54 protein-coding genes (1 of these 54 cut by a window edge) are annotated in these 82617 nt (G+C 45.1%); 20 read left to right on the top strand and 34 right to left on the bottom strand.

Annotated elements, in window-relative coordinates; all coding sequences use genetic code 11:
• Positions 1–445: 445 nt before the first annotated feature.
• On the top strand, positions 446–1114 hold the full coding sequence (locus H6F77_RS00710; protein ID WP_190484271.1) for a glutathione S-transferase family protein: 669 nt from the start codon (positions 446–448) through the stop codon (positions 1112–1114).
• Positions 1115–1300: 186 nt separating this feature from the next.
• Here the strand turns inward: H6F77_RS00710 and H6F77_RS00705 are convergent, their stop codons facing one another.
• Complete coding sequence (locus tag H6F77_RS00705) at positions 1301–3754, bottom strand: dynamin family protein (RefSeq protein ID WP_190484268.1); 2454 nt, start codon at positions 3752–3754, stop codon at positions 1301–1303.
• 506 nt (positions 3755–4260) lie between these two features.
• Here H6F77_RS00705 and H6F77_RS00700 point away from each other — a divergent pair.
• A complete protein-coding gene (locus H6F77_RS00700) occupies positions 4261–4662 on the top strand; it encodes a PPC domain-containing DNA-binding protein (RefSeq protein ID WP_190484264.1) in 402 nt (133 codons plus the stop codon).
• A gap of 412 nt (positions 4663–5074) precedes the next feature.
• Here H6F77_RS00700 and H6F77_RS00695 read toward each other — a convergent pair whose 3' ends face one another.
• From H6F77_RS00695 to H6F77_RS00665, 7 genes are all read right to left on the bottom strand, one after another.
• On the bottom strand, positions 5075–5314 hold the full coding sequence (locus H6F77_RS00695) for a hypothetical protein (RefSeq protein ID WP_190484262.1): 240 nt from the start codon (positions 5312–5314) through the stop codon (positions 5075–5077).
• A 219-nt stretch (positions 5315–5533) separates the two neighbouring features.
• Positions 5534–7351, bottom strand: a complete 1818-nt coding sequence (sppA, locus tag H6F77_RS00690; RefSeq protein WP_190484313.1) for a signal peptide peptidase SppA — start codon at positions 7349–7351, stop codon at positions 5534–5536.
• Between the two features lie 358 nt (positions 7352–7709).
• A complete protein-coding gene (gene fni, locus H6F77_RS00685; RefSeq protein WP_190484260.1) occupies positions 7710–8759 on the bottom strand; it encodes a type 2 isopentenyl-diphosphate Delta-isomerase in 1050 nt (349 codons plus the stop codon).
• Positions 8760–8833: 74 nt separating this feature from the next.
• Positions 8834–9394, bottom strand: coding sequence for a bifunctional pyr operon transcriptional regulator/uracil phosphoribosyltransferase PyrR (pyrR, locus tag H6F77_RS00680; RefSeq protein WP_190484257.1), 561 nt, complete (start codon positions 9392–9394; stop codon positions 8834–8836).
• Between the two features lie 237 nt (positions 9395–9631).
• Complete coding sequence (gene cbiB / locus H6F77_RS00675) at positions 9632–10636, bottom strand: adenosylcobinamide-phosphate synthase CbiB (protein ID WP_242021798.1); 1005 nt, start codon at positions 10634–10636, stop codon at positions 9632–9634.
• A 120-nt stretch (positions 10637–10756) separates the two neighbouring features.
• A complete protein-coding gene (locus H6F77_RS00670) occupies positions 10757–11149 on the bottom strand; it encodes a GFA family protein (RefSeq protein WP_190484254.1) in 393 nt (130 codons plus the stop codon).
• Between the two features lie 58 nt (positions 11150–11207).
• Positions 11208–11651, bottom strand: a complete 444-nt coding sequence (locus H6F77_RS00665; protein ID WP_190484252.1) for an Rrf2 family transcriptional regulator — start codon at positions 11649–11651, stop codon at positions 11208–11210.
• A gap of 1096 nt (positions 11652–12747) precedes the next feature.
• Between H6F77_RS00665 and H6F77_RS00660 the strand changes: the two genes are divergently transcribed.
• Positions 12748–13158: an AbrB/MazE/SpoVT family DNA-binding domain-containing protein gene (locus H6F77_RS00660; protein WP_190484249.1), complete on the top strand. Its 411-nt coding sequence runs from the start codon at positions 12748–12750 to the stop codon at positions 13156–13158.
• A gap of 348 nt (positions 13159–13506) precedes the next feature.
• Here H6F77_RS00660 and H6F77_RS00655 read toward each other — a convergent pair whose 3' ends face one another.
• From H6F77_RS00655 to H6F77_RS00625, 7 genes are all read right to left on the bottom strand, one after another.
• On the bottom strand, positions 13507–15411 hold the full coding sequence (locus H6F77_RS00655) for a chloride channel protein (RefSeq protein WP_190484247.1): 1905 nt from the start codon (positions 15409–15411) through the stop codon (positions 13507–13509).
• A gap of 358 nt (positions 15412–15769) precedes the next feature.
• Positions 15770–17347: a PAS domain-containing sensor histidine kinase gene (locus tag H6F77_RS00650; protein ID WP_190484244.1), complete on the bottom strand. Its 1578-nt coding sequence runs from the start codon at positions 17345–17347 to the stop codon at positions 15770–15772.
• A gap of 181 nt (positions 17348–17528) precedes the next feature.
• On the bottom strand, positions 17529–19886 hold the full coding sequence (locus tag H6F77_RS00645) for an adenylate/guanylate cyclase domain-containing protein (protein ID WP_190484241.1): 2358 nt from the start codon (positions 19884–19886) through the stop codon (positions 17529–17531).
• On the bottom strand, positions 19883–20416 hold the full coding sequence (locus tag H6F77_RS00640) for a Rab family GTPase (RefSeq protein WP_190484239.1): 534 nt from the start codon (positions 20414–20416) through the stop codon (positions 19883–19885). The genes H6F77_RS00645 and H6F77_RS00640 overlap by 4 nt, the downstream gene beginning before the upstream one ends.
• A 5-nt stretch (positions 20417–20421) precedes the next feature.
• Positions 20422–22938 carry an OmpA family protein gene (locus H6F77_RS00635; RefSeq protein WP_190484236.1) on the bottom strand — a complete coding sequence of 839 codons (2517 nt, stop codon included), beginning with the start codon at positions 22936–22938 and terminating at the stop codon, positions 20422–20424.
• A 128-nt stretch (positions 22939–23066) separates the two neighbouring features.
• Positions 23067–23660 (bottom strand): hypothetical protein, encoded by a 594-nt coding sequence (locus H6F77_RS00630; RefSeq protein WP_190484233.1) that lies wholly within the window; start codon positions 23658–23660, stop codon positions 23067–23069.
• Between the two features lie 274 nt (positions 23661–23934).
• A complete protein-coding gene (locus H6F77_RS00625) occupies positions 23935–25578 on the bottom strand; it encodes an ArnT family glycosyltransferase (protein WP_190484229.1) in 1644 nt (547 codons plus the stop codon).
• Between the two features lie 312 nt (positions 25579–25890).
• Between H6F77_RS00625 and H6F77_RS00620 the strand changes: the two genes are divergently transcribed.
• Positions 25891–27411: a hypothetical protein gene (locus H6F77_RS00620; RefSeq protein ID WP_190484225.1), complete on the top strand. Its 1521-nt coding sequence runs from the start codon at positions 25891–25893 to the stop codon at positions 27409–27411.
• 75 nt (positions 27412–27486) lie between these two features.
• Here H6F77_RS00620 and H6F77_RS00615 read toward each other — a convergent pair whose 3' ends face one another.
• Entirely contained in the window at positions 27487–28938 is a 1452-nt protein-coding gene (locus tag H6F77_RS00615; RefSeq protein WP_190484222.1) for a 1-acyl-sn-glycerol-3-phosphate acyltransferase, read from the bottom strand.
• Between the two features lie 92 nt (positions 28939–29030).
• On the opposite strand from H6F77_RS00615, the gene H6F77_RS00610 reads away from it, so the two are divergent.
• Positions 29031–30332, top strand: coding sequence for a sensor histidine kinase (locus H6F77_RS00610; RefSeq protein WP_190484219.1), 1302 nt, complete (start codon positions 29031–29033; stop codon positions 30330–30332).
• 5 nt (positions 30333–30337) lie between these two features.
• Here H6F77_RS00610 and H6F77_RS00605 read toward each other — a convergent pair whose 3' ends face one another.
• Positions 30338–31612, bottom strand: a complete 1275-nt coding sequence (locus tag H6F77_RS00605; RefSeq protein WP_190484218.1) for a recombinase family protein — start codon at positions 31610–31612, stop codon at positions 30338–30340.
• Between the two features lie 71 nt (positions 31613–31683).
• Entirely contained in the window at positions 31684–32046 is a 363-nt protein-coding gene (locus tag H6F77_RS00600; RefSeq protein ID WP_190484215.1) for a VOC family protein, read from the bottom strand.
• Between the two features lie 85 nt (positions 32047–32131).
• Between H6F77_RS00600 and fabG the strand changes: the two genes are divergently transcribed.
• Positions 32132–32827 carry a 3-oxoacyl-ACP reductase FabG gene (fabG, locus tag H6F77_RS00595; RefSeq protein WP_190484212.1) on the top strand — a complete coding sequence of 232 codons (696 nt, stop codon included), beginning with the start codon at positions 32132–32134 and terminating at the stop codon, positions 32825–32827.
• A gap of 98 nt (positions 32828–32925) precedes the next feature.
• Here fabG and H6F77_RS00590 read toward each other — a convergent pair whose 3' ends face one another.
• The 3 genes from H6F77_RS00590 to H6F77_RS00580 all read right to left on the bottom strand — a co-directional run bounded on the left by H6F77_RS00590 (position 32926) and on the right by H6F77_RS00580 (position 34213).
• Positions 32926–33144, bottom strand: a complete 219-nt coding sequence (locus H6F77_RS00590; RefSeq protein WP_242021797.1) for a VOC family protein — start codon at positions 33142–33144, stop codon at positions 32926–32928.
• Positions 33145–33179: 35 nt separating this feature from the next.
• Positions 33180–33878 carry a pirin family protein gene (locus H6F77_RS00585; protein ID WP_190484210.1) on the bottom strand — a complete coding sequence of 233 codons (699 nt, stop codon included), beginning with the start codon at positions 33876–33878 and terminating at the stop codon, positions 33180–33182.
• A gap of 98 nt (positions 33879–33976) precedes the next feature.
• On the bottom strand, positions 33977–34213 hold the full coding sequence (locus tag H6F77_RS00580) for a CDGSH iron-sulfur domain-containing protein (protein WP_190484208.1): 237 nt from the start codon (positions 34211–34213) through the stop codon (positions 33977–33979).
• Between the two features lie 116 nt (positions 34214–34329).
• Between H6F77_RS00580 and H6F77_RS00575 the strand changes: the two genes are divergently transcribed.
• A complete protein-coding gene (locus H6F77_RS00575; protein ID WP_190484205.1) occupies positions 34330–34683 on the top strand; it encodes a winged helix-turn-helix transcriptional regulator in 354 nt (117 codons plus the stop codon).
• Positions 34684–34741: 58 nt separating this feature from the next.
• Here H6F77_RS00575 and H6F77_RS00570 read toward each other — a convergent pair whose 3' ends face one another.
• The 3 genes from H6F77_RS00570 to H6F77_RS00560 form a co-directional block, all read right to left on the bottom strand.
• On the bottom strand, positions 34742–36247 hold the full coding sequence (locus tag H6F77_RS00570; protein WP_190484203.1) for a phenylacetate--CoA ligase family protein: 1506 nt from the start codon (positions 36245–36247) through the stop codon (positions 34742–34744).
• Positions 36248–36270: 23 nt separating this feature from the next.
• On the bottom strand, positions 36271–38919 hold the full coding sequence (locus tag H6F77_RS00565; protein ID WP_190484200.1) for a PAS domain-containing sensor histidine kinase: 2649 nt from the start codon (positions 38917–38919) through the stop codon (positions 36271–36273).
• Positions 38920–39088: 169 nt separating this feature from the next.
• Positions 39089–40990: a sensor histidine kinase gene (locus H6F77_RS00560; RefSeq protein ID WP_190484198.1), complete on the bottom strand. Its 1902-nt coding sequence runs from the start codon at positions 40988–40990 to the stop codon at positions 39089–39091.
• 213 nt (positions 40991–41203) lie between these two features.
• Here H6F77_RS00560 and H6F77_RS00555 point away from each other — a divergent pair, with 213 nt between their 5' ends.
• From H6F77_RS00555 to H6F77_RS00545, 3 genes are read left to right on the top strand one after another with little or no spacing between them, the layout of a single operon-like run.
• On the top strand, positions 41204–42622 hold the full coding sequence (locus H6F77_RS00555) for a protein kinase domain-containing protein (protein WP_190484196.1): 1419 nt from the start codon (positions 41204–41206) through the stop codon (positions 42620–42622).
• 54 nt (positions 42623–42676) lie between these two features.
• The gene (locus H6F77_RS00550) at positions 42677–43003 is read left to right on the top strand and encodes a response regulator (RefSeq protein ID WP_190484194.1); all 327 of its coding nucleotides are present in this window, start codon (positions 42677–42679) and stop codon (positions 43001–43003) included.
• A 48-nt stretch (positions 43004–43051) separates the two neighbouring features.
• A complete protein-coding gene (locus tag H6F77_RS00545; RefSeq protein ID WP_190484192.1) occupies positions 43052–45316 on the top strand; it encodes a serine/threonine-protein kinase in 2265 nt (754 codons plus the stop codon).
• A 169-nt stretch (positions 45317–45485) separates the two neighbouring features.
• Here the strand turns inward: H6F77_RS00545 and H6F77_RS00540 are convergent, their stop codons facing one another.
• Positions 45486–45905, bottom strand: a complete 420-nt coding sequence (locus H6F77_RS00540; protein WP_190484190.1) for a response regulator transcription factor — start codon at positions 45903–45905, stop codon at positions 45486–45488.
• A gap of 868 nt (positions 45906–46773) precedes the next feature.
• On the opposite strand from H6F77_RS00540, the gene H6F77_RS00535 reads away from it, so the two are divergent.
• From H6F77_RS00535 to H6F77_RS00500, 8 genes are all read left to right on the top strand, one after another.
• A complete protein-coding gene (locus tag H6F77_RS00535; protein WP_190484188.1) occupies positions 46774–51699 on the top strand; it encodes a PAS domain S-box protein in 4926 nt (1641 codons plus the stop codon).
• A 292-nt stretch (positions 51700–51991) separates the two neighbouring features.
• The gene (locus H6F77_RS00530) at positions 51992–53578 is read left to right on the top strand and encodes a CheR family methyltransferase (protein WP_309228777.1); all 1587 of its coding nucleotides are present in this window, start codon (positions 51992–51994) and stop codon (positions 53576–53578) included.
• Positions 53579–53592: 14 nt separating this feature from the next.
• Positions 53593–54666: a chemotaxis protein CheW gene (locus H6F77_RS00525; protein ID WP_190484186.1), complete on the top strand. Its 1074-nt coding sequence runs from the start codon at positions 53593–53595 to the stop codon at positions 54664–54666.
• Between the two features lie 91 nt (positions 54667–54757).
• Entirely contained in the window at positions 54758–56209 is a 1452-nt protein-coding gene (locus tag H6F77_RS00520) for a methyl-accepting chemotaxis protein (protein ID WP_190484184.1), read from the top strand.
• Between the two features lie 25 nt (positions 56210–56234).
• Complete coding sequence (locus H6F77_RS00515; protein ID WP_190484182.1) at positions 56235–57686, top strand: methyl-accepting chemotaxis protein; 1452 nt, start codon at positions 56235–56237, stop codon at positions 57684–57686.
• Positions 57687–57695: 9 nt separating this feature from the next.
• The gene (locus H6F77_RS00510) at positions 57696–59504 is read left to right on the top strand and encodes a methyl-accepting chemotaxis protein (RefSeq protein ID WP_190484179.1); all 1809 of its coding nucleotides are present in this window, start codon (positions 57696–57698) and stop codon (positions 59502–59504) included.
• 79 nt (positions 59505–59583) lie between these two features.
• On the top strand, positions 59584–62019 hold the full coding sequence (locus H6F77_RS00505; protein ID WP_190484177.1) for a hybrid sensor histidine kinase/response regulator: 2436 nt from the start codon (positions 59584–59586) through the stop codon (positions 62017–62019).
• A 381-nt stretch (positions 62020–62400) separates the two neighbouring features.
• Entirely contained in the window at positions 62401–63447 is a 1047-nt protein-coding gene (locus H6F77_RS00500) for a glycosyltransferase family 4 protein (protein WP_190484175.1), read from the top strand.
• Positions 63448–63468: 21 nt separating this feature from the next.
• On the opposite strand, the gene H6F77_RS00495 is transcribed toward H6F77_RS00500, so the two are convergent.
• From H6F77_RS00495 to rpsF, 4 genes are all read right to left on the bottom strand, one after another.
• The gene (locus H6F77_RS00495; RefSeq protein WP_242021795.1) at positions 63469–66381 is read right to left on the bottom strand and encodes a glycoside hydrolase family 10-like protein; all 2913 of its coding nucleotides are present in this window, start codon (positions 66379–66381) and stop codon (positions 63469–63471) included.
• 452 nt (positions 66382–66833) lie between these two features.
• Positions 66834–69527 carry a DEAD/DEAH box helicase gene (locus H6F77_RS00490; RefSeq protein WP_190484173.1) on the bottom strand — a complete coding sequence of 898 codons (2694 nt, stop codon included), beginning with the start codon at positions 69525–69527 and terminating at the stop codon, positions 66834–66836.
• Between the two features lie 127 nt (positions 69528–69654).
• Positions 69655–71703, bottom strand: a complete 2049-nt coding sequence (locus H6F77_RS00485) for a tetratricopeptide repeat protein (RefSeq protein WP_309228776.1) — start codon at positions 71701–71703, stop codon at positions 69655–69657.
• Between the two features lie 315 nt (positions 71704–72018).
• Positions 72019–72357, bottom strand: a complete 339-nt coding sequence (gene rpsF, locus H6F77_RS00480) for a 30S ribosomal protein S6 (protein ID WP_190484171.1) — start codon at positions 72355–72357, stop codon at positions 72019–72021.
• 216 nt (positions 72358–72573) lie between these two features.
• Here rpsF and H6F77_RS00475 point away from each other — a divergent pair, with 216 nt between their 5' ends.
• Positions 72574–73350 (top strand): fumarylacetoacetate hydrolase family protein, encoded by a 777-nt coding sequence (locus H6F77_RS00475; RefSeq protein WP_190484168.1) that lies wholly within the window; start codon positions 72574–72576, stop codon positions 73348–73350.
• 96 nt (positions 73351–73446) lie between these two features.
• On the opposite strand, the gene H6F77_RS00470 is transcribed toward H6F77_RS00475, so the two are convergent.
• The 3 genes from H6F77_RS00470 to H6F77_RS00460 all read right to left on the bottom strand — a co-directional run bounded on the left by H6F77_RS00470 (position 73447) and on the right by H6F77_RS00460 (position 75243).
• Positions 73447–73959 carry a Tic20 family protein gene (locus tag H6F77_RS00470; protein ID WP_190484166.1) on the bottom strand — a complete coding sequence of 171 codons (513 nt, stop codon included), beginning with the start codon at positions 73957–73959 and terminating at the stop codon, positions 73447–73449.
• A gap of 38 nt (positions 73960–73997) precedes the next feature.
• Complete coding sequence (locus H6F77_RS00465; RefSeq protein WP_190484164.1) at positions 73998–74864, bottom strand: rhomboid family intramembrane serine protease; 867 nt, start codon at positions 74862–74864, stop codon at positions 73998–74000.
• Between the two features lie 181 nt (positions 74865–75045).
• Complete coding sequence (locus tag H6F77_RS00460) at positions 75046–75243, bottom strand: hypothetical protein (RefSeq protein ID WP_190484163.1); 198 nt, start codon at positions 75241–75243, stop codon at positions 75046–75048.
• A 160-nt stretch (positions 75244–75403) separates the two neighbouring features.
• On the opposite strand from H6F77_RS00460, the gene glyA reads away from it, so the two are divergent.
• Positions 75404–76687, top strand: coding sequence for a serine hydroxymethyltransferase (gene glyA / locus H6F77_RS00455; RefSeq protein WP_190484161.1), 1284 nt, complete (start codon positions 75404–75406; stop codon positions 76685–76687).
• A 96-nt stretch (positions 76688–76783) separates the two neighbouring features.
• Here glyA and H6F77_RS00450 read toward each other — a convergent pair whose 3' ends face one another.
• Together H6F77_RS00450 and H6F77_RS27675 are read right to left on the bottom strand one after the other, a co-directional pair.
• Positions 76784–79642, bottom strand: a complete 2859-nt coding sequence (locus H6F77_RS00450; protein ID WP_190484299.1) for an ATP-binding protein — start codon at positions 79640–79642, stop codon at positions 76784–76786.
• 203 nt (positions 79643–79845) lie between these two features.
• Positions 79846–82617: the 3' portion of an ATP-binding protein gene (locus H6F77_RS27675; RefSeq protein ID WP_242021793.1), read on the bottom strand. It continues 723 nt past the right edge of the window; only the last 2772 of its 3495 coding nucleotides appear in the window; its start codon lies beyond the right edge, outside the window; it ends in the stop codon at positions 79846–79848.

Below are 82617 nucleotides of genomic sequence, written 5' to 3'. Positions count from 1 at the left end.
CTTGAACATAGTTATCGATAATTTTTTGCCGTAAGTCGAGCGAATATGCCTTCATTTCTCTTTAAGGAAAATGTACAACCTATCTATTAATCGTACCTCATTAGATAGGGAAAGGCTATATATCTACATCTTTTATTCCATATGGTGCTAATGATTCGATTATTACATTTGCTACTTTTTCTTTGGATGACGCTAATGCTGACTTAAATTTACCCATTTTATATAGGTTTTCGCTGAATGATATAACATCATCATCGTCGCAATTTTGTAAATAAGAGTTATATTCCATGTTAGTCTCTCGTTTGGAAAATATCCTATTAACTATTATCGGGTAGCATTTCAGTTCTGCAAAGATATCGGGCGAATAGAATTCGCGGCTGTCAGCGACTGGCGGCGCTGCTATACTCAAAGCGGAGTTCACGCAAGTTCGCCACCTTGGGGGCATATGCTCATCGTCCACCATCTCAAAGTCTCCCAGTCCGAGCGGATCGTATGGCTACTCGAAGAACTCGATTTGCCCTATGAACTGCGAGTGTACCAACGAGATCCGGTCACGCAGTTTGCTCCACCCGAACTGCGCTCAGTTCATCCCCTTGGGAGCGCGCCAGTGCTGTGCGATCGCGAGATTGTTATGGCCGAGTCCGGCGCGATCGCCGAGTATGTACTAGCCCGCTACGGGAACGGGCGGCTCGCGGTACCCGTTACTTCACCGCAGTATCCCGACTACCTGTATTGGTTCCACTACGCGAATGCCAGTCTGATGATGCAGATCGGCGTGAACTGGATCGCAGCGATGGCCGCAGGACAGGACAGCGATTCTCCGCTACTGCCCACCCTACGCGAACGGCTGGATCTTCACCTACAGCTGGTCGAAGATCGCCTGTCGCGATCGCCCTACTTCGCCGGATCTGAGTTCACTGCTGCCGACATCATGATGCACTTCCCGTTCGGCACGATGAAGGCATTCTACAACATCGGTCTCGACAACCGTCCGAACATTAAGGCGTGGCTAGCGAGAATCAGCGATCGCCCCGGCTACCAGCACGCGATGAAGGCGGCGGGACACGAGCAAGACCCGGCGCTCGACTGGGGCGCAACGCGAGGCGCGTTTTGACATCCGTCGTCGAGACGCGATCGCTCCTAACGCGGGATCTCGCGTGTCGTAGAGCCTGCGATATGGTACCGCTAGGAACTCCCCTCACTTTGAAATCTCAATAAAGAATTTGAAACCCGCCTGCGCGGGTTTCGTATGTCTAGCCGCGATTAATGGCCAAGTCTATTTGTAGAACCGAACCTGCGATTATACTCCTACAACATTTGCGATCGCGCCTGAATTAACAACCCCATTAGCTCCTAAATTAGGCGAACTAGGTTTAACATTCACATCATCAATTACAGGCAATTGATGCTCGTATAAACCCAGCGATTGCAAACAGCTATTAATGCCAGAAACTGCTTGATTGTAAGCCGCCATTTTTTGTTCAACCACACTTTGCGAACGGCGATTGCTAGCAATTTTCTCCTGCGCTTCTTGTTCTAGCGTTTGCTCTAAATAAGCACGCGCCTGGGTATATTGCTGCAATATTTCATCAGCTTGTTTATCTGCTGCTGGTAAAAGTTGCGTCTTCAGCGTTTGATTGATAGTTTGGCGGAAAGTACGCTTAATTGTTGTATAGACTTTTGGTTCAAAATCTAGCTTCAACAACTGACGAATTGCAGGTTCAGCTTCCACCATACTTTCGCAGTCATAAGCTTGGGAAGTTTGCTGCAACGTTTGGCGGAATTGATATATTGAAAATGTGCCTTCATCATAAAATCGGGGACTTTCACGCACAAAGCGATCGCACTCTATCCGCGCCGCACTCACCAAAGCATGAGTAACATCTTTCTCCAATACCTTCAACTGTTGCTCAATTCCGCCATCATTCCCTAGCAACCGATACAACTGGCGATAATATTCCGACTTACGGACTCGCTCAGTTAACCGTTGGAAAAGGTTAGCAACTACTTGTGCGGTAGATTCGACTAATATATCTTCCAGACAGTTAGCCAAATAATAAAGCGCTTCCACCAAAACTGCAATTAAAGGCGCAGTAGCATTGCGGGGATGGCTCATCGTTGCACGGCTATAAGCATCTGCTACAGAGAAAGTATCCAGCAACTCATCTAAACGCCGAATCAGCCGCGATTGCAACTGAAGAAAATCTGCCTCAAAACCATCGCAGTTATTAGTAACCACCTGATTAACTTCTTCTGCAATATGCTTGCTAAATTCTTGTCCAACTTGCTGGAGTTGCTGGTTGAGTCGTTGTAACTCCTGCGCTTTCATCGCCTCGATTTCGCGAGGTTGGCTATCTAAATCGCGGTGCGTAGACTGATAATGTTTCTTCAGGCTAATACAGATGTCTTGCAAATCGTCAGCCAGAGCTTTAAACAATTGAGGTCGTTTTTCTTGGGTAAGATAGCGAGTAATCCCAGTGCGAAACTCTTCAATCCCGCTATCGCCAATTAATTGTTCAATAAGCGGCGTTCCTAAACCGCTGAGAATCCGTACATATTTATCATTGTTTGTAGTAGCCTGAAGAACGGTTGGGGGAATAGAAAACTTATTAGGCGATAGTTTGCCAGAGATAAGACAGTAGCGAATAAATTCATAGACAAATTGCGGCGTTTCTTCTTGTCCATCCGCGCCTTTAAGGCTCTCAGCAAATATGGAATTTAAACCAAAGCGATCGCCTGCGCTTTTCCCTTTAATTTGACTTCCATAAAATCCCAGCAAGCCGCTGGTTTTATAAACCTTAGCGCTATCCCGAAACTGGGAATTAATTAAATTATCCAACCGTTTGCGTAGCTGATCGTTGTACCAAGTTTCATCAACGCGGTTGAAAACATTGAACACGCGATCGCGTATGCTCTGGCTCTGATGCGTGCGCGAAATTAGCTTAGTTTCTTCTGATGTCAATTCGCCAGTCGCCGCCGTCTTAAAAACGCACACTACGGCAGAAGTATCTGCATCTTCAATCTTATTGTAAGTCAGTTCTGCATCTCGTTCTACAGGTGCATCAATTCCAGGTGTATCGATAATAACGTTGCCATCTTGCAAAAGGGAATGGTTGCAGTAATACTCTACCTTTTTTAATACAGCACTGCGGCTGCTGCGCCTAGCAAACTGAGCAGCTTCTGCTAAATTAGTTAAATTAAATTGCTCCATCGAGTATGTAGAATTATTTACAGTACCGATGCGATCGCGGTTTTCTCTAAACCCCTCTAACAACAACTTCAATGCATTAGCCTGCTTTGCTCGTTCAGACTTATCTTTCCCCCCCTCCAATTCAATAATCGCTTCGCATCCCTCCCCTAACAATTCCATTACTTCGGTTTGATTAATATTAGCTGCTGGAGGTAATCCTAACTGCTGACACAACGCCACTGCTTGTTCCCTAATTTCTGCCTCGCTCAAAAACGTCAGCACTACTCGTTCTTTGCCAGGTTCAGCATACTCGATATAACATTCCGTACCCGTTGCGTGTCCCTCTGCACTGTAAAGCAATTCCCGTTCTAGCAGTGCGTTGATTAGCATCGATTTCCCTGCACTAAACGCACCCGCAAACACAATTTCAAACTTGGGGGAAACAGCCTTCCTCAGCGAAGTCTCAGCGGCGGTGGTATCCTCACCACGTAAAGACGGCTCTTGCTGTAACAGATGCAACAAACTACCAACCTGTTCTTGCAGGTTTTGGCACTGAGGTGACATATTATTAGCCATAGTGGTAATTACCTTATGAGGAACAACGCAAAGAAGGCCTTTTTACCTTCCTGTTTTAGTGTTCCCATTCCCCCCGGATATGTAACAGAACTTTTACCGCTTTCTTACATAGCATCATTGTTACCTACAAGCAATACCCCAATCTCTAACTAGATAATTCCTCTAGCCGCATATTTGTTTTACATTTAAGTAGGCGAAGACAATTAAATTAAAAACCTTCGGTAGGTTGGGTTAAGGTACGAAACCCAATGTTTGTAAAGGTTCGATGGGTTTCTCTATTGCTGTAGCCACCCTATAGGTAATTAGAAAGACCTACTTAGTTCCCCATTAGGAATAATTTTTGCTGTCATACTAAAATCAATTTAGATTTACAGGTTTTTGCACTGAGACAGCCGCTAGTCTTAATTCACGCCCGCCAACAAGAAAATTTTAAATATTTTGTAACGTATCATCTATCAAAGGGTATATTTAAAGTAGTCTATCCAGACAAATATATGAAAGTTCATGCTTTGAGGCTGCAACCCGATCAAGATCTAAAAGAAAGCTTAAGGGATTTTGTAGATCGGGAGAATATTAAAGCAGGTTTTATGTTAACGGCGATTGGCAGCCTGAAACAGGCAACGCTTCGCTTTGCCAATCAAAATATTAGGACAGTATTGAACGATAAATTTGAGATTCTTGCCATCAACGGCACGCTGGCAACCAGCGGCATTCATCTGCATATTACTATAGCTGATAAACAAGGTAAGTTTCTCGGTGGACATTTAGAGTATGGTTGCATAATTTATACAACCGCCGAGATTATCATCGGAGCCAGCAAAGAATTTACATTTTTGAGGACTTTAGACGATAAGACAGGCTATAAGGAATTAGATATTGTGAGTAATTTATCTTAAAGTTTATATTTATACTTCTCTTTGAATAAGCTTATTTATTAAGCATTTAGAGCTTAAATTAAGCCTATTTCGGCAATGCATGCCAAAATTTATTTTAACCGAATCCAGATACGCTCGCGGGCATTTGCGGGCTAAAAACGCTCTGTATTCTTAAATAAGGGAGTAAACGCCCCAGCGTCTAGCCGCTGTTGCTATCTTAGTTAAAGGACGACAGCACTTGGAGATGCAAGGCTTTACGGGCTAAGACATTCTTACCCAATACTATTAGCTGTTAGACAGCAATATCGCGCATTTCTATAAAATTGCCAAAATTACTGGCGAAATAGCAGCGATCGCGATCGCCAATCCTCAAAAACCCGTTATCCTTAAGACAACAGGTTTTTTGGATTCAGTCAAACTATACCGCCTGCTTCTACTCTTCCTCCTTAAGCTGCATCGTGGCACCAAGGGCTGCGCCAGCGCCAGCTATTAAGCCGATGCTCATACCGTGAATCGTCTTAACAAGGGGATCTTGAGTCAAGCACTCCATCGTCGGCGCTTGCTTTTTCAAGCACTGATGACTGTCTACCCAGTTGCTTGTACCTCCGACAACAACGCCAGCGGCACTACAGGCAACAATCAGAAGCATTAGGCGGTTTGTTTTTCTATCCATTGATAGATGTGTAAAAGTAACGACTGAACTAATAATTCACTTTACTCTACACATCGTCAGAATGGTACTGTATTTTTACTTAATTCAGCTAGGTGTTCAGTAATTATAAGGATGCTGCGCCCGGAGTCAGGGAAGAGGGAGAAAGTGGGAGATTGTAGAGACTCGCATTGTAGTGGAAGTCTCTACAATCCAAAATCCCCCGGCCCATTCCCACGTTACCTAATCAATCCGCAGATTGTAGGGCATGCGGGCATAGACATTCATGGGATCGTTCATCGCTTTGAGAGTTGTCAACTCAGCTTGCAGCTTGAGGAACTCTGCTGTCAGCGGATCGAGCTTTTTCTGTTTAACAGAAGCTTGATCGCCAGAGAGTTTCTTCAAAATGCGTTCTTCAAGACTGCGTTTTTCCGGGTACTGTTGCAGTTCCCAATCATCCCCCAGCTTGGCTTCCTTAGCCGCATAGGCGATCGCGCTGTCTAAACCCCCAATCTCATCAACCAAACCCAGCCGTTTAGCATCTTTCCCCGACCAAACGCGCCCTTGAGCGATCTCCGCCACTTTCTGCTTGGGCAACTTCCGCGAGTCTGCTACCTTGTTGATGAACTGATAGTAAATCTGGTTGACAAATCTCTGGTTTACCGCCAACTCTTCTGGCGTCTTAGGACGACTAATTGTTTGACTGTCAGCATACTTAGAAGTCTTAACCACATCCCAAGTAATACCTTGGTTATTTGCTAACTTCTTGACATTCAGCAGCAAACCAAAGACACCAATTGAACCCGTGATAGTATTTGGTTCTGCAAAGATGCGGTTGCCATAAGTAGAAATCCAGTACCCACCGGAAGCAGCCATATCACCCATAGATACAACAACTGGCTTGACTTGCTTGGTGAGTCGCACCTCTCGCTGAATTACCTCAGATGCAGCAGCGCTACCACCGGGACTGTTGACGCGCAGAACTACTGCTTTCACATCGTTATTCAGTCGAAGTTTTCGCAATTGTCTGGCAAAGCCATCGCCCCCGATCTGACTCGCGCCGCCTTGACCGTCAACTATCTCACCTTCGGCGTAAATAACAGCAACTTTGTTCTCCGAGTTACGCTCCTCGCGCAGCGATTCGCCAGAAATGTCGGCGTAGGTGGTTAGACTAATTTTGCGGAACGATTCATCTTCTTTTTTATTTCCGGTCAATTTTTTAAGTTCGGCAACCACTTCGTCAAAGTAAGCTACCTTATCAACTAAGCCGCGCTTCTTGGCTTCTGTTGCCGATAACACTGCACTCGTATCGGCGATCGCTTGTAATTGCTTTGGAGTAATTTTGCGACTCTTTCCCACCGTCGCTTTGAATTCGCCCCAAATATCGCTCAACAGTTTTTGAGTCTGTTGCTTGCTTTCCTTACTCAACTGTTTTAAAACATACGGTTCAACAGCCGATTTGTACTTCCCAACTCTAATAACCTGAACCCCAATCCCGTACTTCTCCAACGCTCCCGCCAAAAACATCGGCTCGGAACGCAAGCCGTTAAGTTCCATTTCGCCAAGGGGGTTAACTACGACCGTATTTGCCACCGATCCCACATAATATTCCTGTTTCCCCCAGCCCATATTGTAAGCGAGGATTTTTTTACCGGAAGCGCGGAAACGTTCCAGCGCCTCTCGTACTTCCTTGAGCGTGGCAAAGCCAGCGCCTCCGGCTGATGCCTTGGTACCGTCTAAGTAGATGCCCACAATTCGCTTGTCTTGAGTTGCTTTGTCTATTGCATCCAAAACAGTTCGCAAGGAGATCGTGTCACCATCATCGCCAGATAGCACGTCCCCTAGCGCTTCGCTGGTACTTCTGCTCGGATCGCTATCGGTGATGTTCAACCCCAAATCGAAAACCAGCACGGATTTATTTCTGACTTGCGGTCCGGTATCTTTGGAAGCTGCTGCAATCAATAACAATACCAGTCCACCCGTTCCCAAACTAACAAATAGAATTAATCCTGCTAGGGTTCCGATTAGACTGGCAAAGGTTTGTTTGAGGAAATGGCGCATTTCAATATTTCTTAGTTTCAATGTTTTTGAGTGCCCAGGGTGGCTGCGGGAACGCTTCGAGGGTATCCCCTTACATTCTTTATAAGCTTGCCCTTGTGTAGAGTTGTGAGTTCTGAGTAAAAAATAAAGAATTATCAGGAACTCAGAGCCATCCCCCGCTCAACCTTAACTATACGAGTCGGCTGGCTAACGCAGACAAGCGCTAAGACGAGGCAGGCACTTACAGCCAAAGTTTTCGCAGGCCAATTGGCGTACAAGATTTTAGAGGAACCTAATTTAACTCAACACACCACACTCAATTTAGTTGTGTTGGGAGGAAACCCCCCAACATCGGTTGGTTTTTACTCAGAACTTTTTTCTATCCTAATCGCTGTAGGGCGTTTGAATGTTTTAGCGCGGAGATATTGGCGTTGCCCGTACAGAATAGGACTGTGGAGATTTCGGCAAATAATACGTCAACCAATTCGTGCAGGGCGGCTTCTGATTCAACGGCTGCTTGGAGAAACGGCCATGCGAGTCCTGCTATATCTGCTCCCAGCGCGATCGCTTTTGCCACTTCTAACCCATTACGCAATCCCCCAGAAGCAATTAAGGGTAGTTCGGGGGCAACTGTTCTAATGCTGCTAATGCACTCGGCTGTTGGCAAACCCCAATCGGCAAATGTTATTCCCAACCGCCTCTGCATTGCGTCGTTTGCCCGCTCGCTTTCTACTTTAGCCCACGAAGTTCCTCCAGCGCCAGCAACGTCAATTGCTGCCACACCAGCATCGATTAACTTTTGCGCGATCGCCGCGTTAATTCCGTTCCCCACTTCTTTGGCAATTACTGGCACTGGCAATTTGCTACATAACATAGCTATTTTGTCAATTAAACCTCTGAAGTTGGTATCGCCATTGGGTTGAATGCACTCTTGCAGGGGATTGATATGCAAAATTAGAGCATCTGCCTCTAGCGAATCAACAGCCCTTCTGCACTCATCAATGCCATATTTATAGTTGAGTTGCACAGCGCCGAGGTTAGCAAATAATAGGATATCGGGGGCGATCGCTCTTACCGCAAACGTATCTGCAACCTGGGGATTCTCTATAGCCACCCGTTGAGAACCAACCCCCATCGCAATCTTGTATTGCTGCGCCACCCCAGCCAGACGATAATTTATCATCCTAGCCAATTCCGTTCCCCCCGTCATTGAAGAAATCAGAAGCGGCGCACCCAAATATTTACCCAGAAACTGAGTTGATATATCGACTTCGCTACGGTTAAGTTCTGGCAAACAACAGTGAGTAAACCGATAACGTTCCAAGCCATTCGCAGTCGAGTGAAATTGCACGTCCTCATTCAGGCAAATCCTGATGTGGTCTGCCTTGCGGGTCTGGGTTTCTGCCGAGTAGCTTAAAGGTTTGTTCACATTTAATCTTGCTGACAACTATAGAATTTTGCAGCTTGTTCGCCTATCGCTGTCAAGCCGCAAAGAATCTTAAGTTACGAGGTTTGGGTTTCTATGGGCCTCGCGATCAACTCTACCGCATCTCGCCCATCGAGATCTTGAACATAAACTTTAACCTGCTCTTCCTTAGCAGTTGGCAGTTTCTTGCCGATAAAGTCTGGGTGAATGGGTACCTCGCGATAACCTCTCCTATCCACTAGAACAGCTAACCAAATCCGCTGCGGTCTGCCATAGTCGTTGAGTGCATTCATAGCGGCTCGAATCGTGCGACCCTTGTAGATCACATCATCCACCATGACTACAGTCTTGTCTGTGAGGTCGAAAGGAATCTCACTTTTACCAGGTGTACGCATACCAATCTGGTCTAGGTCATCTCGGTAGAAGGTAATATCTATCGCCCCTACGGGGACTTCGACTTGTTCGAGTGCTTCTATCTGACGAGCCAACAATTGGGCTAAGGTTACGCCTCTAGTGCGAATGCCGACAAGCGCCAATTTAGACAAGTCTCGCGATTTTTCTACTATTTGCGAGGCTAGACGATTTATGGTGCGACGGATTTCGTCGGCAGAGAGGATTTCGACGACGTTTGGCGGCATAGTTTTAGAATGGTAGCTTCTAGGGAGAATCGTATTGGTGCGATCGCCATCCCTAACCCACCTAGATAACGATTTAAATTGCCTTAATTTTATCAGCTATTTAGTTGACAAAAATTCTTTACAAAGCTCCAAATCAGTCATCGTCTAGCTTGATATGTGCCTTAAGCACACAATGGTATAAATTTACACCAAGATATTTATATAGAAGCTTTATCTATATATAAATATCTTGCAGGCTTAGAAAGATAAGTGGACAAAGGCTAAAGGCAGTTGGTGGTCGAAGAAGGTAGAGGCGATCGCCAAACCCAGCCAAATTAGAAACGCATACCGAGTTAGTTGCAAAGCTTGGAGAATTGTCTCCTTGGTAATGGGGTGGAGATCGTCTCCTAGAAGTGGTTTGTGTTTGGCGACGCCGCGATAGTAATTAATTCCCCCCACTTGAACGCCGAGAACAGCAGCATATGCACACTCACTCCACCCGGAGTTAGGGCTGGGGTCTTTAATTGCATCCCGCTGACACATACTCCAAATATGCAAAGGTTTACGAGCAAGAAGCGCTAGGGTAATTACAGTTAAGCGACAGGGAACCCAAGTAAAAATATCGTCCTGCTTCGCACTGAACCAACCCAAATCGGTGTATGGTGCTTCGCGGTAGCCAACCATTGAATCGAGGGTACTGGCAGCTTTATAGGCAAGTGCTAGAGGAACGCAACCAACACCAGGAATAGCGGCACCGACTAGAGAATAAAAAAGCGGTGCCATTACTGCATCTGTTGCGTTTTCTGTCACTGTTTCTAGGACGGCACGATATATTTCAGACTGAGATAAATTTTCTGTGTCTCGTCCAACGTATTGGCTTAATTTGGTACGGGCTGCAACAATATCGCCAGTGTTGTCGTGATTCAATACATCTTCGGCTGCTGCTCTTAAACTTCTGCCTGCAAAACAACTGGCTAGGAGAATGATTTCTACGGTAATTCCTAAGAGGGGATGAACGCAGTTAGCAGCTTGAACGATTAACCAACCCGCGATCGCGCTGCCTATTACAAGAGTTATTCCTAGAAGAATACCAGCGCAGCGGAGTACCACCTTATTTTTGCAATATTTAAAAGTAAATTTACTGAATTGAGAGATTATCCAGCCCATGACCCGGACTGGATGAGGCCAACCCCAAGGATCGCCGATCAGGTAATCTAATACGGCAGCTAGAAATAATATCGTTTGCGGTTGATTGGTCATCATTAAGGCTGATGGGAGAATAGAGAGTGTCGAGTTTGTAAAGGCGTCGATTTATCGCGTCTTGAGCGGAGCCGGAGACGCTCCGCCTCCGGTTTTGAGTTACTCTTCTCCATTCCCCATTCTTTAAGATTCCCGATTTCTGAGAAGGTGGATATTTTGTTCCCAGTTAGCGCCGTCGAAGGGAACTAGGCGAAATCGAGAGAGGGCGTCGCCATCTAAACAGCGGACGTTGACATCGAAGCAATCAGGATGCGATCGCGGTCGATAAAACGGATGAATTCCACAATGGCGACAAAAAGTATGTTTAGCAACGCCTGTATTAAAGGTATATGTAGTTAGATCCTCAGCCCCACTGAGCAATGTAAAACTTTCGGGGGGCACTATTAGGTGTAAGAAGCCCTTCTTACTACATATAGAGCAGTTACAATCATCTGCTTCGTGTTTGTCAACAACGACACGAAAGCGAACCTTGCCGCAGTGACACCCCCCTTCGTAGGTACTTTGTTGTTCATGCATGTGCAATTATTATGAATTTTTGGCTAATTAGCATAGTACCTCTTGACTTTTGACTACTCTAAATAATAAAGCTGGTTTCTTGCCCCTGTGAGGCTTGCCAACTGCGAGCATCATAGTATAGGTCTGCAAGAGAAATACTATACAATGCTTCCTTAAGTTTTTGGTGGAGTCGATGCCATAAAGTAAATGTCACCCAGTCTTCTGCTTGAGTAGCATCTGGTTCGTGACGGGGGAGAGGTTCAACAGTTTCGCCGACAGCTTCTAAGATTTGTCCGAGAGAAATTTGGGCGGGTTTGCGTGCTAGTTGATAACCCCCCTGCGCTCCTCTAACCGAGCGGACTAAACCAGCTCGACGCATCTCAATCAGTAGTTTTTCTAGATAGGGTGCTGGAAGCTCTTGGCGGTGCGCGATCGCTTTAACTGAAGTCGGGCCATATCCCGGCTGTAGGCTCAGATCCAGCAACGCTTTTACACTATAGTGCCCCTTGGTCGTTAACTTCATATTTGCTAAAAATCCCCCGCACCATTAACCCAACACCTAATATCATCTTGTGCGGTTGGGTGTGGTCTAAAAAGGAAAAACTTATTTTTAACTGACATTTTGTATTGCACGCTGTTGTTTACCACGTCATCTGTCTTATGTCATGGAGTTATAGCTCAATCACTAATGATATGTGGTATCGCCAACGTCTGAATTTTGCTTGTTAATGTTTCTCCCCTCTGCTCGCCCGGATAAATAAGTTTGTTTACAATACTTGGGCTGAACGTGACGCGAGGGGTAATTAACCAAAAACCATACAATCTATCGGTACGACGATTTGAGTTTAACCGAGATCAACGAGAGCGGTGCTACGACTTTAGACTGAAAAGAGTGGTACTTAGGAGGCATACCGTTCAAAGATACGGAGAGGCGATTTATTTTTTTTGAGTGCGATCGCAAGAGCAACTTCTAGCCGACTGATTAAGCAGTTGTTTACAAGCACGCTGACATTTATCGAGAATTATGAAGACTGATAAAAAAGATGGTATCTTTAACAGATATAGCCAACTTAGTTGACATTATCCGTGTAAAATAAATTGCTGTGCTGATATAAAGCTAGGGTTTGTTAGCCCTGCGACAGGGCAGCGGGGACATCAACACTGGATATTACTTGATTCCTTAGTTTTAGATTCAAGTTGTTCAACGACCCGAAAACTGCCGACTCCGGTTGTGTGAGGGGATGGCATAAACCCAGCGTTGCATTGCTCGTGGAACCTTCCTAGATGCTATCTACTTCCGCTTAGCTCTATAGCTTACCGGAGTATCTACAACTCCGTTGTTGGAGCTGGCAGATAAGATACCGTTTCCGGAATGAGGGACTAGAGTAAGGCTGTTAGCGAAGCAGCTGGTTAGCCCTTGTATGAGGGTAAAAAATCCCGGATTGGAATGCCAATTTTGGGCTATCATGCTTGCTTCTTAAAGGCGGTCGGCTCCGTTCCGCCAATCAGTAACATTCTCTAAAACGGGCATCGATTTGTGTGAGGGAAGCGGTAAGCCCATGTCCGCTTTCCTTCCCAACCAAAAACAGCTAGTATTGGATATCCAGCGGTAAACTTAGATGACTAAAACCAAGAAAAAGATTGACCCTCTTACGGGTGAAACGCTGATTAAGAAAGTTAAAGAGCTGGGGAATTCCAGCAAAGAAGAAAAGGCGAGAGCCTGTGGCTACTACACCATTACTAAAAATGGTGTGGAGCGCGTCAATATGATGAAGTTCCTCAATGCGCTCATCGATGCTGAGGGCATTGAGTTAGACAGCAAATCAAACGGTAACGGACGCGGTGGACGCAGTGCAAGCTACCGCATTAGCGTACAGTCCAATGGCAATTTGCTGATTGGCTCTGCTTATACCAAACAGATGGGTCTGAAGTCAGGAGATGAGTTTGAAATCTCTTTGGGAAGAAAGCACATTCATCTGAAACAACTTGACGCTGACGACGAAGTGGAATCAGAAGCAGAAGCCTCCTAAACTTTGGGGCTAGGGGCGTCACACAATAGGCTCAAAATTGACAATACTACCGCTATAACCAGAACAAGTTATGGCGGTATATTTGTGGTTAATGAGGTGCTTTGCCTTGAACGATAGTCCGCATTCAGGCTAAAAGTTATCTCAAGTCTATCTATATCAGTTCCCGTAAAGGTAAGAAGCCTGAAACGGTTATAGGGTCATGGATCATCAGTTTATGCTGACGATCCATGACCCTATTAATAATTGGGTATAAAGCTGCTAGTGCAAACTTTCAGAAGCATGAAGAACAGATGATTCAGCGTGACAAGTGAATAATTTGTACTTCATGCTTGAGAGATATCCCACGTTTCAAGCAGTTTGTTTGAGTGGCGGGATAGAAATTGCATTGGGCAGGGGGGGCAAGGGGAGATGACGAAGCAGTGCCTTGCGCGTCAGCGCCACACTACAAACAGTGGCAATGTGTTCCTGTTCGAGGACACCTAACACAACTTGGGGATTATCGCGTTCAACTACGGGTAGCTGGTGGAGACCGCGTGCTGCCATACGGTCTAGAGCGTCAGCCAAAGGTTCGTCAGGGTTAGCATAAAGTAATTCAGTAGTGCAAATATCAGCAAGGGGCATTGCAGCAAGATTGGCAGTTGCTAAGTCAGTTTCGGCACGCGCGATCGCTCGATTGATATCTTGTAAAGTAACAATACCAATAATGCGATCGCCATCATCAACCACCAACGCACTGCGAGACTGACTGCTAGTTAATGCCAAACCCGCTTCTATCACAGGCAGCAAACCGCTTAACACCGGAGACTGTTGGTGCATCGCTTCTGCCACTGATATTTCTTGCAGAATTTCCCTATTCTGATCTTTCTCAACATTAATTCCCATCTGTTGTAAGTTCTGACTTTTGGCAGGGGTGAACTTAAGTCGCTCCACTAGCCAAATGCTCAGACCAACCGCCGCCATTAGAGGCAAAACAATGCGGTAGTCCCGCGTCAGCTCAAACATTAACAAAATCGCCGTTAGAGGTGCGCGGGCACTTCCAGCCAAAACAGCCGCCATCCCTACCATCGCGTAAGCGGGCGGTGCAGCAATATTTACGCTCCCTATAGGTATTATTGCCGCCAAAATTTTTCCGTAAGCAGTGCCTAGCGTTGCACCCAGAAACATCGCCGGAGCAAATATGCCGCCCACTAAGCCGCTACCCAAACTAATCGCCGTCATCACCAGCTTGACAACCAGAAGGGACACTATTACCGCCAAAGAAAAGTGAACATCCTGAAGTATGGCTTCTACTGTTTCGTAGCCAATGCCCAGGATTTGCGGCCACTGCAATGCTGCCAAACCCACGCACAGTCCCCCAATAACTGGCTGAATCGGTCGGGGTATGCTTCCCAACCACCCCAAGCCCGGAACCTGACCCCGAAAGCAACGCCGCGCCAGAGCGATGGATTGAGTGTAGGTGAGGGATACAAGGCTTGCCAACACCCCTAAGATTAAGTACAGGGGTAATTCCACTAAGGGGCTGCGGACTTCATATACTGGGAGCGTAAAAGCTGGTTGGGCACCCAATCCAATCTGAGCAATCAAAGACGCCACAACCGCTGCTAGCAACACAACACTAACCGCTGAAGTTGCAAAGGTAGTTCCCAATACTACCTCTAGGGCAAAAAAGACCCCAGCAATCGGGGCATTAAACCCAGCAGCCAAACCAGCAGCAGCACCCGCGCCCAAAAGTAACTGCTGTCGCTCTCTAGAGACTTGCAGCACTTGACCCAATAGCATCCCAAAATTTGCGCCAATTTCGACGCTGGGGCCTTCTGGGCCTAACGATGCACCGGAGCCTAATGAAACGGCAGCGGCGACCATTTTAGTGACGGGACGCAGAGGTAATAATTTTTGTACGCCTTGAGTGGCGGCTATCAGGGAGGAAATGCTGGGGCCAAAGTCAGGCGAAGCAAGGCGCATTAAGCCAACAATTAGCCCTCCCACCGTGGGAACGCAGGCTAGAGTCCAAGCACCCCAGCCAAAAATTACCCCCATCAAATTTTCCAGCATTAAGCTGTGGATCGCGTGAATCAAATAGTGGAACGTGACCACGCCCATGCCCGTAGCGGTGCCAATTAATACCGCTAAGAGCAGAACGACAGTTTCTGGTGATGGTTCTAATCGGTTGAGAACGCTAGTTAGACTACGATCGGGAGAAGTAGGTGCTGGCTGTTCGGATACCAGTACGTTTGAGGAAGGAGTGGCGGTCATTGAGGGGCGGCGACAGAAAAATTAGAAAAAGCTTAATTTTTATTCACGATCATCATTGTGCTTGATCTACAAGGAACACGACAAGTGAGTAGTTACGCTTAGTTAGTATGGACATATGCTAACTTTCAGCTCTCCGTCGCTGGGAATAGACCATCGTGACCTCGAAGGTTCCGCCTTGCACTACTGCACCTTTGTCTTAGATGGGAGTTTGGTCGCGTTGAATGATGTTTGGCCCTAATATGAGCAAGTGGAGTTTGTTAAGGATGGTTTATCAGCGATCGCACTACGCTGTCAATCGCGATTTAACTTATTAATTTGTTCCTCGCGCTTGTTGGCGATCGCTAAATTTAATAGATTGCTAATCTTCAATATTAATTAGAGACCTGTTGTTCAAGGGAATCTTGACTGTAAAAGTAGTACCCACCCCAACTTCACTCGACACATCAATTGTGCCAGCGTGTAAATCTACACACTGCTTTACGATGGCTAATCCTAACCCTGTACCAGGAATTTTGCCTACGTTTTTCGCTCTATGGAAAGATTGAAACAGTTGTTTTTGGTCTGCGGGAGGGATACCGATACCTTCATCTTTAATCTGGAATATCGCCTCTCCATTGTGACTTGATAAATTAAAATATACATTGCCTCCTTGGGGTGAATATTTAACAGCATTAGAAAGCAAATTGGTGAGAATATGCCTTAGCAGCTTTTCATCCATTAAAGGCTGTTTTTTTTCATCCTCCACATTTATACCGCTGCTTTGTTCAAACTCAATAGATGGCGTGTGGTTAAAAATAAGTTTTTCTTTGCAGCCAGTAGAAATTTTTATTTGTTCTACCAAATCTCGACAAAATTTTACCAAATCTAGCGGTGCTAGTTCAAAGTCTAATCTGCCCGCTTCAGATTTGCCGATGAGCAGTACATCTTTTAATAATTGAGCCATCTGTCTAGCGGCTATCTGAATATAATTAATATATTCAGCTTTATCTTTTTTATTAGTTTGCTTACTATATATTTTCAGCAACTCAACCGACATTATTATTGTATTTATTGGGTTGCCAAACTCGTGCGATACCATTGATACAAAGCGGGATTTAAATTCGTTTAATTCCCTTTCTTTTGCCAAAGCTTGGAGGATTTCTGCCTGCGCTCGTTTGGCTAGAGTGATATCCCTACCGATATAAACATAGTTTGGCTCTCCCTCTATGTCACTCTCAATTGCTGAACAAGAAAACGCAACTGTAATTTGTTTACCACTTTTTGTATTACAAATAACCTCTACGTTTTTCAACGACTCAGCTTCTGAGAATGGAGGAGCTTGAGTCGCTTGTAATATAAAAATAGGATTGTCAATAATCATTAATATAGAACTTTTTATTAATTCCTCTTCGCTATATCCAAATAAATCTATTGCGGCTTGGTTTATTGTTTTAATATTTCCTTGGGTTGTTGTTACTAACAACGCATCTCCCATGGAAGAAATAATTTTATTAATATATTTTTCTGAAGAATTTACTCTACTTAATAATAGGTTCGCCTCGTTCGCACTTTGTATTAATTGTTGCTGCAACACCATTGTTTCTGTTACATCTTCAAAAAGCACAATCAATCGATTAATATATAATTTTTCATCTTTGCTTAGCAGTACATACATATTAATATATAAAGGAGGGTTTTGCTCTGAAGATCTAGCAATACCTTTTAAGTTAAAATTACTTAGCTTTCCTTGAAGTATGGCCTTAAAACTATCTTCAATTCCTACAATTTCCGGAAATGCAATGCGGACATCTTGGCCGGGTATTGCCATTTCGGGACGATCTGCAAATCGTTGTACTCCCAAGGAGGTGTCTATGATTTTTAAGCTATCGTCCAATGCCACATATTCTATGTGGCGTGGGGCTAAAAGTGCCAATAAGTGATTAAAAAGTTGATTCATAAATTTACCTCATATTTATCAAAATACGCCATATTTGTGAAATATAATTTTTTGTTCTAAAAAAAGTAGATGTTAGAAATTGATTGAAATTAAAGCTAATAAACTGGAGAAATAATTACAAAAAACATTTGAAACTTTATTAAAATTGAAATTAGTATCATAAATTTATATGGATTTTTTCTTAATTAGGTATTCTGCCAATTAGGAGATAAGTAGTCATTTTACCCTTGCCTTTAACTTGGATCGCGCCCCTTTCTTCAAATAAATATTGGTTTTGCAAGTGTTCGTATGTTGCTGTTGTAACCTGAATCCGATTTGGCAACCCATGTGATTCCATACGGCTAGCGACATTTACAGTGTCACCCCAAAGGTCATAAATAAATTTTTTCATACCAATTACACCTGCAACTACTGGGCCAGTATTGATACCAATACGGATGTTTAAAGATTTACCAGTTTCCTCGCGGAATTGAGCCATTATGTCTTGCATATCGAGTGCCATTTCGGCGATCGCAGCAGGGTGGTTTTCCATTGGCATTGGCAGCCCGCCCACCACCATATAAGCATCTCCGATGGTTTTTATTTTCTCTAACCCATGTTGTTCAGCGAGTTGGTCAAATTCGGAGAAAATTACATTCAGTATTTCAACCATTTCTGTGGGGGAAGTCCGAGCCGAAAGACTGGTAAAACCAACGAGATCGGCAAACATCACCGTCACTGAGGCAAAGTCATCCGCAATAGTTGTTTCATTTTGTTTCAGCCGATCTGCAATCGGAAGCGGCAAAATATTCAGCAACAGGCGTTCGGTTTGTTCCTGTTGATGACGCAGTGCTTCTTCTGCGGCGAGACGCTGAGTGATGTCCCGGAACATCGCCCTCGTGGCAATTGGCTGACCATCTATAAATTTACAATTGACGCTACCTTCAACGCAGATCTTTTGCCTATCTTTGGTAATAAATTCTGCTTTAACTCGATCGATTTTTTCTCCTAGCATCGCTCTATGGAAAATCGCCATACAGTCTGTTCTACAGTCTGGATGAATAATGTCTAACATATTCATCGTGGTGACTTCAGATTCGCTATATCCCAGCGTCTCTTTCCAAGCACGATTAACATACAAAAAATGGCCATCGGCAGCGACGGACTGAATTAGGTCGCTAGCGTTTTCAAACAAATCTCGATATCTTTCTTCGCTTTCTGCAAGGGCTGCCTCTGCGCGTTTGCGCTTGATAAACTGACCAACTTGGCTGCCAACAGCACTCATCATCTGGAGCAGTTCGTTATCGTTGTGCTGAACTTCCCGACTATAGAAAGTTATTACGCCCAAAACTTCATTATCACTCTGGATGGGAAACCCAAACGCCGCGTGCAATCCTGCTTTGGCAGCGATCGCCCTATGTCCGAAATTCCTATCGTTGGTGACATCGCTTATCCAGTATGGGGAACCGGACTGCCAAACGCGACCCGCCAACCCAACGCCTAATGCCAAGGAAGTTTCTCTGGCGATCGCGCTAAACTCTTGCATAGCAACCGATGGCCTAGACCAACTTTCGACACACCGTAGCGATTTTTGATTTTGGGCTGAGTTTTGCGTTCCCCCAGTCGCCTCCCCCCTTTCATCTTCCTCTGGCATCCAGAGTTCGCCTAAAGCCCATCCTAAACTTTCACAAATCGCTAGCAGTATTTTTGGTATTGCCTGCTTAATTGTTGCTGATTCTGAAAGGGCGCGGGCAGTAGCATACTGAGCTACCAAACGCTTTTGGTCGCGCTGGCGAGCCGTAACATCCCGACCTAAATATATATAATCTTGTAAATTGTCAATATCTGTTTGAATAACTGAGCAGGAAAATTCAACAGTCACCTTTTTTCCGCTTTTAGTCTGGCAAACTACTTCAACATCTTTTAAAGATTCCCCCGCCGATAACGGATACTGTTGAATTACTTGTATTAAAAAATCTCCGTCTTCGATAATCTTTGATATTGGCTGATTAATTAATTCTTGCTCTGCATAACCAAATACATTCTCAGCGGCTTGATTTACTCTTTTTATCTTTCCTGCCTTTGTAGTTACTATTAAGGCATCTGCAATAAAAGCAATAATTTTATCTATATAATCTTTAGAAGCTGATATCGTACTTAACAACAAACTTGTTTCATTTGATGCCTGTATTAACGTTTGCTCTAATATCAGTTTTTCCGTTACGTCTTCAAACAAAATTACCAGTTTGGACAGTAAATTTTGTTCCGGTTTTTCAATTGCATATAAATTAAAATATATAGTCTGATTATTATCTAACCCCCGCCCAATACCCTTTAACTCGAAACTATCCTGCCGCCCTTCACTTACCGCGATTAAGCTATCTTCAACTCCTATTAGTTCAGGAAAACTCAGGCGTATATCCTCCCCCACCATTAATTTATCGGGGGATTCGGCAAATCGTTGCACGTCCAATGATGTATCTTGGATGATTAACTCCGCATCAATTGTCAGATACGCCATGTTCGGCGGTATTAATAATTTGCTCAAAATGGAATTCATGCAGGTTTTATCATTCCATAAGATAAGTTTTGAAAAATGTCGTCAACTTGCGTACCTGTCTTTGCGGAAGTTTGATAAATGGATAATACTCGTTCGCGTTCTGAATTTGGTATCAAATTTTCTATTTTTTCCATTTTTTCTTCATCCACTAAGTCTGATTTATTTAATGCTAATATAACGACGGCTTTGGGATTTACAGAAAAGAACAAATTGATATGTTCTGGAATTCGCTCTATAGTTTCTTGACGGGTGACATCTGCCACTACTACGGCACCGCTGGCTCCCTGTAGATACGAAGGTGCGATACCCTTAAATTTTGTATGGCCTTCTAAGTCCCATATCAGCAATTGCACTCCTAACTTTTCCTGCTGTTTTACGTTTTCTAATTCAACGTTTTTGCGTGAAATTTTTACGCCTACGGTTGACAGATACCGATCGCTAAACTGGCGATCGACAAAGCGGCGAATCAGGCTGGTCTTACCTACGCCAAAGTCACCAATTAAACACATTTTTTTCGATATTCCAGACATAGCTGTTAACTTTTAGTACCTGTTTCTCTCACTTCAAATTCTACACATCTACTTAACCAAAGCGGTTGATTGGTATCGACATCGAGAGGGCGATTTGTCCTACCTTCAACTTGCAGTCGCGTATAATCAATGCCTTGACTTATTAAAGCATCGCGTACCATTTCCGCTCTCGCTATGGCAACTCGCTGATTTGTCAAAGAATTGCCGTTTATATCGCTATGGCCGACTATCGTGATATGTACTTCGGGATGGCTATTCAAAAACTCTTTAACCTGAATAAATTTACCTATATGTTCTGGTTTTAAATCAGAGGAACCCTCGTCGAAATAAATTCGAGTTTGAAGGTCTAATTGTCCCTGTTGCACAGTGTTAATTACAGAGCGAACCCCCGGAATTTGCTCAAAAGCCTGGTTAATTTTCGCCGCATCTTCCACCTGTCGCACTTTTCCCTCAACGGTAACTTTACCTGCTTCCATTTTGGCTGAAATGGCAACACCATCCATCTGATTCAGGATATATGTCACTCGTTGTACCTCAGAAGCTGCCACGACGGGATCGGCAGGTACTTCAACAGCTAAAATCTTATTATCTAACTTCAAAGATGGTTCGGCTAACGAGGCAATTTGTGCAGCTTTTTGGCGTAAATAATTATTTGGCACCCTTCCAGAAAGCGCTAGCATTCCGTCACGCGCATCGGCATCCAGACGATAAACTGAAAGCTCCGGGGCAGAGGCTAATGCTAAAGCCACCTTAGCCTCGATGCGGCTTTCAATCCAGCCACGATACTGATAAATTCCCCAAGGCACGCCAATTAAGCCTAAAATCGCCCAGGCAAGAATCAACAAGCTAGGAGGACCCTTATGCTTTTGCACCTTTGAAAAGGCGCCCATGAAAATTTGCAGGAGAAAATTTACCTGCTCTGGGATAGTTGAAGTATCTCCATCAAACGACTCGATGCTTTTACCATATTTGGCAATAATGGTAGTCAGCGTTCTTCGCATTTTTTTGATAAAAAGTCGGTTTGGTTGTCCTTGAACTACTACAGCTAGGTAAGAATAGCCCGCCACTTCCAACATAATCTTACAATTGCCATAGTCAATGGCATCAATTTCTGACACGCTGCCAGACTGAGTTATACAGTCATTAACAAAGCTCCGGATAGCTGTTAGCATTCCCGCTACCATTTCGGACTCTAGGCGCATGATTTCAGATGATTGCACTTCGGAAATCACCAAACCGGAAGCTTTGTGAATCAAGAAAATGGCTTGAATTGTAAGGGGCATTGCCTCCTTGAGTATCAGTTCTGCTTCTGAGGCTCCTTGCATTTTGGCGCGGATCTTGCGAGAGATACCCTCCACGCTCATGGCATTTTCGACTTTTTGATTAATTTCGCGCAGAGCTTCTGCCATATATTTGGCAATTGTACTGCCGATGACGGGGTAGAGGGCATCAACCATCGAGTCCCGCTCAACAGTAACCTGCTCCGTGATCGCTTTTCCCATTGTTGGGCCGATTGCTTTGGCGATTTCATCGGGAGAATCGTTGATCTGTCGAGAAATTGCTGTTGCAATCAGAGGTGCTAGAGCAGAACCCATTGCAAGTTTATCCTGCTCGGTTCTGGTATGAATCATTTGGTCGATGACGGGAGCGATCGCCTCGACAACTTCTTCCTTGGCTTCAGCAATACTACGAGTTAGAACAGCACCAATCAAAGGTAAAAGTAAATTAATTAACTCGGCAGGTTGATAAATCTTATGTTCAAGACTTGCAATTTTTTCTCTAAAGCTGATCATCAACTTTTTAGAATCTGCAAGTTCAGGAGTTAGCAAAAGATTTCGCAGACGATCGAGCGCTACTTCTGAATCATCATATTCTAGAGCGATCGCGTCTGAAATATCATCTAGAGTAGTATCTTTGGCTTGTTCATCATCTAGAGCGATCGCGCTTGAACTTGCAGTTTTTTTAGGAGCTTCTGCCTCATCTTCATCTAGAGCGATCGCGCTTGGGATCTTATTCTCCTTAGAAATTTCGGCTTGCTCATCTTGCAACTGTTGCGCTTCTAAATCTTTGGACAACTCCTCAAACACCCTGGCTGCATCGTTGTTGCGTTTGAGCGACTCAACTGGGGTTTCTTCAGTTTCTTTAACTACTTGTCCGTCCATCAGCAGATTTAGCAACCCATCCAGAGTTGCTGCTGGCCGAAGGGAATTCGTATCGCTTGAAGAGCCATTCCCATTCTGTTGCTGATTGCTGCTTTTTGGCGCTGGCTCTAACTCTTGCGTATCTTCCAAATATTGCGCTTCTGGCTCTTTTGACAAATCATCACCTACCCTTGCTGCTTCGTTGTTGCCGTTGAGCGACTCAACCGGGGTTTGTTCCGTTTGGTTTCTGAAGGACAAGTCAACCAGTAGATTCAGCAAGCCGTCAAGGGGTGCCACCGTTGCGGATTTCGGCTCAATTGAAGAGCCATTTTTATCCTCTGGCTGCTTTCTGTCGTGTGAGTTTTTTTTTGCTAAAGCCATGCTATCCTATCCCCCCTAGCTTCAATTAAGCAGGTATATCGGCACGGAGGGAACCCGTGTCGAACAACAATAAAGCACCTCTAACTAAAGTTTTTAGTTAGGGCGAAGAATTTTTGCTATATCTTCTTTTATTCTGGTAGAGGGACATCCGTATAACCATCGGTTTCGGCAGCTTCTTTCAGTTCGGGAACAAACTCAATTCCCTTAATCCTCATACCAACCTCAAAGAGAATTTCTGCCATATCGTCTCTGGAAACTTTAACATCTCTCAGCATTGAGAAACGTCTGTCGAGATCTTCAAAAATATTAGCTCGAAGAGTCCGCACATCTTCATGCAGCTTCTCTCTGGTTTGCGATAGTTCTTGCCGAATTGAGTTGGTCTGTTGATCGACTGTCTCATTCAATGTTTCAATGTTGGTTGAAAACTTTTTATTGACGCGCCCAATATTTTGTCTAAGTTCAGCGTTTTCATCCTGAACATTTACATTGAGAGTCTTAATTTTATTGTCTAGAGAATCAATTGATGAACGAAGTTCTGTAGCAAGAACATTTTTGACTTGATCGACGCGATCGCGCATTTCTTGCTGTAACAAAGACAAGTCCGACTCTATCTTATCGAACCTATTCGCATATTCTCGAAGCTGAGCGCCAAAAATAATATCACGAATTTGGTCTATATTTCCCAGCCTATCGCGCATTTCTTCTTTGGTAATTTCACCCATGACTAGACCTCTAATTTTCCATTTTAGTGTTTGAGAAAAGCAGTATTTTATACCTGCGATCGCCAGTCTATCATTCGCCAGCAATTAACAACTACCGACCTTACGACATACTTAACCTAAATTTCTCGTTTGGTTACAGTTAAGGGCTGATAAATTACAAGTGATTCGTATTCCGTGATTTCACTTAACCATTGTCTAAGAAACTTCCAGCTAGATTCTGCCTACAACGAGGTATTAAGTTGGATACTTATTGACCTCACTATAACATTGCTGTCTACTTAGGACTTAAGCCTCGCTTAATCAACTTCCAGGTAGTGGTTTTTGGGGTTGGAGTGCTGACAGTTGCCAGCTGTTTCACTCGCGCTAAACTCAGGTCGGCGAAAGTGTCTTGGTCAAGTAGTAAATAAGGGTCGCTATCTTTCTGCCAGCGTTGTTCTAATTGTTCGCGTGTCTCGGCTATAACCAAGCGATTGCTATAGAAATTCAGCGAAGGACGACCATACTCAAAGGACGTATATACCTTCTGACCTTCGGGGGTATGATTCTTAACCATTGCGGCAACGTCTTTAACAGGATAGGCTTCTGCTAACTCCCAAACCCAGTGTGGAGATATCATTAATAGCAGCAGAGAAATGTACGTGCCCCACAATAAAATCAAAATGAACTGCAAGTCTTTTTGAGCGACTAGAACCGCTGCTACTATCAGCGTTAGAGCAGCAGAAGCAAGTATCAACTGCAAATGCCAATCTACTGTAGGGCCGAGTCCTCCAAAGTAAAGACTGCCGCCAAAACCTAATAAACCCAGCAAGCCCAAAAATCTAGACCAAATGCGGGGATAAGATCTGCTGCTGGGCCAATGCCATACCTCTCCCAACTGGGCACCCGCAACTAAGGCCAACGCTGGGTAGACTGGCAAAACGTACCAGGGTAGTTTCGTTACCATCACCGAAACGACAACAAGGTAGACGCTACTCCAGACTAAAACTAATTTTGCCCAACCAAGATTGCGATTGTCCCATGCCAGCCGAAACCCTTGTGGCAAGAACAGCAACCAAGGCCATGCATACTTTACAAGTTCCAGCAGGTAATACCAGGGTGGCCCCTTGTGGTTTTCGACAGGCGTCCAAATCCGCAGCAGAGATTGGTCGAAGACGCCAGTGTTGACGAAGTTTTTACCGTAGTGCAGTATTTGAGCTGCATACCAAGCGGCGACAGGCGCACTACCAAGCAGCAGGCCAAGCCAAACATACCAAGAAGTGAGCAATCTGGGGGTATCCCAGCTCAGAAACAACAGGGCGATCGCTCCTAGCAATAATCCCATCATGCCTTTGGTCAGGCAAATCAGCCCAAACCCCATTCCCGCACCCAATGCCCAGCGCATATCGCGACGACTGCGTAACACGCACCACATCATAAACACGCTAAAGCACAGCACCGCCCCATCTAGCATTGCCAAACGCCCAACGCGCACGACGGGCAACAGCGTCAGGTAAATCAAAGCCGAGAAAATCGCCGTTGTCCGCGAAGCAAAGATTTCCCGACCAATTCCATATAGCAGGGGGACGGAGACAGCAGTCAAAATCGCCGATGGCAAGCGCGTCGTCAACTCAGAAACACCGCCAACTGAGTATGCAGCCGCTATCAGCAGATGCATTAACGGTGGCTTGTTGTGATAAGCTTCACCACCCAGCGTTGGGTAAAGCCACTTCAAAGAGTTTCCAGATGCCTGCCAAATCTCGCGGGCAACCCCGGCAACTGTTGCCTCATCCCAATCCCTCAACGGCAGGTCGCCCAGATTAATCCCAAACAGCACGCCAGCCGCCAGCAGCAATCCCAACACCCACAGCGCCTCAATCCAGAGGTCGCGGGGGCGAATCCGGCTCTTGGGATTACCCCCAGTAAAAGTTCGATGGTACATCTTAGATAAAAATGCTCTTCACTTCTAGATAATGTACATAGCGCAGCGAAAAAGTGCCCGCAATACACCCAACTCTTCAGAATCTCAGCTCAATCCGCTGCTAGTTGTAAATTCCAGCAAATTTTTAACAATCAGTTGCAATTTCTCTTAAAATTTACATTTAGCTACATCATGAACGTGCAGATTTTAACTTTGTTTAAGTTATTTATAAATAACCAGTGTCTATATTAACATAAGTTTTTGTTACCCAAAAGGCGCATTTACAATGGATTTTGGGAAACAAAGAGCCTAGTTTTAGTGGAAGTAAATTAGATGAATATCCCTTTCGTCTTAGATGTAGCAATAGGCTTAATTTTTATCTATTTAATTTTAAGTTTGCTTGCCTCCGAAATCCAAGAACTGCTCGCCACACTTCTCCAGTGGAGAGCTAAACATCTAAAAATATCTATAGAAGAACTTTTAGCTGGCGGTAGTGGAAATGTGCCAGACGAAGAATTAATTAAGGTTAGGGAGTTAGCCAACGAACTGTATAGCGCTCCATTGATTAATAGTTTAAACCACGAAGCCAGAGGCCCCCTAGTAGATTTATTGCGAAGCCTTACTAAATATATAGATCTTTTCTACCGGAAAATATATTGTTTATTTACTAAAAGTGCAGCCCCTATTTTTGGAAATCGCAATAGCGCCCCTTCTTACATAAACTCTGAAACATTTGCGATAAGTCTAATTGAAGCTTTAAAAATTCCTGAGTTAATTGAACAAGCAACTATTTTAAATTTAGGAAGATTTCAAGAAGACATAGTGGGACAAATAGACTGTTTTTTTACTCCCCTTTTAAATGATACGAATTTAGACGAAGGCGTTCGGTTGCATTTAGCTGAGGAAATTAATGAACTTAGAAACAAATTTCAGGGTATTTGCGACGATTTTACAAATAATAAAGTTAGTTTGACTTATAGCATTAAGCGGATGGAGGAAAAGATAGATAAATATATCGAAAACAGCCAAGGTTTTCTTCCAGAAGGTGAAAAACACAAAAATTTTATTGAGAGGGTGAAATATTTAAGAAAAAATACTTTTAGTAACGCAAAGGAGGCAATATTATTGGCAGGATTGCAACCAAGTTTGACTAAAGTATTAGAGGATTATGGAGATATTATTAAAGCAGTCCGAGAGCGGGGAAGTTCCAATTATCAAAGAATTCAAAAAACCTACGGGCAAGTAGAAAATATTATTGAGTATAAATTAGTTGAAAAGTTACCGGATTCGGTGATAAATAATTTATCAGTGTTGGCGAAACGTTCTATAACAAAAATTGACGATATAGAGAATGGGATAAATCAATTCCAAAAGGAAATTGAGACATGGTTTGACCGCTCAATGGAGAGAGCAAGCGGTGTTTATAAACGGAATTCTAAAGGAGTAGCACTTTTAATTGGTTTAGCGATCGCTGGTTTTACCAATGCCGATACATTTCATATAGTCAGCAGACTGTCGAAAAATTCTGAACTGCGAAGCGCGATCGCGGAAAGTGCCATTCAGGTAGCAAAAGAACCCCAAGACATCGCAACTATAAAAAACCAAGTTAATCAACAATTAGAAGATGTCTCCCTACCGCTTGGCTGGAGTTCGGCTAACTTACGCCAACAGGAAGACGAAAGCAAACGCTGGCAACTTTATGGAGTGAATTTTGGATATTTTAAACGTCCTGTAGGTTGGATTTTGAGCGCTATAGCCCTAGCTATGGGTGCGCCTTTTTGGTTCGATTTGCTCAATAAATTTGTCAACGTGCGTAACACTGGTAAAAAGCCGGAATCCTCCGACAACGCTTAGATTGCGTTTGTTGTAGCCCTCGTTCCCAGTCCGAGACTGGGAGCGAAAAATAAGCGATTTAGACAATAATTAGTATTAAGAAATCATATTTTGTAAGGCAACTTGAAGGTCGTGAGTAAGATCGGCAACAGATTGTTTAGCGCCTCGGCGACTGGCTTGATAGGTTTCCCATCGGTCTGAAACTGATAAAGGTTCCCCTACAGTCATCTGTACCCATTGCTTGCCCAAACTAGGACGACGAAAGGGGCTTCCACCCTTAATTCGTGCCATTACGTCCCACATTAGTAAGGTTGTTTCAGCAAAGCGTTCTGCTGTAGTTTTTTCCCAAACATAAGCGCCTGTAACTGCTACGAAACTTTCTACCAATCGCATATGCCACATTCGCAGACTAGCTTCTTCTGCAATGCGATCCGCCAGTCCTCGTTCTAGAGGTGAGAGTGCTTCAATGTTCTTTAGATCTTCTCGATAAATATAATCCCAACCTGCTTGTTCCAGGCGGCGACAGCGATCTATTAGGCTACCTTTGGGCTGAAGATTAAAATACTCCTCTGCCACCCGTAATGCTGTGTCTAGTAACGCTTGGAGGCGAGCAGAAAATTCGGCATTGGAAGTAGGCAGAGGCAAGGGCGATCGCAGAATATTTTCTTCTAGTACGGTATCAGCAGGAGCTACTTTTGTTGTTGTTGTATTCGGTAAAGTTTGATGATAAAAACGGGTATAAAAGTCCTCCATTAAAGTTAGAAAGTGTTCCGCTAAACGATATAACCGCGTGTAAAGAGATTTGTTCGCTTCTTTTCCAGGAGGAATTTCTTCTGGCTCATGAGTTACAGGCAAACCGCAAGCTGTTTCTAATTCCCTCAAAAGCTTTTCTATGGCTTTCCAAGGAGCCTCGAAATAACGATATTGAATCCCTACTGGCAGAATAAAAACTTTTTCCGAGCGTCCAGCTTTAAGCAAATCTTCAACACACCAGAACCCCATTTGAGCAATGCCAGGTTCTAAAGGGCTGACAATTTCATTGTGACCATTTGTTGCACCTTCTGGGGCTGCTGCCATTGGCAAGGTACCATTAGCAAATAGTTCGCGAACCGAGCGCAGTCCCATGCGATCTACCTTGCCGCGAAGGATTGGGGTTCCGCCCATACGGGGATATAGCCAGGTTATCCACGAACCAGCCCAAAGAGGAATGCCGCGATCGTAAATAAAGTGGGCATGAATTGGGTGTTTAAGTGATAAATTATGTTGTCGCGCTACTTTGGGTACGGTGTGAGAAAGCAAATGTAACATACACAACGGATCGTCAACGGCGGGATGGCGAAATGCCATTAAAAAGCGTATTTTACCTTCTTGGAACTGGCGATACATATCTACTAGGGTTTCTACATTGTCCGCTTTAATGTCAGTTATAGATGTTTGCGATCGCAACCAAAAAGGCAATATCATTTGAGCGCCCCGCAGTACTAGCGGGTTAAAATTTGGTGGAATAAATTCTAGCGGTGGTTGGACGTGAACAATTGGATTAGACAATGTTTTTCTCCTAGATAAATTACGGGAAATTACTGATGAAGTCTTCTAAATACTAAGCAATAATATCGGACAACGAGGCGCTCTTCATATAAATGATAAATTCTTCTTTTTTGGTAATTGCTCATTCTTTACCTTCTTCTAACCTTGAAGTTATAGCCGGAGCTGCTAATCTTTGTATATCTTTCTGTTATTTTGCGATTTCTACACTACTCGCTCAAGGCTTATGGGATAACCGTAAAGATAGCGTAGATTTGTTGGTGCTTGTTACATCAGGCATCTTTTTTAGCTGCGGTCTAGGTCATACAGCGCACGGAATTGGGATGATTGGTCTAGCAGACACGACACTCTGGCAGGTTTGCTTTGATGGGATGACGATGATTCCAGCGATCGCTTTCTTGAGTTTACGGAAAAAATACAGCTTGTTAGTTCGCTTTAGTCAAATTCTCAAGTCTAAAGCAGACCTAGAGCAACGCAATGTGACACTTGAAGGAAAGGTCGAACAACGCACCCACGAATTACAAGAACAAAATCAGCGCCTTAACGAAGCCTTAGCACAAGCAAATCGGATGCAGATGCAGCTAGTGCAGTCAGAAAAAATGTCAATGCTGGGTCAAATGGTGTCAGGAATATCTCATGAAATCAATAACCCTATTAATTTTATATATGGCAACTTACCCCACGTTGAAGAGTATGTACAGGATATTGTAAAAGCTGTACAAGTGTATCAGGGCTGTTGTCCATCCGAAACTGCACGCGAACATTCCGAAGAAATCGATCTTGATTTTGTTCTTGAAGATTTGCCCCGTGTGGTTGATTCTATGAAACTAGGTGCAGAAAGAATTAGAGAACTTGTCCTCACTTTGCGTAACTTCTATCGCTTGGACGAAGCGCAAATGAAAGCAGCAGACTTGCATGCAGGAATTGATAGTACCCTAGTGCTGCTGAACAACCGCCATAACAAAAAGATTGAAATTGTCCGTTATTTCGGGAATATACCCAATGTAGAGTGCCATATCAATCAAGTGAATCAGGTGTTTATGAACCTGATATCTAATGCAATTGAGGCATTATTAGATCTACCTATACAGAATAAAAAAATTGAGATTGCAACTCATTTAGTAGGAAAGGATAAGGTAGTAGTCAGTATTTCCGACAATGGTTGTGGGATACCTCTAGAAGTTCAACAACACTTATTTGAACCTTTATTTACTACAAAACCAATAGGCGTCGGTACAGGTTTAGGGCTATCAATTTGCCATCAAATTGTAACTGAAACTCATGGAGGCCAGATTGTATGCTTTTCAGCTCCCACAGAAGGCACGACGTTTGTTGTAGAATTGCCGCTTGCTCAAAATAATCCGGTAAAAGCGAGGGAAGTTGCGATCGCACTTTAATACACCTAAAAAATAAAAAATAATTGCAACTGCCACATCTCATCATTACGCCTAATCTCAATCGCACGAATAAACTCTCGAAAATAGAAGCGTCGCTCCGATTCTGACAAATCTTTCCAAAATTGGGTAATTGATACAGCTTGGGCAATTTCGCGTAAATTAACTGGCGGCATTTGAGAAAGTTGCGCTTGCAGTTGGGAAAGTTCTGTGCGTAATTTGTAGGCGCGTAGTTCCGCCGTCTCTGCATCCAAAACACCATTAACAGTTAGAACTGGCAACTGAGTTAAAATATCTTGCTTCTTAAGAATTTCCTCGGTAATATTGCCCTTAATTCCATCCATATTGGGTAGATTCATCCCAGCCACCGCGCGGGGTAAATCTTCGCAAATTCTTTGAATAGTTTGCTCTAATATTTGCTCGTAAGAAATAGCTTTACACTTAGGTTGTTTGATGCAATTAGTTGGGCGCAGATAAAGATATTCTTGCTCTTTGCGACGGGCTGTGACGCGGGTTATAGTCATAGGCGACTGACACTCAGCGCAGATAACCAAGCCAGCCAGAGAACGAGGGGCGCTGGCGGTGCGGGGTGCGAGGCGGCGGTTGCGACGCAGGAGGCGGTCTATTTGCGCGGCTTCTTCTTTGGAAATGATGGCGACATGGGTATCTGCAAGCACCGTGCCATTTTGATAAGCCGTATCGCCTCGATAGACTGGGTTAGTCAGCCAGCGTTGCCCGGTAGATGCTGAAATTTTCTTGTTGTATTTCTTTTCCAGGTAGCGCACCGCGCCGCGCAGGGAACCATAAAGCAGGAATTGTTCAAAAAAATCCTTGACAACTGGGGCAGCGCTGCGGTCGATAATATAGCGTTCTTTACCTCGTCGATAACCGTAAGGCGGCTTGCCAGGAGGAGGCGAGGCTTTAAGGCGATTGCGGGCGTGTCCTTGGCGGATGCGACGACTGCGCTGGCTGCGTTGGATTTGCGAGAAGAGTTTGAGCAAATCGGCTTGGGGCGATCGCGACTCTGTAGCAATTAGCTGGATGCCTAGAGATTCCAGTTTCGTGAGGCGATCGCACACTTCCTCTACCGAGTCTCCCAATTCTTCCAACCGCCGAATTAATAGATAATCAACTCGTTCATTAGAGCAATCTGCTAATAATTGCCCCAATTGTTGACGCCCTCCCAAATCTTGATAAACCGCGTCCACCTCCCAACCCCAAACATCTGGGGAAGGTGCCGATTCTAATAGAGGGTCGCTATACAAATAAGCAATAATTTTCATTTTTCATTTGTCATTGGCAACAAACAAGCATACCAAGGACAAAGGACAAAGAAGGACGTTGCACAAAAAGCTCATACTTCGTTCAATTCGATGATATTGCCATCGGGGTCTTGGGTGAATAAAGCAGCGCGACCAGAAGCGCTCATTTGTATGGGGAAATTGTGAGTTAGCAATTGATTTTTTGCAGCTTCCAAGTTATCAACTGAAAATGCTAAATGTCGGTTGCGTCCTAACTTTTGTGCGTCTACCAGATCGGATGGTATAGAGTCTGCGACAATTAGGTGGATCTGGAACGAGCCGACTTGGTACCACGCACCAGGAAATTTAAGCGATCGCTCTACTTTGGGTAATCCTATTACAGCGCCGTAGAAGTGTTCTGCTCGATCCAAATCAGAAACCAGAATAGCTGCATGAAGACATTGGGTGATTTGCATTGCCGATCCAATGAGATTGACTTGATTAGATTATCCCTCTGATGCCAGTCTATTTGAAGATAATATTCAACAGGAGATAAAATCAATGAAAGGCAAGCGAGTTTTACTGACAGGCGGTACTGGTGGGCTTGGTTTGGGCGTCACCCCAGCCGTTCTAGCTCAAGGTGCAGAAGTCACCATTCCTTATCACACTTCTCTACAAGTAGAACGCCTCAAGGCTTTTGTGTCACCAGAGGATTTTGATCGTATTCAGTTTATCCCTGCTAATCTTACGGATGAAGGTTCGGTACAGAATGCGATCGCCCGCATGGAAAGAGTGGATGTATTAATTCATCTCGTGGGTGGTTTTGCCATGGGTAACACTCACGAGTATAGTTTCTCAGATTGGAAACGCGACTTTGACTTAAATTTAAATACGACTTTTTTAGTTTGCAAACATAGCCTAAAAAAAATGTTAGAAAATGGCTACGGGCGCATTGTCACCGTCGGTTCGCGTGGCGCTGTGGAACCAACAGGACAGTTAGCCGCTTACTGTGCTTCTAAAGCTGGCGTTGTGGCGTTAACGCAGGCGATCGCTGACGAAACTAAAGGCACTAATATTACAGCTAATGTCGTTCTACCCAGCATAATTGACACCCCTACCAATCGTGAATCAATGGGTGCAGAAAATGCATCCAAGTGGGTACAACCTGAATCTCTAGCACAAGTGATTTGCTTCCTAGCCTCAGAAGCCGCTAAAGATGTGCGAGGTGCTGCTATTCCCGTTTATGGAAATATTTAGTAGTAAGGTGGGCAATGCCCACCTTACTATTTAATTACTAATTGCCAATTCTTCCGCGCCATAACGCTGCATTTCATCTTGCAACTTTAGCGGCGCAACTACTGCCCGATCTTCAAATTCTCCCCAGTATTTTCGGGGAATTTGCCAGGTAATTTCAAACTCCATCCCATCTGGATCTTGAGCATAGATTGATTTGCTGGCTCCATGGTCGCTAGCACCCCGGAAATAACCGCAAAAACTGATTTATAGAAATCAACTGAACGATTTAACTCGCGCACGTAAAGAACCGCATGGTTAAGACCAGTAACCGGAATCATGGTTTAGCCTCCTTGAAGGATAAAATATTTGACGATTACGCCAAATCAAATAACAAAATTTCTGCGGCTTCTTTTGCTTCCATAACCAGATTACTTTCGTCGCTTACTGCTGCACCATCACCAGTGTGAAGCACCACATCATTTAGAGTAATTTGGCCTTGGATAACTTGCACCCAAGCATGACGATTAGGGACGATCGCGCTGTCAATTTTTTGCCCAGCTTCTAGCTTTGTAGCGTAGAGATTAACATCTTGATTGATGCTAACAGAGCCATCTCTACCATCTTGGGAAACAATCAGGCGCAATTTCCCGTGCTTTTCCTCATCGGAATACATTTTCTGATCGTATCTAGGTTGCAATCCTTTTCCATTTGGTAGAATCCAAATTTGCAGAAAATGCACCGTATCGCTTTCAGAATGATTATATTCGCTGTGAGTAACACCTGTACCAGCGCTCATAATTTGTACCTCACCAGGACGAATTATGGAACTGTTACCCATGCTATCTTTATGCTCCAAAGCACCTTCTAGCACGTAGGAAATGATTTCCATATCCCTGTGAGAGTGCGCCCCAAAACCATTACCCTCTTTCACTCTGTCTTCGTTAATCACTCGCAGATCTCTAAATCCCATGTGAGCGGTATCGTAATAGTTAGCGAATGAAAATGTATGGTAGGAATTAAGCCAGCCATGATTAGCATGGCCTCTATCTTCAGATTTTCGTAGTGTAATCATTGTTTCTCCTATTGATATAGTTTTAGGTTTAATGCAGCGAGATATTAGTCTTCGTCTTAACCGTTTCCAAGCAATAGCCCGCGAACGAGTTTGTTTCCTTACAAATTGATATGCGCTCCGTCACAGAAAGGTGCATTGCTTGTATGTTTGCATTGACATAAAGCAACTTTTTTAGTTTCCTCAAGGGTGAACTTTAAAGGAGTAAATCCACTATCTTTATGAGAACCATCGCAGTAAGGCGCATTTGCAGATTGTCCGCAACTACACCAATAGTAAGTACCAGCTTCTAGTTCCAAAACAACAGGTTTATTGTCTGCAATAATTGGTGGATTCATCTTTATACTCCTGGTTTTTCTGTTGGCTGTTATTTTTGTATATTTCTACTTTAGAAAGTCAAAGTATATTATGTAAAGTATGCACTTTAAAGTAAGATAGTACCCAAAAAGATACTATGGAAGCTCAAACCCCCCCTACGCCTGCTTACCAAGTAGAAGACAGCGATAATTACAATAGAAAAACTTGTCCTGCGGAAATCGCATTGAAGGCAATTAGCGGACGATGGAAGCTTTTGATTGTAAGGGAGCTATGGTCAGAAGTAAGACGTTTTGGTGAGTTGCAACGAGCCTTAGAGGGAATTACCCAGAAGATGTTAACGCAGCAGCTCAGAGAAATGGAGCAAGACGGAATTATTCATCGCGAGGTCTATTTGCAAATTCCTCCTAAAGTAGAATATTCTTTAACGCCATTAGGAGAAACTTTGAAACCAATTATCGAAGCCATGCATGAATGGGGGACGAAGTTGTGAAATTATTCTCTCGTTCCCAGGCTGGAACCTGGGAACGAGTAACGAGTAACACGAGTAACTACTGCCGGGTGTAGCGATGCTTGACGCCAATGGGGAAATATTCTGGATCGCCAGTTGGGGTTAATGCAATTTGTGGCATTTGATATTCGGAGGGGACATAGTTGGCAAATTCGCTATTAAGTCGCTTTAATTGGGAGAGGAGAGAGCGCGCGATCGCCTCCCTCTTCTCGTCGCTACCTTCTACACCAGGCGCTAACTCCACAACAACAGAAAGAAATCGATTCTTATCAAGATCTTCCTTAACTTGCATCACAAATTTACCAGTTACCCACTCTTTGATAACAGGTTGCTCTAACCCCACCGTCACATTTTCTGGGTAGATATTTGCACCAAAATAAGAGACTGTAAAGTTAGAACGTCCAAAAACATAAACGAAAGGCAACTGATGAATCCCTCTTCCATCCTGTTGCTGCAATGTTTCTACGGGGTTGAATCCCCAGCGTGCAAGAAACTCAATCATCGCATCATAAGAAATTATGCCGCCAGTATCAGCGATGTGATAGCGCACCAGGGGAATACCGTTATCTCCTGAAAATAATAATGTGCCTTCTTCAACTTCAAAAAAGCGGCTGAGGGGATCGTATTGTACGAGGGTAGGGAGACGCGATTCTCCAAATAGTGCCTTAGCCGCTTCTGGATTATTAGCTAAAAAACTACGAATACAAATACTCAGCGGTGTCTCGTTACCTAAAACACCTGCATCAGCAGTTCCATACAGTGACGCTGAATCATAAAATTGATTTGTCGAACCAACTCTTTCACCAACTAGACTGCGCCACTCTTCGCTAAAGACTTCCCCAGCAAAAACCATCTTTATTTGATATTTCTGCCACTCCACTCCACGCGCAATACCGCTATCAACAACATCTTTAATAAATGGCGGATATCCCAACAGTACAACTTGATCGAAACCCTCACCAAGTTCCTGCACAACTCGGAATATTTCTTCTTTGTTGTTTCCGGGAGTAATAACGGCAATCGGGTAGCCTTTACTAGCGAGATAGCGACAGCAATTCGCCGTAAATATTCCGCCTACCCAAGTACCCAAAGTAAAGCAGATGACGGCTAAAGTGCGGCGAGTATCGGCATAAAAGCTATCGTGGAATATTTGCTCAAAACGTGTAGCAATCTGGAGTTCATCGGTAAAAAAACGCGGCCAAAATGTAGGCTTTCCCGTTGAGCCAGAGGAAACAGCGATCGCGTCGCAGTTTTCTAGCTTTCCGTTGCGACAAAACTCTGCGAGTGGGTGAAGTCGCAGATAGTTCTCTTTAGTAATTAGGGGTAGTTTTTGGAAATCCTCGAAAGTTTGGATAGAGGAAGGATCTATACTGTGTTGCGCGAGAAAGTCTTTGTAAGCTGGTACGGTAGCAGCAACATCATGAAACAAAGCGATCGCACTTGCTTCTGGGGGATTTGTGCGATATTGTTCCAACCGCGTTTGCAAAGGTGTATTCAGGAACGATTCAAACCCTGCGATCGCTTTTTGACGTTGTGAATCTTGCATCTTGTTATTTCTGCAATTACGATTTAACTCAGTATGTGGGGAGGTTCCTGATTTGGCTGGTTAATCGGCACTTGAATAATAAACTCCGTTCCTTGTCCTGGTGCTGAATTACACCTCAATGCACCACCATGTTTCTCTACTACAATTGACTGAGAAATTGATAAACCCAAACCAGTACCTTTACCTGCTGGTTTTGTTGTAAAAAATGGATCGAACAGACGACTGCGTATTGACTCTGGCATTCCCTTACCATTATCCGCAATAGCGATCGCTACCTGATTTCCCTCTACAACATAAGTGCGAATTGTAATTGTAGGTGAGAAAGTTGGTTTGCCTATGGCATCATCAAGAGCATCAATTGCATTGCCTATAAGATTCATAAACACCTGGTTTAGTTGTCCGGCAAAACACTCAACAGGGGGCAACTTCCCGTATTCTTTAATCACCTGAATGCCAGGATGATCCGCTTGGGCTTTCATGCGGTTTTGCAAAATCATCAGCGTGCTATCGATGCCTTCGTGAATATCAACATCTTTCATCGCCGCTTCGTCCAGGCGAGAGAAGTTTCGCAAGCTACGCACAATCTCACAAATGCGAGAAGCACCCATTTTCATTGAAGACAGCATTTTAGGTAAATCTGTCCTCAAAAAATCTAGGTCTATGGCTTCCATTTCATCCACAATTGCAGGTGTGGGATTAGGGTATTCCTGTTGATAAAGAGATATCAAACCCAGTATGTCTTCCACATATTCCCAGATATGGGGAAGGTTGCCGTAAATAAAACTAACAGGGTTATTAATTTCGTGGGCGACACCAGCGACAAGTTGCCCCAAACTAGACATTTTTTCGGTTTGAACCAGTTGCGATTGCGTCTGCTGAAGTTCGCGCAAGGTTTGTTCTAACCTAGTTGTTTGTTGTTGTAGAGAAGCGATTAATCCCGCCTGTGCAGCTTCCGATTGCCGCAATGCTTCTTCGGAATGTTTGCGATCGCTAATATCTGCGATCGTACCCGTGAATCTATAAGGTTTACCCGATCCGTCACGCACGCATTTGCCCTTCGCCTCAACCCACAACCATCGACCATCTTTGTGTTTCATGCGATGGATATTGTTATAAACAAGCGTATTTCCATCTAGATGGTTTTGGATTTGTTGAATAGTTATGGGTAAATCGTCTGGATGAACCCTATCCGACCATGTGGTTAATAGGTGCGGTATTTCACCTTCACTATATCCAAGTATTTCCATCCATACGCTGGAAAGAAATACTCCACCTGTTCTCAAATCCCAATCCCAAACGCCATCATTAGTTGCAGAAACCGCAAGCTTAAATCGTTCTTGACTATCTTTTAGGTCAAGCATAGCTTTTTTGCTATGAGTAATATCTCTACCAGTGCCAGTTGTGCCCAAGATATTACCTGATTCGTCGCGCAATACTATGGCGTTAAAACTTAGTTGAATTGGCGTTCCGTCCTTACGCAGATGGGTAGTTTCGTACTGGAGATAGGAATGCCCCTGTGAAATGAGAGCAACCACCTGCTTATCCTTTTGTACTTGTTCGGGTGTTTGGAAATCGCTGAAGTGACGCCCGATCATTTCTTGGGGTTCGTAACCATACATATATCTAACAGCTTGGTTTACGAACGTATAATGCCCAGAAGCATCGACTGACCAGATCGTGTCCTGGGATGTTTCTACCAAATGGCGGTATTTTTGCTCGCTCTGTTTAAGCGCTTCCTCCGCCATTATGCGATCGCTAATTTCCCTCTGTAATTGGGCGTATGCGTTGCTTAAGGACGTTATCGCATTTTTGAGCTGGACTGTACGTTCCTCTACTCGGAATTCCAACTGTTCGTTAGCTTTTCGCAGCGATTCCTCCGCCTGCTTGCGCGAATTAATATCCCGCGCTACCCAAATCACCAAATTTGAGCGCAGGGGTGAAATACTCACATCGAACCAAATCTCGCGCTCTTGGATGGGTACTGAATATTGAACTGCGAGCGTCTGCTGGGTTTCTAAAGCGTGGTGAATGTAGCCGAGAAATAAATCAGCTTGCGATCGCGGCAAAGTTTCGTGCAAAGTCTTGCCAATCAACTCTGGAGCGGGTTTGTACAAAAGATCTGGATTCGTCGGTGCAATTTTTAGATAACGTCCCGACCGATCGAGGACTAGAACTACATCAGTCATAGCAGCGAGTAGCGCCCTCATTTCTGCCTCAGATTCTTGTAATGCTGATTCTGCTAGCTTGCGGTCTGTTATGTCTTTAGCTAGAAAAATAAAATACTTTGGTTCGCCATTAGGCTCGCGCACAAGTGAAACTGTTTGGTTAACCCAGACTTGGGAACCATCTTTGCGAATGTAGCGCTTCTCTAGCGAGTAAGTTTGTATTTCACCTGCTAACAGATGTAACGCATAAGCCATCTCAACATCGCCATCTTCTGGGTGGGTGATGTCTTGGCTTGCTAACCCCAGCAGTTCCTCACAGGTGTAGCCGAGAATATCGCAAAATTTAGGATTTATCCGCAGCCAATGGCCGTCAGAGGCTACATGGGCAAGACCAACGGCAGCCCTCTCGAATGTGGCGCGGTATGTTTGCTCAACTTGACACATAACATCCTTTGCTTGTGCTAGGTAAGCGATTTTATTAGTCGATTTTTGGCACGCTGATATCATATAAATCGCTCCCTATATATAAATATTTATTAATATCGCTGATGCTACCCCTACTTTGCTATTAACAACAATTAGCGGGGTTTCTGCCGCGATCGCGGATATAGTTACAACTGCACCATCACACTGACAAACGTCTGCCCATCGGCTATACTTGCAAACCCTTTTTTATTTAAACCCCCGACGCCTGTCGAATCGGGACTTCTACTACAAACTCTGTACCCATCCCAGGCGTGGAACTACACCTCAATTGGCCCTTATGTTTTTCAACGACAATCTGGAAACTAATAGCTAAACCCAACCCAGTGCCTTTTCCCATCGGCTTTGTAGTAAAAAACGGGTCGAAAAGCCTTTTTTGCACATCCAGAGCCATACCAGGGCCGTTATCTTTAATACGAATCAAAACTCGATTGCTATCTGGCAGTTCAGTACAAATTTGAATACAAAGATTGGTTTGTTCTTGGTCTGCCGATAACTGAGCGTTAACCGCCGACCGATGACTGCTCTCTAAAGCATCAATGGCATTACTAATTAAATTCATAAAAACTTGATTTAGCTGTCCTGGATAGCACTCAACTTTGGGCAAACAGCCATACTCTTTAATGACCTGAATAGTGGGATTACCTGACCTTGTTTTTAACCGATTTTGTAAGATTAGCAGAGTGCTATCTATGCCATCGTGAATATCCACCGATTTCATTTCTGATTCATCTACACGGGAGAAATTGCGTAAAGATACAACTATTTGTTGAATGCGATTCGCCCCTATCTTCATAGAAGATAGCAGTTTGGGCAGGTCTGAAATTAGGAAATCTAGGTCAATGGCTTCTGCGTGTGATTCAATTGCCGGAACGGGTTGGGGATACTGTTGCTGATAGAGATTCAGGAGCTTGAGCAAGTCTTGGGTATATTGATCGGCATAAATGAGATTGCCGTAGATAAAGTTAACCGGGTTATTGATTTCGTGAGCAACACCAGCAACTAGCTGCCCCAGACTAGATAGCTTTTCGCTTTGAATAAGTTGGGATTGAGTAAGTTGTAGATCTCGCAAGCTTTGTTCTATCCTCAACGATTGTTCTCGCAACTGACTCTCCGATTGTCGCAATGCCTTTTCCACTATTTGACGTTCCTTGAGTACAGCCGCCAAAACCAAAGTTGTTACAGCAACGACACCAATAAAAGAGTCTAATAAAACTAAAGATTCATTGAGCGAGTCGCGCACGAACGGCCCAAAACCGTGAACCGTACCCAAAATAGCGATCGCCGACACGATGACGATTAATAATGTCGCACCGCGTTGACCAAACCGAAACGCCGACCACACCAACAGGGGAATCAGCATATACGCCACCGGATAACCCCCCCCAAAAGCGATCTGACCGCTAACAAGCACAAGCACGAGCAAGATTGCACCCTCGGCTACCTTAGAAATAGGCAAAGGAGCAAAAGCCTCATCTTCAATTGGGCTGCTATCTATTTCTCTTTCTCTCGTCTTGAGAATTTTGGCTTTTAACTTATTTAGCAGCTTGCTCCAAATCAGCAGCGCTGGCGTAAAAACGAGAACGCCGCCCACGTTCCCCATCCACCAAGTCCACCAAATATCTTTATAAGCTGACCAAGGCGCTATACCGCCCAAACACATACTCGTCGTGCCGAAAGTTGCAGCCACCAACCAAATCAGCAACCCTCCTATCACCACAAATTTGAAAACGCTACTCGCCCGATCTAGCAAATCGTGATGCCCTACAAATCGCTTTAGCAGGAAAGCGCCCAGTACGGGTGTTAAGGCATCTCCTACCGCACAGGCACTAGCAACTGCAATAACTGTAGCTGGCGATCCAGATATCGATGTGCTTACTGCTAAAAACTCTCCCAGCCAAATACCAGGCCAAACCCCATATCCCAGCCGTAAAATAGCTGCCAAGGCGATACCTGATGGCGGCCAGACTGGGGTCACGTTTCCAGGTAGGGAAACCAGTAAAAGCCCTAGTTTAGCGGCGCTATAGTATATGGCGGCAATAGCCATTACCACTATCAACTTTACTGCCCAATTAAGTAGCGCTTTAAATTTCATTTGTAAGATTTAAATTTGGATATATACAAGTCCTTTGTGCATTCTGACGCTTTTTGAGCGTGAAAAAATCCTATGTACTATGCAGTTCGCTTACTTGAGACGGCAGTAGCTCGGAAACATCTGTGTTGTTCGGCTATTCTAGATTCAGAGGTAGATTAGCGCGTAATTAAGTGACTGTGACATTTTCAAATTTTGCGGGAGGGTCTTGAACCAGTGATATCCCAACAACCTCTTCCCCCCGGACAAATTGTGGATAAGCGCTATCGTGTTGTGCGCCAGTTGGGGGAGGGTGGCTTTGGCCGCACCTATTTAGCTGAGGATATTAATCGCTTCAGCGATCGCTGCGTTCTTAAGGAATTTGCTCCCCAAGTTAAAGGCGCTTCTGAGTTGCAAAAAGCTAAGGAGTTATTTGAGCGCGAAGCCCGCACTCTCTACAATCTCCAGCACCCTCAAATTCCACGTTTCCGGGAAATGCTGCAAATCAGTTTTGCTAGCAATGAATACCTTTTGCTAGTGCAAGACTATGTGGAAGGCGACACCTATTTGCAACTCTTAAAGTCCGCTCGCAATTTTACCGAGTCAGAAGTATTGCTACTTCTAAGCCAGATTTTGCCCGTGCTGTCATATATCCACTCTCAAGGAGTGATTCACCGCGATATTTCCCCCGATAACCTGATACGGCGCACTTCTGACGCTTTGCCCGTCCTAATCGATTTTGGCGGTGTCAAACAAGTAGCGAACTCTGCTATCGGTCAATTTACCAATTTGTCTATAACGACTCGGATAGGTAAGGACGGATACGCACCAGAAGAACAGTTGCGAGGACAGGTTTATACTAATAGCGACCTGTACGGTTTGGGCGTTACTTGCCTAGTATTGCTTACAGGCAAAAATCCTAAAGAACTGTATGACAGCTATAACGCGGCGTGGCGCTGGGGACGGGAAATTAATGTCAGTCCTAAGCTGCAAACTGTGTTGCAGAAAATGGTAGCTTATCGAGCAGGCGATCGCTACTCTAGCGCCGCTGAAGTAATTCAAGCCCTTAAATTACCAACGCCTACACCAGCACCAACTCCATCCCTGTCACCGCTACAGCCAGCGTCACCGTCGCCAGCCCAAAAAAACATCAACTCACAGATCCGGACTCTAGTAGTTGCTCCAGCAGCCATTCCCCAAGCACCCAAACCCCAAGCACCCCCACCTCTAGTCCACCAGCAGCAGAAAGCGATTAAACCAATTGTTCCGCCCATTGGGATTCCCAAATGGCTGCGTAAATTTGTCTCTGCGATTGTCGGTATGACGTTACTTGTGTCTCTAGGAATTGGTGCGTGGGGCGTGCTTAAAGCCCGCATTAATTCCATAGCCTCTATCCCCAAATCTGGGGAAAAACCCAGCCCAACTATTACCAGTTCATCATCAAAGAATCGCACGGATAAACTATTAAGTCGCCGCAAAGCGCTGGGAATTAGCGAAGCTGTATTTAATGCCCAAGTTAACAAGCGATTTTATGCCAAACACCCAGAATTACGGGGACGCAGTTTAACGGCTGGGTCAGAGGATGCAGCATTGCGCCAAGAGTGGTACGAAGTTGCTTCAGATTTGCTAGATAAACTAGAGAAAGAGCGGCTTTAGTCCACCACGCGATCGCCCTAAACTTTACTAGATAGCTGCTAACGTTACACCAAAATGCATCTTGGTTATAAAACTGACATAGCTATTAATGCAGACCAACTATTAAAAATATTAGATAAAACTGCATATGACTTAGTTTTAAGTGATGGTATCTTGCAACAAAAAATCCGTCAAGGGAAGTATAAAAGTACGGCTCTAGTAGCAATTGCCATGACAGCAAACGCTATTAAAGAAGATCGAGAGGAAGGCCTAGATACGGGTATGAATGATTACCTAACTAAGCATATACGCAAAGAAGAACTCCAAGCCGTTCTGTTGCACTGGGAAGGTGTAATCATGGAGAAAAAGCGGATATTGCCAAATAATTTCGGTAAAGCCTAAATTACTTGTGGAATCTATGCTAGACCTTCGTGGAAAAATCCTCTGCCGATGAACCCCCTATATTGCAGTAAAGGACACGCAAACCCAACCGGAACTCGCTTTTGCCTGCACTGTGGCGAGAAGCTACAAGTTGCTGCGGGCAATAATGCTGAGGAGAATAATGGTATCTCTCAGGGGATGATATTGGGCGATCGCTATCGCTTTATCAGCGAAATCGGACACGGCGGATTTGGACGCACCTATCTAGCAGAAGACCTCAACAGGTTCAACGAACGTTGTGTATTAAAAGAATTTGCCCCACAAGCTCAAGGAACTTACGCCCTGCAAAAAGCCGAAGAGCTATTTGAGCGGGAAGCTGGCGTACTCTATGCGTTGCAACACCCCCAAATTCCCCGTTTTCGAGAGCTTTTTCGCGTTAACAACTCTGGCAAGGGACGGCTATTTCTAGTACAAGACTATGTGGACGGTCAAAGTTATCGTGCCTTGCTCGAATCTCGCAAACGCCAGGGATTGCGGTTTACAGAGTCAGAAGTCAAGCTGCTGATGCTCCAAATACTACCTGTTTTGGAGTACATCCACTCGCTGGGGGCGATCCACCGCGATATTTCCCCAGAAAATATAATTCTGCGTAATTCTGACGGGTTGCCTGTCTTAATTGACTTTGGGGGCGTCAAGCAAGTCGCAGCAACTGTGCAATCCCAGTACGAGCAACCAGGTGCAGACGGTGGAACCATGCCGATGCCGACTCGACTGGGAAAGGTGGGATATGCTCCCGACGAGCAAATGCAAAGAGGAGTGGTATTTCCTCACAGCGATTTGTACGCTTTGGCAGCAACTGTGTTGGTTTTGGCTACATGCAAAGAGCCTAGAGAGTTGATTGATGGGCAGACGCTGTTGTGGGACTGGCGGCGGGAAGTTAGCTTGAGTCAGCATCTGGGGGCAATTTTGGATAAGATGCTAGAGCGCAGACCGGGCGATCGCTACCAATCAGCCCGTGCAGTGCTTGATGCACTACAAACCTACCAACCTGCTCCGGATTTATCCCCTACTCTGCCACCACCACCACCCCCTGTTGCAACAGAAGCAACCGCAGTCGTTGCTCCTGCTCCACATCCCCACCGTACCCCCGTTGCCTCTAATCCTCCGCACCCCCAACCCCAACCCCAACCCCATCAAGGCGGAAGAGAGCAAGGCAGGGTAGCAAGCCCGAATCGTAATTCCCCAAACCCGACTATTCCTTCCCCAAGCGCTAAGTCCCAATCATCATTTATAGGCTTATTAGGAAAAGTTTTAGTTGTGTTAGTGATAATTGGCGCTGCTGGCGCTATTGGCTGGGTGGTTGGGAATACCTGGTTGCAGTCCGACTCGCAGCCAGAGACAAATCCGCCTGAAACTATCCCGCCGTCACCTACAACTACTCCGCCTGTTGAGGTGGAAAAGTCGCCACCGCCGATATCGACTAACGAGCAACAGCGCCAGAAATTACTAGAGCAGCGTCGCCAAGCGCTGGGAATTAGCCAGCAGTTTTATACTGACTTGGTGAATGAAGTTTTCTGGGCGCAAAATCCACAGTATAGGGGGCAAACTCCAGGTACGGGTTCCCAAAATGCACCTTTACGGGAGCGGCGGGACAATACGGCTGCTGCTTTACTTGGCAATCTGGAGCAGGCAAACTTGAGTTCGGATGCGCGTCGGCGTTTGGGAAGCTATGGTGCGAGTGACCGACAGCGGTGGAAGGAGCAAGTGAATAAGTTGCATTTGAGCAGCCGCGCTCTTTACGATCTAACTGATGCGAAGTATTTGTCTCTGCGTTCAGATTATTCTGCTAAAAGGTTGAATTTGACTTTTCAGGAGTTTTTGAATAAACCAATTGGTCAAATTTGGCACGCGATCGCAGCTGATAATGTAAAATCCGCTCAGTCTGGAACTGCTCTACAAACAATTCGCTTCGCTCCGGGCACAACTAGCACTGAGGTAAGCCGTACTCTTAAACTTGGTGATGGCATTGCTTACATTGCCCAGCTTAACGAAGGTCAGGCGATGCAAGTTCAGCTTCAAGGCTCTCCCTCTACCTTGCTTTCAATTTATCCACCAAGCAACACCCTTCCAGCTTTGCTAGAAGACTCGAAGCAAAAAACTTGGTCAGGCAATTTAGCTCAAGCGGGGTATTACGAGTTTGTGGTAGTTTCCAACTCCTCAAAGCCTGTTGATTTTAAACTCAATCTCACTGTTGAGAACGCGGAATCAACTCCCCCACCCGTAGAGTCTGAAACCCCCACTCCCTCACCCAGTTCTACAGATGAAGGCCTTTAAGCGATCGCCCATCTTTTTTATAAAATAAAACGTGTTTTTCTGATATGAAGCTCGCTAATATTTCAGGATATCGCCCTGCTGGAAAAATCGATTTCTATAACCGTTTTTCGTCTACTTTTAACCCCTCACTTGTTCAATTTTTTTACTTATAACTAATGTCTTCTTTCTTTTATGATTCATACTTTACGCTTTCTGTCGTACTATTATTAGACTCAATAAAATTTCTCACTACGCCGCGCAGTTGCTCGTTATCAAAAGGTTTAGTCAAGTATTCCGTTGCACCAGCAAGGCGTCCTTGCACTTTATCAAAAACCCCATCTCTGGCGGTCAGCATAATTATAGGTAGTCCGCTAAATTGAGGCAAACTGCGAATCGTGCGACAAAGTTCTAAGCCATCGACTCCAGGCATGGAAACATCTAATAATACAATCGATATTGTCTGGTGGTAAATCACTGACAAAGCATCCACTGCATTATCGGCTACTATGATTTTATATTCGTTTCCTAGTGCCCTTTTGACCATCTCTTGCATTATCGGGCTATCATCTACTGCAAGAATTATTGGTTGATTTGGTGAAACAAAACTCATATTCCTAACCCCTGTTTTATCAGTATATTTACTATTTTTTATTATTTGATCACTTGTTATTATAGGTCATATATTTAACAACGGCTAATTATAATCACCAAACAAGTCTAGCTTTTATATTTCGCAATTTACATAAATTCGGCTCTATTCCAGTTAATTTACTCTATAAAGCTGAAATATTAAGGTCTGCACAATTTACAATTTCAGGTTTTAGCATCTATAACGAAACAACAATCGCTGGTCTGCTAGATACACTTTCAGGGTGTCCCACTTTAATTTTCAATTCTCGCCTATTAATATTTTTTTACGATTTTCTCTGTCACGTTCGTTACAAAAATTTAGAATATATTATAAAAAAATCTTTATAATATGTTATTTTTAGTAATAAGCATGGTATAAGCAAAAATTTTGCAAAAATAGTGCCACAACAAATTACAGGGTGTGGCGCTAAAGCGGTACTTATTAGATAACATAAAAAAAGAATAAGGCCTCTGTAAATAGATATAAATTTTTTGGGAACAATATAGGTAAGAGGTGGTGTTAAGTTGGGCAAAGCTGTAGTTGGCGGCTCTAAGGCAATGAGCTAGGTAGCTTTTGTCGGGATGGAAAGAAATGTTTGTAGGTAAGGCTGCTTAGAGGCACGGCTATTAATGGCTGGGAATCGTTGCTTTAGGATAATTTTTTAGTACTAGAAGCAACCCATTAATATTTAAAGCGGCAGTATAAAAATAGATTAATTGCAATTGATTAGCAGGTTGGTCTTTAGGCAATGACGAGACGGGTGTAGAGGGAGTATAGATCGAGTAGTTGAAATATTAGCGATCGCTTTCATGTTGGAAAATCTGGCTGTGCAAAAGCGGGAACCTTTATGATGACACCGTTACCTTGTTACGAAGCACTCCGGCTGCACGAGTTGAGGCGATATCAACAGCTAAAGTCGTTTCCTGAAGCAGCCTTCAACGATCTGGCTCACCTAGCGGCTTACATTTGCCAAACGCCAATTGCTTTAATCAGCCTGATCGACTCAAAACGGCGGTGGCTCAAGTCAAAGTTCGGCTTGACACCAACAGCAATTCACCAATACCTAGCTTTGTCCTTCCATGCAATCCTGCAATCAGAAGCTTACCCATCAGGGGTGATGGTAGTAAGGGATACCTTAGCTGATGCCAGGTTTGCGACTAATCCGCTGCTAAGAGCGAACCCAAAAATTAGATTTTATGCAGGTGTACCCTTAGTCACCAGAGGAGGATTGACGCTGGGCGTCTTAACGGTGATGGACTATATGCCAAGAGAGTTAGACCCTCAACAACAAAAAGCACTTAAGACGTTAGCTAAGGCAGCGATCGCTCAATTGGAAATTTTAAAAAATTTAATGAGATTAACACAAACACTTGCAGCTCGCGATAATACGCCGTTGGGTAGCGATCGCGCAACGGAAGTAATGCGCCGACAAGCACTAATATTTGAAAAAATTAATGATGGCGTCATCCTGACAGATATCTTAGGCCAAATTATTGACTGCAACCCAGGTGCAGAAAGTATGTTCGGCTATAAAAAAAACGAACTTTTAGGCAAGACCCCGGAAATTTTACATCCGCTACAAAACACGCCGATGCAGACAGCCAAAGTGATAGAGGCGGTGATGCGCGAGGGGGGATGGTCTGGTGAAGTTACTTTCATCCGCAAGGATAGCACCGAGGGTATCTCGCACACAGCTGTCGTGCCATTGCACGATGAACAAGGCCATCTTGTTGCCATCATTTGGGTAAATCGCGATATCAGCGATCGTAAACAGACTGTCGAGGCGTTACACAAGAGCGAACAGAGGTTCCGCAAATTAGTCGAAACCACCAGCGCTTGGGTCTGGGAGGTAGATGCAAATGGTTTATATACTTATGCCAGCCCAAAAGTAAGCGATGTATTGGGTTATGAACCATCAGAGGTGCTGGGCAAAACCCCCTTTGACTTTATGCCCAAGGAAGAAGCTTCTCGCGTTGCTAATATCTTTAACCCGATTGTTATTGCACAACAGCCATTTTCGTTTCTGGAAAACACAAACATCCACAAACAGGGTCATATAGTCGCCCTCGAAACCAATGCAGTGCCATTATTTGATGCAGAGGGGCTATTTAGAGGTTATCGGGGAATAAATCGAGACATCAGCGATCGCGATTCGACGCAACAAGCATTGCACGAGAGTGAAGAACGGTTCCGGATGTTGGCCGAGAACTCCACCGATCTGATATCTCGACATAATCCAGAAGGAATTTACCTCTATGCTTCTCCGGCATGTCGCACTATCCTCGGCTATGCTCCTGAAGAGCTAGTTGGGCACTCTGCGTATGAGTTTGTGCATCCAGAAGATATTGCCAAAATCCGCAAAACTCACTCAGCAGTGATAGAGACACCAGATATTCACACAATTACTTACCGCATCCGCTGTAAAGATGGAGGCTATATCTGGTTTGAATCCGCCAGCCGCGCAGTACGTGACTCTAAAATCGATAATGTTTTAGAAATTCACGTGACATCCCGCGACATTACCGAACGCAAGCAAGCTGAAGAATCGCTGCGACAAAGCGAACAGCGCTTTCGTTTCCTGACCGAAGCCATCCCCCAACAGGTATGGACGGCGCGGCCAGATGGCGGACTAGATTACGTTAACCAGAGAGTTACAGACTATTTCGGGCGCACTAGCAAGCAAATGCTCGATTGGGGATGGCAGGATGTGGTGCATCCTGACGATGTGCCAGAGTGTATCGAGCGCTGGGTCAAGTCTCTGTCAACGGGAGAGCCTTACGAAGTCGAATTTCGCCTCCTGTGTGCAGAGACCGGAACCTATCGCTGGCATCTTGGCCGCGCCTTACCGTTGCGCGATGAGGAAGGTCGGATCGTTAGTTGGTTCGGGACAAACACAGATATAGACGATCGCAAGCGTGCAGAGTCGTCGCTGAAAGCGTCAATTAAAGAAGTAGCAGATATCAAGTTTGCACTGGATCAATCTTCGATTGTGGCTATGACCGATAGCACGGGAAAGATTACATACGCCAACGATAATTTCTGCCAAATTTCCAAATACTCTAGAGAAGAATTGATTGGAAAGAACCACCGCATCATCAATTCTGGATATCACCCCCAGGAATTTTTTAGCCAGATGTGGGGGACTATCACGAGGGGTGGTGTCTGGAAAGGTGAAATTAAGAACCGAGCCAAGGACGGAAGTTTTTACTGGGTGGATACGACAATTGTGCCCGTCTTGAACGCAGAGGGGAAACCACATCAGTATGTGGCAATTCGTCGAGACATCACAGATCGCAAGCGGGTGGAGGAAGAAAGCATCCAACTGCTAGAGAGAGAGCAGTTGGCACGGGCTGAGGCTGAGGCGGCGCGAAATGCAGCTGATGCAGAGCGATCGCGAACCGCAAACATTCTTGAAAGTATCACCGATGCTTTCTTTACCCTGGATACCGAATGGCGATTCACCTATCTGAACTCAAGAGCAGAACAGCTTTTGTTTACAACCAAAGATGAGTTGCTCGATCGGTGTCTGTGGGAGCAATTACCAGAATTTAATGGTTCTACCTTTGAACGAGAATATCGCAGAGCAGTTTCTCAACAAGTAACAGTTCATTTTGAAGAGTTTTATGCGCCGCTAGAAACGTGGTTTGAAGTGCGAGCTTATCCTTATCAAGATGGTTTATCGGTTTATTTCCGTGACGTTACAGTTCGTAAACAAGCAGAAACTGCTTTGTTGGAGCGATCGCGCCTTTCTTCCCTAGAAGCAGAGGTGGGAAGTGCCCTCGGCGGGAGCGCGACTTTACCCGAAAGCCTCCAAACTTGCACAAACGCAATGATCGAGTATCTCGATGCAAGCAATGCCTGTATCTGGACGTTTAACCAACACCTGGGCTGTTTGGAACGGCAGGCGTTAGCGGGACATCCCGAACGGGGCACAATCGGTCAAGAGATGTTTTCTAAGCGCCAGCTACCTCTGGACGGTTCAATGATTGGCTTCGTTGCCCAAACACATCAAAATTACCTGACGCAGTATAGCGGTCGGAGAAACGCGCCCGCCTTTGAAACGCGATTTTACAAAGGAATTGAAGCTGAAAGCTGTTCGCTAATTGCTGACAGTTATAGTGCTTGCTATCCTCTGATTGTTGAGAAGCGGCTAGTGGGCGTTATGGCTGTGAGCAAACAGAAACCATTCAGCGAGGCAGCTAATGATATGTTGTCTGCACCGCTAGCCAACGCGCTCGCCGTTGCCATTGACAGGTCTTGGACAAAAATTGCACTGCTTTCCCGTCGGGAATCCCTGCTTTTCCGCCTTGCGAACCAAATCCGCAACTCTCTAGATTTAGATACCATCCTGGGAACCGCCGTTCAGGAGATCCGGAGTTTGCTGCAAATCGATCGCTGTCACTTCCTATGGTGTTGGTTAGATCCAAAGTCGCCCGCTCTGACTGTAACTCACGAGAGTTTGGGCAATTCCAGGCTGGGGAGTTTGATGGGCGAGCAGCCGACTAAATACGTTAGCGTCTTGCTTGATAAAATGAGCAATCTGGAGACAATTCGTATTAACGATGTCGCCCAGGGTCAGAACGAATTAGATGCTTACAAGCAAGAAATTTTGGATCGTTTGGATATTACATCTCAGCTGGTGTTACCACTTAAGACCCACGCCGGACAGCTAGGAGCGATCGTTTGTAGCCATTGTCGTGGCCCTCGCGTGTGGACAGACAGCGAAGTGGATTTGCTGCAAGCCGTTGTTGACCAGCTAGCGATCGCTATTGACCAAGCAGAACATTACGCCCAAACCCGTGCAGTAGCTAGGGCAGCTCAAACCCAGGCTTATCAACTAGAGATAGCTTTGCACAATCTCAAGCAGACGCAATCGCAATTGATCCAGACAGAGAAAATGTCTAGTCTTGGTCAAATGGTGGCAGGTATCGCCCATGAAATCAACAACCCAGTCAATTTCATTACAGGCAACCTGACCCACACCAGCAACTACATTCAAGAACTGCTTGAGCTAATAGATCTATATCAACAGCGCTACCCCAATCCTCATCCAGATATTGCAGAATTTACCCAAGATATAGATTTAGAATTTCTGCTTACAGACCTACCAAAAATGCTGTCTTCTATGCACATAGGTGCCGAGAGAATACGCCAAATTGTAGTGTCTTTGAGGAATTTCTCTCGCTTAGATCAAGCAGAAAAAAAACCAGTTGATATTCATGAGGGTATCGATAATACCTTACTGATTCTCCATCACCGTTTGAAAGCGAACGGTACTAACACGGGAATTGAGATCGTCAAGGAGTATGGCAATCTACCCAACATAGATTGCTACGCGGGGCAGCTGAACCAAGTTTTTATGAACATTCTCAGCAATGCGATTGATGCCCTGGAAAATCACCCCGAACCCAAGATTATTACTATTAGTACGGAGGTTTTAAATCGTGTAGATATGTTGTCTGCTAAGTCTTTACCAGTACAGGCAGAGTTAAATCCATCTCCGGCCTCATTCGAGCCGCCGTCCCCAATCCAAAACCCTAACACCGTAATCATTCGCATTCGCGACAACGGGCCTGGAATGGCCCCGGATGTTGGCAAGTGCCTGTTTGACCCTTTCTTCACTACAAAGCCTGTGGGCAAGGGGACAGGTCTTGGTCTATCTATTAGCTACCAGATTGTGGTAGAGAAACATGGTGGTATTCTAAAGTGTATATCAGAACCGGGGCAGGGTGCAGAGTTTGTGATTGAAATTCCCTTTGATGCCAATTCCTAATAAATATTTAAAGTATTAGCCCGCCGTTGGTTCAAGTATTAATCTTAAATTGTTGCTGGCAATTTAAAGCTTTCCCGCCTATCGACAGGCAGCAGCGTTACAAAAGGTATTGGTGCATCTCGATTGTCAACTAAATAATTTGTAAGCTGGAGGTTTAGGCTGACATAATTGACCTTTAACCGCTAGACCGTCTCGTAGGGTAAACCAGTGCCTATAACGGTAATAATGTTTATATGGCCAGGTGCATTAGCCCTGCGGGTAAGCGATCCGCGATCGCAAGGAGTATAAATAGGTGTCATCGATAGGAAAGTTGAATGATTCGCTCATGAGTTGCTTCATTCGACTAATTGCTTCTTATACAGGTTTGCACGTCCGCGAACAAGATAAAGAAGCTTTAGGGTCAAAAATTTTGTTGCGGATGAAGTCACTCAACTTATCTGTACCCCAAACTTATTATCATCTTTTAGAAGCTGATACTAATTTGAGTCATAGAGAGTGGAACGAATTAATAATTCTATTGACCATATCCGAGACTTATTTTTTGCGCGATCGCGGAGTCTTTTCTCTGCTACGGAATCTGATTTTACCAGAATTAATATTGCGGCATAACCACGATAAAACCCTACGAATTTGGAGCGCAGGATGCTCAACAGGAGAAGAAGCATATTCCATCGCAATCCTCATTAATGAATTGTTACCTGATTGGGAAAGATGGAATATTTTAATTCTAGGTACTGACATTAATATTTCGTCAATTAGTCAGGCAAAACGAGCAATTTATAGCCCTTGGTCGTTCCGTCTAGTAGATTCGGAAATACAAAGAAGGTATTTCACTAAAAAACCCAATGGATGGGAATTAAATGAAAAAATTCGCAAAATGGTAACATTCCAGCATGGAAATTTGCGACAAGATACATTTCCCAGTAATCCTAACTTCTTAGACATAGCCTCTTCTAATATTTATAATATGGATCTTATTATTTGTAGAAATGTTTTTGTGTATTTTGACAAGGCAGCAATTTCAAATGTTTTAAATAAATTTTCTAATACTCTTAATGAGGGTGGGTATCTTCTAACTGGTCATGCTGAACTTCAGCTTGTGGAAAATCTGGGTTCATTAAAGGCAAAATCGTTTCCAGAATCAGTCATCTATCAACGGTGCGAAGCCTCTCAACGCAATACAAGCACGCCTGCGCTAAAAGAAACAGTTGCGGGCAAAGGGTACAAATTACAGGCAACTTCTTCTGTGCCTCTGCGCGCCTCTGCTAGTGTCTCCCCATCATCTACCTCTCCACTCCCAAGCTACTTCACACCTCCTCCTACCATCATGCCTGCCATAGTGGGTATCTCTAAGGAGGCTACAGTTAATCGTTCTGAACCGGATAATGCAACGTTGAAGACAATTTTTAAGGAAGCAGAAATCTTGTTTCAAAAGAAAAAGTATGCAGATGCGCTCAAAAAGACAGAACAACTGCTTCAGCAGCAGCCCCAGCACTGTGGTGCTTATTATTTGATGAGCCAAATATATGCGAATGTAGGCAAGTATGAAAAAGCAATTTATTACTGTAAGCAAGCACTAGAAGTAGATTCGCTATCGTTTCTCGAACCTTACTACTTGCTAGCCCATATTGCTGAAGAGCAAGGAGATATTGAACAAGCAAAAAGCTGGCTCAAAAAAATTATTTATTTAGTGCCCTCATCTGTTTATGCTTATCTGGAATTAGCTTTAATTTACGAAATAGAAAAAAATATAACTAAATCTCAAAAAATGCGTAGCGTAGCATTAGAATTGCTTAAAAGACTGCCCAGTTCGGCACAGGTAGATCCGAGGCTGGGAATGACAGCTAGTGAATTGATAGACAAGGTAAAAAAAGCTTAGAGAATTTAGCCTAAATGTCTCCACAAACTAGGGCATATCTGATCTTCAGTTTGAATTCTTCTCTTTATGGTGTAGATGCACTTTCAGTACAGGAGATTTTTTTTCTACCGGAGCTGACACCCGTCCACCACTACCCGCAAGACATTGTTGGGGTACTAAATCTCCGGGGAGAATTTTTGCCAATCGCCGATTTGAATATTCGCTTGGGCTATCGAGCGCAAGAATACTGCTTAACAGACAGTGTAATCGTCATCAAGTTGTGTGGATTGAGGATTGGTATCATTGTCAATGAAGTCCGAGAAGTTCATAATCTCGACGCACACGCGATCGCAGGCGAGGGTTATGGGCGAGAAGCAGGCGCAAAGGGGGGTTTAGTCACCCAGCTTGCCAATATCGGGTCAGATATTGTGATGCTGCTTAACCCTGAAACTTTGCTCCGAGGAACCGAGCTGGTTGAAGCATTAACCGGAGCGATCGCAAATCCTCCGTTAGCCGACGAATCCGACACGCAACCACCAGAATTTGTCTTAACACAACAGCGCCTATTCTGTCCTAATGCAACGACAGAAGAAAGAACTATTTTTCGCAGGCGAGCAGCCAATTTAATGGTGGCTGTTCAGAGCGAACAAAGTAGTGGCTTGATGGCGCTAGCGGTTATTGGTTTAAATGGTGAATACTTTGCACTCGATCTTGAATTTGTCCGCGAGTTTATTGATATTAGAATTGTAAAACCCATTCCCTGCTGCCCGCCTCATATTATTGGCAATATGAATATCCGGGGTGAGATTGTTACTTTAGTCGATATTCGTGGCGTTATTACACTTATGATGAGCGCTCCCAGTACGGCATCTAAAGCAATGATTATAAATATCAAGGATATCGTGGCTGGAGTAATGGTTGATGAAGTATTTGATGTGATGTACCTGAATCCATCGGAAATTATGCCTGTTCCGACAGCAGTAAATTCCCTAAATAAAGATGTTAAATTTCTGCGCGGGACTGCTTGGTATGGCGATAAAGTGATGGCTATACTGGATATGCAAAAAACTATTATTGAAGGAGGTCTAATAGTTGATGAAGAAGTTTAATTATTATTCGCATCTTTTTAGTTTTAGTTTTATGTAATGGAATTACATATAAATTTGATAGTGATATAAACTACCAGAAACAATAATTATTATGAGTACCAATTTAACTTTGAGAGGCCGAATGTTGGTGGGGTTTGCAGTTCCTGTGCTTGTATACATAGGTCTAAGTGGGCTGGTATTTACTACTTCTAATAAGATATTTCACATTTTTGAAGACATAGAACGAATTCAAAAGGTAATTTTAAAAACAACTACTTTGGATGTAGCTGCACAAGGAATGATTCGCAATCTTAGAGGATACGCTATTATAAACAATCCGATATTTTTAAAGGAATATCAAAGTTCTTTAGAAGCATTTTATACAACACAGAATTCATTAAATAAATCCGTAATAGATCGGGAACAAAGAGAACGATTGCAGAAAATGTTAGTGTTAGTCCAAAACTATAATAAATTTTCAGAACAAATGATAGCGTTATTAAAAACCGGAAAAAAAGCTGAAGCAGTAACCCTTTTTGGAAATGGAGCCGGAGCAAAATTTGTGAAAGAGTTTGATGCATTAAATAAATCATTTATACAAGCAGAAGAAATAATTCTTGAAAAAGAAACAAATGAAGCAAAGAAAGCTTTGTGGTTCCTGATAACAGCATTAATCGTGGGGTTAGTGTTGTTAATTGTCTTGTCTGTGGCTGCTGCTTTGGCGATTTATTCGAGGGTGGCTGGGACGATCGATAGAGCAGTAAATGCGATCGCATCATCATCGACACAAATAGCTGCAACAGTAGAGGAACAGGAACGCACAGCGAGCCAGCAATCAGCCTCGGTCAACGAAACGACGACGACAATGGATGAGCTAGGAGCGTCATCAAGAGCGACAGCAGAGCAAGCAGAAGCAGCAGTAAACGCAGCCTTAGTAGCGCTAAATCTCACAGATGGAGGGAGTCAGGCAGTAGGGCAAACCTTAGAAGGAATGTTTATATTGAAAGAGAGAGTAGGGGCGATCGCGCAACAGATAGTGAAACTATCCGAACAGACAAATCAGATAGGGAATATCTCCGATCTAGTCAGCGATTTAGCCAACCAAACCAATATGCTAGCCCTAAATGCAGCAGTCGAAGCAGTCCGCGCTGGGGAACATGGTAAAGGCTTTGCCGTTGTAGCAGCAGAAATTCGCAAACTAGCAGACCAAAGTAAAACATCAGCTCATAAGATTGGGGCCTTAGTTGCTGATGTGCAAAATGCTATTAATTTAACCGTCATGGTGACAGATGAAGGCACAAAGACAGTAGAGGAAGGAGCCAAAATTGCTGCTAAAACATCTGAAGCCTTTACTGGTGTGGGGGATGCTGTCAACAACGTAGTTTTGAACAATCAACAAATTTCTCTCAATATCAAGCAGCAAGCGATCGCCATTCAGCAGGTGATAGAGGCAATGAATGCCCTCAACCAGGGGGCAAAAGAAACCGCTAGCGGCATTACTCAAACCAAAATTGGCACTCAGAACCTCAACGAAGCTGCTATCCAACTAAAAACGTTAGTGTAGTTAGTAGCAGGCTTTATTTAACACTATGTTTAAAAAATTAAGTTTACAAGGGCGGTTGTTCGGCTCATTTATCTTAATGGGGCTACTTGTATTGGTCGTTGCTATTGTGGGCTGGAGTGGAAGTTCTCGCCTGAGCGCTCACATCGATACACTTGCTAATAATACTTTACCTAGTGTTACTGGATTGTGGAAAATTAACGAAGGGCAGACCCAAATACAGTCATCAGAGCGCTCGCTCCTCAATCCGCTCTTGAGTTTGGAAAAACGGCAGGTTGACTTGGAGAGGATTAAAAATGCTTGGCAGCAAATCGACGAAGGGTTTAAACAATATGAAACATCTCCACAAACCGAAGAGGAAAAAAAAATCTACAAAAAATTTCTTCAAGACTGGGACAGGTGGAAGCGAGACCACGAACAATTTATGCAAATTTATCAACAATTCGCAAGACTGAATGTTTTAGACCCTGCGGCTAGGCTGTCTGAAGTTGTGAATCAAAAACCACCAAATTTGGCTCAAATAGCGATAATAAAACAAGCAGATGCCCTGCTAGATAAACTCAACGACTTGGCAGCGAATGAAGAACGCGCCTCATTTACCGCAGCCACAGAATCAGTTGTAGGAGTTGCGAAATACAACGAAATATTTGGAGCCTCCGCTAATAATGCCGCTGAAAAAGATGTGTCTCAAACTGGCTTCTGGGTTGTGGTAGGTATGATTATCGGCCCGCTTACTGCTATTATCTTTGGTATTTTCTTCAGCATCACCATCGCCAAGCCGTTGGGTGCAAAGATAAGCAAAATCGTCAATAGCATTGTCACCTCTTCAAGCGAAATCGCAGCCACAGTAGAGCAACAAGAACGCACTGCAACCCAACAGGCAGCTTCTGTGAACCAAACTAGCAGCACAATGGATGAATTGGAGGCTTCATCGCGACTAGCAGCCGAGCAAGCCGAAGCTGCAACAGCAGGAGCAAGGGCGATCGCCCAACAGATTTTTCGTTTGAGCGAACAGATAAAGCAAATTGGTAGTATTTCAGGCGTTGTCAGCGAATTAGCTAATCAGACTAATATGTTAGCTCTGAACGCAGCAGTCGAGGCGGCGAGAGCCGGACAAAATGGTAAAGGTTTTGCCGTCGTTGCTGGGGAGATTCGTAAACTTGCCGATCAAAGCAAAAAGTCAGCAGAACGGATTAATGATTTGGTTGGAGATATCCAAGCGATCGCCAATTCTACTGTTATGGATATGGGTCAGGGGACAAAGGTTGAAAGTATTGTAACCGCTGTCAACAACATTGTTATGAATAATCAACAAATTTCGCTAAGTGCATCGCAGCAAGCGATCGCGGTTCAACAAGTCGTGCAGGCGATGAATACTCTCAACATAGCGGCGCAAGAAACCGCTAGCGGCATCAGTCAAACCAAAGTAGCAACGCAAAAACTAAATGAAGCAGCATTGGCTCTGCAAACCGTCGTCTAGCTGCTAGTTATGTTTAAAAAATTATCCAAAGGTTCATCACAAAGGCGGGGTTTGAGAACTAAGGCAATCGTCCTAGCGATCGCTCTAGGTACAATACCCGTGTTATTAACTGGTGTATTAACTTATTACTCCACGCATCAATTAATTCGAGAACAAGTTATCGCTTCAAAAAAAAGCCGCGTTATTCAGTTAGCTGACAGGGTAAACAATTTTATTTTTGAACGCTACGCAGATATTCAGGTTCTTGCTAATTTGCCTATTATTACTGATGAGCGGGTAAGAAATATCGTTTCTTTGCAGCAAAAGCAGCAGGTGCTAAATAGCATTGTAAATGCTTACCGTGTCTATGATAATATTGCTGTTTTCGACATAAACGGTAACTTAATTGTGAAATCAACATCGGGAGACGCAAGCGTAAATCAAAAAAGTCGCAACTATTTTCAGCAAGTTCTCAAAACCGATGCCCCTGTTATCACAGATCCAGAATTATCAAAATCCACAGGCGAGTTTTTCATTCAGTTTGCTGCACCTGTTAAAGATGTAACGACTGGTAAAACAATTGCTATCATCAGTGCGCGGCTACCCAAGAAATATATACAAGAGGCGGTCGAAGTTTTCAATAATAATGGAGATAGTTCACAACTAATTGATTCATCAGGGATAATTTTCTACGCTAGGGAAGTAAAAAAGATAGGTGAAAAAGCGCAGGAAGAATATTCAATATTCAAACAAATGGAAGCATTACAAAAGCCAACTGCGGGGATAAAGTTTAGTCAAACTGAACAGAAGGAGCTTTTAGTAGCGCTCGCTCCCATCCAAAACTTAGAGCGTTTACCCCAATTTAAATGGATAGGAATAATTGAAACCGATCCAAAAACTGCCTTTGCAGCCAGCGATAGCCTACTGCTAACAATACTTTTTGGAACCCTAGTGACCGCAATTGTTGTCGGTATAATCGCTATCATATTAAGCATTTGTGTAACCGAGCCACTCATCAAACGGATAGTTAATGTTGTTAATCTTATTGTTACTTCCTCTAGCGAAATCGCTTCAACTGTAGAGCAGCAAGAACGTATGGCAACCCAGCAAGCCACATCTGTGAATGAGACCACTACGGCTATGGACGAATTGGGGGCATCATCAAGGGCGAGCGCGGAGATTGCTACTGCATCAGCTGTCAGTGCAGGGCAAGTTTTAACTCTGGCAAAACAGGGAACAGAGTCGGTAGCACGTACCCAAGAGGGTATGTTTGCCTTGAAAGAAAAAGTTAGCGCGATCGCGCAACAAATTTGGCAATTGAGCGAACATACTGATGAAATTGCCAAAATATCAACTTTGGTGAGTGACTTAGCCAGCGAAACCAATATGCTGGCACTCAACGCCGCTGTGGAAGCTGTGCGGGCGGGTACGCATGGCAAAGGCTTTGCCATTGTAGCAGCAGAAATTCGTAAACTCGCCGATCAAAGTAAAGAATCAGCCCAGAAGATTAACATCCAAGTTAACGATATTCAGAATGCTATTAATTTAACTGTCAAGATTACAAAGGAGGGGACTAAGACTGTAGAGAACGGGGTGAAAATTGCCCAATCAACGACAGAAGCCTTCGCCGGAGTTGCGGAAGGAATTAACGATGTAGTTCTCAGCAGTCAACAAATATCTTTGAATGTCCAACAACAAGCGATCGCTATTCAACAAGTAGTGGATACTATGAATGCTCTCAATCAAGGAGCAAAAGAAACCGCCAGCGGTATGAGTCAAACTAAACTTGCTACCCAGAAATTAAACGACGCTGCTCTGAATCTTAAGACAGTGGTTTAAATACTTTTTAGTTTAAGATTTTTGAATTATTGGAATGTCCAATCACCAAGTAATAACTAGAAAATAATAAGTAGAAATTATGCTTATCGAAGATGAAGAACTCCGGAATCTGTTCAAAGCTTCAAGCGAAGAGCATTTACAAAAACTAGAAGAAGGCGTGCTGAATTTAGAGAAAGAACCGAACGATATTACTAATCTAGAAGAATTATTGCGCGAAGCCCACAGTCTTAAAGGTGATGCCAGAATGCTGGGCGTGCGGGATGTGGAAACTCTAACCCATCAAATAGAACATATATTAGGAACCATCAAACGCGGGGAGACGCCTGTAACAACAGAAGTATGCGATCGCATCTGTTATGGATTAGATGCAATTGGTAAACTGGTAACTGAAACCACAGGGGGCCAAGCCTCCGGAGTGCAAACATTTCACGTTCTTGCCCATTTGATGGGAGCCAAGCCGACGCCACCAGCCTTGTCAACTCAGGAGCCGACAGAAGAAGCAATTGAGTATATAGAAGAGACAATTCCACCTATAGAAGCCACAATAAATACTGAATTTTCTCTTAATAATTCTCAATTAACTAATGGTTTAAAAAGGAAAAGCGAGTTTACTGAAAATATCAGTAGTGCGCTTAACGTTGAAATAAAACACTCGCCGTCCCCTGTCTCGGTGCCTGATGGCAAAATATCTTCTGAATACCGCATCGATACGATTCGCGTCGAAACGCGCAATCTTGATGGCTTAATGACTCAAGCAGGTGAACTTACCGTCACCAAAATTCGCATTGCTCATCGACTGGCGGAGATTGAGGAAATCTTAGCAATGTGGGAAGAGTGGAACAGAGATGTCTTTGCCAATCGTTTTCTTGTTGATGAAGTACAAACAATAGGAACGCCTGGGAGGGAAAGTTCAGTTCGCTCCTCATTGCAGTCCAGCATCGCCATAGGACAGCTAGGAGATTTTTTGCATCGCACAGAAGAAAGTCGCACGAAAGTAGAAGCTCGTCTCAACGAATTAAGAAGCGCAGTTTACGAAGATAGCCAACGACTAGAAGCGATCGCCGGGGAGCTATCCGATGGAATTAGATTGCTGAGGCTTCTACCACTTTCCACTATTTTTCAGCTGTTTCCCCGAATGGTGCGCGATTTAGCCAAAAGCCAAGCCAAACAAGTTGAACTGGCGATCGCTGGTGGAGAAACCGCAGCCGACAAGCGCATCCTCGAAGAAATGAAAGACCCCTTGATGCATATCCTTCGCAACTGCGTAGATCATGGCATCGAGACACCCGCAGAACGCCAACAACAAGGCAAGCCCCCTCAAGCCACCATCTCGATTAAAGCCGCCCAAAATGGCAACAGCATTTTAATAGAAGTTGCCGATGACGGGCGAGGATTGGACCTTGAGAAGATTAAACAGACAGCAATTAAGCGCGGAATTTGCCGGGAAGAACAACTCTCCACAATGACACTAGCGCAAATTCACTCGCTCATATTTGTCCCAGGCTTCTCAACCCAGGGATTCGTTACCGAAGTTTCGGGTCGAGGCGTCGGGTTGGACGTTGTTCGCACAAACGTAGAGCGACTCAAAGGAAACATACTCGTTGAATCAATACCAGGACAGGGATGTACCTTCCGAATCTTCCTAAGCACGACCCTGGCAACAACGCACGTACTGATTGTAGAAGTGGCAGGTAACTCCTACGCCTTGCCAGTCGAGTACGTGCAAACTACTCGCCTAGTGCCCAAGCAAGACATTTTTGCTATTGAAGGTCGGGAAACAATAAATCTGGACGGTCAGCCAGTATCAGTCGCTCGACTAGCCGACCTCCTGGAATTATCGCCCCAAGACTCAATCATCCAAAAATTAGCAGAGGATTACGCCCAACCCTGCATTATTCTAATGCTGGGCGAACAGCGGCTTGGCATCTTTGTCGATGCCCTCTTAGACGAACAAAATGTAGTAATTAAACCCCAGAGTAAATTATTGAAGCGGGTTCGTAATGTTGCTGGTGCAACCATACTCGGCACAGGTGAAGTCTGCACGATCTTAAACCCCCCTGATTTGATTAAATCGGTGCAGAAACAAGCCGCATCCTTTTCGGCAATAGCGGTCAGGCAATCTGACGCTACATCCTTGCAATTAGTTAACAGCAAACCAGTTATTTTATTAGCCGAAGACTCAATCGCCATTCGCACTCAAGAAAAGCGCATTCTAGAAGGTGCGGGTTATGAAGTAGTAACAGCAGTAGACGGTTTGGACGGCTACAACAAACTAAGAACCCGTTCCTTTGATGCGGTGATTTCAGATGTGCAAATGCCCAATCTAGATGGATTGGGTTTTGCAGCAAGGATTCGTCAGCATAAGGAATATAACGAATTACCCATAATTTTGGTCACATCTCTAGCCAGCGATGAAGATAAACGCAGGGGGGCTGAAGCTGGCGCTAATGCTTACATCACCAAAGGCACTTTTAGCCAAGAGGTGTTGTTAGAAACGTTGAGAAGACTTATTTAATCGTCATTTGTCCGCTGAGGAAATACTATACATACCACCTCTGCAAGACCTATGAAACTTGACCCCACATCTTAGACCTGGCGATTGAAACCGCAGCTAGACAAACAAAACTTCCGTTAGTCCATTCTCAGGGATTAGTGCAAGATGTGAAGTGATTTAAGTTAAGGCGGTTTTCATATGCTGCTTTGTTACAGCGTTCAATACAACAAAGTGAGGGTAATGGGGTATTGTAGCGACCCCCGCCCGGTTAGGCTGTAGGAATATCCATCAGGGATTTAAATTGTAATTTGAGAGTAAAAGTCAAAATCCCGGCTCAGGGATTGAAATTGTAGTAGACTCTGGCTGACACCTATCACTGTCTACGATTCTACCTAATTTGCAATGCCTCCCCAGCTATACCATTTGCTTGCCTTTCTCATCTCCGGCTTTGTTGTCCTCTGGACAACACCAGTTGTTAAAAAAATTGGTCTTAAAAGCGGACGTGTCGATAAGCCTAACGAACGAAAAGTCCACGATCGCCCGATGGTACGGCTGGGAGGTGTCTCTATCTTTGCAGGCACCATAATTGCTCTAGTGATTGTTTGGAATGCGGGAGGTTTTGGCGTTCTGCCGCCAGAGAAAGAGTCAGAGATTTGGGCGGTCACGTTAGGTGGGCTGGGATTCTTTTTGATCGGCCTTGCAGACGACTTATTCAATCTGTCGCCTTTTGTCCGGCTGCTGATGCAAGCGATCGTTGCTAGTTGGGCGTGGCATAGTGGCGTGCAAATTGAGTTCCTTACCATTCCCGGAATTGGACTTGTAACTTTGCCAGACTCCATCGGCTGGCCAATAACGATTATTTGGCTGGTGGGTATGGCAAATGCCATCAACTGGATTGATGGTCTAGACGGTCTGGCAGCTGGCGTTTCTGGCATCGCCGCCGTAGTTATGTTGATTGTTAGCTTGTTCATGCACCAACCCGCAGCGGCTCTAATTGCAGCGGCTCTTGCGGGTGGCTCTCTGGGATTTCTGCGCTACAACTTTAACCCCGCTCAAATTTTTATGGGCGATGGGGGCGCATATTTTATCGGGTTTACCCTTGCTGGTGTCGCAGCGATCGGCCTAGTAAAGAGTACAGTACCTTACCTGATTTTGGCTGTGCCGATTGTGGATATGTCAGTGGTTATTTTGGCGCGGCTGCGACACGGTAAGTCGCCTTTTACAGCGGATAAACGCCATTTGCATCACAGGTTGCTGCAAGCAGGTCTGTCGCACAGATTAACAGTTTTGTTTATCTACACTCTGACTTTGTGGGTGGGGAGTTTAGCCCTTGCTTTTGCTGGGTTGCCCAGGGGTGTGGCTTTTGCCTTGGGTACGACCTTGCTGCTGGGTTACACCAGTTGGCAAGTTTGGCGTACCTCCCGGTGTGAGAGTAAAAAGGCCTTGTAAGAATTTTTCAGACTAGCCTTTTTACTTTTTTACCCCCCTAGTCAACCGCGATCGCTCTCCATATTTCAACAACCTTTCTACTGTCGCTAAACGGTTTTCCCACATCTGCACCTGATATGGCTGTTGTATTGCTTGCAACTGCATCCATTTGCGGAATTCAGACCGGAAAGACCGCATAGCTGCTGTAGCATATGCAAACTTCTCCCTCGAAGGCTCCCTCGCTAGTTGATTTAGCGCCTCTGATAGTTCTAGTGCTTCTTTCCCCCATTGCGACAGTGCAGGCTCTTTTATCCAAATTTGGTTATTAGTCTTTAAATAACTCCATTCAGCTTGTAAAACTGCATAACGGCTAGCCGCCGCCTGGAAAGGCTGCCGATAAGGAATCGCCTCTGTTGTCAGACAAACATCTTGACTATCAGAACTCGTAGGACATAAATCTGCAAAAGTAGAACCTTTTTCCGGTTTGCCCTGAGTGCGATTGAAAATCCCTTGCAGATTTCCGTTGAAATTCTCATAAGCAAACAAAGCGTAACCGCCTGCTGGCAAATCTCTCAACAACTGAATTTGATCGAACGCCACAACATCTGGCAAATTCAAAAGCCTCACAGACGGCAAGATCAAAGTTGCAGCTAGCGCCGATTCATTAAAAAGTGGCCTCGCCATATGCTGCAATTGATTTGCCTCCAAGACATAAGTCATCGGCACTAACATATCTATATCGCCGCGTAGCGCCCAGGTTTCCCAATTTTGTTGCAGTTTTGACAAGCGCTCTTGTTTGGGCATGGGAAACACAGCCGCAGATAAAATAATGTCGGAGCGTTGGCTACGCAGGCGTTGAGATACCTCAGTGACAAAAGAATCAATTTGAGAAATGCGAAATTGCGTCCAACTATCCCACAGGTCGGCTTGCGATGCAGTAATGGCGATCGGATCTCTCCCTGTCAATTGCTTAAACTGTTGACGAGCCGCCTTCCCGTAGCCGTAAGTCTGGTTCAGGCTAGGTTCTTGAAAAGGATAGCGAATATAATCCAACTGGACGCCATCGACCTTATACCTAAGGGCAATTTCCCCTATCAGATCCAAAAGATAGCGTCGCACCTCTGGATTAGCTGGGTCTAAAAACACTTTCCCCGAACGCGGATCGAATATGCGCCCCTGTTTATCAGAAGCCGCCCAGTCTGGATGGGCCTCCACTAATGGCCCTGGATAATTATCTGGCAGGTTGAGCAAACGATTATGTACGCGGTTGCCTGCGGCAAATACCCAAACCCAAGCGTGCAATTCCATGCCTCGCTCGTGGGCTAACTTGACAGCCGCCTCCATAGGGTCCCACCCCCGAACCATAGGATTCTGCTTTGGTGCGATGCGACTGGGGTAAATGGGATAGCCAGCGTTAACGGTTTCAAAAAAGACTGTATTAATCCCGGCTGCTGCCATAGAATCGAAAATTCGTGCCAAAGCTTTTGGCGATCCAGCACTAACAATGGTGCCTCTGTCTAACCACATAGCCCGAATCTCCGGCTGGGCAATTTTGCGGTTGGTGGGATACTGTTGCAATAGCGATCGCCGCAACTGCGTCCACTGCTCTCGCGCCCCACTATAATTCTGTACTGCAACTAAGTCGATAAACTTCTGCAAACCAGCTCTAGCCGCTTCAGTTGCCGGAACCTTGCTAATAACTGACGATTGCGGACTGGCTGATGAAGTTTGCCAGTTCCTTAAACCTTTTTCTTCAGTGCTGGTTTGGGCGCTGGCGGTAATAAAGGCACTCTCGACTCTACCTATGAGATTTTCCAGATCCTGACGCATCGCGGGTACAGACTGTACTAAACTCCTCTGTGCAAGAGTCGTTATAGGCGGGATGGTAGATCTCAGGGTTTCTACCTCAGTTGGTGTCACCTGTTGAGCTGCTAATTGAACAGCGCGGCTGCTTTGAATGGGAACTGGAGCCTGAGAAATTACCCTCTGCTCCCCTTGTCTAGTATTTTCGACAGTCAACGGAGCCGCAATGCTGGTTGAGGCGCGATCGCTTGCCTGTACGATCGGTACGCCTGGAGTTTTCAACTTATCCATCGCGATCGCGTTGGGCAATTCTAGCCAACCCGGACGTATAGCTTGATTTTTTGGAGATTGATTCGCTCCCGCGCTGCTTCTAGTAGTCGCAGGCGCGGTTGAGATGGCACGAGACGATAGCGCCCTATTCGCTCCAACCGTAGTAGGTTTAGCCGCCTCTGCCTGCCGGGTAGAAACAGCAGCAGAAGCGCGGCAAGGCTGTTCTGGCCCCGTTGGGGGTACGCTTGAGATTAATCTCTCCTGCCCGTAGCGACCCAACGCCGCCTTCAGCCATCCGCTATCAACCTCTGCGGACAAACCTGTATCAATGCCCCAGCGCCACCCAAAAAATACGGTTTTATCGGTCGCCACCACAGCTGGGGCATTACTATTGTTGTTGTCGGACTTCCAGAAAGCCGCTGTTTGACTGGTCAATGCGGTGGGAATAACCGCGCCCCCGATCCCCGAGCCAGCAAGCCCGTCTGCTTTTACCCATTCAATAGTCTTCTCTGTGTTAGGTTGCAGGTTTGTTGGAGTTGCGATCGCAAACCCCCAGTATGCCCCAAAGAGCGATCGCAAAGCAGATCTTACGTTAGGACTTGATAGAGTTCCTGTCGGACCGCTAACTATCGTCCGCCCCCCTTTGTCCATCCAATCTTGTAACGTTCCTACCTCAACGTCAGTCAGCGTCTCCACATTGGGCAAAAACAAAACTTGCGTCCCTGCCAAATTAGCTGCTGACTTCAGTTGTTGCAAATCAACTACACAATAAGCGACACCGCTAGCCCGCAAGCGTGCCGTAATCCCTGACCATTGCCCCTGATTCTCCCCACTTCTTACAACCCCCAATTGGGACATTTGTGCATTGGCTGAAGAAGGCAAAACTAAAAATGAACCACTTATAATAACAGAAAAAATTCTTTCTTTTGCGTTTTGCACGCGCCTTTGAAACACAGATCGCTCCTAAACAAAACCAGCTCTTTTTAACTATAAATTAACTAATTTCTAAAAATAACAAATTTATTAATTTATAGATTATAAATTAATAAATTTCACCTAAAAATAATTGTGTGTTGCTCTTATCGGTAATAAAGCCCAAATAATACTTACGATAGTTGAATTTTATTCCTCAACCTAACCTACACAATTTTTGATTTTTAGCCCTAAATAAACCCTATTGCTTTATAAGCAGAGCTACCTTCTTTTACCCTAAGTCTTTAAGACTGTTAATGTGTGCTGCAACTATTAAATAGTAAAAACAAAGAATTATAAATGAAAAAATATTTTTATCATCTATAATTCTTTATTCTTAATTAATCCAAGTCCCTGAATTTTTAAGCAACAACCTCATTAACTGGGAAGCGATCGATTAGCTGAATCGCCCGAATAGCATTGCGACGCAACACCTCTGATATTCCGGGTACGTGGGGAATTTGAGATAAGAAATCCACCGTGCGGCGCAAAATCCGCACTACATCCCCCTCATCTAAACTCGTGTTACGGCATAATTCCGGCCATTCCACACCCAATGCCCACTGCTCTACTAAACTAACCAAGCTTGCCTCAGACCATACTGGCAGCGCAACCCGATATCGACGCTGCATCTGGAACAAACTGCGACGTAGAGGGCGCAACCCACCCAAACCCTCGTACACGCGAGGCGATAACTCATAGCGCGTCCAGCTGTCGGGGCGGGGCGTCTCTGTCAGCAAAGCGGCACACGCAGCTCCTAAGTGATGGGGGTCTAAATCATCTAGTTCCCCCGACATCAGCGCCATCCCCAGCCACAACTCATTGTCGCCCCGAATTGCCGCAGCGGCTTCTCCCAGTCGGGTGGGCTTTAATCCATCCAAAGCCCCCATGCGTTGCAAAATTTCAATAAGGTCGAGAAATTCTTGCCAGTGATGCGCCCAAATTTCGCGCAGTTCGGCTTTGCGTTCTGCTATTTCTTGGCACAAGGTCAAGCGCTTGGCATTGCGCTTGAGCAGAGTGGTGGGATTGCCCCACTGTCGCATTGGATGTGTATCCAAAAGCGCTTTCACCGCCTCAACGTGCTGAAATTGCTCCATCACCTCTGGTTCTTCAGTTACGGGCGAGTATGATGCAGGAATACTTGCAGCAAATTCGGCGGTAGATGGGTCGCCTCGCTTGCGATCGCCTACTTTAGTCAGGTTAAGCTCGTCTGGAGGAATAGGTAAAGCCTTGGTGGGAACGGGCAGTCTGTCCTCCAAAGAACACCCCACCACATCCACTGTTGTCACCACGTACCACCGATTATCCTGTGCCAAGCAAATCAAATAGGGAGCTTGACCGCGACCGGGTACTTTTCCTATTAATACGGCTGGTAGCGGCGACGAAACAGGTACGTGCTTGCCCTTCAAGTGTAGGACGGTTCCCGGTGAAGCAAGATTTAGCGCCTTGGCAGTTTCTGAGGTTCTTACTTCTTCGGCGTCATCAACCAGCATTTTTAATAATCGCCGCTCTTCTTTAAGCCTCCCCAAGAGTTTTTCATAACTTGCCACTTGCTTGGGGTCTATAACTGCTAAATCAGCTTCGATTTGCTCTACTTCAGCCGTTAGATCGGCGATCGCTTGTTCTTGCGGTTTCAGATACAGTGTCGCTAAATACTGGGCAAAGCTCCTCTCAATCAAATCCCTTGCTTCTTCCAAAGTATGCGTTTGCAGCAAATTCAGCACCATGCCGTAGCTAGGGGTAAACTGACTCACCAAGGGGTCAGCCTGGGATGTCGCCAAATATGCCGCTTCTTTCGCACCTTCAAACGGCGTCTGCAATGTCACTACATGGCCGACAGTATCCATCCCACGACGGCCTGCCCTACCCGCCATTTGCAAGAATTCGCTTGCCTTGAGCAGTCGGTGTCCGTCGTCGGTGCGCTTGGAAAGGCTGGAAATTACTGTTGTTCGCGCAGGCATATTAATTCCCGCTGCCAGCGTTTCCGTAGCAAACACGACCTTAACCAAACCCATTTGGAACAATTCTTCCACCAACCCCTTCCAGGCTGGTAAAATTCCCGCGTGGTGAGAAGCAATTCCCCGCAAGAGAGCTTGAACTCTTCCTGGTGAACCAGCATCCGGATTTTTGGCCAAAAATTCTTCAATTCGCTGCTTAAGTACCTCGCGTTCCCCGCGATTCACGAGGATGAGGTCTCCCATTTCCTCGACGGCTTTATCGCAACCCCGGCGGCTAAATATGAAATAAATTGCGGGTAACATATCTCGTTCCCACAGTGCAGAAACGACGAAACCCAAGCTAGGGCTTTCTTCTCGCTGGCGGGAGCCTTGTTCTGCCTGCTTGCGCCTTTTTGTCCCTACTAGGCGCGGGTTAATTTTTTTCTGGTTGTCATCGAGAAGCGGAAACAGCCCTTTAGGGTTGCAGAAGTGAAAGTTTAGGGGGACTGGTCGAAAGTCGGAGTATATTAGCTCGGTTGCACCGTGAACCCGATTTAGCCAATCAGTTAGTTGGTCGCTATTGGCTACTGTTGCTGAAAGAGCTAATAGCTGAATGTCAGCAGGACAATAGATAATCGATTCTTCCCAAACAGTGCCACGCTGTCGGTCATTCATATAGTGGCACTCATCTAGGACTACGGCTTCGACACCAACCAGGGAGGTGCCAACTTCGCCTATGGGCGTACCGTAGAGCATATTGCGGAAGATTTCTGTTGTCATTACCAGAATTGGCGCTTCTCGGTTGATCGAGTTATCGCCAGTGAGCAAGCCTACTAGGTTGACTCCAAAGCGATCGCGAAAATCGCGAAATTTCTGGTTAGAGAGTGCTTTGAGGGGAGTTGTGTAAAATACCCTGCCCCCCCTCTTGAGGGCGCGGTAAATGGCGTACTCGCCAATTAAGGTTTTGCCCGATCCTGTTGGGGCACACACGACAACTGAGCGACCCGCGTCTAGAGCGGCGATCGCTCTGGATTGGAAATCATCCAGTTCAAAAGGAAACAGGTCGAGGTAGGAGCTGCTAGGCAATGTAGGGGGCACAATACGGCCAAATGATTCCATTATTAAAATTATGAGTTATTAATTATGCATTCTGAAGTTTTAAGCAAATAATTCCCTATTCGCGATCGCTCTCATGTCCTAATCCCCCCAAATAAGGATTGACTAAACGTGAATGAGCGCAGCTAGGTTACAGTTTTGGTAATATTTCCGGCAAAAATTGCCCCGGAACCTTAGAAAGAGCGCGACTTTGCCCCTGTATGCCTTCTTCGCGGTAGAAAGTGCGAATCGTCCTCACAACGTAATTTAGCGCTGCTTGGTAATTATCGGTTAAGGGAACGGGGGTGCCAACGCTCCTAATTTGGTTGCTAAAACCCTGCAACGCTAGCAAATGGTGGTGCAGTGCTGCGTCCAGATGAGCGGACTTCTGTTTGCTCTCTAAGGAAAACTGACTATCCGTTGCCACCTGGTACTGCGCCAGTCCCAAATTATTGTAAGTCGCAAACACGTCGAAGCTCACTACTACTTGGGGAGTACTTGTTGCCAAGCCATGAGCCAGGGCGATCGCGCTAAGGTAAGCCATAATACACAATCGCAAATACTCCTGCCGCATCAAAGGGTCGGATTGAGACGAGTTAGCCAAATGCCAGTAAGCCGTACCTAAGTTATTCTGCGTGGCAGCGCTGGCGGCAGGAACCACCTCTGGGGTGCGATACTTGAGGGCATTCTGGTAGGCTTCGATTGCCTTGGGCAAAAATTCTTCTGGCTGTTCGTACTGGGCAAGATTCCAGTAGGCTGTCCCCAGGTTATTTTGAATCATCGCCCAGTTGATCGGCTCTTGCTCTGGGTGATAGTAGGAAACTGCTTCGCTATAGGCGTCAATCGCTAACTTCAGGTTTTTGTGCGGATCTTGGTGCTGGGCTAGATGCCAATAAGCTGTGCCCAAATTATTCTGCGTTGAAGCATACCGCATAGCAACTGTTGCATCTTCGCCTTCTATCAGAGGTCGGCGATAGCGCAGGGCTTGTTGATATGCTTGTACCGCTAGCTCTAAGTTAATAGCGCTGTCTCGATAGCGGGCTAAATCTCCGTAGGCTGCACCCAAGTTATTCTGAATCATCGCGTAGGCCAGTGGAGACGCATCTGCACTTACCTTAGTTAAGGCGAGATGATACGCTTGAATGCCTTGCTCCAGGTAGGAGAGAATCTCTTCGGGACTGGCGGAAGAGCGCGAGAGCATCCAGTAGAGATTGCCCAGGTCATTGAGGATGTCTGATGCTTGTGCGTAGTCTGTTCCTACACATTGCAGCGCCCGTTCGTAGGCTTGGATAGCGGTAATCAGGTTTTCCGGTGTGGCGTCTCCCTGTTCGACGCGATCGCGATAATGATTTCCCAGTTTTAAATAAGCTTCGACTAAAACGGTGGGATCGGGCGAAGATTTGGCTAATTGGTCGATCTCCTGCAAAGCTGGCAGGATTACCCCGCCGCTGCGTTCATCTGGGTTTTGAGCAGTTCTGGAAGTATTAGCAGGAGCATTTTGTAACTCCTGATTCCTAGATCTTTGCTCTTGACTTTCTTTTATCTCCTCCTTCTGTTCGCGATCGCGACGTTCTCCAGCTAGGTCAATGGGAACGATGTGCTTTAGGTTTTCCCCGCGCACTGGCGTCTCTTCTCCTACTGCTGTTCGTAGGGAAACCTCTGGTCTGTGTCGTTGAGTCGGCGGTAATGGTGTCGGTTCGCCTTCAAATTCAAATACGCCAGTGTGCCAGCGCCAAAACTCAGGGGCTGACTGCTGGATGCTATGAAACCAGGGTTGGGGCAGCCAGAGCAACAGGGAAACGTTATTTATTGGCTCTGGGCCAAGAAGCATGCTGCGCTCGATTGCCCCTAGATGTCTTAGGAATAAGGCTTGTACGGATGCCGATTGCTTGGTTAATAGCTCAACCCCCAAAATCTGAAATGCGGGAGCGCCCAGAGAGACGCGGGGTATGCTTCGGGTGGCGAACCATTGTGCAATCTGAGCAATAGGATTCGGCTGCTGAGGGTTTAGGTTGATGTTAACCAGTTGGGGATGGCCCAACTCGGCGTATAACCTATTTGCAATCCGGTTCCGCAAAATTAAGTCATCGCAGACCGCTAGATAAATTTGACGACGCAGACCAAGACTCAGCGCTAGTTTCAAGCGTTGATAGGTTTGTCGATTCCAGCTCGAAACTTTTGGAGGAGCAGTGTCAGTCACGATCTTGCGGGCGATAGGGGTGGCAGATTCACTTATACCCGCTTTGTCATATTACTGCGATCGCGAAGTATACGACCGATCCGCAGCTTAGAGCAATGCGGGTGCATACACCCTTTTTCCCATCTTTTGCCTTTAGGTCAGGACAATACTCAATCTGTCCCACCTTCTTAGCCATCGTCCTGTGTTGAGCGACTGATGCCTAATGACTCTTGACTAATAACTGCTCGCTGCGATCGCCCTCTTGAAACAATTTGTAACAAATATTCAGAAGTTCAGAACAAGAAGGTGGGCAATGCCCACCCCTATCACAAATAACTAGGCTTCTACCTCAGCTACTTCTTGCTCTTCAGTTGCTTCTTCTTTAGGCACTTCCTGTTTAATGGTCAAGTAGCGAATCACCTCTTCGCTCAGGCGCATTGCCCGCTCTAAGATAGCTACTTGGGTACCATTGCCCTTATAGTTCAACTGGATGTAGATGCCATCGCGTTGGCGTTGGATTTCATAAGCCAGACGGCGCTTACCGCGATGCTGGCTTTCAACGTCAGTTCCTCCGTTGTCGCTAACCAGGTTCTGGTATTTGGCGATCGCCTGTGTAACTAATTCCTCTCCCAAATCGGGGCGGAGGATGTACATTGTCTCGTAAACGTAATTCATGGACAAATTTCCTTGTGGACAATAAGGCTTCTTCTAAAGACGCGAGCGATCGCGCCTCTATTTACACCAGCCGAACCTCTCAGCTGTTGGAGAAGCAAGGAATTAAAATCTTACTACCTACCAGTACAAAATTCTAGCTAATTACCAGGGCAAACGGCATCTTAAACTTCTAAACAGCTTTCGCATGAGATTAATCGAACATAAATCAATTCCCTTATGGCGCAGCGCTACGTCAGAGTCAAAACCTCAACAGGACATATCCACTACGGGATACTGCAACTCAACAGAGCCGTCCAGGTACTGGATGCACCGCCCTGGTTACACGGGCAGATTGCTTCACGAGAGTTAGAACCAGATAGTTACCAACTGCTAGCTCCCTGTGCGCCCTCAAAAGTTGTCGCCGTAGGCAAAAATTATGCCGATCACGCTGCTGAAATGGGCACGCCTGTACCCGAAGAGCCATTACTATTTCTCAAACCGCCCACCACAGTTATCGCTGCTGGAGCCGAAATCCTATACCCGCGACAATCGCAGCGGGTGGATTATGAGGGAGAGTTGGCGATTGTGATTGGCGATCGCGTTTTTGACTGTACGCCAGAGGAAGCCAGGAGGAAAATCTGGGGTTATACCATTGCCAATGATGTCACCGCACGCGATCTGCAAAAGCGCGATAGTCAATGGACGCGGGGTAAAGGATTTGATACTTTTTGTCCCCTTGGCCCCTGGATTGTTCGCGAAATAAGTCCTGCTGCACGTTTGCAAACTTTTGTCAATGATAATTCTCAGCCCTTCCAGTCAGCGCAGATCGATCAAATGGTGTTTGCGCCAGATTTTTTAGTGTCTTATATCAGCCAGGTGATGACACTGTTGCCGGGAGATGTGGTGTTGACAGGGACGCCAGAAGGAGTGGGGCCGTTGCAGGTAGGCGATCGCGTCCGAGTCGAAATTGAAGGCATTGGCAAGCTGGAAAACACGGTTGCCATGCGGCAGTAAGGATAAATAAGCAGATGTTGGCATCTGCCAAAACGCTAGTCCTAAGAGAGCGACAGAATAGGTTAAATCTGTCGTTCTTTACTAACTACACCCGCTCTAAACCTGGGAATTAGCAGCGTCAGAAATTATGGGAATTTTGGCCGTTTCACCGCGCAAAGCTTGGAAAATCGAATATATCGATCCACCAACCACAAAGATAAAAATGGCGCTAGAGACGATAGCCACAAGCAGTTCCATTGGATCGTTTGCAGTGGGGAAACCCCCGAATACCAGTTGTTGTGAGAGACCAAAAAGTTGCAACAAGTACTCACACAGCCATGCAAAAATCCCCAGCAGCAGCGCCTGCATCGTGTGGAAACGAAGGAAGTAACTTAAGCTTTGATTTCTCACAACCCCAAAATAAAGGCCAAAGAAAATCGCTAGTGCTACCAGACCCCAATAAGAGCCGTAGATGGGTAATAGGAAAAACAGGGGTGAAAACAATACTGCTAAGGGAGGAAGGAGCGCGAATAGAAAAGCGCCAAACCTCAGCACTTCCACTAGAGGTACTAGGTATGTTAAGCAAGCAAAAATTTTGTCTTGAATTGTGTTAGACCCGCGCCAACTCATCAGTTAGTCTCCTAATTATGTTTGCAATTTTAGTTAGTTTATCCAGCAAGGATGAATAGTGCATGCAAGACAGATGCAATAATGCTGAGGAGGGTTAGAGCTAGACAAGCGATCGCTACCCATAAATGATTTTGACCTTCAGGTTTGCCATTGTATAGCCACTTTAATCGAGCGATCGCCCATCCACCCAAGAAACCACCCAAGTGCCCCCAGTTGTCAACATTGGGCATAATAAATCCAAACAGGAACATACCTACGGCATAACTTGTAGCTTTTTGCTTAACGGCACTGCTGCCACTAAGTTGTCCATACGATACTAACGCCCCTAACAACCCAAAAAAGGCTCCCGACGCTCCCACTGTTAGGTTAGCACCCTGGAGAATCTTGGGGACTCCCACTAAATAATGGGCGGCTGCGCTACTTAAAAGAGAACCTGCGATCGCAGAAACCGTATAGATTATTACCAATCGCGCCGCACCATAAACTTGAGCAACAGATGGTGCGATTTCTCGTATCCACAGCAAGTTGAATGTAATGTGCAAGATACTCCCGTGCAACCAAGCAGCCGTGAATACCGTCCACCATCGACCTACTTCAAAAACAGGTATTGAGCCGCTTGCACCGAACAAAAACAAGCTTTCCAAACTAGGCGAGAGCAAATTCCATACATTGCCATTTCTAATACCCCTTATATCAACAAGCAAACTGGCAATGTAGAGTAATATGCAACCCCAATTTATAATCCTAATAAAGCCCAGGTCGCGCCCCAGACTGGTTAAGTCTCCTGCGAAGCCCCACATAGAAGGATTCTTGCGCCCGCAGTGGCTGCACGTCTTATCAGTTACATCCACCGTCTGGTTACAAGAAGGACAAACTACGGCTCCGCTCGTTTGTCGTTTTAACATCAAATGAAAATTCTAGTTAATTTGTTTGATTCTATTTTGTCAGTGAAGATTAATAGGAAATAAGCTGTTCCCGATTTAATTTGCCAGGTATGATGCCTGGAAATGCTTTTGATTTAGTTAACCCCATCTTCTATAAATGAGGCGTCAAATTGTTTGACACTTTCTCCATAACCATAGCAATTCATTGAATGTTAGCCAGCCTAAAACCCATTTGACACTGGTACTGGGCTGGTTGATTTTCATTCAACTTGCCAATTGCATAACCGCAGCGCAGCTGTCCGCCACGCCAGCGTGGTTGACCGCTTTGGTCAGCTAATAGGCAGGTTTGACAAACTTGCTTAGGAGAGAGTATGTGTTCATCCGTTAGAATTACTAACATTGCTATGCCGCCAGTTGCTCTCTATACCTTTGTCATCATTGTAAGCCAAGCACCCGGATAGGTTCAGCAAAATGATATGCAGCTTAATAACGCTACTGGGGTTAAGATAATTGGTTCAGGGAAATTTTGGCGTGCGTAAATTGTCGTTGGTGTTGATTCTGTGAGTAAAAATAATTTAGACTTTCTCGCCCAGACCGATCCAGCCGTTGCGGAGTTTATTGGGGAAGAACTCCAGCGCCAACGCGACCACCTGGAGCTGATTGCTAGTGAAAACTTTACAAGTGCGGCAGTTATGGCTGCACAAGGCTCGGTTCTTACCAATAAGTATGCCGAGGGGTTACCAGGGAAACGCTATTACGGCGGCTGTGAGTTCATCGATAAAGTTGAACAACTGGCAATTGACCGCGCCAAGCAGCTATTTGGTGCGGCGAGTGCCAACGTGCAGCCTCATTCCGGCGCTCAGGCGAATTTTGCCGTATTCCTGTCGCTGTTGGAACCGGGCGACACGATCATGGGTATGGATTTGTCGCACGGGGGACACTTAACGCACGGTTCGCCTGTAAATGTGTCGGGTAAGTGGTTCAAGGTTTGCCATTACGGGGTCAGTAAGGAAACCGAGCAGCTAGATTATGACCAAATTCTGGAACTGGCGAAGCAGAATCGTCCCAAGTTGCTGATTTGCGGATATTCAGCTTATCCCCGCACGATTCATTTTGACAAATTTAGAGCGATCGCCGATGAAGTTGGCGCTTATTTGTTAGCAGACATCGCCCACATTGCTGGTTTAGTGGCTACAGGTCATCACCCCAATCCCATCCCTTACTGCGATGTTGTCACTACAACGACACACAAAACCCTACGCGGGCCTAGAGGTGGATTAATTCTAACCCGGGATGCTGAGTTGGGTAAGAAGCTAGATAAAGCTGTATTCCCCGGTACTCAAGGCGGGCCGTTGGAGCATGTAATTGCAGCCAAGGCGGTTGCTTTTGGCGAAGCGCTGACACCAGCTTTTAAAACATATTCTGGTCAAGTAATTGACAATGCCAATGCATTAGCAACTCAGTTGCACAAACGTGGCTTAAAAATTGTCTCTGGCGGCACCGACAATCATTTAATGTTGGTTGATTTGCGTTCCATTGGCATGACCGGAAAACTGGCGGATCATTTGGTTAGCGGCGTAAATATTACTGCTAATAAAAATACAGTTCCTTTCGATCCAGAATCGCCGTTTGTTACCAGTGGGTTGCGTTTGGGTTCGCCAGCGATGACAACGCGAGGAATGGGTACAACTGAGTTTACAGAGATTGGCGATATTATTGCCGAGAGACTGTTAAATCCGGAGTCAGAAACAGTGGCGGCGGATTGTCGGCGTCGGGTAGCTGCTTTATGCGATCGCTTCCCCCTATATCCTCACCTTCAAATTCCCGTACCAGCGCTGACATAATAATGGGGAATTGGGAATTGTTGATTGTTGATCCTTAATTCGAGTAGCCCTCGGTTGACTCCGGACTCCGGACTTCGGACTCCGGACTCTTCCCCTCTACTGTCGGATGGGGATTTCAATCAAGAATTCTGTCCCTTGCCCTGATGTGGATATACACTTTAGCTGTCCGCTGTGCTTATCTACGACAATCTGATAGCTAATTGATAATCCCAGACCTGTACCCTGACCTACAGGTTTTGTAGTGAAGAAAGGGTCAAATACTCTTGATTTGACACTATCTGTCATTCCTGGCCCATTATCTTGAATGCTGATTATTACGCGATCGCGATCGCTCCTAAAGGTACGAATAGTAATCATGCTGGGGCGCTCTTTAATAGCTTCTAGAGAGCGCTCCTTGTCGTGTTTTTCCAAAGCATCAATCGCATTGCTGATAATATTAATAAATACTTGATTGAGCTGTCCGGCATAACATTCAACTTTGGGTAAGTTGCCATATTCCTTGACTATCTCAATTCCCGGACGGTCGGGTTTAGCCTTAAGACGATTGTGCAAAATCAACAGGCTGCTATCGATTCCTTCATGAATATTGACGGGTTTCATGTCGGATTCATCCAGTCTGGAGAAGTTACGCAAAGTTAGTACGATCTCGCGGATGCGTTCGGCGCCAACTTTCATTGAAGACAGAGTTTTGGGTAGATCCTGGATCAGAAAGTCCAGATCTATATCTTCAATAAACTCTTCAATTTCCACATCGGTTTGCGGACAGCGTTGCTGGTACAAATTGACTAAACCGAGTAGATCGTTGGTGTACTCACCCACATGGGTGATGTTGCCATAAATAAAATTAACTGGGTTATTAATTTCGTGAGCCACACCAGCGACGAGTTGACCGAGGCTGGACATTTTCTCAGTCTGAATTAATTGGGTTTGAGTTCGTTGGAGATCTTGCAGAGTTCCTTCCAGCGTTAGTGCTTGTTCTCTCAACTGGCTCTCAGATTGTTGCAATGCTTCCTCTGACTGCTTGCGCGAGGTGATATCGCGCAAAATCACAATATATTCTTGCAACTTTTGATTGGATCTTTGCGAGATCGTTGCTTCAATAGTGCGTAAGCCCTTTTTGCGCTGAGCCAAGGTCTGTTCGCTCCTAAGTTCCCATTCAGCGGGTGAGACGGGCAACTCACAAAGAAATTCGTTAAGACGACGCCCAATTAGCTCAACTGGCTTCATCTCGAAGAGTTCAACAGCAGCCGGATTAGCTTGTCGAATTGCGCCGCTTTGATCTAGCACCAGAATTGTATCTGGAACGGTGTCTAGAGCAGTCATAAAAAGAGTTTCAGCGTGTTCTCGCGCTTCAGCGATAGAGGCAACTTGGGGTAAAGTAGTCCAACAAGCGATCGCTACAGCACAAAATGCAATTGTTACTAGCAGAACCACTAATAAATCCGCACTAGGCACGCCAGTGATTCTGCCTAAATTTGCGCCAATCGTCCAACCGATGCTAGTAGCGCTACAGACCAATACGATCAGTACGATTACCTGAACCGCCACAAAATCTTTGAACTTACCGTTATTCTGGGGATTGTAATGCTTTTGCCACCAGCGCGGATGGAATGGCGCAAACGGTATGCGGCGGATAGCAGCATCAATAGCCAAAATGACAATCGGCAACAAAAGTCCGATCAGCCAATCTTGCCAACTCCAAGCTAACCCTCCTACGACGAAGACAACTGCCCCCACAATACAAAAGCCCAACGATAACCAAGGCCATCGCACCTCTGCCAAACCTCGGCGCAGCCACAATCCCAGGTGGATTCCGATTATGGAGGCTAGGTAGCCAGTATTCGTCACCATTACTATACGGGCAACATCTCCCCAAACCAGACACGCGAGACTAATTAAAAAGGTAAATAATAGGGCAGGCCCCAAGACGCCTCGCTTGGAAACAACAGCAAAAACTGGCGACAAGTGTCCGTCCAAAGAGAGCTGGTACAAGATGCGGGGAAGGACGCAAACAGCAGTGGCGCAATTAAGAAAGCTGGAGAAGGCAATTAGCAATGTCACTAACATCGAACCAGCCTGACCCCAGAAGGGCTTTGATGCTGCTAGCAAGGTAATATACGTGCTATTACTAAGTCCTGGCTCTGTAGCCAACCGCGTCAGCAGCCAAGAAAAACCCAGATACACTGGCGGCATTAGCCAAGTAGCAAAGGTCATAAACCGCAAAGTTTCATTAGGGCGTCGGCTATCGGCTACAAACGAGGAAGTGGTTTCACAGCCGTATAGATTCCAAGTCCCTATGAAGTACCATTTTGCCCAGTCTCCAAAATGTAGAGATGTTGTATGGCTCGTCTCTACAGGGGGGAAAAACCCAGGGCTGTGATGTGAAAAAGTTAACCACCACAAGCCCTGAAAGCAAAAAGTGAGTAAGAATCCCACTGCTGGGATGAGAAAAAATAAATGGAGTATAGCTAAAGCGCGGGTGCCGCTAAATGCCACCACAAAAGCTATACAGGTGAATCCAATGTTGAGTGCTAATGTAGGACAAGCAATACCTAAAGGTTCTAGGTTGGCTTTAATCAAGTCGCTGAGAACAGTTGCAATTACCGCTGGAGCCGATGCCCATCCAACGAAATATCCGAGTGCCACATAGCGAGCCAGCCCTGGATAGTGCTTTAGCAGCCTCGCAGCGTAGTTGGGCGTTCCCCCTGACATTTCCGGCCAACGCATGCCTAAGCGTTGCACCTGAAAGTTGAGCAGCATCCCCACAATTGTCCCAGGCAACCAGACGAAGATAGCATTTACTCCAAGCGCAGCGTGGATGGCCGGTGCAACGGCGATCCATCCGGTGTGAGCAGTGAGACCGAAGCCCCAAGTTTCAAAAGCACTCAAGCTGCGGGGGAGGCGCATGGTTGAGTGCTGATTCTTGTCCACGCCGACGACAGGCTGATCGAGCATTATTTTTAAATCGGATATTGTAATACTAATCACCATTTAGCCAATTTTTAGGATTGGGAAAACCGTGTAAGTTCTTAAACTTGCTAAAAACCCGAGTAAATTTTTGAGTATTTTCCCTGAGAACGAATGTTTTAAGCAGTAACGTTGGGTAGGAGCGATCGCCATTGGAAATACCTACAACGTTGCCTACCCAAAGTTGTTACCTAGCTGATTTTCCGGACGGGTATTTCAATCAACAATTCTGCACCCTGCCCTGACTGTGATAAACACTTGATCTCACCGCCGTGTTTATTGACAATAATCTCATAGCTGATTGATAATCCTAAACCTGTGCCCTGACCTACAGGTTTAGTTGTAAAGAACGGGTCAAATAGCCGTGATTTGACGTTATCTGCCATTCCTGGCCCGTTATCTTTAATACTGATAAGTACGCGATTTTTCTCTAAAGCTTGGGTGGCGATGGTAATGCTACTGGGATGTTTTTTAATTTCTTCTAGTGAGCGATCGCTGTCGTGATTGTCTAAAGCATCAATCGCATTGCTCACAATGTTCATAAACACCTGATTTAGCTGTCCGGCATAACATTCAACTTGTGGCAATTTGCCATAGTTTTTAATAATTTCTATTCCCGGACGCTCCGGTTTATCTTTAATACGATTGTGCAAAATCAACAGCGTGCTATCTATTCCCTCGTGAATATTAACAAATTTCATTTCACTTTCGTCAAGCCGAGAGAAGTTACGCAAAGTTAGCACAATTTCACGGATGCGTTTAGCGCCAATTCTCATTGAGGCTAATGTTTTAGGCAGATCTTCAATCAGAAAATCTAGATCAATTTCTTCAACAAATTTTTGTATTTCTAAATCTGCCGATGGAAAGCGCTGTTGGTAAAGTTTAGCTAAATCGAGTAAATCGTTAGCGTAGTCATCAACGTGAGTTAGATTGCCATAAATAAAATTAACCGGGTTATTTATTTCATGGGCAACACCAGCGACTAATTGACCCAAACTAGACATTTTCTCGGTCTGAATAAGTTGAGCTTGGGTGTGTTTGAGCTGCTGTAAAGCGTTTTCTAGATGTTGGGCTTGAGTCTGCGCTGTGTGGGCGGCGGTGCAGCTGTGTTGATAGAGTTCAGCTTGATGAATGGCGATCGCAGCTCGATCGGCTAACTTTTGCAACAACTCAATTTCAGCTGTCTGCCAAACTCTAGTAGCACCACACTCGTGGGCAATAAGCAAACCCCATAAATGAGAATCTATCCGAATTGGTAAAACAAGGTTGGCTTGCACCTGAATATTCTGCAAAAACTCTTTGTGGCACGGATGTAAATCTGATTCAACTACGTTGTTAACACTTTTAACTCGTCCGGCTTCATAAAGCAGAGCATGTTCGCTGGGAAAGCATTCATCAGCATACATCTCACCCAAAAGCGAGTTCCAATTACCTGTCACCTCTTCTACGACCACTTTGCCTTGCCAGCCGCCATTAAAGTGGTAAATCACCACGCGGTCTGTGTTGAGCAAACGTCGCACTTCTCGGACGATAGTTTGCAGAATCGTCTTGGAATCTAAAGTACTGCGGATTTGGTCTGTAACGTGCTTGAGAATCCTATCCGATTCCAAAGATTGAATTAATTGAGACTGCGCTTGTTGCAATTCATAGAGCGTTTTCTCTAATCTTTCGGCTTGCTCTGTGGCAGTAACAGCAAGTTCTTCCTTTAGCTGCAAAGTTTGCTGGAGTTGAGCTTCAGCCTGCTTGCGTTCTGTGATGTCGCGCAAAATAACTATATATTGTTGCAGATTCCGATTTGAACGCTCGGAAATAGTCGTTTCAATAATGCGTAGTAAAGGCGATGCATCAATTGCCCCTACAGAATAAATAGTTAATTTCTGTTCGCTGGTGTGGGGCCACTGACCAGGATCGGAAGCCAACCCTGGAAATAAGTTATTAAGGCGATGCCCAAATAGATCTTTGGCGTTCATGCCAAAAAGTAGTTCAGCCGCTGGGTTAGCTTGGGCGATCGCGCCGTTTTCATCTAAGACGAGAATGGTATCTGGAACGGTGTCGAGAGCAGTAATAAACAAGTTTTCTGCTTGTTCTCTTGCTTCGGCGATCGAGGCAACTTGGGGCAAAGTAGTCCAACAGGCGATCGCGATCGCTACAAATGCCAAGGTCATCAGCAAAACAACCAATATATTGTTGTTGGCATTGCTATCGATATGCTCAAACTTGTCCCTAATCATCCAGCCTATAGCGGTACCGCTACAGACCAATACGATCAGGATGACTATTTGAAGCACAACAAAATCTTTAATCTCAACTGAAGACCGCTGACGATAACGCTGGTTCCACCACGCTGCATGGAACGGGGGAAATGATATCCGGCGCATAGCAGCATCCACCGCTAAAATGCCGATGGGAAAAAGAAGCCCGATTAGCAGATCTTGCCAACCCCAACCCAAGCCTCCAAACACCAGCACAACTGACTCTAACAACAAAAAGCACAGCGACAACCAAGGCCAGCGCACCTCCGGGCTGCCCCGGCGCAGCCATAGCCCCAGATGTACAACCATAATGGATGCAAGCCAGCTAGTGCCAGATATCACCACGATACGGGCAATATCTCCCCAAATCAGATAAATAATACTGAGTAAAAGTGTAAATAGGAGGCCCGGTTCTAAAACCCCCCGACGGGAACTAACTGCGAACACCGACGAAAGATGTCCGTCCTGAGCCATTTGATACAAAATACGGGGAGAGACAGCAACCGTAGTAGCACAACTTAGCAATGTGCTTGAAACGAGCAGTAACGTCACCAATAATGAACCGGACTGCCCCCAAAAGGGTGTTGCTGCTGCGGTGAGGTTAACAAAAGAGTTGTCGCCAAGTCCTGGAGAGCTGGCTAAACGCATTAGAACCCACGAGCCACCCAACTGTACTGGCAGAATCAGCCAACCTGCTAACTTGAGGAAGCG

The sequence above is a fragment of the Microcoleus sp. FACHB-831 genome (genome assembly GCF_014695585.1).
In the GTDB taxonomy this organism is placed as follows: domain Bacteria; phylum Cyanobacteriota; class Cyanobacteriia; order Cyanobacteriales; family FACHB-T130; genus FACHB-831.
Note: the sequence above shows the minus strand (reverse complement) of the source record. Positions and strands in the feature narration are given on the sequence as shown.

Excerpts from the sequence above, each read along its gene's own strand:
- H6F77_RS00710 (WP_190484271.1), top strand. The coding sequence starts at position 446 with ATGCTCATCGTCCACCATCTCAAAGTCTCCCAGTCCGAGCGGATCGTA.
- H6F77_RS00705 (WP_190484268.1), bottom strand. The coding sequence starts at position 3,754 with ATGTCACCTCAGTGCCAAAACCTGCAAGAACAGGTTGGTAGTTTGTTG.
- H6F77_RS00700 (WP_190484264.1), top strand. The coding sequence starts at position 4,261 with ATGAAAGTTCATGCTTTGAGGCTGCAACCCGATCAAGATCTAAAAGAA.
- H6F77_RS00695 (WP_190484262.1), bottom strand. The coding sequence starts at position 5,314 with ATGGATAGAAAAACAAACCGCCTAATGCTTCTGATTGTTGCCTGTAGT.
- sppA (WP_190484313.1), bottom strand. The coding sequence starts at position 7,351 with ATGCGCCATTTCCTCAAACAAACCTTTGCCAGTCTAATCGGAACCCTA.
- pyrR (WP_190484257.1), bottom strand. The coding sequence starts at position 9,394 with ATGCCGCCAAACGTCGTCGAAATCCTCTCTGCCGACGAAATCCGTCGC.
- cbiB (WP_242021798.1), bottom strand. The coding sequence starts at position 10,636 with ATGATGACCAATCAACCGCAAACGATATTATTTCTAGCTGCCGTATTA.
- H6F77_RS00670 (WP_190484254.1), bottom strand. The coding sequence starts at position 11,149 with ATGCATGAACAACAAAGTACCTACGAAGGGGGGTGTCACTGCGGCAAG.
- H6F77_RS00665 (WP_190484252.1), bottom strand. The coding sequence starts at position 11,651 with ATGAAGTTAACGACCAAGGGGCACTATAGTGTAAAAGCGTTGCTGGAT.
- H6F77_RS00660 (WP_190484249.1), top strand. The coding sequence starts at position 12,748 with ATGACTAAAACCAAGAAAAAGATTGACCCTCTTACGGGTGAAACGCTG.
- H6F77_RS00655 (WP_190484247.1), bottom strand. The coding sequence starts at position 15,411 with ATGACCGCCACTCCTTCCTCAAACGTACTGGTATCCGAACAGCCAGCA.
- H6F77_RS00650 (WP_190484244.1), bottom strand. The coding sequence starts at position 17,347 with ATGAATCAACTTTTTAATCACTTATTGGCACTTTTAGCCCCACGCCAC.
- H6F77_RS00645 (WP_190484241.1), bottom strand. The coding sequence starts at position 19,886 with ATGAATTCCATTTTGAGCAAATTATTAATACCGCCGAACATGGCGTAT.
- H6F77_RS00640 (WP_190484239.1), bottom strand. The coding sequence starts at position 20,416 with ATGTCTGGAATATCGAAAAAAATGTGTTTAATTGGTGACTTTGGCGTA.
- H6F77_RS00635 (WP_190484236.1), bottom strand. The coding sequence starts at position 22,938 with ATGGCTTTAGCAAAAAAAAACTCACACGACAGAAAGCAGCCAGAGGAT.
- H6F77_RS00630 (WP_190484233.1), bottom strand. The coding sequence starts at position 23,660 with ATGGGTGAAATTACCAAAGAAGAAATGCGCGATAGGCTGGGAAATATA.
- H6F77_RS00625 (WP_190484229.1), bottom strand. The coding sequence starts at position 25,578 with ATGTACCATCGAACTTTTACTGGGGGTAATCCCAAGAGCCGGATTCGC.
- H6F77_RS00620 (WP_190484225.1), top strand. The coding sequence starts at position 25,891 with ATGAATATCCCTTTCGTCTTAGATGTAGCAATAGGCTTAATTTTTATC.
- H6F77_RS00610 (WP_190484219.1), top strand. The coding sequence starts at position 29,031 with ATGATAAATTCTTCTTTTTTGGTAATTGCTCATTCTTTACCTTCTTCT.
- H6F77_RS00605 (WP_190484218.1), bottom strand. The coding sequence starts at position 31,612 with ATGAAAATTATTGCTTATTTGTATAGCGACCCTCTATTAGAATCGGCA.
- H6F77_RS00600 (WP_190484215.1), bottom strand. The coding sequence starts at position 32,046 with ATGCAAATCACCCAATGTCTTCATGCAGCTATTCTGGTTTCTGATTTG.
- fabG (WP_190484212.1), top strand. The coding sequence starts at position 32,132 with ATGAAAGGCAAGCGAGTTTTACTGACAGGCGGTACTGGTGGGCTTGGT.
- H6F77_RS00590 (WP_242021797.1), bottom strand. The coding sequence starts at position 33,144 with ATGATTCCGGTTACTGGTCTTAACCATGCGGTTCTTTACGTGCGCGAG.
- H6F77_RS00585 (WP_190484210.1), bottom strand. The coding sequence starts at position 33,878 with ATGATTACACTACGAAAATCTGAAGATAGAGGCCATGCTAATCATGGC.
- H6F77_RS00580 (WP_190484208.1), bottom strand. The coding sequence starts at position 34,213 with ATGAATCCACCAATTATTGCAGACAATAAACCTGTTGTTTTGGAACTA.
- H6F77_RS00575 (WP_190484205.1), top strand. The coding sequence starts at position 34,330 with ATGGAAGCTCAAACCCCCCCTACGCCTGCTTACCAAGTAGAAGACAGC.
- H6F77_RS00570 (WP_190484203.1), bottom strand. The coding sequence starts at position 36,247 with ATGCAAGATTCACAACGTCAAAAAGCGATCGCAGGGTTTGAATCGTTC.
- H6F77_RS00565 (WP_190484200.1), bottom strand. The coding sequence starts at position 38,919 with ATGATATCAGCGTGCCAAAAATCGACTAATAAAATCGCTTACCTAGCA.
- H6F77_RS00560 (WP_190484198.1), bottom strand. The coding sequence starts at position 40,990 with ATGAAATTTAAAGCGCTACTTAATTGGGCAGTAAAGTTGATAGTGGTA.
- H6F77_RS00550 (WP_190484194.1), top strand. The coding sequence starts at position 42,677 with ATGCATCTTGGTTATAAAACTGACATAGCTATTAATGCAGACCAACTA.
- H6F77_RS00545 (WP_190484192.1), top strand. The coding sequence starts at position 43,052 with ATGAACCCCCTATATTGCAGTAAAGGACACGCAAACCCAACCGGAACT.
- H6F77_RS00540 (WP_190484190.1), bottom strand. The coding sequence starts at position 45,905 with ATGAGTTTTGTTTCACCAAATCAACCAATAATTCTTGCAGTAGATGAT.
- H6F77_RS00535 (WP_190484188.1), top strand. The coding sequence starts at position 46,774 with ATGATGACACCGTTACCTTGTTACGAAGCACTCCGGCTGCACGAGTTG.
- H6F77_RS00525 (WP_190484186.1), top strand. The coding sequence starts at position 53,593 with ATGTCTCCACAAACTAGGGCATATCTGATCTTCAGTTTGAATTCTTCT.
- H6F77_RS00520 (WP_190484184.1), top strand. The coding sequence starts at position 54,758 with ATGAGTACCAATTTAACTTTGAGAGGCCGAATGTTGGTGGGGTTTGCA.
- H6F77_RS00515 (WP_190484182.1), top strand. The coding sequence starts at position 56,235 with ATGTTTAAAAAATTAAGTTTACAAGGGCGGTTGTTCGGCTCATTTATC.
- H6F77_RS00510 (WP_190484179.1), top strand. The coding sequence starts at position 57,696 with ATGTTTAAAAAATTATCCAAAGGTTCATCACAAAGGCGGGGTTTGAGA.
- H6F77_RS00505 (WP_190484177.1), top strand. The coding sequence starts at position 59,584 with ATGCTTATCGAAGATGAAGAACTCCGGAATCTGTTCAAAGCTTCAAGC.
- H6F77_RS00500 (WP_190484175.1), top strand. The coding sequence starts at position 62,401 with ATGCCTCCCCAGCTATACCATTTGCTTGCCTTTCTCATCTCCGGCTTT.
- H6F77_RS00490 (WP_190484173.1), bottom strand. The coding sequence starts at position 69,527 with ATGGAATCATTTGGCCGTATTGTGCCCCCTACATTGCCTAGCAGCTCC.
- rpsF (WP_190484171.1), bottom strand. The coding sequence starts at position 72,357 with ATGAATTACGTTTACGAGACAATGTACATCCTCCGCCCCGATTTGGGA.
- H6F77_RS00475 (WP_190484168.1), top strand. The coding sequence starts at position 72,574 with ATGGCGCAGCGCTACGTCAGAGTCAAAACCTCAACAGGACATATCCAC.
- H6F77_RS00470 (WP_190484166.1), bottom strand. The coding sequence starts at position 73,959 with ATGAGTTGGCGCGGGTCTAACACAATTCAAGACAAAATTTTTGCTTGC.
- H6F77_RS00465 (WP_190484164.1), bottom strand. The coding sequence starts at position 74,864 with ATGTTAAAACGACAAACGAGCGGAGCCGTAGTTTGTCCTTCTTGTAAC.
- H6F77_RS00460 (WP_190484163.1), bottom strand. The coding sequence starts at position 75,243 with ATGTTAGTAATTCTAACGGATGAACACATACTCTCTCCTAAGCAAGTT.
- H6F77_RS00450 (WP_190484299.1), bottom strand. The coding sequence starts at position 79,642 with ATGCTCGATCAGCCTGTCGTCGGCGTGGACAAGAATCAGCACTCAACC.